Genomic DNA, 115343 nt, shown 5'->3' on the forward strand with positions numbered 1-115343 from the left:
ACCAGGGCGGCGCCATGGTGCGCCAGCAGGGAGCGCTCGATCACGCGCAGATCGTCCAGGAACGCCTGGACATCGGGGTACGGGTTCTGCGGCGCCACGGCGTGGCGCGCGGCCTCGCCGCCGGTCAGGCTTTTCAGCGTGGCGGCCAGGCGCGCATACATGCCGGTGAGCGCGCGGCGGTAGGGCTCGTCCTGGCGGTGCGCGTTGGTGTCGGGCGAGCGCCCGGCCAGCGCCAGCATCTCGGGCGCCGCGTCCACCAGGCGCGCCGACAGCGACAGCTCGCCGCCCAGCAGGTGCACTTCGGTCAGGTAGTGGCGCAGCGCCACGCTGGCCTGGCGCGACAGGGCCAGTTGCAGCGTGTCGGCGGTGACGTTGGGGTTGCCGTCGCGGTCGCCGCCTATCCACTGGCCCATGCGCAGGAAGCTGTGCACGCGCTCGCCGCCCAGGGCCTGCTCCAGCTCGGCGTAGATCTTGGGGATCTCGCCCAGGAAGGTGGCCTCGTAGTACGACAGCGCGTTCTCGATCTCGTCGGCCACGGTGAGCTTGGAGTAGCGCAGCAGGCGCGTTTGCCACAACTGCGTGACGCGCGCGCGCAGCTGCGCCTCGTTGCGCGCCAGCTCGCGCGGCGAAAGCGCGTCGCGCGCGGCGTTGTAGAGCTGGGCGCGCTCCTGGATGTCGTCGCGCTCGGCCAGCAGCAGCGCGATGTCGCGCTCGGCCGCCAGGATGCTCTGGCGCTGCACCTCGGTCGGGTGCGCCGTGAGCACGGGCGAGACGTAGCTCTGCGCCAGCGTCTGCGCCACCTGGCCCGGCGCGATGCCGGCCCAGCGCAGGCGCGCCAGCGCCACCTCGATGCTGCCCTCCTGCGTGTTGCCCGCGCGCTCGTGCACGGCGCGGCGGCGGATGTGGTGCCGGTCCTCGGCCAGGTTGGCCAGGTGCGAGAAATAGGTGAAGGCGCGGATCACGCTCACCGTCTGGTCGGCGCTCAGGCCCTTGAGCAGCTTCTTCAGCGCCTTGTCGGCCTCCTGGTCGGCATCGCGGCGGAAGGCTACCGAGAGCTGGCGGATCTGCTCGACCAGGCCGTAGGCGTCCACGCCCTCCTGCTCGCGGATCACGTCGCCCAGGATGCGGCCGAGCAGGCGGATGTCCTGGATCAGCGGCAGGTCTTTGTCGGTCTTGCGCGGCGCGGGCTCCTTGGCGGCGGAGGCGCTATCGCTCTTGCGGGGCTGCGCGGTCATGGGGCGGGGTCTCCTGAGACGGTTTATTGCGGCGCAGCATGCTAGCATCCCCGGTGCCCTTGCGGCCCGGATATGAAAAGCCCCATGAACACCCCCGCCACCCCGTCTCCCGCCCCCCTCGTCATCGCCACGCGCGAAAGCCGCCTCGCCCTGTGGCAGGCCGAGCACGTCAAGGCCCTGCTGGCCGCGCGCGGCCATGCCGTCACGCTGCTGGGCATGACCACGCAGGGCGACCAGATCCTCGACCGCTCGCTGTCCAAGGTCGGCGGCAAGGGCCTGTTCGTGAAGGAGCTGGAAGTGGCGCTGGAGGAAGGCCGCGCCCACATCGCCGTGCACTCGCTGAAAGACGTGCCCATGGAGCTGCCCGAAGGCTTCGCCCTGGCCTGCGTGATGGAGCGCGAGGACCCGCGCGACGCCTTCGTCTCGCCGCGCTACGCCAGCCTGTCCGCGCTGCCGCAGGGCGCGGTGGTCGGCACCTCCAGCCTGCGCCGCCAGGTGCTGCTGCAGGCGCTGCGCCCGGATTTGAAGATCGAGCCGCTGCGCGGCAACCTCGACACGCGCCTGCGCAAGCTCGACGAGGGCCAGTACGACGCCATCGTGCTTGCCGCCGCTGGCCTCAAGCGCCTGGGTTTGGGCGAGCGCATCCGCGCCGTCTTCGCGCCGGACGAGATGCTGCCCGCCGCCGGCCAGGGCGCGCTCGGCATCGAGGTGCGCAGCGACCGGCAGGACCTGATCGACGCGCTCGCCCCGCTGGCGCACCAGCCCACCTGGCTCACGGTGGCGGCCGAGCGCGCCGTCAGCCGCGCCATGGGCGGCAGTTGCTCCATGCCGCTGGCCGCACACGGCCAATGGCAGGGCGGCACACTGCACCTGGACGCCGCCTGGGGCGACCCCGAAGGCCGCACCGCCCTGGTGCGTGCCCAGGCCCAGGCCGCCGTCGCCACGCTGGCGCAGGCCGAGGCGCTGGGCGACGCCGTGGCGGCGCAGCTGCGCGCGGGCGGAGCCCAGGGCCTGTAATGCGCCGCGCCCTCGTCACCCGCCCGGCGCAGGACGCCGCGCAGTGGGTGGCCGACCTGCAAGCCCAGGGCATTGCCGCCGAGGCGCTGCCGCTGATCGCCATCACCGCCAGCCCCGCCAACCGGGCGGCGCTGCAGGTGGTGCGCGAACGGTTGCTGCGCTACCGCGCCGTGATGTTCGTCAGCGGCAATGCCGTCGAATACTTTTTCGAGCCAAATCAGGCTCCAGACCTTTCTGGGAAAGCGCTGGCAGCTATTGAAACAAGAGCATGGACACCCGGCCCCGGCACCGCGCGCGCCCTCCTGCAGCGCGGCGTGCCGGCAGATCGCATCGACGGCCCGGCGCCGGACGCCGCGCAGTTCGACTCCGAGGCGCTGTGGGCGCGCGTAGCGCCCCAGGTAGGCCCGGGCGACCGTGTGCTCGTGGTGCGCGGCGCCAGCGCGGGCGAGCCCCCGGGCCCTGGCCAGGGGCGCGGCTGGCTGGCCGCGCAGATCCATGCCGCGGGCGGCCAGGTGGATTTCGTCGTCGCCTACGAGCGCGGCGCGCCCGCCTTCGATGCGCAGCAGCAGGCGCTGGCGCGCCGCGCCGCGCACGACGGCACGCTGTGGCTTTTCAGCAGTTCCGAAGCCATCGCCCACCTGGGCCAGGCGCTGCCCGGGCAGGACTGGGCGGCGGCGTGCGCCCTGGCCACGCACCCGCGCATCGCGCAGGCAGCGCGGGCCGCGGGCTTTGGTTGTGTGAATGAATGCAAACCCGCCCTTGCGGACGTGGCGGCCTTTATAAAATCCTGTCCATGAGCGAACAGCCCACCGCAGCGCACAACGCGCCCGCAGCCGCCCCCGCACAGGGCGGCGGCCACTTCGCGCTGGCCCTGGCCACCATGCTGGCGCTGGCCGGCCTGGCCAGCAGCGCCCTCCTATGGCAGAAGCTGAACCACATCCAGGAACAGCTCGCGCGCCAGAGCGCCGACACCGGCGCCCACGCCACCGAGGCGCGCACCCTGGCGCGGCAGGCCGAGGAACTGGCGCGCGAGACCGCGGCGCGCCTCACGGTGGCCGAAACGCGCGTGAGCGAAGTGGCGCTGCAGCGCAGCCAGCTCGAGGAGCTGATCCAGAGCCTGTCGCGCTCACGCGACGAAAACCTGGTGGTGGACATCGAGTCGGGCCTGCGCCTGGCCCAGCAGCAGGCCCAGCTCACGGGCAGCCTGGAGCCGCTGGTGGCCGCGCTCAAGAGCGCCAACCAGCGCATCGAGCGCGCCGCGCAGCCGCGCCTGGGGCCGGTGCAGCGCGCCATCGGGCACGACCTCGACCGCATCGCGCGCGCCAGCGTGACCGACACCGCCGGCCTGCTCGGCCGCATGGACGACCTGGTGCGCCAAGTGGACGACCTGCCCACGCTCAACGCCGTGGCCCCGTCCTCGGCCATGCGCCGCGCCGCCGCCACGGCAGGCGCGCCCGCCGCCGCGCCTGCCACCGGCCTGCCCTGGTGGCAGGCCCAACTGCACAAGGGCTGGGAGCTGGTGCGCGACGAGGCACGCGGCCTGGTGCGCATCAGCCGCATCGACCAGCCGGAGGCCGTGCTGCTCGCGCCGGACCAGGAATTCTTCCTGCGCGAGAACCTCAAGCTCAAGCTGCTCAACGCCCGCCTGGGCGTGCTCGCGCGCCAGTTCGACTCGGCGCGCACCGACGTCGCGGCCGCCACGGCCGCGCTCAACAAGTACTTCGACCCGGCCTCGCGCCGCACGCAGAACGCCGCCACCATGCTGCAGCAGATGCAGACGCACCTGAAAGCCGCCGAGCTGCCGCGCCTGGACGAAACCTTCGCGGCCCTGACCACGGCCGCGGCGGGGCGCTGACCATGCGCGCCGCTCTCTGGCTTCTCGGGCTGTTCGGCGCCGCCGTCGCGGTGGCGCTGTTCGCGGGCAACAACCAAGGCACCGTGACGCTGTTCTGGCCGCCGTACCGCGTGGACTTCTCGCTCAACATGGTGGTGCTGCTGCTCGTGGGCGGCTTCGTCACGCTGCATGCCGCGTTCGCCGGGCTCAACGCCCTGCTGACCCTGCCGCGCCAGGCCGCGCGCTGGCGCCAGCAGCAAAAGGAGCGCGCCATGCACGCGGCCTTGCTGCATGCGCTGGCGCACATGCTCTCGGGCCGCTTCCTGCGCTCGCGCAAGGCCGCCCAGACCGCGCTCACCCAGGAAAGCGCGCTGGCCGCCAGCGGCGCCAGCCTTGCGCATGCGCGCCAGTTGCGCGCGCTGGCGCACTTCATTGCCGCCGACAGCTCGCACGCCCTGCAAGACCGCGCCACGCGCGAGGAACACCTGCGCCAAGCACTTGAGCAAGCCCCCGCCAACGGCAACCCGCAGGAGCAGAGCATTCGCGAGGGCCTGCAGATGCGCGCCGCGCGCTGGACGCTCGACGACCGCGACAGCGAAGGCGCGCTGGAACGCCTGGCCGCCCTGCCCCAGGGCGCCGCACGCCGCACGCTGGCGCTGCGCATCAAGCTCAAGGCCTCGCGCCTGGCCGGCCACACGCACAGCGCGCTGGACACGGCGCGGCTGCTGGGCAAGCACCACGCCTTCTCCAGCGCCGCCGCGCAGAGCATCGTGCGCGGCCTGGCCGCGGAGCTGATCCAGGGCGCGCACGACCCGGCGCAGCTGCAGCAGGTCTGGATGGGCCTGGAGCCCGCCGAGCGCGCCATGCCGGAGCTGGCCATCGAGGCGGCGCAGCGCCTGGCCGAACTCGGCGGCGACGACACCCAGGTGCGCACCTGGCTGCTGCCGGCCTGGGAGCGCATGGTGGAGCTGCCTGGCGCCCTGCCCGCCGCCCAGGCGCTCAAGCTGGTGCACGCGCTCGAGGCGGGGCTGGCGTCGCTCGACGCCACCTGGCTGGCGCGCATCGAAGCGGCCCAGCAAGGCAACCCGCGCGACCCACGCCTGTCGTACCTGGCCGGCATGGCGTGCCTGAAACGCCAGCTCTGGGGCAAGGCGCAGCAGTTGCTAACGCAGGCCGCCCAGCAGTTGGCCGATGCCAGCCTGCGCGCCAGCGCCTGGCGCCACCTGGCCGAACTGGCCGAGCAGCGCGGCGACGCCGAGGCCGCCGCGCAGGCGTGGAAGCAGGCCGCGCTGCAGCGCCGCTGAACTCCTGATTCAATAGCTGCTCGCGCTTTCCCAGCAAGGGCTGGAGGCCATTTTGGCCTAAAAAACGGACGCGGCTACACCATCTTCCCCGGCACCACCCAGGCGTCGAACTGCTGCGCCGTGACGTGGCCCGAGGCGATGGCCGCCTCGCGCAGGCTCAGGTTCTCGCGGTGCGCGCGCTTGGCGATTTCGGCCGCCTTGTCGTAGCCGATGTGCGGGTTCAGCGCCGTCACCAGCATCAGCGAACGCTCCAGCAGTTCCTCGATGCGCTGCCGGTTGGGCTCGATGCCCATGGCGCAGTGGTCGTTGAAGCTGACCATGCCGTCGGCCAGTAGCCGCACGCTTTGCAGGACGTTGTGGATCACCAGCGGCCGGAACACGTTCAGTTGGAAATGGCCCGAGGCCCCGCCCACGTTGACGGCCACGTCGTTGCCCAGCACCTGCGCGCACAGCATGGTCAGCGCCTCACACTGCGTCGGGTTGACCTTGCCGGGCATGATGGACGAGCCTGGCTCGTTCTCGGGAATGGCAATCTCGCCCAGCCCGCAGCGCGGGCCGCTGGCGAGCCAGCGCACGTCGTTGGCAATCTTCATGAGGCTGGCGGCCAGCCCCTTGAGCGCGCCGTGCGCATGCACCAGCGCGTCGCAGCTGGCCAGCGCCTCGAACTTGTTCGGCGCGCTCACCAGGGGCAGCCCGCTCAGGGCCGCCAGTTCCTCGGCCACGGCCTGGGCGTAGCCCGGCGGCGCGTTCAGCCCCGTGCCCACCGCCGTGCCGCCCAGGGCCAGCTCGCACAGGTGCGGCAGCGCGGCGCGCACATGCTCCTCGGCATGCGCCAGTTGCGCCACCCAGGCGGACACCTCCTGCCCCAGCGTCAGCGGCGTGGCGTCCTGCAAATGCGTACGGCCGATCTTCACGATGCCCGCGAACGCCTCGGCCTTGGCCGCCAGCGTGGTGCGCAGCCCCACCAGCGCGGGCAGCAGGTGGCGCACCAGCCCTTCCACCGCAGCCACGTGCATGGCGGCGGGGAATACGTCGTTGCTCGACTGGCTGAGGTTCACGTCGTCGTTGGGATGGATCACGCGCCCGTGGCCGCGCGGCCCGCCCAGCATTTCGCTGGCGCGGTTGGCCAGCACCTCGTTCATGTTCATGTGGGTCTGCGTGCCCGAACCGGTCTGCCAGACCGCGAGCGGGAACTCCTGCGCGTGGGCGCCCGCCATCACCTCGTCGCAGGCCGCGACGATGGCCGTGGTCTTGGAGGCGCTGAGCAGCCCCAGGGAGTGGTTGACGTAGGCGCAGGCGCGCTTGACCTGGGCCAGCGCCGCGATCAATTCCGGCGCCATGCGCTCGCCGGAGATGGCGAAATGCTGCAACGCGCGCTGGGTCTGCGCCCCCCACAAATGCCGGGCAGGCACGTCGATGGGGCCGAAGCTGTCGCGTTCGGTGCGCGTGGCGGTCGATGCAGTCATGACGGTCATGGCAACTCCTGGGAAGGCAACAGGTGCAGGATAACCTTTTGCCATCCGTGGACTGGGAGGAATCACGCGCCCGACGGCCGCGGCGTTCATCCCGTCTGCGAATCGTCAATCTCCCGCGCGCGCCCAGGCGTAGCCTGGAGGCATTGCGGATGCCGATGCGCAGGCCTCCGGGCTCCGAGGTGGCTTCCAACGCACCCGGTGGCCAGAAACGGCGCAAAGGCGGTACGCTGTGCCGTGGCTATCGCCGGGTTGCAGTAATTCAATCGTGGAAGCATTGCCTCATTCATAGAACAAGGCAATAATTTTCTCAAGTTCATAGCAAAGAACTATTATTTTTGCCACTGAAAGGAGTCCCACCATGACCCAACGCCTCACGACCGCCGCTGGCGCCCCCGTCGCCAACAACCAGGATGCGCTCACCGCCGGCCCGCGCGGCCCGATGCTGCTGCAGGACCTGTGGCACCTGGAGAAGCTCGCGCACTTCCACCGCGAGGTGATCCCCGAGCGCCGCATGCACGCCAAGGGCTCCGGCGCCTACGGCACCTTCACCGTCACGGGCGACATCACGCGCTACACGCGCGCCAAGGTGTTCTCCGAGGTCGGCAAGCAGACGCCGCTGTTCGTGCGCTTTTCCACCGTGGCCGGCGAGCGCGGCGCGGCCGATGCCGAGCGCGACATCCGCGGCTTCGCCGTGAAGATGTACACCGAGGAAGGCAACTGGGACCTGGTGGGCAACAACACGCCGGTGTTCTTCTTCCGCGACCCGCTCAAGTTCCCCGACCTGAACAAGGCCGTCAAGCGCGACCCGTACACCAACCTGCGCAGCCCCGAGAGCAACTGGGACTTCTGGACCGGCCTGCCCGAGGCGCTGCACCAAATCACCATCGTGATGAGCGACCGTGGCATTCCCAAGGGCTACCGCCACATGCACGGTTTCGGCTCGCACACCTACAGCCTCATCAGCCAGTCGGGCGAGCGCCACTACGTCAAGTTCCACTGGGTGAGCCAACAGGGCATCGAGAACCTGAGCGACGCCGAGGCCGCCGCCGTGGTCGCCAATGACCGCGAGAGCAGCCAGCGCGACCTGCTCGAAGCCATCGACCGTGGCGACTTCCCGAAGTGGAAGCTGTGCGTGCAGATCATGACCGAGGCGCAGGCGCAGACCTACCGCTTCCACCCGTTCGACCTGACCAAGGTGTGGAGCAAGAAGGACTTCCCGCTGATCGAGGTAGGCGTGATGGAGCTGAACCGCAACCCCGACAACTACTACGCCGAGGTGGAGCAGGCCTCGTTCGCGCCGAGCAACCTGGTGCCCGGCATCGGCCCCTCGCCCGACCGCATGCTGCAATCGCGCCTGTTCTCGTACTCCGACGCCGCGCGCTACCGCCTGGGCGTGAACCACCACCAGATCCCGGTGAACGCGCCGCGCTGCCCCGTGGCCCACTACCACCGCGACGGCGCGATGCGCGTAGACGGCAACTTCGGCCGCACCATCGCCTACGAACCCAACACCAAGGGCGAATGGCAGGAGCAGCCGCAGTACGCCGAGCCCGTGGAAAAGCTCTACGGCGACGCCAGCCGCTGGAACTACCGCGAGGACGACAGCGACTACTTCACCCAGCCCGGCGACCTGTTCCGCCTGATGACGCCCGAAAAGCGCCAGCTGCTGTGCGAGAACACCGCGCGCGCCATCGCGGGCGTGTCGCAGCACATCGTGGACAAGCACATCGCGCACTGCACGCAGGCCGACCCGGCCTACGGCGCGGGCGTGGCTGACGCCATTACACGCCAGAGGGCCGGCACGCTCTGAGTCCCCTGCTACGACAGCAACGAAAAAAGCGCCTGCCCCTCGCGCGCAGGCGCTTTTTTTCGTCCCCCGGCGGCTATTGCAGGGCGGCCATGGGCAATGCCATGGGCTTGCCGTTGAGGGTCATCTGCCCGCCCTCGATCTTCAGCGCACTGGTCAGGTGCTCGCCTTCCAGGCGCGCATAGCCCGAGGCATGGGCCATGCCCACCATGCCTTCCACGTCATCGGCCGTGGCCTCGGGCTTGCCCGTGGCCTGCAGCAGGGGTGCCAGCCACGCCTTGGGCAGGCGCGCATTGGCATGCAAAAGCGTGCCCTGCAGCAAGGCAGGCATCCAGCCGGTCGCGGCGATCTGCTCCGCGGCCGGCGCGCTGCGCACCTCGGCGCCATAGTCGAGCTCGCCCGTCTGCCCCTGGAACGTGGCCTGCAGCTTCATCGAGTACGCCGGCAGGGCGGCGACCAGGCGCGGCGCGTTCTGCGCGAGCACGTCCGCGCCCTGCCCATCCAGGCCCTCCATGGCCTTGGCCAGGCCGTCCTTGCGGTAGCCGTCCACCAGCGCGCGCTGGATATTGCGCAGCGCCTCGATGTCCAGGCGCTGGAGCTTCTGCACATAGCCCACCGACTCGAAATCCAGCGGACCGATGCGGCCCGCGCCCTTGAACTCGGTGGTCATGCCCAGCGTGGCCTGGTCGGCTTCCACCACGGAGCTGCCCGCCAGGTCCTTCAGGTCGAGCAGCGTCTGGGCCTCGCCCTCCACGGGCGTGCGGCTCAGCCCCATGCGCGCCACGCGCAGGCTGGCCTTGCCGGGCCCCAGCCCCCACAGGCCGTCGATGGCGGTGCTGTCGAAGCTGCTGTCGATGCCCTGGAACGTGAGGCTGGTGCGCGCCACGGGGCCTGCGGCCACTTCGTCGCCATCGTCCTCGTCCGATTCCTCGGCGTCTTCGTCGTCCCGGCTGGACAGCCCCAGGAGGGCCAGTTCAGGCCAGCGCCACGTGCCCTGCACGCGGTTGCCGCTCACGCTGGTGTCCAGCACCATTTCCTGCCAGCGCAGCGTGACCTCGCCATCGCCGATCTCGCCCGAAGGCAGCAGCAGGCGCAGTTCGTGGCTGCCCGTGAAGCGGTGCACGGTGGTCAGCGTGGGCGCCGTGGCCTTGGCCAGGGCCTGGCGGCTGTTGTCATCCAGCCCTTCCAGCGCGAAGCGCGACTGTGCCGACGCGGCCGCCAGGTGGCTGCCGGCCAGCGGGCCGTGGCGCACCGTGGTGTCCACCACCAGGCGCACGGGCTGCAGCGCCGGCGGCGGTGCGTCGCCAGCCACGGGCTGCAGTCCTTCCTCGGTGGGCGCAGACCACTGCAGCACCAGCTTGGCTTGCGACGAGAAAAACCCTTTGTGGTATTCATCGGCGACGACGGTCTGCTCGCCGAGAAACGCACGCAATTCCGCCACGGCTTGCGCATAGCTGGCCTGCGCCTTCTGCCCGGCATACCAGGTCGCTCCGCCGTAGGCGGCAATGGCCAGTGCCACGCCAGAGGCCACGGCGATTTTCTTGTTACCCATTCCTGAATCTCCCATGGTGAATCAATCCCGAATCCTGCTCCCTCTCGGGAGGCGCGAGAGCTTATCAGCCGGCGATTGCGCCCTGGGGAATGAAGCGACGGACAAAATACCGTTCATCGACGCGAAAACATAAAGCGCCCATCCCGGGCAACCCAGAATGGGCGCGGTTTCCGCGAGGATTTTTCAGCCGCCGAGCGGAATTCCAGGACAGGTTCCCGCACCGCGTGTTTTTCAAATGCTTACATGCACGGGGGCAATGCAGGATTCCGACCGGACGGTGGCCCAAAACAAAAACGGCGCCATTTGCAACCTGGATGGCAAGCGGTGCGGCCAGGCCCTGCCTACGATGGGGCCACCCCCGCCATTCCACAGGAGACACCATGAAGCAGCGCTACCCCTTCCCTGACCTGAACGCCCTGCCGGAAGACATCCGCGCGCGCATCCTCGCCGTGCAGGAAAAGGCCGGCTTCATCCCCAACGTGTTCCTGGCCTTCGCGCGGCGCCCGGCCGAATGGCGCGCCTTCTTCGCCTACCACGACGCGCTGATGCTCAAGGAGGAAGGCAGCCTGACCAAGGGCGAGCGCGAGATGATCGTCACCGCCACCAGCGCGGCCAACCAGTGCCTGTACTGCGTGGTGGCGCATGGTGCCATCCTGCGCATCTACGAGAAGAAGCCCTTCATCGCCGACCAGGTGGCCGTGAACCACCGCAAGGCCGACATCAGCCCGCGCGAGCGCGCCATGCTCGACTTCGCCATGAAGGTCTGCCAGCGCAGCCACGCGATCGAGGACGCCGACTTCGAGGCGCTAGCATCCCCATGGCTTCGACGACGAGGACATCTGGGACATCGCGGCCATCACGGCGTTCTTCGGCCTGAGCAACCGCATGGCAAGCTTCGCCGGCATGCAGCCGAACCCGGAGTTCTACCTGATGGGCCGCGTGCCGCGGCAAAAATGAACTACTGATTTGATAGCTGCCAGCGCTTGCTCCACAAGCGCTGGAGCCGTATTTCGTTCAAATATCAATCCACTGCCACCAGAGCCCGCATCCAGTCGGGCAGCGTCTTGGCCTTTTGCTGCGGGAAATCGACCCAGATCATGGTCGCGCCCCCGGCGGCGCAGATCTCGCCGGGCCGGTCCACCCGCTCCATGGTGCCCCAGGTGTCGAACGTGGCGCGGCCGGGATCGCTCACGTAGAGCTTGAGCAGCACCTCGGCGGGAAACTCCAACTGGCGGTAGAAATTGCAGAACGCATTCACGATCACCAGCCCCTCCCCGCGCGGATCGGGGTGGCAGCCAATGGCCTCCATCCACGCGATGCGCGCATTTTCCAGGTAGCGGAAATACACCGTGTTGTTCACATGGCCCATGGCGTCCATTTCGCCCCAGCGCACGGCAAAACGCATTTCATGCACGAGCTTCTTGCGCTCGGGAATCTCGATCCTCATTCCAAATAACCCCGTTTGTCCCTGTTGAATGCCGCATTCATACGGCAAAGCCGTCGTCCGCAGCGATCACCGCGCCATTGATGAAATGGCTCTGGTCGCTCGCCAGCATGACAATGAGCGCATCCAGATCCTGCGGCTGCCCCACGCGCTTGCGCGGCAGCATCGAAACGAGTTTCTGCCCCTGCTCGGTCTGCCAGTGGTGGTGGTTGATCTCGGTGTCGATATAGCCCGGGCACAGCGCGTTCACGTTGATGCCGTGGCGCCCCCACTCCAGCGCCATGGCGCGCGTCATGTGCACCACGGCGGCCTTGCTCATGCAGTAGGCGCCGATCTGCGGCAGCACCTTCAGCCCGGCCATCGAGGCCACGTTGATGATGCGCCCGCCCGTGAAGCTGCCCGGCGCCGCGCCGCGCGAACGCGCGATCATGCGCCGCGCCACTTCCTGGGCCACGAAGAAGGCGCCCTTGGTGTTGGTGTCGAAGATGAAGTCGTAGTCCTCCTCGCGCACGTCCAGCAGGCGCTGCGTGGTCGATACGCCGGAGTTGTTCACCAGGATGTCGATCGAGCCCATCTCGGTCTCGGCATGGGCCACGGCGGCCTGGATGGAGCCGATGTCGGTCACGTCGAGCTCGACCACGTGGGCGTCGCCGCCCTCGCCTTCGATGCGCGCGCGCAGGTCCTTGAGCCGCTCCATGCGGCGGCTGGCCAGCACCACGGCGGCCCCGGCGCGCGCCAGAGTGCAGGCGAACTGCGCGCCCAGCCCGCCGGACGCGCCGGTGACCAGCGCGATGCGGCCGGAAAGATCAAGGCAGTAGGCCATTTAGGGGCTCCTCACGATAAAATAGAACGATCGTTCGATTGTTTTTTCATCACATGAAAATACAATCGGTCGCGCGCAGGACTGCTGCAGCAGACCCTGCTCCCGGAAAATCATCCAATTATTAATCGCCCGACGAGACGTTCATGACCAACGAAGAAATCCTCAGCACCTACGGCCCGCGCGAGTCCATGGAATACGACGTGGTGGTCGTGGGCGGCGGCCCCGCAGGCCTGGCCACGGCCATCCGCATCAAGCAACTGGCGGCCGAGAAAGGCCAGGAGGTCTCGGTCGTGGTGCTGGAGAAAGGCTCCGAGCCCGGCGCCCACATCCTCTCGGGCGCCATCATGGACCCGCAGGCGCTGACCGAGCTGTTCCCCGACTGGAAGGCGCGTGGCGCGCCGCTGCACCAGCCGGTGACGGACGATGCCTATGTCTTCCTGGGCGAGACGTCTTCGTTTCGCGTGCCCAACCTGTTCCTGCCGCCTTTCGCGCACAACCATGGCAATTTCATCGTGCGCCTGGGCGATGTGACCAAGTGGCTGGCCGAGCAGGCCGAGGGCCTGGGTGTGGAGATTTTCCCGGGCTTCGCCGCCGCCGAGGTGCTCTACACCGAGGGCGGCGCCGTCAGGGGCGTGGCCACGGGCAACCTGGGCCTGGGCAAGGACGGCGAGCCGACCGGGAATTTCCAGCTCGGCATGGAGCTTCTGGCGAAGTACACCATCTTCGCCGAGGGCGCGCGCGGCCACCTGGGCAAGCAGGTCATCGCCAAATACCACCTGGACGAAGGCCGCGATCCGCAGAGTTTCGGCCTGGGCATCAAGGAGCTGTGGGAGATCGACCCGGCGCGCCACCAGCCGGGCTTCGTCATGCACACCGCCGGCTGGCCCATGGACAGCAAGACCTATGGCGGTGCTTTCCTGTACCACCTGGAGGGCAACAAGGTGGCGCTGGGCTTCGTCACGGGGCTGGGCTACACCAATCCGTACCTGAGCCCGTTCGAGGAGTTCCAGCGCTGGAAGACGCATCCCAACATCCGCTGGTACTTCGAGAACGAGAAGGGCGAGGTGACGGCCAAGCGCCTGTCCTATGGCGCGCGCGCGATCAATGCCAGCGGCATCAATTCGCTGCCCAGGACGGTGTTCCCGGGCGGCGCGCTGGTGGGCTGCGATGCGGGGTTCCTGAACGTCAGCCGCATCAAGGGCAGCCATGCCGCGATCAAGACCGGCGCCCTGGCGGGCGAGGCGGCGTACCACGCGGTCACCGCGGGGCGCCAGCACGACGAGCTGGCGGACTACCCCAAGGCGTTCGAGTCCAGCTGGCTGCACACCGAGCTGAACAAGGACCGCAATTTCAAGAACTGGTTCAAGCACGGCCTGGCGGTGGGCACGCTGATGAACGGCTTCGAGCAGTTCGTGCTGCGCGGGCACATTCCCTGGACGCTGCACCGCGACAAGCCCGACCATGCGTACCTGAAACCGGCCAGCGAATGCCAGCCCATCGACTACCCCAAGCCCGATGGCAAGCTGACCTTCGACCGCCTCTCCAGCGTGTTCATCAGCAACACCAACCACGAGGAGAACCAGCCGGCGCACCTGACGCTCAAGGACGACGCCGTGCCGGTGCGCATCAACCTGGCGCAGTACGCCGGGCCCGAGGCGCGCTACTGCCCGGCCGGGGTGTACGAGTTCGTGAAGAACGACGACCACACCGAGCGGCTGCAGATCAATGCGCAGAACTGCGTGCACTGCAAGACGTGCGATATCAAGGACCCGACGCAGAACATCGTGTGGGTCACGCCCGAGGGCGGGGGCGGGCCTAATTACGCGGGCATGTAAGCCCGCAGCGCGCTACTGATTCAATAGCTGCTGGCGCTGGCTCACCAAGGGCCAGCGCCTTTTTTCATGCCCAATCGCATTCGCAGGTGAAGTGGCGCAGGAATTTGGGCTGCCTGGTGATCTTCACGCCGCGGATGCTGGCGGCTTTTTCCTTGACCTCGGCGATCACTTCCGCCGCGTAGTCGAAGTGGCTCTGCGTGTACATGCGGCGCGGGAACGCCAGGCGCACCAGCTCCATGCTGTGGTAGGTTTCGGTGCCATCCTGAAGGCGCTTGCCGAACATCACCGAACCGATCTCCACGCCGCGGATGCCGCCTTCGAGGTACAGCGCATTGCACAGCGCCCAGGCGGGGTAGTGCGCCACCGGCATGTCCGGCAGCACGGTCTTGGCGTCGATGTAGACGGCGTGGCCGCCCGTGGGCTTGACGAAGCCCACGCCGGCGGCCTCCAGGCGCTCGCCCAGGTATTCGGCGGTGCGCAGGCGGTAGCGCAGGTAGTCTTCCTCCATGCCCTCCTCCAGGCCCACGGCCAGGGCCTCCAGGTCGCGCCCGGCCATGCCGCCGTAGGTGGGAAAGCCCTCCATCATGATCAGGCCGTTGCGCACGGCGTCCAGCCATTCCCCGCTGCGCAGCACGATGAAGCCGCCGATGTTGACCATGCCGTCCTTCTTGGCGCTCATGGTGGCGCCGTCGCCGTAGGAGAACATTTCCTTGACGATGTCGCGGATGGGGGTGTTCTCGTAGCCCGGCTCGCGCATCTTGATGAACATGGCGTTCTCGGAGAAGCGGCACACGTCCATGACGAAGGGCTTGCCGTATTGCTTGAGCAAGGCGGCGTAGGCGCGGATGTTGGCCATGGACACGGGCTGGCCGCCGCCGGTGTTGTTGGTGACGGTGATCATGCCGAAGGGGATGCGGTGGCCCTCCTTTTGCAGCACGGCCTCGACGCGCGCCAGGTCGATGTTGCCCTTGAACGGGTAGTCCAGCGCGGGCTGCAGGCCCTCGGGAATCACCAGGTCCACGGCCTCCACGCCCATGTATTCGAGGTTGCCGCGCGTGGTGTCGAAGTGGCAGTTGTTGGGCACCAGGTCGCCGGCCTTGCACACGGCGGTAAACAGCACCTTCTCGGCCGCGCGGCCCTGGTGCGTGGGCACGAAGTGCTGCATGCCGGTGATGTCCTGGATGACTTTCTCCAGGCGGTAGAAGCTGCGCGCGCCGGCATAGCTCTCGTCCCCTTCCATGATGGCGCCCCACTGGCGGCTGGACATGGCGCCGGTGCCGGAGTCGGTGAGCCAGTCGATCAGCACGTCCTCGGCGCGCAGCTTGAAGACGTTGAGCCTGGCTTCTTCCAGCAGCCGCACGCGCTCGGCGCGGGTGGTCATGCGGATGGGTTCCACGCTCTTGATGCGGAACGGTTCGATCAGGGTCTTGGGCATGCTGGCTCCGGGTGGGTCGGGATGAGGGGCGCAAAGTTAGCACCGCCCTTTGCCCCGTGGTGTCGGTCTTTTCCAACACCTGGACCTCTTCGCGGGCGCAAAAACGATAGCTGGCGGCGCGCATGGCGCCTGCTTTGCAGCCCCCTGGGGCGCCAAGCCACCAAACACCCCGGCCACGGCGTAAACTTGGCCCCCGGCGCCGCGCCTCCTCCCAGCGGCATGCCACCCTATCAACACGCAACGAGAAGGACGGATGGAGATGCAAATGAAGAAATTGCCGTGGATGACCATGGGTGCCCTGGCTTTGGCCGTGGCCGCAGTCGCACCCGCAAGCGCACAGGAAAAGTCCGTGGCAGTGACGGCCATCGTGGAACACCCTGCCCTCGACTCGGTGCGTGACGGCGTGCAGGCCGCCCTCAAGGAAGCAGGCTTCGAATCGGGCAAGAACCTGAAGTGGCAGTACCAGAGCGCCCAGGGCAACACCGGCACGGCCGCGCAGATCGCGCGCAAGTTCGTCGGCGACAAGCCCGACGCCATCGTCGCCATCGCCACGCCCTCGGCCCAGGCCGTGGTGGCCGCCACCAAGAGCGTGCCCGTGGTGTTCTCCGCCGTGACCGACCCCGTGGCCGCCAAGCTCGTGGCCAGCTGGGAGCCGAGCAAGAACAACGTGACCGGCGTGTCCGACATGCTGGCGCTGGACAAGCAGATGGACCTGGTCAAGCAGGTGGTGCCCAATGCCAAGCGCGTGGGCATGGTCTACAACCCCGGCGAGGCCAACTCGGTGGTCGTGGTCAAGGAACTCGAAAAGCTCCTGCCCAAGCTGGGCATGACCCTGGTGGAAGCCGCCGCCCCGCGCTCCGTGGACGTGAGCAGCGCCGCGCGCAGCCTGATCGGCAAGGTCGACGTGATCTACACCAACACCGACAACAACGTGGTCTCGGCCTACGAGTCGCTGGTCAAGGTGGGCCAGGACGCCAAGATCCCGCTGGTGGCCTCGGACACCGACAGCGTCAAGCGCGGCGCCATCGCCGCCCTGGGCATCAACTACCGCGACCTGGGCGAGCAGACCGGCCGCATGGTGGCGCGCATCCTCAAGGGCGAGAAGCCCGGCGACATCAAGCCCGAGCTCAGCACCAAGATGGAGCTGTTCGTGAACCCGGGCGCCGCCGAGAAGCAGGGCGTCAAGCTGTCGGACGCGCTGGTCAAGTCGGCCGCGCAGGTCATTCAGTAAGTTTTCAGTAACAATACGGCCCTTCGGCCATCGCGTGCAGGAGCCCTTTGGGGCTCCTGCTTCGTTTTTGTTCCCCCCTGACCCACGCCCCGCCCCATGTCCCTTTTCTCCCTGCTTGGCGCCGTCGAGATCGGCCTGATCTTCAGCCTGGTGGCGCTGGGCGTCTACATCTCGTTCCGCCTGCTGCGCTTTCCCGACCTGACGGTAGACGGCAGCTTCCCGCTCGGCGGCGCCGTCTGCGCCATCCTGATCTCGACCGGCACCAACCCCTGGCTGGCGACGCTGGCGGCCACCGCCGCCGGGGCCGTGGCGGGCCTGGTCACGGGCTGGCTCAACGTCAAGCTCAAGATCATGGACCTGCTGGCTTCCATCCTCATGATGATTGCGCTGTACTCCATCAACCTGCGCGTCATGGGCGGGCCGAACGTGCCGCTGATCAATGACCCCACGCTGTTCACCCTGCTGCAGCCGCCGGGGCTGGACGACTACTGGGCGCGCCCGCTGATCCTGCTGGTGGTGGTCATCGCCGCCAAGCTGCTGCTCGACTGGTTCTTCGCCACCGAGCGCGGCCTGGCCATCCGCTCCACCGGCTCGAACGCGCGCATGGCGCGTGCCCAGGGCATCAACACCGGCGCCATGGTTCTGCTGGGCATGGCGGTCTCCAACGCCCTTGTCGGCCTGGCCGGCGCGCTGTTCGCGCAGACGCAGGGCGGCTCCGACATCTCCATGGGCATCGGCACCATCGTCATCGGCCTGGCCGCCGTGATCGTGGGCGAGAGCATCCTGCCCTCGCGCCGCATCGTCTACGCCACGCTGGCCGTGATCGTCGGCGCCATCGTCTACCGCTTCTTCATCGCCGCCGCGCTCAACAGCGACTTCATCGGCCTCAAGGCGCAGGACCTGAACCTGGTCACGGCCCTGCTGGTGACCGTGGCGCTGGTGATTCCGCAGCTCAAGCGCAAGCTCGCCAGCCGCAAGGCCTGATGCGTCCCGGAGAACACCCCATGCTGAGCGCACAAGACCTCTTCATCACCTTCAACCCCGGCACGCCCATCGAAACGCGCGCGCTGCGCGGCATGTCGCTGGAAATCCCGGCGGGCCAATTCGTCACCGTCATTGGCTCCAACGGCGCGGGCAAGTCCACCTTCCTCAACGCCATCTCGGGCGACCTGGGCGTGGACACCGGGCGCATCGCCATCGATGGCCTGGACGTGACGCGCCGCCCCGTGTGGGAGCGCGCCGAGCGCGTGGCGCGCGTGTTCCAGGACCCGATGGCCGGCACCTGCGAGGACCTGACCATCGAGGAGAACATGGCCCTGGCCCAGCAGCGCGGCACGCGCCGCGGCCTGCGCAGCGCCGTCAAGCAGGCCGAGCGCGCCATGTTCCGCGAACGCCTGGCCACGCTCGGCCTGGGGCTGGAAAACCGCCTCACCGACCGCATCGGCCTGCTCTCGGGCGGCCAGCGCCAGGCCGTGAGCCTGCTCATGGCGGCGCTGCAGCCCTCGCGCATCCTGCTGCTGGACGAACACACCGCCGCGCTCGACCCGCGCACCGCCGATTTCGTGCTGCAGCTCACCGCGCGCATCGTGGCCGAGAACCAGCTCACCACCATGATGGTCACGCACAGCATGCGCCAGGCGCTCGACGTGGGCCAGCGCACCGTGATGCTGCACCAGGGCCAGGTGGTGCTCGACGTGTCGGGCGAGGAACGCCAGCGCATGGACGTGCCCGACCTGCTGCAGATGTTCGAGAAAGTGCGCGGCGAAAAGCTCGCCGACGACGCGCTGCTGCTCGGCTGAGGCCGCCCCATCCACCCCGCCCGGGCCGTTGCACAACGGCCCTTTTCACAACCCTACCCCCAACCCCGGCGCAGCGGCCTCCCCCACCCCCGGCAGCACCCGCCGCGCCCTACCGCACCCCCACACCCCATGAGTGCCAGCACCTCCACCAGCGGCGAACTGCGCCGCGCCCTCAAGGCACGCCACCTGTCGATGATCGCCATCGGCGGCTCCATCGGCACCGGCCTCTTCGTGGCCTCGGGCGCCACCATCTCCCAGGCCGGGCCCGGCGGCGCCGTGCTGGCCTACATGGTCGTGGGCCTGATGGTGTACTTCCTCATGACCAGCCTGGGCGAAATGGCGGCCTACCTGCCCGTCTCGGGCTCGTTCTCCACCTATGGCGCGCGCTACGTGGACGAAGGCTTCGGCTTCGCCCTGGGCTGGAACTACTGGTACAACTGGGCCGTGACCATCGCGGTGGACCTGGTGGCGGCGCAGCTCGTCATGGCCTACTGGTTCCCGGGGGGCAACGGCGTGCTGTGGAGCGCCGTGTTCCTGGCCATCATGTTCGCGCTCAACGCCATCTCGGTGAAGGGCTTCGGCGAGGCCGAGTACTGGTTCGCCGCCATCAAGGTGGTGACGGTGATCGTCTTCATCGGCCTGGGCCTGCTGATGGTGCTGGGCATCCTGCGCGGCGGCGCGCCCGAAGGCCTGTGGGGCAACCTGGCGCTGTGGACGCAGGGCGACGCGCCGTTCGCCGGGGGCTTCTCGGCGCTGATCGGCGTGGCCATGATCGTCGGCTTCTCGTTCCAGGGCACGGAGCTGATCGGCATCGCCGCCGGCGAGTCGCAGGACCCGGCCAAGAACATTCCGCGCGCCGTGCGCCAGGTGTTCTGGCGCATCCTGCTGTTCTACGTGTTCGCCATCCTGGTCATCAGCCTGCTCATTCCGTACACCGACCCGCAGTTGCTGAAGAACGACGTGGGCGACATCAGCGTCAGCCCGTTCACGCTGGTGTTCGAGCGCGCCGGCCTGCTCTCGGCCGCCGCGGTGATGAACGCGGTGGTGCTGACCTCGGTGCTCTCGGCGGGCAACTCGGGCATGTACGCGTCCACGCGCATGCTCTACACCCTGGCGCGCCAGCGCATGGCGCCGCGCATCTTCGCGCGCGTCAGCGCCAACGGCGTGCCGGTGATGGCGCTGCTGGCCACCACCGCCGTGGCCGGGCTGTGCTTCCTGACCAACATCTTCAGCCCGCAAGCGGTCTACATCTGGCTGCTGAACCTCTCGGGCATGACCGGCTTCATCGCCTGGCTCGGCATCGCCATCAGCCACTACCGCTTCCGCAAGGCCTACGAGCTGCAGGGGCTGGACCTGAACGCCCTGCCCTACCGCACCACCTCGTTCCCCTTCGGCCCGATCTTCGCCTTCGTGCTGTGCCTGGTCATCACGCTGGGCCAGAACTACCAGGCCTTCATGCAGGAGCGCATCGACTGGGCCGGCGTGGTGGCCACCTACATCGGCCTGCCGCTGTTCTTCGTCATCTGGTTCGGCTACCGCTGGGCCAAGGGCTCGCGCATCGTGCCCTATGCCGAGATGCGCGTGCACCCTGAGCCGCACTGAGTTTCAGGCATAAAAATGGCCTTCAGCCCTTGCTAGGCAAGCGCTGGACGCTATGGTTTTTGATCTTCCCGTCAGAAGTTTTGGCGTGATGAGCGGGCATGGCGGATTCGTTCACACGTTCTCAGTGCGCGCAACGCGCCGGCGGCTGCTGCGCGCGTTCGGCCAATGCGCGCAGCAGGCGGGCGCGGTGCTGGCGCTCCACCCGCTGGCGCTGCTCGCCGGTGAGCGCGGCCTCCAGCGCCCACAGCAGCGGCAGGCCGACGTGGACGTTGGCGCTGCGCGTGCGCGCATAGGCCTCCACCGCGCCCAGCACGCGCACCTGGTGCAGCGAGTGGATGCCCGCGCGCGCCAGCATGTGCCGCGCGAGGTGGTCCAGCCCCGGCAGGCCGGCCTCGGTGACGGCCCCGCCGCAGAAAGGGCCCGGGGCGGCGCCGTGCCGCAACGGTGGTGTGGAAGTCATGGGCAACTCGGCTCGAAGAGGAAAACCGGCCGATTGTTCGCAATCGCCGCCGCGCGCGCCATGCACGAGCACTCACGACGCATCACGGTTAAGGATTCTTCACGATTTCCATAAGAAATATGTGGATATTCAAATGCGGATAAAGGCCGTTCCCTGCATGGACAAGGTTCTCCTGCAGTCCACCGGGCAAACGCGGGATGCCTAGCATCTTGACGTCGAGGGACAGCGCAATATACTTTTGCTATATACCCGTTTCCAAGGAGCTTGGCATGTCCATCGGCACCGTCTTCGTCAACAATCGCACCCAGGCCGTCCGCCTTCCGCTGGACGTGCGCCTGCCCGAGGGCGTGCACAAGGTGGAAATACGCGCCAAGGGCAACGAACGCATCATTGCCCCCATCGGCCAGACCTGGGACAGCTTCTTCCTCGGCGGCCCCGCCGTCAGCGACGACTTCCTGCCCGAGCGCGCCAGCCAGCACCAGGCGGAACGGGAACCGCTCTGATGCTGCGCTACCTGCTGGACACCAACATCGTCATCTACGTGCTGAAGCGGCGCCCTGTCGAGGTCCTGTCCACCTTCAACGCCCACGCCAGCCGCATGGCGATTTCCTCCATCACGCTGGCCGAGCTGTTGCACGGCGCGGAAAAAAGCAGCCGCGTCAGCGAGAACCTGTCCGCCATCGAGGACTTTTGCAGCCGCCTCCAGGTGCTGCCCTACGGCACCAAGGCCGCCCAGCACTACGGCGCCATCCGTGCCGCCCTGGAGAAGCTGGGCCAGCCCATCGGCGTGAACGACCTGCACATCGCGGGCCACGCGCGCAGCGAGGGCCTGGTGCTGGTCACAAACAATGTCTCGGAATTCGCGCGCGTGCCCGCGCTCGAAGTGGAGAACTGGGTCAACCCCGGCCGGTAAGCCCGGAAGCGGTACCCCCTACATCCCCAGCGGCAAATCGACCCTCTTCAGCGTGCGCAGCACGAAGCTCGACTGGCTGTGGCGTATGCCCTTGATCTTGTAGAGCTTCTCGCGCAGCAGGCGCTCGTAGTCGCGCGTGTCCTTCACCACCACGCGCAGCAGGTAGTCGTACCCGCCCGACACCAGGTGCGCCTCGACCACCTCGGGAATCGTGGCCAGCGCCTCGCCGAACTTCTCCAGCGTGTTGTCGGAATGGCTGTCGAGCGTGACCATGAGCAGCACCGTGTCGGAGAGCCCCAGCGCCTGCGGGTTCAGGCGCACGGTGTAGCCCTCGATGACGCCGGCCTCCTCCATCTTGCGGATGCGCGCCCGCGGCGGCATACTTGCCTGCATCGAGGCGCTCTTACCGGAGCGCACGGCATGGCAAGGCCCCGGCGGGTTACCGCCCGCCGGGGCGCTTGATCTGCCACTGGATCAAACTCCTCCCGGCCTACCCGGCATAGCCGTCGCGCAGTTCACGCTTGAGCACCTTACCGATGGCGCTGCGCGGCAGCTCCGCCACGAAGCGCAGGTCCGCGAGGCGCTGCATCTTGCCCGCGCGCTGGTTGTACCAGTCCTTCACCGCGCCGGGCGCTGCCACCTGCCCGGCGCGCGGCACGACGAAGGCCACCGGCGTCTCGCCCCACTGCGCCGAGGGCACGCCCACCACCGCCACGTCCTCCACCGCCGGGTGCGCGCGCAGCTGCGCTTCGAGGTCGCTGGGGTAGATGTTGAAGCCGCCGCTGATGATCATGTCCTTGCGGCGATCGACCAGGATGAGAAAGCCGTCGGCGTCGAAGCGCCCCACATCGCCCGTGCGGATGAAGCGCTTGCCCGTGGCGTCGAACCACTCGGCCTCGCGCGTCTTCCCGGGCTGGTTGTGGTAGCCGGTCATCATGCCGGGCGAATGGCCCACCACCTCGCCCGCCACGCCGGGCGGCACCTCGCGGCCGGCTTCGTCGATCAGGCGGATGTCGTGCCCCTCGGCGGGCTGGCCGACGGTGTGCAGCTTGTCCGGGTGCCGGTGCGCGTCGAGGATGCAGGTGCCGCCGCCCTCGGTCATGCCGTAGAACTCGGTCAGCGCCCCGGGCCAGCGCGCCAGCACGTCGGCCTTGAGCGCGGCGTGGAACGGCGCGCTGGTGCAGAACTTGAAACGGAACGCCGACAGGTCGTAGCCGCCGAACTGCGGCAGCGCCATGATGCGCTGGTACTGCACCGGCACCAGCATGGTGTGCGTGGCGCGGTGCTCCTGGGCCAGCGCCAGGTAGCGCGCGGCGTCGAACTTGCCCATCAGCACCACGCGGCCGCCGAAGGCCAGCGTGGGAAAGAACACCACCAGCGTGGTGTTGGAGTACAGCGGCGTGGCCAGCAGCGTCGTGCCCTGCGGGCCGTAGCCGAACAGCGCGCCCCGGCGGATGTGCACCCAGCGCATGCCGTGCGACTGCACGATGCCCTTGGGCACGCCGGTGGTGCCGGAGGAGTAGATGATGTTGAACGGCGCCGCGGGCACCACCGCCACAGGCGCGGGCCGCGCGCCCTCGGGGGCAAGCCAGTCATCCAGGGGCTGGCCCTGGGCCGCGGCGTCCAGCGCGATGCAGCGCGGCGCGCCAGGGCCCTGCGGCGCCAGGCCCTGCGCAGCCTGGTCGATGAACAGCAGGCGCGCCTCGGCGTCGCGCAGCATGGAGGCCAGGCTCTCGGCCGACGACGACGGCGCCAGCGGCGCCACCACGACCCCGGCGCGCAGCGCCCCGAGGAACACCGCCGCACAGGGCACGGCGTTGAGCGCGCACAGCGCCACGGCCTCGCCCGGGCGCACGCCGTCGCGCTGCAGCGCGGCAGCCACGCGGTCCATCAGGGCATCGAGCGCGGCGTAGGTCAGCGTCTGGTGCGCGTCGCACAGCGCCGGGTGGTCCGGCTGCTGGCGCGCGTGTTCGCGGACCAGGTCGGACAGCGGGCGGAACGGCGAATCCAGCGGCGGGGTCGCGGGGGGCATGCGGTGTCTCCGGGACATTACAAAAATGAGAGCTGCCAGCGCTTGTCCAGCAAGGGTTTCAGCGTATTTCTTCGCTGGATGCGTGGTTCAGGCTGGCAAAGCCGCGGCCTGCGGCCACGAGCTGGCGCAGCAAGGGCGCGGGCTGCCAGAACAGCGCATCCTCCTGGGCGAAGGCCTCGATGTCGGCCAGCACCTTCTCCAGCCCTACCGTGTCGGCCCAGTGCATCGGGCCGCCGCGCCAGCGCGGAAAGCCGTAGCCCGCCAGGAAGGTCGCGTCCACATCCAGAGGGCGCAGGGCGACGCCTTCCGCCACCACCTTGGCGCCTTCGTTGACCATGGCGGCCATGTAGCGGCGCATGATCTCTTCCGGCGTGAAGGCGCGCGGCGTGACGCCCTTGCTCGCGCGCTCGGCCGTGACGATGGCCAGCACCTCGGGGTCGGGCTGGCCGGCGCGCGTGCCGTTGGGGTAGAGGTAGAAGCCCCGCCCCGTCTTCTGGCCGAACCAGCCGCGCTCGCAGATGCGGTCGGCCACCTCGACGTAGCGCCCCCGGGGAGCGCCCGCCGCAAGGGCCGCGGCCCGGCGGCGCTTGCGCGTGGCCCAGCCGATGTCGCCGCCCGCCAGGTCGGCCACCTGGAACGGCCCCATGGGGTAGCCGAAGGCGCGCACGGCCGCGTCGATCTCGTACGGCGAGGCGCCGTCTTCCATGAGGTAGTCGGCCGCCTGCCGGTACACGGCCAGGATGCGGTTGCCGACGAAGCCGTCGCACACGCCGGCGCGCACGGGGGTCTTGCGCAGCCTCTGGGCCAGCGCGAAGGCGGTGGCCACCACGTCGGGCGCCACCTTGGCGGGCACCACGATCTCCAGCAGCTTCATGATGTGCGCGGGGCTGAAGAAGTGCAGGCCGATCACGTCCTGCGCCCGCGCGGTGGCGGCGGCGATGGCGTCGATGTCGAGGTACGAGGTGTTGGTGGCCAGCACCGCGCCGGGCCGGCACACGCGGTCCAGCGCCTGGAACACGGCCTGCTTGACCGCGAGGTCCTCGAACACCGCCTCGATCACCAGGTCGGCGTCGCGCACGGCGCCGTAATCCGTGGCGGGCGCGAACCGGGCCAGGGTGGCGGCCTTGTCCTGCGCAGCCATGCGGCCCTTGGCGATCAGGCCGTCGTAGACCTTCTCCACGTTGGCCTGGCCGCGCGCGATGGCGTCGGCGTCGCGCTCGACCATGGCCACGGTGAAACCGGCGTCGAGCGCCGCCACGGCGATGCCCGCGCCCATGGTGCCGCCGCCGATCACCGCCACGCGGGCGATGGGGCGCGGCGCGGCGGCCCGCGCCTCGGGCACGTTGGCCGCCTCGCGCTCGGCGAACGCGGCGTGCGCCAGGCCGTCTTCTTGCAAGCGCTGCTGCTCTGCGGTGGCGGGGGAAGCGGGCATGGGCAAGTCTCCGGGTAATGCAAAAGGTGCCGCCATTCTGTGGACGCCAAACGCTTTTTACAATCACCCTTTCGATTGACAAACCGTCAAGCACCATTTGACAATCAAGCCCATGGATCTGACCTCGCTGAGCCTGTTCGTGGACATCGTGGACTGCGGCAACCTGAGCCAGGCGGCGCGCAAGCTCAAGATGACGCGCGCCAACGTCAGCTACCACCTGGCGCAGCTGGAAAAATCGGTGGGCGTGCAGCTGCTGCGGCGCACCACGCGGCGCATGGAGCCGACCGAAGTGGGCCTGCGCCTGTACGCGCACGGCCGCACCATCCGCAACGAGATGCTGGCGGCGCGCGAAACCGTCACCAGCCTGGGCCAGGAGCTGCAGGGGCGCGTGGGCATCAGCGTGCCCAGCGGCTACGGGCAGATGGTGATGGCCGACTGGCTCATCGCGTTCAAGCGCCAGTACCCGGGCATCGTGCTCGACGTGCTGTTCGAGAACCGCGCCGACAACCTGCGCGACGAGGTGGACATCGCCATCCGCGTGATCCAGGAGCCGCCGCCCTCGCTGGTGGCGCGCAGCCTGGGCGACGTGCGCTACCTCGCCTGCGCCGCGCGCGCCTGGTGCCAGGCCCACGCGCTGCCGCGCACGCTGCAGGACCTGCAGGGCGCGCCCATCATCACCTCGGGCGCCGTGGGGCGGCAGCTGCGCCTGTCGGCCTACCAGGGCAGCGCGCGGCACGAGGTGCTGCTCGAACCGACGCTGATCTCCGAGCACTTTCCGTTCCTGCGCTCGGCCATCCTGGCCGGCCTGGGCGTGGGCCTGGTGCCCGACTACGTGGTGCAGGCCGAGGTGGCCAGCGGCGAGGTGCTGGCCACGCTGCAGGACTGGCGCCTGAGCATCTTCGGCACGCGCATGTACCTGCTGTACATGCCCGACCGCCACCAGACCCGCGCCGTGCGCACCTGCATCGACTACCTGCTGGCCTGCGCTGCAAGGGACACAACCCCCTGAGCGGTTGCGCCGCTTCCCCCTTCTCTCGAATGGCTGCGCCATTCGGGAAGGGGGACGACGCCAGCGCGGCGGTGCGGGGCGGCCGGCTGAGGCCCTTGCGCGGCGTCTGCTGGCATGGGCCGCGCCGGTTTCATGGGACGCGGGCTGGACGCACGCTGGACGCGCACGGCAGCCGCTATACTCGCGCGATTCGTCAGGAGAGAGTGCCCCGCCACACCCGGTGAGCGGCACCGCCGAAGGCGCAGGCACCCGCCGAACGCTCAGGCAAAAGGACTGGCCAAGCGCCCGTGGCGACACGGGCGTTCCCTTGCTGGAGAGAGGCCGCCGCAGCGACGCGGCCCACCGAAGGAGCAAGCCCCATGCGTTGCAGCGGCGGGGTGAATCTCTCAGGTAAAGAGGACAGCAGGGCAAATTCCATGGCCCCCGGCCATGGCCCGCATTTGCCCTGGAGACACGCACCTTGTCCGCCCCTGCCGCCCCCCTGCTGACCACGCCCCTCAACGCCCTGCACCTCGAACTCGGTGCCCGCATGGTGCCCTTCGCGGGCTATTCCATGCCAGTGCAGTACCCCGCCGGCCTGATGGCCGAGCACCTGCACACGCGCCAGGCGGCGGGCCTGTTCGACGTCTCGCACATGGGCCAGCTCAAGCTCGTCGGCCCCGACGCCGCTGCCGCCTTCGAGACCCTGGTGCCCGTGGACGTGGCCGGCCTGCCCGAAGGCAGACAGCGCTACGGCCTGCTGCTGAACGACGAAGGCGGCATCATCGACGACCTGATGTTCTTCAACCAGGGGGGCGATACCCTGTTCGTGATCGTCAACGGCGCCTGCAAGGCGGGTGACATCGCCCACATCCAGGCACGCATCGGCAGCCGCTGCCAGGTGGTGCCGATGCCCGGCCACGGCCTGCTGGCGCTGCAGGGCCCGCAGGCCGCCGCAGCCCTGGCGCGCCTGGTGCCCGGCGTGGAAAAGCTCGTTTTCATGAGCGGCGGCGGCTTCGCCTGGAACGGCGTGGAACTCTTCATCACGCGCAGCGGCTACACCGGCGAGGACGGCTTCGAGATCTCCGTGCCCGGCGCGCAGGCCGAGGCGCTGGCGCGCGCCCTGCTGGCGCAGCCCGAGGTGAAGCCCATCGGCCTGGGCGCGCGCAACTCGCTGCGCCTGGAGGCGGGCCTGTGCCTGTACGGCAACGACATCGACACCACCACCACGCCGCCCGAGGGCGCGCTGAACTGGGCCATCCAGAAGGTGCGCCGCACCGGCGGCGCGCGCGCGGGCGGCTTCCCCGGCGCCGACAAGGTGCTGGCGCAGATCGACGACCCGGCGCTGCTCACGCGCAAGCGCGTCGGCCTGATCGCCAAGGAGCGCGTGCCCGTGCGCGAGCCCGCCGTGCTGGAGAACATGGACGGCCAGGCCATCGGCCAGGTCACCAGCGGGCTGCTCAGCCCCACGCTGAACCAGCCCATCGCGCTGGCCTACGTGCAGCCCGACTACGCCGCGCCCGGCACCGAGGTCTTCGCCATGGTGCGCGGCAAGCCCGTGCCCATGGTGGTGGCGCCCACGCCGTTCGTGCCCACGCGCTACTACCGCGGCTGAGAGGCTGATGGCCCCTGCCGGGGCGGCTACATTGCACCCTGGCCCTTCTCGAAAAACCCCTTTTTTCCTTTTTCCCTGGAGCTTCCCCCATGAGCATCAAATTCTCCAAAGACCATGAGTGGATCAACGCCGCCGACGCCGCCGCCGCGGTGGTGGGCATCACCGTGCACGCGCAGGACGCGCTGGGCGACGTGGTGTTCGTCGACCTGCCCGAAGTCGGCAAGACCTTCGCCCAGGGCGAAGTGGCCGGCGTGGTCGAGTCCGTGAAGGCCGCCGCCGACGTGTACATGCCCGTCACGGGCGAAATCGTCGAAGTCAACGAAGCCCTGCGCGCCGACCCGTCGCTGGCCAACAGCGACCCGCTGGGCGCGGGCTGGTTCTTCAAGGTCAAGCTCGCCAATGCCGGCGAGCTCAACGGACTGATGGACGAAACCGCCTACACCACCTTCGCCGCCAGCGCCTGAGCGCCACGCCCCAAAAACCATAGCTGCCAGCGCTTGCTGCCAAAGGGTTTGAGAAAGAAATATCCCTCAAACACCTGGCAAACAAGCGCCAGCAGCTTCTTTTTTAATAGCACCCCGAGATTGGCCCCATGAACGCGCCTGCCGCCCCGTCCCTGTCCGCGCTGGAAAACGCGGCCGAATTCCTGCCCCGCCACATCGGCATCGACGCCGCCGACGAGGCGCACATGCTCTCCGTAATCGGCGAGGCCTCGCGCCGCGCGCTCATCGACTCCATCGTGCCGCGCGCCATCGCGCGCGCGCAGCCCATGGATCTGCCCGCCCCCGCCACCGAGGCACAGGCGCTGGCCGAGCTCAAGGCCATCGCGGGCCAGAACCGCCTGCTGAAGAACTTCATCGGCCAGGGCTACTACGGCACGCACACGCCGGGCGTCATCCTGCGCAACATCCTGGAGAACCCCGCCTGGTACACCGCCTACACGCCCTACCAGGCCGAGATATCGCAGGGCCGCATGGAGGCGCTGGTCAACTTCCAGACCATGGTGTGCGACCTCACGGCCATGCCCATCGCCAACGCCTCCATGCTCGACGAAGCCACCGCCGCCGCCGAGGCCATGACGCTGGCCAAGCGCTCGGTCAAGGCCAAGGGCAACGTGTTCATCGTCTCGGGCGACTGCCACCCGCAGACCATCGAGGTGGTCCAGACGCGCGCCGTGCCGCTGGGCATCACCGTCAAGGTCATCCGTTCCGGCGACGAATGGCTGGCCGCCATCGGCCAGGACGACTACTTCGCCGCCCTCAACCAGTACCCCGGCTCCAGCGGCTGGCTGGCCGACTGGCAGCTGAGCGCCGACCTCATCCACGCCAAGGGCGCGGCGTTCATCCTCGCCGCCGACCTGCTGGCCCTGGCCCTGCTCAAGGCCCCGGGCGAAATGGGCGCCGACATCGTCGTCGGCACCACGCAGCGCCTGGGCATGCCCATGGGCGCCGGCGGCCCGCATGCCGCCTACATGGCCTGCCGCGACGAATTCAAGCGCAGCCTGCCCGGCCGCCTGGTGGGCGTGAGCGTGGACGTGCACGGCCAGCCCGCCTACCGCCTGGCGCTGCAGACGCGCGAGCAGCACATCCGCCGCGAAAAGGCCACGTCCAACATCTGCACAGCCCAGGTGCTGCCGGCCGTCATCGCCAGCATGTACGCCGTGTACCACGGCCCGCAGGGCCTCACGCGCATCGCCCAGCGCGTGGCGCACCTCACCGCCATCCTGGCGGCGGGCCTGAAGCAGCTCGGCCTGGCGCCGCTGCACGCCACCGCGTTCGACACGCTCACCGTGGACCTGGGCAGCGCCGAGGCCGCGCGCACCGTGCTGCGGCGCGCGCTGGAGGCCGGCATCAACCTGCGCCAGTTGCGCGGCCAGTGCGTGGGCGTGTCGCTCGACGAAACCACCACGCGCGCCGACCTGGCGCTGCTGTGGCAGGCCTTCGCGCCGCAGACGGCCCAGCCCAGCGTGGAGCAGCTCGAAGCCAGCGCCGCCAGCCTCATCCCGGCCAGCCTGGCGCGCACCAGCCGCTTCCTCACGCACCCGGTGTTCAACACGCACCACAGCGAGACCGGCATGCTGCGCTACATCCGCGCCTTGAGCGACAAGGACCTGGCGCTGGACCGCAGCATGATCCCGCTGGGCTCGTGCACCATGAAGCTCAACGCCACCAGCGAGATGATCCCCATCACCTGGCCCGAATTCGCCCAGGTGCACCCCTTCGCGCCCGCCGACCAGCTCGCGGGCTACCGCCAGCTCGACGAGCAGTTGCGCGCCTGGCTGTGCCAGGCCACGGGCTACGCCGGCGTAAGCCTGCAGCCCAACGCCGGCAGCCAGGGCGAATACGCCGGCCTGCTGGCCATCAAGGCCTACCATGCCGCGCAAGGCCAGGGCCACCGCACCATCTGCCTGATCCCCAGCAGCGCCCACGGCACCAACCCGGCCAGCGCGCAGATGGTGGGCATGCAGGTGGTGGTGACCAAGTGCGACGAGAACGGCAACGTGGACATGGCCGACCTGCAGGCCAAGTGCGAGCAGCACAGCCAGAACCTCGCCTGCGTGATGATCACCTACCCCAGCACGCACGGCGTGTTCGAGACGCAGGTCAAGGCGCTGTGCCAGATCGTGCACCAGCACGGCGGCCGCGTGTACGTGGACGGCGCCAACATGAACGCCCTGGTCGGCGTGGCCGCGCCCGGCGAGTTCGGCGGCGACGTGAGCCACCTGAACCTGCACAAGACCTTCTGCATCCCGCACGGCGGCGGCGGCCCCGGCGTGGGCCCGGTGTGCGTGGTGGAAGACCTCGTACCCTACCTGCCCGGCCACGCCACCGCGGGCCTGGCGGGCGGCACCGGCGCCGTGAGCGCTGCGCCGCTGGGCAACGCCGCCGTGCTGCCGATCTCGTGGATGTACATCCGCATGATGGGCGCCGAGGGCCTGACGGCCGCCACCGAAGCCGCCATCCTCAGCGCCAACTACATCAGCGCGCGCCTCAAGGACCACTACCCCACGCTGTACGCGTCGGCCAACGGCCACGTGGCGCACGAGTGCATCCTGGACCTGCGCCAGCTCAAGGAAACCAGCGGCGTGATGGCCGAGGACGTGGCCAAGCGCCTGATCGACTACGGCTTCCACGCGCCCACGCTGAGCTTCCCCGTGGCCAACACGCTCATGGTGGAACCCACCGAGAGCGAAACCCTGGCCGAGCTGGACCGCTTCATCGACGCGATGATCGCCATCCGCGCAGAGATCCGCCAGGTCGAGAACGGCACCTGGCCGCAGGACGACAACCCGCTGAAGAACGCGCCACACACCGCCCCCAGCCTGCTCGCGGGCGACTGGGCCCACCCCTACACGCGCGAAGCCGCCGCCTACCCCGTGGCCAGCCTGCGCGGGGCGAAGTACTGGAGCCCCGTGGGCCGCGTGGACAACGTGTATGGCGACCGCAATCTGTTCTGCAGTTGCGTGCCGGTCAGCGAATTGGCGTAAAGCGCGCCAGACCAGCGCCGCCATGGCGCTGCCCCAGCAAACAACAAAGGCCCGGCAACGGGCCTTTGTCGTTTTACAGCGCATCGAGCGGGCTCAAAATGCCGCGCCCGCCCTTGTTGAGCACATGTGTGTACACCATGGTGGTGCTCACATCGGCATGGCCCAGCAATTCCTGCACCGTGCGGATGTCATAGCCCGATTGCAGCAGATGCGTGGCGAATGAATGCCGCAGCACGTGCGGCGACACCGGCTTGGCGATCTGCGCCCGCCGCGCCGCCGCCCGCACCACGCGCTGCACCGATTCGGGATAGATAGGGTGGCGCCGCTCCAGCAGTTCGCCCGTGCGCGCATCCGGGCGCGGATCGGTGGAGCGCACCGGCGACGGAAACACCCACTGCCAGGCCCAGCTTTTGTCAGCCTGCCGATACTTCACCGCCAGCGCATGCGGCAAATGCACGCCCGGCAGGCCCGCCACCACATCCTTTTCATGCAAGGCCCGCGCTTTTTGCAACTGCGCCTGCAAGGGGGCCATCAGGTTCTCGGGCAGCACCGTGATGCGATCCTTGTTGCCCTTGCCCTTGCCCTCGCGCACGATGATTTCGCGCCTCGCAAACTCCACGTCCTTCACGCGCAGACGCACTGCCTCCATCAGCCGCATGCCCGTGCCATACAGCAGTTGCGCCACCAGCCCCACCGAGCCATCCACGTGCAACAGCAACTCACGCACCTCGCTGGGCGTCAACACCACCAGCAAACGGCGGGGCCGCTTGGCCTGCACCACTTCATCGAGCCAGGGCAACTCGATCTGCAGCACCTGCTTAGAGCGTGTTCACGATCTCGCGCGAAGGGGCGCAGGATGCGGATCGGGATGGGCTGCTAGGCGCAAACCGCAGCAATAGCCTTGCTATTGCGAGGATTTGCAACAACGCAGACCGCCCGATTCCGCGCCTGCACACCCGCGTGGAGATCGTGAACACGCTCTTAGACAGATACAGAATCGCCGCCTTGGCCTGGTTCTGCGTGGATGCCGACACCTGCCTGTCCACCGCCAGATGGCTCAAAAACGCCTCCACCTCCACCGCGCCCATGTCCTGCGGGTGCCGCTTGCCATGAAACAGAATGAAGCGCCGCGCCCAGTTGATATAGGCTTATTCCGTGCGAATACTGTAATGCCGCGTGCGCAGGTGAATGCGCATGCGCTCCAGCAGCTTGGGCTGGCGGGCAGGGTCTGCCGGAGTGGGGGCTGCGGCGTTGTCGTGCATCCGCAGAATTTTAGGTTTGACTAAACGGATACATCTTGGTACGGGAACCTCTCAATACCCGGGCTTTCTATCAGAACCGGCTCAAGCGGCAGCTTCGATGCGAACGCAGGGTGAACCCAGCACGCTTTCACGCGTTGCCGCCTCACGCAAGGTCTTGGATGGTGGTCGCAGGCGAGCGACTCGATTGCCCGCCGCCAGGCTTTTTGGCGCTCGATGGCCCCGTTGAGGCCCTGCGCCTACGCCTGGGCGTGTTTGTAGAACGAGTCCACGCCCTTGTGCAAGAACATCGCCAGCCGCTTGATGTTGTAGCACGCAGCCATCATCGTCATCGCCACATCCGCGCGCGCCTGCCCTATGGTGCGGATGAACTTGCCTCCCAGGTGCCGGATCCCGGCGAACACGTGCTCGACCTTGGCCCGCTTTCTGGCGATGCGTTGGTTTCGCCGCTTCTGGCATTCACTCAGAGGCTGGTCTTTGCCCGCCCTGCGCTGTATGCCATCGCGCCAGCCCAATACCTTGAGCATTTCCTGCCTGCGCTTGGACGGGTAGGCCTTGTCGGCGTAGACATCCCGCCCGGTGTTGTCTTCGTCCAGCACTTCTTCAAAGTGGTGGCCGTCGTGCTCGCTGGCTGTGCCGGTGGCGATCTTGCGGATGAAGCCGTGCTTGAGGTCCACGCTCACACTGAGCTTGTAGCCGAAGTGGCTCTTGCCGTGCTTGCTGGTGTGCGTGGCATCCAGGTCCTTTTGCCTGCGCTTGGCTTCGTTCCAGTCAGGCGCCTTGCCCTGGGCCAGGCGTTCCTTGTCTTGCTTGCCGATGTGCTGGCGCGGGGCTGGCACCAAGGTGGCATCGATGGCCTGTCCTCCCCGGGCGATGTAGCCATGGCGCTGCAACTGGGCATCCACGCCTTGGAACAAGGCCGTGGCGCCGTCCACCCCGATGCGCTGGGCGAAGCGCCAGATGGTGTTGCGGTCGGGGATGTTCATGGCATCCTGCAGCAGGCAAAAGCGCTGGTAGCTCATGCGGTCCAGCAATTGGTACTCCATCTGCTCATCCGAGAGGTTGTACAGGCGCTTCAAGACCAGCACGCGCACCATCACTTCGCTGGGGTAGGCGGGCCGTCCACCCTTGCGGCCGTCGCCCCGTGCAAGAAGACCATCCACCAGCGCAGCCAGTTCGGCGAAATCGATGTGCTGGGCGATGGTCTGCAGCGGGTCACCCACCTCGTCGATCTTGCGCTGGCGCGAGGCGTCGGCGAACAGGTCGAACTTCAGGGCACTGCGAGGGCTGATCATGTGGCGGTCAGGACAGGTGTAAAGGGCTCTGGGTTGAGCAGTGGGGTTTTGAGAGGTTCCCGTACTTTTCCTATGGGCGATGTAATATGCGCCTGTACTATCCGACAGCGCCGCGTGGTGCGGTTGTCGTCTATTTCTAGTTATGCGTAAGGAGCCATGCATTGGCAATTTTTGATCTTTTTTCAAAACGTCAGAAGAAGCTACGCGGCGATATGCCGGACGTATACGTCTATGACAAACTTCCTCAAGCGCTTCGAACTCAAATAGTCCACATCTGGCTCGATACATTAGGGCGAGGCGATCAATACTATGAGGGGCAAGTCCAACAGTACTACCCACTGATAGTTGAAACTCTTTGCCGAGAGTACGGGCTATTTAAATTGCCAGGCGCAAAGGATTATGGTGATCGAGACTACATTCAAGAGCTGGCCAATTTCTTCCTTCGCGAGGAAAACATCGAGCGCGCTCTGGATGCGGTGGAGCTTTCGTTTCGCGCAATCAATCTCGCCACTAGGAACTGGAATTATTTGCACCGGCAAAATGCAAATGAGATCGCGGATGCAGCCATTGAAGAACTGAACGGGAGGTTCAAGGAGCATGGCGTTGGTTATCAATTCGCCGATGGCGAGATTATTCGTATTGATTCGGAGCTAGTCCACTCAGAAGTAGTAAAACCCGCGTTGCGTTTGCTAAATCAAAGAAAATACGCAGGCGCACAACAGGAGTTTCTAAAGGCACATGAGCATTACCGACATGGAAATGCGAAGGAAGCGCTGAACGAATGTTTAAAGTCCTTTGAGAGTTTGATGAAGGCCATTTGCGACAAACGTGGCTGGGCCTACAACGGTAATGCCACTGCAAAAAACCTAATTCAAGCGTGCCTCGACAACGGGCTTATTCCCACTTTTTGGCAGCAAAACTTTACGTCTTTGCGCAGCTTGCTTGAAAGCAGCATTCCTACCGGCCGAAACAAGTTGGGTGGGCATGGTCAAGGCACAACGACAACGACAGTTCCTGATCATCTGGTTGCATACATGCTTCACATGACTGCCTCTGCACTTGTCTTTCTTGGTGAGGCAGAGGCTGCATTGCCATGACAACGCATAACCCTGCGCTCAACCCGGACGTCCTACATGCCGCTTCGCGGCATTCCGTGCGCCGGTTAGCTCCACTACAAGGGCTTCCCCACATTCGCAAGCAATACCTCTCCCTGGGTTTATCGCGCAGCGATAGACCCAGGCATGGTCTTCAACGGTTTCAGCTCAGTTCCCAGCCTTGTGCGTGCAGCGCGTCGATGCTTCTTGGCAAACGGTGCGGACGGCGTGACTACAAACGGTCATTAGCGCTACCTTCTGTGTCGGCAGCAAACCCTGATGAAAGACGCGCGCCGGGGGCTCCATTCGTTAGTCGGGTCTTGGGATCTCTCCCATGGCTCCCCTCCAGTTAACCGAGCATTCCCCGGCGCAGGTCCAACCTTTTGCACATCAACGACTGCCTTCACGCGGCGGATTCCTGATCTGTTGGGCTTGTCTTGCTTGCGTTGTTTGTCTTGCCTGGCCTGATCGGCTCAGGCGGGCATCTTGAAGTTCTCCCCCCTTTGCAGCACGGCCCAGCACATGCGTGCGTTCTTGGCCGCTATCGCCACCACCGCGCGCCAGTAGCCCCGGCGCTCGGCCAGGCTGCGTGCCCAGCGGCTGAGGCTGTCTTGCTTGGGCGCTCGGGGTTCATGGCGGCAGCCAGCACGGCCCGCGCTCCCATCACGAGCAGGCTGCGCAGGTAGGCGTCTCCTGCCTTGGTGATGCGCCCCAGGCGCTGTTTGCCGCCCGAGCTGTATTGCCCGGGCACCAGGCCCAGCCAGGCGCTGAAGCTGCGCCCGCAGGCGAAGTCGTGGCCGTTGCCCACGGTGCTGATGAGGGCCATGGCGGTGGTCTGGCCTATGCCGCTCAGTTGCATCAACTGCCGTGCCTGCGTGTTGTGGCGGGCCATGAAGGCAATGTGGCGGTCGTATTCGGCGATGCGTTCATCCAGCCCGGTGACTTCACTGAGCAGGTCGCCGATGACGGTGTTGGCCCAGCCGGGCAGGTCTTCGAGGTGGGCCAATGCTTCGCGCCGCACGGTGGCGGCCTTCAGGGGCAGCACGATGCCCAGTTCCGACAGCAGGCCCCGGATGCGGTTGAGGGTGGCGGTGCGCTGCTCCACGAAGCCCTGGCGGGCGCGGTGCACCATCAACTGGCCTTGTTGTTCAATGGTCTTGAGGGGCACGAAGCGCATTTGGGGCCGGGTGACAGCTTCGCAGATCGCCGCAGCGTCGGCGGCATCGTTCTTGCCTCGTTTGCCCGAGAGGCGGTAGGGGGCGACGAACTTGGGGGCCATCAGGCGCACGGTGTGGCCGAGCTTGTCGAATTCCCTGGCCCAGTGGTGTGCGCCGGAGCACGCTTCCATGCCGATGAGGCACGGGGGCAAGGCGGCGATGAGTTCCAGCAGTTTGTCTCGGGCCACGCTGGGGCGCACCAGCGCGGGCTTACCTGCTGCATCCACACCGTGAACGGCGAAGACGTTCTTTGCCAGGTCGATTCCTACGGTTACGATGGTCATGGACTTCCCCTTCCATAAAACAAGCGTGTTGATGAGAGATTGCACTTCCCATCGTGGCACTTGGTTGCCGTTCTGCGCAAATGCGCGCTGCGCTTGGGACGGGGAAGTCCCTTTCATTCGTTGGGCCTCATGAACGACACACTCGATCCAGACATTGCCGCCATGAAGCTCAGCGACGGCGAGAAGTGGGGACTTCAGGTCTATCGGAATTACTCGAGGGCATTCGGCGAGCATCGCGTTAAGAAATTCGTTGAGCAAGCTTCGCCGTTTGAAGCCGAGGTGACGCTCTTCAAGCAAGTTGTCGCGCTGGTCGCCAACGAGGAGCCCCGCGTTATTCCGGTGATTGCCGCTGCTTACGCAGATGACCGGTTGGAAGAGATGTTCAAGCGCGAGATTCCCGATGGGGTCCCTGGAGGTCGCAGTGCACTGATGTCGGGCTTTGGCCCACTGGCACGGCTGTCGCAACGGATTCAGATGGCGTTTGCCTTTGGTTGGTTGAGCAAAGACTTGCTCATTGAGTTCGATCACATCCGAAAAGTGCGCAATGACTTGTCGCACAAATGGGACATCGAACTACTTAAGCGAAAGATGAGTGAATTCATTGAGGAGAAACAGACGCCGTTCGAGGGACAGTTGGGCGATGGCGTGCGTCTGCCGGAGAACTTCCATGAGTCGATGCCGTCGATTGATCGGTTTAGGGTTCGAGTTGTTTGGATGCTTGGACGGCTTACCTACGAGACACGCCTTTGGGTTCCAGCCCTCAAGGCAGGGATCGCACCAGAGGAAGCCTTATATGGCCCAAATGCTCCAGTAATGCTGCGAGCCATAGCTGCTATTTCGGTCAACGCGACAAGAGAGATAGCGCGCATATGAGGCCCAACCATTCATTCCACCGGACGGCCTACGGCCGCCGGTGAATTCAGACGTTAGTCCCTCCGAATACACCGCTTTATGCAGACCGCTACCTTGGCCGATATATTAAAAAGCAATCAATCAATTTAGGGAAGCAAGATGACAAATGGCGTTAGAAGTGATGGAGCACGCAAAATTTTCATTGGCATAGTCGGCTTCGGTCTAATATGGGCTATCATTTATTTTGTCCGCCTTCAAGGCTTCGCCCCTACATCGTTTGGAATGATTCCTCTTGCTTTTCCAGGCGCTTATGCACTCATTGGATTTTTAGAATTCATAGCTGGCGTTCCTTTTTCAATGATTGCAACAAAATGGGACGACTTAGCTGGCTGGCAGCGTGGAGTACTTGGTATTCTTGTCGTAATTCTGGCTTTTTTTGCGGCGGCTGTAGGAATGATGCTATTTGGGTAGCCATAATTTTATATAGAATTCATATTTCCTTTATTTTTGATCACTAACCGCTTGCTAACCTGCTCCGCCTACAGCGGTCAGGTTAGATTTGTCAGTTAGTCCCATCACCCGCTTTATGCAGGCAGCCATTTATTCCAGCGCTTCGCCTTTCGCCAAGATTTCTCCTTTGGGATTTAGGCAGATCGCTGGGCTTCGCCTGCATACGCTGCGTCAGTTTGCAGTCTTTTTTGCCTCTAGAGCATTTTTGATTTAATTATTGACGATCTGTATGATAATTTCTTCGACCAGGAGGAACTCAAATGCAGGCGTACTCCCAGGACTTGAGAGAGCGGGTGTTGCGGGCGATTGAGCGGGGCGAAGGCCCCACGGAGATTGCCCGCAGATATGAGGTCAGCCGCATGTGGGTGTACCAAGTGGGCAAGCGGCTGCAAGCCACGGGCGAGCGAACCAGCCATCAGGTCGGAGGCTACCGTCGCTCGCGGGTGGCCGACATGCAGCCAGCGCTGGTGGAATGGCTGAGGCTGGAGCCGGATTTGACGCTGGCGCAGCTGTGCGAGCGGCTTGCTGGACACGGCATCCAGATCAAGTCGGCGGCGCTATGGCACCAGCTGGACAAGTGGGGGTTGAGCTTTAAAAAAAACGCTGCACGCCAGCGAGCAAGATCGGCCCGACGTACAGCAGGCGCGCCAGCAGTGGCGGGCCAGGCAGAGTAGCCTGCAGCCACACAGGCTGGTCTTTCTGGATGAGACGGCCACCAGCACGAACATGACACGCCGCTACGGGCGCGCCCGGCGCGGCCAGCGCTGCGTGGCTGCGGCCCCGCATGGGCATTGGAAGACCACCACGTTCATTGCTGGCTTGCGCCATGATGGTGTGACTGCCCCTTTGGTGATCGATGGCCCCATGGACGGACAGGTGTTCCTGGCCTGGGTGTGTCAATTCCTGTGCCCCACGCTCAACCCCGGGGACATCGTCATTGCCGACAACCTGGCCAGCCACAAGGTCAGCGGCGTTGCGCAGGCCATCGCTGCCAGGGGCGCCAGCATCCTGTACCTGCCGCCATACTCGCCTGACCTCAATCCGATCGAGAAGATGTTCGCCAAGCTCAAGGCGCTGCTGCGCAAGGCCTCCAAGCGCAGCGTCGATGCGCTTTGGGATCACATCGGTGAGTTGCTCCAGCAGTTCTCGCCGCAGGAGTGCATGAACTACTTCGCATCGGCTGGATACGTCAGCATATAAATCGAAAATTCTCTAGCGCTTGTGCAGCAAGCGCTACCAGCTATCATTTTTGCAGTACCGCACTGCTTTCGGCCTTCGGGTCTAACTCTGCGGTCAAGCGGACTTGCCTTCGGCAGGCCGCTTACCTTGGCCGTTAATTTTTGATCCCACACGCTCCCAAGAGCTGCAGCACCCACAGGCGGCGTTGAACCTGTGCAGAAAAGCCGTGCCGGACACGCTGAACGCCAACGGCCCATGCTTGCAAGCCTGTGTGCAGGTGTGGGTGGCTGAGTACCAAAAGAAATACATCCTCCCCCAGCAGTAACACGGCCCCTATCACACGGTGCGCGCCAGCTGCCACGGCGGCGCCCCCGGCCAAAGGCCCTACCATCGGGCCTTTGCTTTTTTCGGATATTCACCATGCGCTTGCCTGCTTTCCTGCTCTCTGCCTTGTTCCTCGCGCCCGCTGCCTGGGCGCAAAACACGCCCGCCGCTGCGCCCGTGACGACCTCTTCCGGCCTGGTGTACGAGGTACTGCAAGAGGGCACGGGCGAATCGCCCAAGGCCACCGACACCGTCAAGGTGCACTACCGCGGCACCTTCCCCGATGGCAAGGAGTTCGACAGCTCCTACAAGCGCGGCGAGCCCACCGAGTTCCCGCTGAACCGCGTCATCCCCTGCTGGACCGAGGGCGTGCAGCGCATGAAGCCGGGCGGCAAGGCCAAGCTGATCTGCCCCCCGGCCATCGCCTACGGCGCGCGCGGCGCGGGCAACGTGATCCCGCCCAACGCCACGCTGCACTTCGAGGTGGAACTGGTCTCGGTGCGCCGCTGAGCGCCGCATGCGGCTGAAGGTCGGGGAGCTGGCGCGGCGCACGGGCCTCACGGTGCGCACGCTGCACCACTACGACGAGATCGGGCTGCTCGCGCCGTCGGAGCGCTCGGAATCGGGCTACCGCCTGTACAGCCAGGCCGACGTGCAGCGCCTGCACGCCATCCAGGCGCTGCGCCACATGGGGCTGCCGCTGGCCCATATCGGCGAGCTGCTGGGCGACGACCAGCTCGACCCCCAGCGCGTGCTGTCCCAGCAGATCCACGCGCTGGATGTGCAGATCCAGCAAGCCACCGAGCTGCGCGGCCGCCTGGCCCTGATGCGCGACGGCATGGTGGCGGGCTCCGCCCCCGACATGGGCAACTGGCTCGAAACACTGGCCCTCATGTCCACCTATGGCAAGTACTTCAGCGCTGCCGAGCTCAAGCGCATCTTCGAGCGCTGGCCATTGATCGAGAGCGAATGGCGCCCGCTGATCGCCCAGGTAGACGCGGCCATGCGCCAGGGCCTGCCCATCGACGACCCCGCCGTGCAAAAGCTCACCCACCGCTGGATGGTGCTGATCCTGGAGTGGATGGGCGGCGACATGGACCTGCTGGACCGCTGGGGCCACATGTACCGCCAGGAGCCGAGCACGCACAGCATCAACTTCGCCCCCAGCGGCGCCATGATGGCCTTCGTGGAGCAGGCCATCGCCCTGCGCATGCAGGCGCTGGAGCGGCACTTCACGCGCGCGGAAATGGGGCAGCTCGGCTTCGTGCCGCTGGCGCACTGGCAAGCGCTGGAGGACGAAGTGGCCGCCCTGCTGGCCCATGGCGAAGCCCCCGGCAGCCCCGCCGCGCACGCCGCCGTGGTGCACTGGAGCCGCCTCATGGACCAGCTCTGCGGCAACCGCCCTGCCCTGCGCAGCAAGCTGCTGAATGCGTGGGCCACCGAGCCCCTGCTGCAATCCAGCGCCTTGCTGAGCCCGGCGGTGCGGGCCTTCATCGGCCATGCGGCCGCCCTGTCTTTGCCAGCAAACATCGCTTGACCCTCACGCAACGTGAGGCCTTAGAGTCGGCCCCCATGCCTACGGAGCCCACCATGACCTCACCCCCACGCAGCCCCGAGCGGCTGCACGCCCTGGACAACCTGCGCGCCGCCATGATGTGGCTGGGCATCGTGCTGCACGTGGCGGTGATCCACCTCGCCGGCCCCTCGCCCCTGCCCTGGCGCGACAACCGGACCACCCCGGTGGCCGACCTGCTGCTGGCCTTCATCCACGCCTTCCGCATGCCGGTGTTCTTCATCCTGGCGGGCTTTTTCGTGGCCCTGATGATCGAGCGGCGCGGCACGCGCGCCATGGTGCGCAACCGCCTGCAGCGCCTGGCGCTGCCGTTCGCGCTGTTCTGGCCGCCCATCTTCGCGCTCTGCGGCGTGCTGGCCCTGGCCTTCATGCACCGCATGGCCCGCGGCACCTGGGGCCTGGACCCGGCGCTGATGCAGACCGCGCCCAGCACGCCCACCGGGCTTTCCACCATGCACATGTGGTTCCTGTGGATGCTGCTGTGGCTCAGCCTGGCCACGGCCCTGGCCCACGCCGCGCTGGCGCGCCTCGCGCCCGCCGTACCGCACTGGCTGGGCCGGGCCATGGCGCGGCTCGGCCGCACGCCCTGGGGCCTGGCGCTGCTGACCCTGCCGCTGGCGGGCGCCGGCATGCTCTACCCCGACGGGCTGCTGCAGCCCAACGGCGCCTTCATGCCCCCCTGGACCGAATGGCTGCACAACGGCCTGTTCTACGGCTTCGGGCTGGCCCTGTACGCGCACCGCGAGGCGCTGCTGGCGCACTACGTGCGGCGCTGGCCCTGGTACGCCGGGGCAGGCCTGGCGCTGTTCTTCGCCACGGGCGCGCTGTTCGAGGCCCGGCCGCGCGGCGCCCAAGGCCTGCCCGAGGCGCTGCGCCTGGGCGTGGCCCTGGCCTACAACGCCACCGCCTGGTGCTGGAGCCTGGCGCTCATCGGCGGCTTCCTGGCGCACGTGCCCCGGCGCAGCGCCTGGCTGGGCTACCTGGCCGACAGCTCCTACTGGGTCTACCTGGTGCACATGCCGATGACCATCGGCTTCGGCGCGCTGCTGTTCGGGCTGGAATGGCCGGCCGGGGCGAAGATCGGCCTCAACATCGCGGCCACCTCGCTCCTCAGCCTGGCCAGCTACCACCTGCTGGTGCGCTACACCGCCGTGGGCGCGCTGCTCAACGGCCAGCGCCGCACGCGCGCGCCGCGCCCCTTGCCAGGATCGGTCCATGCACGCTGACAGCCCGCCGCGCGCGGCCCTGCTGCGCAACCCCGATTTCCGCTGGCTCACGGCAGGCTCGGCGCTGTCGATGCTGGGCGACCAGTTCACCCTGATCGCCATGCCCTGGCTGGTGCTGCAGCTCACGGGCAGCACCCGCGTGCTGGGCACGGTGCTGGCCCTGATCAGCGTGCCGCGCGCGCTGTTCATCCTGTTCGGCGGCGCGGTGGTGGACCGCCATTGCCCCAAGCGGGTGCTGATGTACACCAAGCACGCCAACACCGTGCTGCTGGGGCTGCTGGCCGCCCTGGTGCTGAGCGGGCCGGCGGCGCTGTGGGCACTGTACGCGCTGGCGCTGGGCATTGGCCTGTCCACGGCGTTCAGCATTCCGGCGGCCACCTCGCTCACGCCCCGCGTGGTGCCGCGTGCGCAGTTGCAGGCCGCCAACGGAATCGGCATGGGGCTGCGGCAACTGAGCCTGTTCCTCGGCCCGCTGCTGGCGGGCCTGCTGATCGCGGCATTCGGCGACGGTGGCGGCGGCGGGCGGGCCGGCACCACCGGCATCGGCCTGGCCTTCGCGTTCGACGCGCTGAGCTACGCCCTCTCGGCCTGGACGCTGGCCCGGGTGCGCCTGCTGCCGCCGGCGCCGGGGCAGCCAGCGCCCGGCCCGCAGGCGGGCATGGTGCGCGCGGTGTGGCAGGGGCTGCGCCACTTCTGGGCCGATGCCGAGCTGCGCGCCTTCCTGCTGTACTTCGCCGCGGTGGCCGTGCTCATCATGGGGCCGGTGCACATCGCCCTGCCCGTGCTGGCCAGCAGCCAGCCGCAGTTGGGGGCAGCGGCGTTCGGCACCATGGTGGGCGCGCATGGCGCGGGCACGCTGGCGGGCACGGTGGCCTCGGGCCTGCTGCCCCGGCTGCGCCTGGGCACGCTCGGGGCCACGGTGCTGTGCATCGACCTGCTGATCGGCCTGCTGTTCATGCCCCTGGGCCACGCCACGGCGCTGTGGCAGGGCACGCTGCTGATGCTGGCCATCGGCCTGCTGGGCGGCTTCATGCAGGTGCGCGTGTTCACCTGGATCCAGCAGCGCGTGCCGCCGGTGCTGCTGGGGCGGGCCATGGGCCTGTTCATGTTCATCTTCCTGGGGCTGGCGCCGCTGTCGGCCGCCGTGACGGGATGGGTCATGCACATGGTCGCCCTGCCCTGGCTGTTCATCGGCTGCGGCGGCACCCTCATGGCGCTGGCCGCCCTGGCCCTGCTGCTGTCGCCCATGCGGCATATGCAGGACGCGGCGCCCCAGCGGCCCTGAGGCAGAGGCCGGCAAGGCGCCGGCCGCTCCTGTTTCAGGAGCTTCCAGCGCTTTCCAGTAAAGCATTGGAGGGCATTTTCATGCCAAAGACGACATTGGCGGCTCAGTGGAAGTCGCGGCTGCCCTCCAACGCCTGGGCCAGGCGGCCCAGCAGCGGGGTGGCGTCCTTGCAGCGCTGCAGCACCAGGTGGCGCACGGCGGCCGGCGCGCCGGGGGCGCCAGTGCTCTGCCACACGCCCTCCACGGCCAGCAGGCGCGCGCGCAGCAGCGCCGGGCGCCAGCGCTCGATCAGCGCCGGCCAGACGATGACGTTGACCGGCCCGGTTTCGTCCTCCAGGGTGACGAACATGGTGCCCTTGGCCGAGCCGGGGCGCTGGCGCACGGTGACGATGCCGCAGGCGCGCACGCGCCGCCCGTGCGGCACGCTGCGCAGTTGCAGCGCGGTGGCCAGCCCCAGGCGCTGCAGCCGCTCGCGCAGCAGCGCCAGCGGGTGGCGGCGCAGCGTGAGGCCGGTGGCGGCGTAGTCGAAGACGATCTCCTCCCCCTCGGGCGCGGCGGGCAGCGCCAGCGCGGCCTCGTGCACCGGCGCGCCCTGCAGCAGCGGCGGCGCGCGCGGGCCCGCGGCGGTCTGGCCGGCGGCGTCCCACATCTGCTGGCGCCGGTGCCCCGAGAGCGCGTGCAGCGCATCGGCCGCCGCCAGGGCCTGCAGGTCGGGGCGGCCCAGGCGCGCGCGCAGGGCCAGGTCTTCGGTGCTGGCGAAGGGCCGGGCCTGGCGCGCCTGCACCAGGCGCGCTGCGGCCTCGGCGCCCAGGCCGGCCACCAGGCGCAGGCCCAGCCGCACGGCGGGCTGCGGCGCCTGCACGCCGGGCACGGGGGCCAGGGGTTCCTCCAGCGTGCAGTCCACGGCGCTGTGCGCCACGTCCACGGGCAGCACGCGCACGCCGTGGCGGCGCGCGTCCTGCACCAGTTGCGCGGGGGCGTAGAAGCCCATGGGCTGCGCATTCAGCAGCGCGGCCAGGAAGCACGCGGGCTCGTGCCGCTTGAGCCAGCTGCTGGCGTAGGCCAGCAGCGCGAAGCTGTGGGCATGGCTTTCGGGAAAGCCGTATTCGCCAAAGCCCAGGATTTGCTGGAACAGCCGGTCGGCGAACGCCTGCGGGTAGCCGTGGGCGCGCAGGCCCTGCTTGAGCTTGTCCTCGAAACGGTGCACGCCGCCCTTGCGCTTCCAGGCGGCCATGGAGCGGCGCAGGTCGTCGGCCTCGCCGGGAGTGAAGCCCGCGCCGTCAATGGCGATCTGCATCACCTGCTCCTGGAAGATGGGCACGCCCAGCGTGCGTTCCAGCGCATTCGCCAGTTGCGGGTATTCGAGCGGGAACGGCCCCGGGTGGCCCGCACGCGCCAGGCGGCGCTGGCGCGCGCGCGCGTGCAGGTAGGGGTGCACCATGCCGCCCTGGATGGGCCCGGGCCGCACGATGGCCACCTGCACCACCAGGTCGTAGAAGGTGCGCGGCGCCAGGCGCGGCAGCATGCTCATCTGCGCGCGGCTTTCGATCTGGAACACGCCCACGGTGTCGGCCGCGCACACCATGCGGTAGGTGGCGGGGTCTTCGCCCGGAATGTCGGCCAGGCCCCAGCGCTCGCCGCGCAGGGCGGCGCGCGCGTCCAGGCAGCGGCGCAGCGCGCTGAGCATGCCCAGGGCCAGCACGTCCACCTTGAGCAGGCCCATTTCGTCGAGGTCGTCCTTGTCCCACTGGATGATGGAGCGCCCCGGCATGGCCGTGGGCTCCACCGGCACAAGGCGCGTGAGCTTGCCCTCGGTGAGCACGAAGCCGCCCACGTGCTGGCCGAGCTGGCGCGGAAAGCCGCGCAACTGGCGCGCCAGCTCCAGCCACAGCGCGGCGGTGTGCGCGCCCAGGGGCTCGCCCAGGCGCGCGGCCAGGGCCTGCAGGTGCTCGGGGGCAAGCACGTCGTCGAACCAGTGGTGCTCCTTGGCGAAGGCATCGACCAGCGCCGCGCCCACGCCCAGGGCCTTGCCCACGTCGCGCAGGGCGCTGCGCGTGCGGTAGGTGGTGACCACGGCGGCCAGCGCGGCGCGCTCGCGCCCGTACTTGGCGTAGATGTACTGGATGACGGTGTCGCGCCGGTCGTGCTCGAAGTCCACGTCGATGTCGGGCGGCTCGCGGCGCTCGCGGCTGATGAAGCGCTCGAACAGCAGCCGCGAATGCGCCGGGTCGATGGCGGTGATGCCCAGCACGTAGCACACGGCCGAGTTGGCCGCCGAGCCGCGCCCCTGGCACAAGATGCCCTGGCTGCGCGCGTAGCGCACGATGTCGTGCACGGTGAGGAAGTACATCTCGTAGCCGCATTCGGCGATGAGCGCCAGCTCCTTGGCGATCTGCGCTGCCACGCCATCGGGCACGCCTTGCGGGTAGCGCGCGCGGGCGCCCTCCCAGGTGAGCCAGGCCAGCGTCTGGCCCGCCGTCATGCCGGGCAGCACCGTCTCCAGCGGGTAGCGGTACTGGATCGACTCCAGGCCGAAGGCGCAGCGCCGCGCCACGGCGAGCGTTGCCGCCAGCAGCGCCGGCGGGTACAGGCCGGCGAGCTGGCTGCGCGGGCGCAGGCGCTTTTCCGCATGGGGCTGCAGGGCCAGGCCGCACTGCGCCACGCCGCGGCCCAGGCGCACCGCGGTGATCACGTCCTGCAGCGGCTTGGCCGCGCGCGAATGCATGTGCACCTCGCCCGTGGCCACCAGCGGCAGGCCCAGGCGCGCGCCGGCCTGCGCCAGCGTGTGCAGCCACAGGGCGTCGTCGCAGGCCATGTGCAAGGCCACGGCGAGCCAGCAGTGTTCAGGGTCGAAATGGGCTCCAGCGCTTTCCAGGAAAGCGCTGACAGCTATCGAATCGGAAGCATCGGCGAACGCCTCGCGGCGCGGCGCCAGCAGCACCTCGCAGCCCCGCAGCAGCGCCCAGGGCGACTGCGCATCCACCACGTAGCCGCCCTTGGGCGCGCGCGCCCGCGCGGCGGTGATGAATTCGCACAGCCCGCCCCAGCCCTGCGCGTCGCGCGGCAGGGCCACCACGCACACGGGGCCCCAGCGGAATTCGCTGCCCGGGATGAACGCCAGCCCCAGGCGCCGCGCCTCGGCATGGGCGCGCACCACGCCGGCCACCGAGCATTCGTCGGTCAGCGCCAGGGCGGCGTAGCCCAGCGCGTGCGCGCGCCGCACCAGCTCGGCCGGGTGCGAGGCGCCGCGCTGGAAGCTGAAGTTGCTCAGCGCGTGCAGCTCGGCGTAGCCGGGCAGCGTCATCCGTACACCCCGTGCAGGAACCAGCCGCCCGTGCCCCGGTCGCGGAACACCCACACCCAGCCCGCCGCCGCGCTGTGCGCGACGAAGTAGTCGCGCCGCACCAGGCCCGGCGCCGCGCTGCCTGCCGCGTCCTGCGCGGCCTCCGGGGCGGCCTCCCACCAGCCGGCCTCCACGCGCTGCGGGCCCGCCAGCAGGCGCAGCGGCTGGCCGTGCAGGCACGGGCGGCTGCCGCGCAGCGCCAGCGGCCGGGGCGGACGCACCAGCCACGGCGGCAGCAGCCCCCCGTACGGCCCCGGCGGCTCCGGCGCGGCCCCGGGCGGCGGCTGCACGGCCGGGTGCCAGCGCTGCATGCACTCGGGCCGGTGGTCGGCATGCAGCCGGGGCATCTGCACGGCCTGCGGCCCCAGGCGCGCCGAGAGGCGCTCCACCAGCTCCTGCCAGGGCACGCCCGGCGCCTCGTGCGGATCCGCCGGCAGCAGGCCATGGCTGGCCTCGGGCATGGGCGCGGTCTGCAGGCTGCGCAGCGCCAGGCGGCTGGCGGGGGCGGCCAGACGCTGGCGGCCCAGGCGCTCGGCCAGCAGGCGGCGCAGGTGCGCCATGTCCTGCTGGGGCGCGGCGGTGCGCAGCGCCAGCGCCTGCCAGGGGGGCAGCGCCACGCCATCGTGGCGGCGCAGGTCGTGGCGCCAGGCCAGCTCCAGCGCCAGCACGCCCTGGCGGCGCGCGCGCAGCCAGCCCTGCAGCGCCAGCAGCAGGCGCTCGGCCGTGTGCAGCAGTGCCGTGCTGGATTCGGCCAGCGCGGGCAGCTCCACCTCCAGCGCGAACTGCGCGGGCAGTTCGATCCACGCGGCCGCCTCGGGCGCATCGCCCCAGGCCTGGTCCAGCGCGGCAAGGCACGCGGCGCCGAAGCGCCGCGCCACCCCCGCGCGCGGCAAGGCGCGCAGCGCCCCCCAGGTGCGGCAGCCCAGGTGCTGCAGGGCCAGCGCATGCGGACGCAGCGCCGTCAGCGTGGCCAGGGGCAAATCGTGCGGCAGGCGCCGGGGCGGCGGCCCGCCCAGGCGGGCCAGGCGCAGCAGGGCCAGGGCCTGCAGGGCGGTGGGGCCCTCGGCCCAGTCCTGCGCCGCCTCCGGCCCGCTGCCGGAGGCCTGCGCGCGCAGCAGCGCGCGCAGGGCAGCACGGCCGCCCCACAGGCGCTCGGTGCCCTGGACCTCCAGCAGCAGGGCCTCGTCCAGCAGCGCCACGCGCGGCGTGAAGCGCAGGGCCCACCAGCCCTGCGCGGCCGCCGGCACGCCCGGCGGCGGGGGCTCAGGGGGCAGGCGCCAGGCGTGCCAGTACATGGCGCACGTCCTCGGTGGCGCGGGCCTCGGCCTGCATGCGCCCGTGCCGCCGCGCCTGGGCCTGCAGCGCGGCGGCCAGGGCCGGGCTGCGCGCCGGCAGCAGCAGCGGTGCGTCCAGCGGCGGCCCACGGCGCTTGAGCACCTGCACCTGCAACTGCTCGCCCTGGTGCCGCAGCGCCAGGCGCAGCGGCGCGGGCGAGGCCTGGGGCGCCTGCGCGGCCGGCCGGCAGACCCACAGCAGCACCTGGCGCTGGGCGGCGGCCAACTGCAGGCGGCGCAGGCCCGCCGCCCGTGCCTGGGGCAGCCAGGCCAATACGGCGCATACGTCGCGGCAGCGCAGGGCCTGCTCGCAGGCCCAGGCCGCCGCGCTGTCCGCAGAATCATGCGCTGGCGGCTGGATGCGGCACAGCCGCTGCACCGCCACGCCGGCATCGTGCAAGGCGGCGGCGAAGGGCTCCTGCGGCGGCGCCACCAGCACGGCCCGGCCGGTGCCGTCCTGGAGCGCGCAGGCCAGCGCGGGCAGCAGCAGCGTCCATTCGCAGGCGGCATGGGGCGGCAGCAGCAGCTCGCTCAGGGCGCCGCAGGGCCAGCCGCCGCCGGGCAGTTCGGCGTCGAGCGCCGCATGCCCGGTGGGCTGCACGCGCTGCTGCGCCGCGGCCCAGGCGCGGCCATGCCAGACGCCGGGCGGCAGGGGAAAAGCTGGTGAATGCGCCATGGTGCAGCCTCGAAAAACCTTAGATACTGTTTAAATATACAGTATTCATACCGCCCATACAGCGCCCTGACAGCCCGTGGGCGGGGCCGCCCGGACCGGTGAATCAGCGCCCCACAGCGTAGCCTTGCATGCCGCGCGGGTTGGCGGCGGCGCGCAGCACCAGGCGGCCGGCATGGTCGCGCTCCAGGCTACAGGCGGAGACCCGTGCGATTTCGGTGCGATTTTCAGGACACCACACCACCGGGCAAGAAAAAACCGCCACATCCTGGGGTCTCCAGAGTGTGGCGGTGTCTTGAGTGGTGGAGCTGGGGAAAAAAGCAAAAACGCTTCGCCATTGCGCCAATTTCGACAAAATTCCCAACGTTTTCAATGACTTAGGTTGCCGTACAGAACTCCACTACATTAGGAAACCCCCGAGGGGTATTGAACAGTGTGCCCCTTGGGGGGAGCGTTGCTCCCTACTGGGCTGGCTTTTTCGGGACGTTCTTTACGGTCTCGGACAGAGTCTCCGCAGCCTCCCCCAAACGGGCCATGGCCGACTTGTACGCAAGGCTGTGCTCTCGCTTGTCCACCGCGAGAACCAAGACAACCAGTTGGCCGTCCTCAACTTGGTAAACCAGTCGGATACCCTGCTTGAGGAGCTTGACCTTGTAGCAGTTGGACAAGTCGCCATGAAGTGCGCCCCCTGGCACATGCGGCTCGTTCAAGCGCTTGTCCAGCAACTTTTTCACCGTGGCGCGAACGCTTCCATCCAAGGCACGGTACTCGGCCAGAGCCTCGGGAAGGAACATCAGCCGGTACTTGTGCTTGCGCTCCTTCGCTGCGGGCCTGGGCTTAGAGGTCGTCAAAATCGACCTCGATGGCCTCACTTTTACGAGCAAGCCGCGCGCGCACCTTGTGCACCAAGTCGCGGTCTGCCAGTTCATCGAGCAGCGCCTCGAACAGCGCGGGCTCCAGCATGTAGAACGCGGCCTTGTTGTGGTTGAGAACAGCCACGGGGCGTTTGTTCGCCTCGCGCAGAACTGCCGCCGGGTTCTTCTTGAACTCCGACATGCTCACGGCTACATCGGCAAAAATAGCTTCCATTTCGGCTCCTTATTTTGAGCCAAATTTAGCTACGAATTGCGCTAACGTCAACCCGGCGATATGCGGACGCCGGTTCAATTTCGCGATTTTTCGAGAGTGACCTTGCCCCCGAAAGACGTATCCCTTGCTGAGTGTTTCAATGCAAGCGAGGAAGACGTAAATGACGAAGACGGCAAGAGCGCGCTACACGCTCGAATTCAAGCAAGAGGCAGTGCGGCTGGTTGAGGGCGGGCAGAGCATCGCGGGGGCAGCGCGCACCTTGGGCGTGGTCGAGCAGACCTTGTTCAACTGGGTCAAGGCGCAGCGCGAAGGCAAGCTCACCCGCACAAGCAGGCCGGGTTGATCTTCCACAGCGACCGGGGCAGCCAGTACGCCAGCCACGACTTCCAGGACGTGCTCAAGGCGTACGGCATCACCAGTTCGATGAGCCGCAAAGCCAGCTGCTGGGACAACGCCTGCAGCGAGACGCTGTTCGGGTCATTGAAGGTGGAGCGGCTGCACGGCCAGCGCTTCAAGACCAGGCGCGAGGCGAAGGACGAAACCATAGCCTGGCTGCTCTGGTACAACCGTGCTCGATTGCACTCGACGCTGGCCTGCGTCAGCCCGATGCAGTTCGAGCAGGACTGGCTTGCCAATCAACCACGGCAAGCCAACTCATGAGATCAGCTATGGGATACGGATTCCAGGGGCAAGGTCACTCGACTCGCAAACGGGATCGACGTGGAGCGGCTTTGGGTTGCGGGCTCTGCCCTGCGCCCGTTTCGTCGCCCGCTCCCGCGCCCGGCCTGGGGGCCGGGTTCGGCTCCTTGCCAGGGGTTGGAACTTGCGCGATTGGCGCGGGCTGTGCGGTGTTCCAGCGGCTATCGAGGTGCGCTAGCAAATCATCCATATCCCCGGCTGCAAGGGCTTTTGCATCCGTCGGCGTCAGGTCTGTGAGTTCGTAGCCGGTCTCGGTTCGTTTGACGCCGAAGCCCATGGGCTGGTCTGGTCGTTTGGGCATGTGCGCGCGTAAGCATTCGATGGCGTGGGTACGCCAATACGTCGCATTTTCCATCAGGTACTGCTCAAAGCAGACGCGCAAATGACGCGCCAGGGCACGCGCGGCCCTGGGGTCTTTGGTGCCGGTGGATAGTCTAAATTCCCGACTATCGCCGGGGGTCAATCGTTGTAGTGGAACGACAAACCGGGCGGAGCAAACGCCATGATTGGAGCGGGAGAGGAACGCGGCGGTGCGCATGTGGTACCCCGGAGTGGCACCCCAAAATGGCACCGGAGAGCGTTACACCGCTACCGCGTCGAAAAGTCATTGAAAATCAACGACTTATAAAAATGGTGGAGCTGGCGGGATTCGAGAGTGTGACCCCTACCCGCTCGGAAAGATATGAATTTTTTCTTTTAAATCAACCACTTGACTTGTTAGGTTCGATGACTCGCAAGTTTTACACCACGCGAGTGTCACCCCAAAGTGTGACCCCTAGTGTATCCCCTTACGGCGTGTTTCGCCCTCCTCTCATCGGCCAGAGCGAAGGTGCAGCAATCCAGCACGGTCATTGGTGCCTGCGGACACCGGTTCGATTGCCTGGGGCGTCAGGCTCAGCACCGCTTGCATATACGGGGATTTCATGTGCTTTCTGACCATGGTTACATCTGTGGTCGAAAGTAGTGCGAACGCAAAGGCTCTCTACGGCTGAGCCTCTTTTCTGGTGCTTGCGGTCTGGTCATCAAGCGCCTTGAAGAACTCCGAGGGCTGCATGCCCAAAGCCTTGACGATCTTGTCGATGTTCACCAAGGCGAGATTGCGTTCACCGCGCTCCACGCACCCCATGAAGGAACGGTCGATTCCACATCGGTCGGCAAAGGCTTCTTGGGAGAAACCTTGGGCTTTACGGGCCGCCCGTACAGCCCGCCCAAAAGCAAGCAGCACAGTGGGCCGCTCTTCAAGAGGGGGCGGTACTCGGGGCATACCTGATGGTCGATTGCCAAGGGCATAAACACCACGGAACAAGAATAGCCGGAACTAAAAAACACGGAACATAAGCACCTTTTTAAGCTACGATCGTTCTCCGATAGCGGCGCAGTGCCGCCATCCCACAGGAGGACATCACCCATGAAAAAACTGGCAATCCTTGCCGCAGCCCTCGCGCTTTCCGCTTGCTCAACGCCATCAGAGCAAACCGCCGCGCCCTCGCCCGCCATTCACCACCCGCAGGCCTTCGGCAAGTCGCCGCCTGCCGCCGATGACAACGGCGTGCCGCTCATTGCGCCCTCTTCACCTGCCCCGGCCACGCAGCCCGCGCCCTGGTGGGCGGGCACTGGCCGCATGGCCGACTAACGCCCATCAGGAGGGACAAATGACAAAAACAAGCATGCTCAAACTTGGGGCCGTCGCGCTGTTCGTTCTGTGGCTCGTCTTCGGCGACGCCAAGCCCACGCACAAATTCACGTTGGTGGCCGTTGCCGTGGTCGGCTATCAGGCCTTCTCCCGAGCCAAGGCGCAGCACACCCTCAAAGAGGACGCCCGCCAGGGCATGGTGAACCTCATTACGCAGAACGGCTTTCAGCCAGACTATCAACACTTCTTCTCGGATGGCAATCAGGTTTCAGGCGTGGCTATCAGCAAGGATGACCCCCGCATCATCCTGGCGTCGGCCGCCGTGCCCGCCAAGCTCTTCCACCGCGATGCCGTGCTGTCCATTGCATCGGAGACGGGCAAAGAGAAGGATGTGAAGTTCAAGGCGCTCTCCATGACCGGTGCGGGCGACAAGCAGGTCACGAAGGTGGTGCATGTGGTGGACGTGTCCGTCAAAGACCTGGACAGCCCCCGGTACAAGCTGTATTTCGAGAATGCCGACCTGATGCGCCAGTGGGAAAATCGCCTGACCGCATGGCTGGACATGCACGCCGCGCAGTCATGACACGCGGGAAGGCATTGCCCGCCGTGGTGCTCGCGCTTGCTCTGGCGGCTATTTCCAGCGCTGGGGCGGCGCAGCCCCTCTCCATCCGCACGGGCTGCGGCGGCGCATTGGGTGCCCCCATGACCCAGATAGCCTCGCCCTACCACCAGGCAGTGGCCGCGCTCAGAGGCTCCGGCGCTGGCTGGTGTGCCATGGCCGCAGAGCAGGATGCGACCACGCCCGAGGGCGCGGCCCTATGGGAATTCGTCTCGGCCGCCTACGTGCTGCACGCATTGCAGGGCCGCAAGCAGATTTCTCCAGAGCAACGCGCAGCTTTGCAGCGGGTGCTAGCGCGTATTCCGGGCCTGGGGGAACCACCCTCGCGCCGGCAAGATATCGACACCGCGCTGTACGTGCATGCGCGCACCCTGGCGGCGGAAGACTCGGGCGCGGCGCAATTCGCTCTCGACGGGCTGCAACAGCATGCCCCAGCCGTGTACCGCACGCTGGTGCGGCGTTCGACTCGCTGGGGTGATGCGGACGACAACTGAGGCGAGAACTGGGCCGACATCCCCCAAGGCTGCGGAATGTACTGCGGCCTAGGCTCGGGCAGTCAAGCCCCGTTCACTTGCTCAAACGCCCACGCGTTTGCTAGGTTGGTTGCTCACTTCAAGGAGCAACATGAAACCATCCCACCCCAGCACAACCGCCCACGCGCGCAATCGCCCCGTCGACCAAAAACGCCTGGCCCAGAAAACCCTGCGCTATGCCGTGGACTACATAGACCACGCGCCTGTCTGGCAAGCGCCTATCTTCGCGCGGGGTCTGTTCAGGCCCACACAGAACGGCGCCCCGGCCCTGCCATTGGAAGTGCACTTCACCTCCAAGGTTCAGGGCTCTCAGATGCACTACGTGGCGCGCAGTCCCCAAGCGCTCAACGTGACCGACCAGGCCGTTTACTTCCACCTGTGCCAGCTCCTGGCACAAAGCAAGCTCCTGCTGGCGCCCAGCCACGAGAACTATGCGGTCTTCAAGAAAGCGCTGGGGTCAAGCGGCATGCCGACACGGGACGTGCCTTGGATGCCCCAAGGCATCACTGACAGCTAACGCATGACCTCGTGCCTTCCGGCAAAGCCTTCAACAGCATTGCGTTATCTAGTTGTTTATTGACAAATGACTAATTATTGCAACATACTCCGGAATGAGCTCGAACTCAACGCTCGAACAAGCCGTCCTCGCGCTCGCCGGGCGTCGACCACTGCTGCGCGCGCGCGATCTAGCTGAGCAGAGCCTGCCGACAGTGGTGCTCACCCGGCTGGTTGCAGCCGGCAAGCTTGAGCGCATCGCCCGCGGCGTCTACAGTCTGCCAGGGAGCCCGCTCAGCGAGCACCGGTCCCTGGCCGAGGCAGCCCTGCGCGTGCCGCGCGGCGTGGTGTGCCTGCTGTCAGCGCTGCGCGTCCATGGCATCGGCACGCAGGCACCATTCGAGGTCTGGATGGCGATCCCCCATCACTCGCCCACACCCCTACTGGACCAGCCTGCTCTGCGCGTGGTGCGCATGTCGGGCACCGCTCTGACCGAGGGCATCGAGCCGGTCGAGATCGACGGCGTGAAGGTCCCAGTATTCAACGCGGCCAAGACAGTGGCCGACTGCTTCAAGTACCGCAACAAGATCGGCCTGGATGTGGCTCTGGAAGCGCTACGTGATGGCTGGACGCAGCGCAAGCTGACCATGGATGCCCTTTGGCACTACGCCACGGTGGACCGCGTCGCGAATGTCATACGGCCCTATCTGGAAAGCGTCACGCAATGAGCCGCAACCTCGCCGCCTCCATTCGTGCCCGCTTGAAACAGCACGCTGATATCACCAGGCAAGATTTCAATCTGACGCTCACCCACTACGGACTGGAGCGGCTGCTATACCGCTTGTCGGTCTCGGCTTATGCGTCCAACTATCTGCTTAAGGGCGCCCTGCTGTTTTCGCTGTGGTACGAACAACCACATCGGCCAACACGGGATGTGGACCTGCTGGGTTTCGGTCCAGACGACATCGACACCGCCGTGGCGGTGTTCCGCGAGATTTGCCAGATCGAGGTGGAGGACGGCATCGCATTTGATCCCGCCTCGGTCAAAGGCTCGGTGATCCGCAAGGAAGCAGGTTATGGCGGTGTGAGGATTGACCTGCAGGCGAAGTTGGATGGTGCGCGCATCGCCCTGCAGGTGGACATCGGTTTTGGCGACGCGGTCACGCCGGCACCGGAATCGGTGAGCTACCCGGTGCTGCTCGATGACCTGCCCGCTCCACGACTGCGAACCTATCCGAAATTCACAGTGGTGGCCGAGAAGTTTCATGCAGTGTGCCTTTTAGGCATAGTCAACACCCGCATGAAGGACTACTTCGATCTCTGGATACTGCTTTCCGATGATGCCTTGGAAACCTCCGAGTTGCGCCGCGCAGTCGAGGCCACGTTCGATCGACGGAAACTGGCGATGCCCAGCACCCTACCCTCGGGCTTGAGCGATGCATTCGTGCAGGATGCTGCGAAGCAAAGGCAATGGGCGGCATTTCTGAAAAAGAATCGACTCGACGCCCTGGACCTCGCCGAGGTCGTCGCGCTGTTGCGCAGAGAGTTCCAGAAACTCGTGGCCTCCTGAAGGGCTGAGCCTCTCCAATACACTGAAAAAATGACCTACACCGCAGCGCAACTTCAGCAGGTTCTTGACGATCACATGCAGGAAGGGCTCTACCTAGAGTTCAAGCGCGGTGCAGCATTGGTGCCATCGAATGGGGCAAGACAGGAATTGGTAAAGGACTGCACCGGTTTCGCGAACGCCGGTGGTGGGACGATCCTGTATGGAATTGCCGAAGAAGATGTCGAGGGCGTACCTGTTGCAGCGTCACTCTCACCCGTTACCGACCCAGGTGTTGGCGGCGACTGGCTCACCAATGTCCTCCGAAGCAACACAAGTCCCCCGCTAGGCCGGTTCGAGATCACGGAACTCGCCGTGCCTGGAGGTCGGATCATCACTATTGAGATCGACGCTTCATCGACGGCACATCAAAATCTCCTCGATCGCCGGTATTACCAACGTGCGGGTCGAAGCACTGAACCGATGCTCGACTTTCAGATCCGCGATGTTATGAATCGTCGCCTAAGGCCGGAAGTTCGCGTTGATCCCAGGCTGGTCAACATCAAAAGCAATGGGGAACTGCACCGCAAGGAACTTGAGGTCTTGATCACAAACGTTGGTCAAGTCACGCTCGAGAACTGGCAGTTTGAAATGGACCTTCCGCACGAGGTCATTCGCGACACGCGTGACCCTGATGGACTCCCACTTTTGGAAGCGCTCGTCGAGAGCTGGGGCGACACAATGAGTCTCGCACGCGGCCCCGGCGACCGGCGCTTTCTCAGAATCACGCGCGGAGATCCTGATGATGAGCAGCGCCGTCGCACCCTTCATCCGGGCCAAACTCATACGCTGGTAGATCCAGACAGGCATCCCGCCATTGTGGTGGAGGTCGACCACACCATCTGGCGTCAAGTCCATGGACTACCGATCATCTGGCGGATCTTCCTGCCAAACTTGCAACCAATCCAAGGGGAATGGCGCTTTGAAGAATGGTGCAACTTCTAGCGTGGCGTTCCTGAAGCTCTGAAATGTATGCGCGGGTGCCGGCAAGGGGCGGGTTTACCGGACTCGAACTCACATTCCCGGGCAACAACAGCCGTCGGCGAATATCTTCCCCTCTGCAATCAGCGCTGAACGACCTGCGGGAATTGCAATGAAGGCCGCACAGACTCTGCCCCTGCGGCCTGTACAAGATGGATGCCGAGACGCCATCACCACATCGTCAAAAAGCGCTACATTGCCCCCATCGACTACAAACTATCCACACGCCGCGCTATCCAGCTTCGTACTGCCTTGGCTGACCATGAGGTCGCACGCTGCCCGATCTTGATAGAACCCGGAAACTGCCCTCGCGCCATTTGGTCGTAGAGGGCCGAGCGACACATCCCCGTCAAGCGGAGCACCTCCGGCAACCGCAACAGGCGGTCTTCGTCGCTTCCATTTTCCAAAGACAGCCGTCGTATCGGCCCACCACTCTCCAGCAGCGACAACGCCTGCCTCATCAACTGGGCAGCACGGTCAGTGATTTCTCTATCGACAGCCTCCCGTTGGTTCTCGCGCTCCTTGCGAGTCTGTGCGGCTGGTCTCATATGACTCCCTTTCCGATTTGCGACACCTGTCGCCGATTCCGTAGAGTGCCAGGGACATCCGACTCATTCCATCCATGCAAGCGCAGCCCAGCGCACCAGGGCAAATACTCCTATGGCTGTTCATCCGGTTGGATTTCTCCGTGATCCCGAAGCGGGGCAACTCCAACTCCAACACCCATTCGGATGCACAACCTATTGAGACACTACATCCAAGCGCGCTCGGCCCCCTCTTCTACCGCTTACGGCGGCATCCCACCGAGTGTTCGGGCCGCCTGCTCAAGCCCGCCCAGGATGGCGTCAAGAACACGCGGTGAGAAGTCCTGTGGCAATTCGGCCTGCACTTCGGCGATGGCCGCTGGAGTCCGGGCAAGGATTTCTTCGATGATCGGCTCGGCGGTCGAGGCATAGCCAACCTTCTGCGCGGTGCTATTGAAATGCCTTCGCTGGATACCTTGCATCTCGTAGTGCCGGTTCTTGCCGACCAAGGCCATTGCCAACTTGATTTCATGTGGCAACCACTGGTTCGGAGCGTTACCCAACACTGGATAGATCGACATTACGTCGTACAGCGAGGTCAACTGGAAACGCCCGCGTGGCAGAAGCTGGATACTGAAATTCTTAGCATTGCCATCGGGTGCTCGCAGCAACCAGAACAACACCTGAGCCGCCATCAGCGTTTTCATGTCGGCTTCGGCATTCACCGATTGCCGCAGCGTGCCAAACAACGCCTTGAGCCCTGGGCCGCCGTCGTTCTCATATTTGCGGAATGGCGATCAGCCCTCGACCTGGCAAAAATCTTCCTGCGGCAGACGCATGAGCCACTGCCCACTGGATGCCACGCGCCGGTCGAACCGCTCCACCACCAGCACGCGCTGCCCACCAAAGGTCGCAATGCTGGCATCGGCCACCGGCAAGCCATAGGCCTTCAGCAGCCGCAAACACAGCCACTCGTTATCGACGGACGTGCTGAAATCCGCCTGCCGCCTGCCGCCTGCCGCCTGCCGCCTGCCGCCTGCCCATCAGGCCGAGCGGAAGCTTGAAGATGTGGCTCGTCGGTGTGGCACCACGCGGCGCCAGCCATCGCTCGCCCCACCAAAGGAAAGCCGTCTTCTCCTGCGCACCGGCCAGCGAGATGCGGAAGTCCGCATCCGGGTCTCGGCCCGCAGCAAAGGCCTGCGGAGAAACGGTTTCGATCAGGTGCCGCTCAATAGCCTCCTCCGACAGGGGCTCGCCCTCGATTCGATCGAAACCGGTGGGCACCTCGTCTTCATCCAGGATCTGGACAGCGCCCACGCAATCGCGCCCGATGGCCTTCAGCAACTCAAACGGCTCGGTCGAACCCGTCCTGAAGCGCTCGGCCACGCGGCGACGGATCGCGTCGCTGTCCGGAAGCAGGTTGTCGAAGTAGTTGGCGACCTTCTCGCCCTTGGCCTGCAGATTCTGCAGATTGAACGGAAGCGACAACGACAGCGGCCGGCCGATATCGGCAGCAAGCCAATCCGCGTCGTACTGCAGCACCATCTCCCCGCGAGCGGGAATCGTCCACCGGCCCACGCGGACACCATTGGTCCAGATGGACAGGCTGCGGCTGTGCGATCGACGCCCCATGTCACCAATCCGTGGTCGTCGTCGACACCGCAGCCTTGCCCCGGGCCCCCACGGCCAACTCTAGGCCCAGCGCGGCGCACCATGCAAGGAGTTGCTCCACGCTCAACTCGTGGGCGTTGAGTTCCAAATGAGAGACCCGTGACTGGCTCAAGCCGATACGGCTGGACAGCACCGACTGGGTCAGCCCCTGGGCCTTGCGCGCGGCCAGCAGCATCGACCCCAGTTGGCCGGCAGTGACCAGCGGATGTGATGTCGACGTCATGGCGGATACCTGAAATTCAGATAAACAGAAAATATCTCAAAAACAGCTATTGCTCAAATAACTGAATACCAGCTAATTCTGGTTTACACAATGCGCATCGAGGGGCGCTGATGCAACCTGATGGATGCTCATCATTCGATGGTGCCCAAGCCATGCTTGGTCAAAAATGATCAGCGAACTGCCCAGTCCATTTTTTGCGCTGACGAGAAAACCAGCCCCGATGAGCTGATCAGCACAACTAGCTGATGAATAACATGGCCATGGTTTATAACATGGACATGTTAAATAAAATGGCCATGTTAAAAGCCACCATATGCGAGCACCTCTTTCCCCCAACAAGCACGTGCATGCAGAGCAGTACGTTGCCAACTTCTTCCGGTCCAACGGTTGGTCTGTGGAGATGCAGCATGAAGACTCGCTCAGCGCCGACTTGCTCATTCGGCACGGAAAGCACCGATTCATCGTCGAAATCAAGGCGCTATCCGAAGGTCGCCCAGACCGCGTGCTGCCGGTTCTCTCTATGGCGATTCTCCAAGCCAAAGCTGCAGCCGAGCAGTCCGGCAATGCCCTCCCCCTCGCAATCATCTTCGTGCCGGAAGCATCTATGTCTTTGGCTAAGCATGTGGAGGTGTTTGCGCAGAAGTTCGCGAAAGATGTGTCTGTCGGACTAATCTCGGGACGCGGCGAACAATATTTCAGTGATGAGGTATTCCAGCAGCTGAACCGATTGCCAGAGGAGCCAAGCCGCCTCTCAGCCCGCCGCCCATCGCAAGCCATCAACCTGTTCTCGGACCTCAACCAGTGGATGCTGAAACTCCTCCTGGCGTGGGAATTGCCAAACGGCTTGCTGAACGCCCCCAAAAGGCAGTTCAAGAACGGCTCCGACCTGGCCGACGCTGCGCAGGTGTCCGCCATGAGCGCTTCCCGATTCCTGCAGCAACTGCGCAGCGAAGGATATCTGAGCGACTCATCGCCTCATCTGAAGCTCTTTCGTCGCGAAGAGCTTTTCCGCCGTTGGGGCGCCGCCGCGATGCGCGCGTGTCCGGAGATGCCATGCGGCTTTCTTCTACGAGCCCCTGCTGCTCAGCAAATTCGAGGCTTGCTAAGCCACCATTCCAAAAACGCTTCCAAAAACGCTTGTCTGGGACTTTTTTCCGCTGCCGATGAGCTGGGCATCGGGCACGTCAGCGGTGTGCCTCCGTATATCTATGTTCCCAAGCTGCCCAAAGTGGGGGCATCGGACTGGCCAGGGTTGATGGCGTATCCATCTGATCGACCAGACTTGATCTTGCGGCAGCCATCTTTTCCGCAATCCACCTTCAGGGGGGCCGTAAATCACAACGGAATCTTGGTCACGGACATCCTCCAAGTATGGTTGGACGTGATGAACCACCCGACAAGGGGATCTGAACAAGCTGGTCTAATCTACAAGAAATATCTCCTGCCACTCGTCGGTAACTGAGTCTGATGAACGATCTAGAAGCTTTCGCGAAACTGGTTCAAGCCCTGGCAGCTTGGCGCCAGCAGCTGATCTTCATCGGCGGTTGGGGTCTCTTTCAACTTCAGGACCGAAGTAAGGGTAGTACGTTCAAGTACCAGAGAAATTCAAAGTCACCCATTTCTTGGCTTCCTCAACGTCCAGGTTGAGACTCGCATACGCTTTCTTGAGCAACTCTGGAGGCAGTGCCCAGTCCCATTTCTCTCGTTCAAGATTTCTCGCGCCGTCAAGCAGTTCGCTCACGGATGGCTGCTCTACGAGCGCAGCGTCGAGGAGTGCGTCAAGGATGTTGTCAATGGTGTGACCGCCTTTCACCACCTCTATGCCAGGGCCAGAAGGTGCTGCAGAGAAGCCTCGCTGATTCATGAAGCAAGCCAACGCCTCGTTGGCGGCATCCCCGAGCCATGTGACGACGAGGAGTTCGTGTCCCTGGTCAACCAGGCACTCTGATGTCAAATTCAGCGCTCGAAAGTTGGACCGCGCCTCCTCCAAGAAGCGCTGAGCGACCTCATCGACAAACACAATCCTTTCAGTTGACTCCAGCAGCTCGCGCATCCTCTGCCTCACCTTCGTGTGCACCCGCCCAGAGCCTCCAGAAAACAAAGGCGGAGCACCGCCGCTGGCGCGTTTGACGACGATGACCTTCTGCGCCTCATCCACCATTTCCACAATCCAGGTCTTGCCTGCAAAGAGGATCCGCTGCCCTATGGACAGCATCTGAGAAACAGGCAGCGTCCCAAGGGTCCGGGTCCCGGCGACCAACCGAAACTCCTCGTCCGACGCAAATGCAGCATAGAAGGTGTAGTGGTTGACGAACTTCTCACCGAGAGGGCCGTGCAGCAGCAACCCAGATGAGTCCTGAACCAAAAGCTCTTTTGTTCCCAGGTGACGTACCAGCGACATGAAGTCTTCTTTGGTCGTTCCCTCGAACGGTGTTCCCGTAGCGCACAGCAGTGCGTACAACTGACCAATCGTGGCGCCACCGTTCTGGGCTATGGCGGATAACATCTGCTGCACCAGCGTGGAGAGATGGGCGCCTTGCGTGACAGGCGGCTCAAACCAGCCTTCAAGTAAAAGAGAAATCATGGCAACGGTCTGCACAAGTCCCAGGCGCAATCTCGTGCCAAAGCCCGAGTGCACATCAATCGCGTCCTCGATGCAGTAGCCTCTCAGAATGGCGGGTTCGCCCTTTCGCCGCCCAGACCTTCCCAGTCGTTGACGCAAACTGGCGACTGAGGGCGGTGGTCCAATCTGCACAACGCTCTTGACAGCTCCGATGTCGATCCCCAGCTCCAGGGTATTGGTACAGATGGCAGTGGCAGGCACTTCCTTCTGCTTGAGGGCGGCCTCGGTCTCTGCCCGGATCTCCTTGGATAGGCTACCGTGGTGCGGCCAAAACTCCTGAGGCACTTTGTTGCGCTCGCAAAGGCCGTTCAGCAGATTGGTGTAGCGCTCGACCTCGCGCCGGGAGTTTGGGAACACAAGGTTGTTGGAACTTCGCAGCGCCTTGTACATGTGCGCCGCGATGAGTCCGGGCGTGGCAGGCTCGGGCGCCTCTTCCTCACCACCCTGCCGCACAACCAAAGGCTCCTCATATCCCTTTACGAGGATCTTGAGTTCATTTCCCCCAGAGGCGGAAACGACCATGCTGACGCCAGTTCCATGTCCTGGCCGAAGAAAATCAGCGGCAAGGCCCATGTCACCCAAGGTGGCCGAGAGGCCCACTCTAGGTACTTTGCGGCGCAGGACATTCTCGATGCGGTGCATTAAGGATTGAAGCTGCTTTCCTCGCTCAGACCCAATAAACGCATGCAGCTCATCGACCACAAAAAATGCGGTCATCTGAAACACAGCGGCAATGGATGTCCCTCGATTGCACAGCAATGCCTCGAGGGACTCTGGAGTGATGAGCAGGACTCCGCGCCGCTGCTTCAAGAACTTGCCCTTGGACGTCGCACCAATGTCGCCATGCCAAGGCCACACGGGGATATCCAGCTGCTCGCAGAGCTTGTCGAGTCGCCCAAACTGATCGTTGATGAGGGCCTTCAACGGGCTGATGTAGACGATGAGCCGAGGCTCCTCGCTTTGCAACAGATGCGTGAGCGCTGGCAGAAACGCTGCCTCTGTTTTGCCTGCTGCGGTCGCCGCTGCCACGATGACATCGCGGTCGGCATGGATGAGCAATGGAATGGACTGCTCCTGGGCGTCCCGCAATGACTCCCAGCCTTCCGCCCAAATGAATCGCTGAATGCGCTCATCAAGAAGGTGAAAAGACGAACTCGCCCCGGACATGCAGCGCTCAGCGTTCAGAGCTTGAAGGAGGCAAACTCGTCACCTTCCTCAACCTCCACAGCCAGGTCTCCTGTTGCGCCTGTATCAGCCGCCACCTCCAGGCCGCCAAGCAGCGTTTGCCATTCAGTGCCTGGGTTTTGCTCCAAGACCGCAAGAAGGTTGATGAAGGAAGTAATGGTGGTGCGAGGCGTGCGGAAGTAGGTTTCGCCGATGCGCTTGGAGCAGTGCTCCATGAAGCTCGCAATGCCTTGGTCTGGCAACAGGTACTTCGCCGTATCTCCTGCCGCATAGACGTGGCGCAGTTTCTGGAGGAGTACGTAGAAGTCCTCGGGACTCAGGCTCGAAAGTCGAACCGTGGGGCCGCTGAAGTCCAATAGTTCACTGCTGGCAAACGTGTTCTGGGCCAGGCGGCTTTGAAGTGCGGGGTAGCTGTAGAGACCGCGCCGAGTGTCCAGAAGGAACTCGGGTGTTCCTCCGAGGGTGAAACCCAGTCCAACTGCCGTACCTTGCAGCGAGTCATTCAGGATACGCAGAATCTGTTCGTAGTTAGAGTTCCGCGCCTGCGCATTGGCAAGCTTGTAGAGATTGACCAGCTCATCAAGGCTGACCAACAGGCCGCTGAAGCCCGCAAGCCGCACGAACCTGGCCATCAACTTGAGCTGGTCATAGACTGCGGCGTCGTCCACATAGGTGCGCACGCCAAGGGCTGCTTTCGCATCGGTCTTGGTCGTGAACTCACCGCGCAACCAGCGCACAGCGTCGGACTTCAGCTGCTCATTGCCTTCTTCGAAGCCGCGGTAATAGGCAGCAATGACGTCTGCAAAGTCATACCCATTGACAAGCTCCGTCAGGTGCTCCAGTTTGTGGCGAATGACATCTTCAGTCGACCTCCCCCCCTCCTTGGCCTCAGCCTTGGCCGTGGCAATGAACTTCTCGACAATGCCTCCCAGAGCCCCGCCTTCCGGTTTGGTACGAGTTGCCAGATTGCGCATCAACTCAGCATAGAGAGATCGGGCTTGCCCACCACTGGCGTGTAGCCGACGGTCTGGGTTCAGATCGGCGCTGGCCACGACCAGCTTCTTCTCCATCGCGATGGAGCGGACCAGATTCAGGAAAAACGTCTTACCCGCGCCATATTCGCCGATGACCAGGCGGAACGACGAACCGCCATCGGCCACGCGGACCATGTCGCTCACCAAGGTCTCAATCTCACGGATGCGCCCTACCTGGATGAGATGCTGTCCCGTCCGAGGGACGACGCCTGCACGCAGGGATTGAACAACTGCGTCACGCTCTTTGGGGCGAATGGGTGCGTTCATGCTTCCAGCTTCTCCAGAATTTCAGGGTTCACATCGATAGGATCGTCGCCCTCAGTGAACGGTATGTCATGAGTGTCAAACGACACTTCATTGATATGCTCCAGGGCACCATCCAACATCAGGTCCAAGTCTGAGGAGACATCCAAGAGTTCTTCGCGAGTCCATTGTGGCCGCGACAACAGCATGCGTGCAAAAGCCGAATGTGCCTCGTCCAGACCGAACAAACCCGTAGCCACTGCTGCCTCGGCGTCCAGAGGGGGTGCCGCCTCGGGAACGGCTGCTATGACGGTCGGCTGCGGAGATTCTTCCTTGAAGATATCGGCCAGCAATGCGGACACGCGCTCGGAATCCTTCTGCAGTGCAGCAATCTTTGCCGTGTCCAGCTGAAAACCCTTGGCCGCAGGCTGCGCAGAGATGCTTGGCTGAGGGCTTGTTCCGGCCGCAACAGCATGCACGTCTGTGAAGACCCTCTTGGTATCAAGTCCCAGCGTTTTGTAGACTTTCTCCAGCATCTTCACTTCCGCCGGCGTCACGGTGCCATCAGCTTGGGCAACGGTTGCCATGAAGGCAGCGATCGTTTCCTTGGACTTCGCGTCAAGCGGATCCAACCTCTTCTTGAGGGAAGCCAGGGAGACGGGCTCCACGGTCAACAGACGCAAATGCGCTAGCAGCCTGGCCGACTCGCTGGCAGTCAAATGCGACCATGCTTGGACCTGATCGCTCAGATGCTCCATCTCATGGTCACTGAACTCCCCATCGGCACTGGCAACGGCAGACGCCAACTGGAGCGTAAGCGTCGCCGCCTGGTAGGCAGCCGTTCGGGCTGAAGCATCACTTGATTCCACGGACGAATACAGCACCACATGGTCTGCGCCTTTTGGTGTCCGTGCTCCACCCAGGATGTCAGGTTCCATGCCAATCTGAACAGTCTCCAGTGTCTTGACCAGCGTCAATGCACGTTCTTTGTTTAAAGCAGTCTTCGCCTGGAACAGATCAAGCAACTCCTGAAGCTTCATAACAACGAAGCCTTCCGAGACCCTGTCCCGCAGAGCCTCTAAGGCATCCCCCGCCGCGTCAGGCCAAACTGTTGGCGGCAGCAACAGCAGACCTTCCAGCGCATTGGGACTGTCTGGGTTGCGGCCAAGATATCGGCTGTAGGGATCCAACTGGTCAGTGACAGCGTCAACGATCTTTTTCAGCTGCTTTTGTGGAGCCGTCAGAACCGTCACGTCCGGCGTGTCACCGAAGGTCAGCTTGATTTCGTTGACGCCCCTGAAACCAGCAGATGCTGGTTGGTACACCAGCTTCAGTTTGGTCTTATTGCGGGGAAGAACAATGCCCGGCTTGAAGGTTTCCGCGTAGCGCTGCTGAAAGAGCTTGTCGAACTGCTCTGCGCACCTGGTGGCGGAAGTTCGCAAATAGCTAGCCGGGTCCAGGCGTGCCCAAGCCAACGCGAGAGGGGGCGGCACTGGCACTCCATCCACTGCGGCGAGGCCAAGTGCAAGGCGAATATAGAGCGGCACCTCGAAGGTCGTCGGGAAAGACGGAACGGGTTCGTTGTAGAGCGTCTTGGAGTAATGGGATACCTCCAGCCAACTCAAAAGCTCGCCGGCATAGCGCTTGAAAGAGAAGGATTTTTCGCCGTAGATCTCAAGGAGTCTGCGGACCTCCTGCGCAATCAGGGGCCAATCTCTCTGCGCCTGCGCGTCCTTCAATCCCTCTGCAATGGCCCTGCGCTCCAGGCCATAGAAGAAGAGAAAGACGTATCCAATATCGGCTTCGGGGTCGCGCCTCCCATCTGCCAGCCAGCTCAGGTAGGCCCTGCGAGCGCGAGGCGTGATTTCAGAGTAGGACGGCCAATAGCCAAACTCACGTTCGCTGATGTTGGCGTGCACAGCGATGGACAGCGCGGGATTGATAAGACACGGGTCAGTTGAGCCCGAGAGGGCTTTCAGGTCTCTACCCACATAGATCATCCCCCCGCTGATGTGGCTACCTCCAATGACGACGTTTTCTCCCGGAGGTATCCAGCGCCCGGGCCCTGTGTAGGCCTGAGGTTGAGTTTGCGCAGGAGGTATCGCGTAGTGCTCTGGCTTTGAGGGCTCCTTTTCGAGGACAGAAACCGGAGTATCGTCATCCACGAATCGCCGGGGGGCAGTAGGAGGTGCTGGGTGCGGTGGCACGACAGCTGTCGACAAAGGTGCCTTCTGGGCCAATGACACAGGGTGGTCATCTGGGACGAACCTAGAGGTTGCAACAACTGAGGCGGGCGGTGAACTGGGCTCTGACACTTGAAGCGTCTCAGCTCGCGACGTTGCTCGGGCCGAGGTCTCCAATGTCTTCGTTGCGGTGGCCGTCTTGGCTCGAGAAGGCGTGTCAGCAATCGGCTGTTTCGACGCGCTGGAAAAAAACACTCGATAGGCCCAAATACCGCCGACGATGAAAAGGATGTAGCCCCATGTGCTTCGGGGGAAAACGATACAAAGAACCAATGCGGCTATGGCCGCTATAACACCGCTGCTTGTCTTTGTCTTTTCCGCCATCCCGTTCCCTCGCACTTGAAAGGCGCATCTGCGCTGACCCAAAAGAGTGCGTTACGGTAACAGATTGTCATCTGCAGGGCGAAAAATTTCGGGCATGTGCAGGCTGTCCAACTACCAAGTGCACAGACCATGGGGGCAAAGGGCAATCTGACGTTCGTCCCCGAGTTTCTGCTCAAGGCTTTCAAGCAACCCTAGGGAAACCGCAGCCAGGTTTCATCCCCCTCAAAAAGCCTCACTCCTGCAACTGGGCCAACGCCTCCCGCTTCCCCATCTTCAATACCACCTGGATGCGCTCAAGCTGTGCTGCCCGCGGCATCGCCTTCCCGCCCTCCCATCGAGCCACGGAGAGCGCCGAGGCTTCCAGCAGCGCCGCCATGGCCTGCTGCGAAAGACCCAGCTTTTCTCGCTTGGCCGCCAGCGCCTGGGCCTTGAATAGGAAACGTCGCCCGTGACGTGCCGGAGCTTCAGCATCCTGGGCCAGCGCATCGCCCGGAGCGGCCTGACGGGCAGCAGCCTTGTGCAACCCCTTCACCTGCGACACCAGGTCCTTCACATCCCGCTTGAGCGCAGTGATCTCGGAGCGCTGCGCCGTGACGGTCTTACGCAGGCTGCCCAGTTCGCCCTTGATCTCCTTGCGCGCCATGCGCAGGACTTCGGCCCGGAATGCGTCGGAGAAAGCGGTCATCGTTTCACCCAATCTGTAGAAGGTGTGGAGCTTAGCGGCCCCAACAAAAAGCCGCCCGGGGCTATTGCACACGGGCGGCTTGCGGATCGGCCTGCCTGCCTACTTGCCAGCCTTCTCGGCCTTGCGCTTGGCGGCTTTGGGGTCCACCACGGCCTTGAACTTCGCACCGGCCACAAATTTGGGTACGGTGGATGCTGGGATCTTGATGGCAGCGCCCGTGGAGGGGTTCTTGCCAGTGCGCGCAGCGCGCTTGGCAGCCTTGAACGTGCCGAAGCCGACCAGTTGCACGGCATCGCCCTTCTTCACAGCGGTCTGGATGGTCTCGATCAGCGTGTCAAGCACGGCGTTGGCGGCCGTCTTGGAGAGGTCGTTCTTTGCGGCGAGGGTTGCCACGAGGTCGGCGCGGTTCATGGTGTGGATGCTTGTGAGAAGTGGTGAATCCCGGTTTATAGCCGATGCGCTCCGTAGCCCCAGCCCCTTGGACCACAATGGCGCTGCCTGGCAGCCCCTTGATTTCCCATCTCCCGGCAGTACCTGAACGTTCCCTTCGCGCAGAAAGACGCCGCCAAGTCGCTGTCCCCGCGAGTGTTCATACTCATCTTGAGAGGGATCAACCTAAATTGGCCGTTACAGGTGGACACGTAGTAGACAATGAGTAATCCAGACTCCTAGAGCCTTCGTACATGCCGTATCCTGCTCCGCCGGATCCTTTTCTCACCATTGCTGTGAGTGACCTAACACTGGATCCGACTCTTTCTGCCCTTTGCGCCGGGTATGCGGGCACAAAGTGGCGTGGAGAGGCTCTTGCGGAACACGCTATGGAGTGGCTGCCGGAGTTTTGCCTCGCCGCTGATGAACTCGACCAGCTTAAGCCTGGAAACGCTCTTCGTCTGATCCGGAAAGCTGCTGGACTTGTCTACCAGACCGACAAGTACAAGCATCGCGGCGAGTTCGGTGAGCTTTTTCTACACATCGCGTTGCGCCAAATCTACCAATCGGTACCGGCGATTAGCAAGATGTACTGGAAAGATTCCGTGAACGGCACAGTGAAAGGCTACGACGCCGTCCACGTGGTCGAGGTTGGGGGGAAGCTCGAGCTCTGGATTGGTGAGGTGAAGTTCTACGACAACGCAACGAGCGCGGTTAGAGATGTTGCCAAGGAGATTTTGGACCACACGCGCATCAACTATATGGAGAACGAGGTCGCGCTGATCGCAAACAAGCTCGACAAGTCGTCGCCTCACTACCCGAAGCTTTCAAAACTGCTGCATAAGAACACCTCGATTGACGAGGTGTTTGACGCCGCGTGCGTCCCGGTACTAATCACCTACGACAGCGCGGCCCTAAAGAGCCATACCAAGACAACGGCGCAGTATGTTCAAGCGCTGAAGGCGGAGGCAAGTTCGATTCAAGCGAAGCTGAGTGCAAAGCTCAAGCCGATGAATTTGCCGGTCCGCGTCCATTTGTTCGTCATTCCATTGAACTCCAAGGCAAGCTTGGTCAAGCAGCTTGATGACGAGTTGAAAAGGCTCCAGTGATGCTCAGCGAGAACGAGGTCACCCGTATTCTTCGTGCTGGCGAAGCGAAGCCAGACAACGCATTCGAGATCCTTCAGTCACTGTGCTGGCAGGCGAGCCGCGTCCAGGAATCTGCACAGCCGCACGTGCAGGAGCTTGTTCTCCGTGCGCTTGACCAGCGCGAAGCCTTTCGGAACTGCGGTGACATGCTCAATGGCCTGGTGCGGCACCTGGGTCTTTACCCGTACCTGGACGCCAAAGAGCTGGGGCTCAAGGACGCCATCGCGCGCGAGCTTCATCGACCCTCAGTCATGGCGGGCGAGCTCCAAGACGGGCAGGAAGAGAATCTGGAGAGCGAGAAGGGGTTGGTGTTCCACCGGGTTCAAGCGGAAGTGTTTCACCTGCTGCTGAACGGTGAGAGCGTCATCCTGAGCGCGCCCACCAGCTTCGGTAAGAGCTCCCTCATCGACGCGCTCATCGACACCGGCAAGTTCTCCAACATCGTCATCGTAGTGCCGACGATCGCTCTCATCGACGAGACACGCCGACGTTTGGTCGCATACAAGCAGACGCACAAAGTCATCACCCATGCAAGCCAAGCGCTAGCCCGGCAAAACGTCTTCGTGCTGACGCAGGAGCGGGCAGTCGACTTTCCCGACCTGCCGGACATTGACCTATTCGTCCTGGATGAGTTTTACAAGCTGGACCCTCGAGGGGACGCGCAGCGGGCGATGACGCTCAACCACGCGTTTTACAAGCTGACTAAGAAGGCCAAGCAGTTCTACCTGCTCGGTCCGAACATCGACGGCCTGCCACCGGGTTTCCCCCAGCGCTTCCGAAGCCAATTCATCCGTACCGACTTCGCCACCGTCGTGACAGAGCTGATCCCTGTCACCTCACAGCCTGGGCAGGAGATGGAGCGGCTGCTGTCGCTGTGTAGGGAGTTGAAGGGCCCCACGCTGGTCTATTGCTCGTCACCGGGACGTGTGCGCAAGGTCACCGAGCTGCTGGCGAAAGAGCTCCCCAACCGGAAGATTGGGATGGCGGACGCAGCCAAGTGGACTGCTCAGCACTACCACCCTGACTGGACCCTCGTCAAAGGCTTCAAGAGCGGCGTCGGTATGCATCACGGGCGTATGCCGCGAGCGCTGGCACAGCTCAGCGTCAAAGGGTTCAACGAAGGCGAGCTGGACTTCCTTGTCTGCACCTCCACGCTGATCGAAGGCGTCAACACGAAGGCCAAGAACGTCGTCATCTTTGACCACAAGATTGGCGCCCCCGCCCGAACCCTGGACTACTTCACGTTCAACAACATCCGCGGCAGGTCGGGCCGGATGTTCAAGCACTTCATTGGCAAGGTTTTCGTCTTCGAAGACCCGCCGCAGCCCAACCTGCCTTTCGTCGAAATACCTGTCTTCTCTCAGGAGGAGAACCTGGCGACGGACGGCCTGTTGATCCAGATTGAAGAGCCGGACCTGGCAGAGGCTGCAAGCAAGCGCCTGGAGCCGCTGAGGCAGCAGCAGATTCTGAGCTGGGACGTTCTGCGTCAGAACTCGGGCATCGAGCCGGCGGATCAGCTCTCGCTCGCAAGGCACATCCTGGATACACCCCGGACGCTGAATGAGCTGGGATGGTCGGGGTTCCCGGACTGGGAGCAGCTGGTGCTGCTGTGCGAGGTCATCTGGAAGCATCTTGTCCACGAAAGCGGCCGCGTGAATGGCGTCAGCTCAGGACGGCAGCTGGCATTCCGGCTGTGGCAGCTCCGGAACACCCCGTTGAAGGAGCTGATAGCCAATGAGATGAACGGCAAGGAGCAAAAGGAGCCCGACGACGCGGTCGAGGATGTGCTGGAGTTCATCCGTCAGTGGCCAACCTACCGCTTCCCCAAACTGGCCATGGCGGTCAGCCGGATTCACCACGAAGTAGCTCGGCGCAAGGGCCGGACCAAGCTCGCCAACTACGCAGCTTACGTCGGTCAGCTAGAGAGCCTGTTCTCAGACCCAGCCTTGAGCGCCCTTGATGAGTACGGCTTGCCCTTCCCGCTAGCGAAGAAGCTTGAGTCAAGGCTGGCGGCCGGTGGTTCCCTGGATGCATCACTGCGCAAGCTGGCTGCACTGCGCCTAGAAACCGTGCCCCAGCTGAGTCAATTCGAGCGGCAGCTCGTGGAAGACGTCAAGAAATCGATTTAGAGCGAAGGTCGCGCCCGGCAGCCAGGCTGCATCAGCGCGGCATATCGCAAGGACAAAGAGCTGCTCGCAGGTCAGCGATACGAGGAGGTATCACCCATGTCAACTACGTTCGGGTTGCCCAAGCGGATAACCAAGACCACCCTGTCGCAGTACCTGCGCACCAAGTGCGACAGGCAGCTCTTCCTGTCCCTGCACATTCCCAAGGTGCTCGAGGATGCGGGGCTTCCCGAGCCGATGCCAGCTCGTCCAAGCGTGGGCGTGCTGCAGACCGAGGGTCGGAACTTCGAGGAGCTGCGAAACGACAAGCTGATCGCAGCTTTCGGCTCCGCCGTATTGTTCTCGAAGGGCAAGAACGGCCAACCGAAACAGGAGCCTTTGGGCGACCTGCTTTCCTCGGCGTCCGCCAATCCGACTTTCCTGCTGCAGGGGAAGATTGAGCCCAAGCACTTCCAGACAAGAGTACTCACGAACCTAGGAGTTCCTGCGCATCAGCAGGGCTTGATTCCGCCGATGGACGGCCTGATTCCGGACATCGTCATCGTTCGGCAGCCCCGGCCTGGAGAAGAGGCAGTCACGCCCAAAGGTGGGCGCCGCCCCCTTGGTGCTGACGACAACAACCGCCGAGCGCTCGTCGTCATCGACGTCAAGCACACCTCTGAGGCGAACCCCAGCTACTCGGCGGAGGTCGCGCTTTACGCCGTGATGATCGCGAACTGGCTGGAGGAGACGGGCAACGACAAGCACTTCTTCGTCGCAACCGGGTGCGCGCTTTGGACACGGTTCAAAGAAGGCGAGTCAGTCTTCGACGTGGAGTGTTCCAAGACTCCTGTCCCGCCGGCGGCCAAGCTTCTTGAGGCGCTGATGGCCGACTGCGAAGACGCGAACTTGAGGTTCTACCTCCCCACGGTCTTGCGCTTCTTCCGCGAAGATCTGCCGCGGGTCGTGTCCACCGGTGACGCCAAGGCAGATGGCTGGAGGAACCTGGAGTGGCATGTCGACTCCCGCTGTTCATCGTGCGACTTCCTTGGGTATGCCCGCTGGGTGCCATCCGACTTCAAGCTCAAGCTCGCAGCGAAGCCAGACCACTACTGCCATCCGGGCGCTGAGCTCACGCAGCACTTGAGTCGCATTGCAGGCATGACCCGCGGTGGCCGCAAGATGCTCTACACCGCGTCCATCAGTACGACACAGGCGATTGCGGCGACCACTGGTCTGGAGCCCGTGTACGCCATGCACACGTTCTTGAAGCGGGAGGGCGCGAAGCTTCCCGCCCGAGCGAACGCGCTGGCAAACAACACCCTAGATGTCGATACTGCCGCGCTGCTCGCGACGCTAGCGCCCTTCCCGAACCTGACGCTCTCGGTGGCGGTCAACTTCGACCCAAGCTCCGGCCTGCTGACGGGGCTCGCCCTTGGTGGCGGAGCGACAGCATACGTTACAGGCCAGTCACCGCTGTTCTGGAAGCACCAGGGCTTCGCGGTCGACCAGAAGTCTCTTGCTGCCGAATGGACGGAGCTGAAGTCCTTCCTATCGACCCTGTCCGACTACATCGAACAGGCCGACAACTACGTCACTTCTCTCGGCAAGTCTCCACTCAAGGGGCAGATCGCATTCTGGGAAGCGCGACAGTACAAGGAGCTCTGCAACGCGGTGGGGCGGCATCTACCAAAAGTTCTTGCACTGGCGGACCAGAAGCAGCGCGCGCTGGCATGGATGTTCCCTCCGGACGAGCTGATGGAGAAAGAGGCCGGAGCTTTGCCGCCGTGCATCGTCTTTATCGACGAGATCGTGCGCCGTGTCATCTTTGCACCCGTGCCCCACGTCATCACCCTCTTTGACACTGCAGAGCACTACCGCGCGTCGACATTCAATCCTGTCGAGAAGGACGCGTTCTACCGGGAGTTCCTGACCAACGGCATTCCCAGGGAGCGCATCTACGAGATCTGGAGCAACGAGCCGGAGATTCATCGCGGTAAGCAGATGAAGACGCGCAACACGATCATTGCCGAGTACGTGGGCGCACTTGCTAGGCAGTCCGCATCTATCGCGACCATTACCGACAAGCTGCGCGCCGACTTCAAAGGAAGCATCAAGGCCGGCAACCCGAAGATTGACCTGTCCAATCCGAGGGGCGCCGTGGGCGTCGCCTTCGACGCAAAGATGTGGATTTGGTGGGACAAGCTCAGTCTGGCGACAGAGCGTGCAGAGGCGCACCAGCGGCTCGCGCTCGACGCTCAAGCCCTTGAGGCCAACTACGAAGCCCTGCGTCTTCGCAACGGGGTTCGCGTCCCCAACACCGACATATGGGATTTTGACGTCCGCCCGACCTCCACGGAGTCGAAGTTTGAGGATGGGAAGGGCTATCTCGCGATCGGCTTGGAGTCTGCGCCTGGCTTCCCACTGAGCGCTGCGAAGGATTTCCTTCCGACTCCGCTCCCCTACTACAAAGGTGATATAGCAGACCTTTCGTTCCCGCTATACAGCAAGTTGGAGGCAAAGCTCATCTCGCTGGACCGGGTTAACAAGCGCGCGAAGGTTCTGGTTGAGGCGCCCAAGGCAGAGCACCTTCTCGATTACCTTAACAAGCACAAGGTTCTCGACCTTTCCGGCGACATCTTTCTAACGGACAGCAAGTCGAGCTTCGATTGGTCCAAGTACAGCTCGAAGATCTTCAGGGAGGTGGGAAAGCCTGCGATTGCGAAGCCCGATCCAAGCGGCATTCAAGCGCTGGGTGCAACCTCAACCGGTGCAGCTGGGAAGGACGTCGTAACGCCACTTGCCCGAGTGCTTTGGGACGCACCAGGGCTACAAGCAGAAGTGCTGATGCAACCGGCTCAGGCGGCTGCACTGGCGCAATCTGCGGCAAGTACGCACAAGCTCAATCCGAGCCAGGAAGCTGCGGTTGCTCACGCTTTGGAACGTGCGCTGACCGTCGTGTGGGGCCCGCCCGGAACCGGCAAGACCAAAACCTTGGCTGCCTACGTTCACACGCTTGCGAGCCATGCCGCGATGTCAGGCAAGAGCATCAACATCCTGCTGAGCGCTTTTACCTACAAGGCGGTTGAGGAGCTCGTCGGTCGAGTCATTAAGCTTCTCAACACCGACACCTCTTTTAAGAGCTCGGTCTTTATGTGCTACGGAAAGGGGCGCCAGCATATGGCTCTCGATCCAACTGGCGCACATCTTCGGACCAGAACGCTTGAACTCAGGTCAGAAGACCATGTCTATCAGGACAAATGCTTGCCGAGTCTGAACTTTCCAGGCGCAATCACCATCGTCGCCACAAGCGCAATGCAAGCCTTCAAGTTCGGCAAAGAAATGCAAGGAAGGATGGTCGCCCCGGTGTTTGACGTGGTCATCATCGACGAGAGCTCGCAAGTGGAGGTCACCCGCGCGATATCACCCTTGGCAGCTCTTAAGTGGGGCGGGCGTGCTGTCATTGCAGGCGACCATCTACAGATGCCGCCGATCGCATCGCTGGAGCCGCCTGTTGGCGCTGAGTATCTGGTTGGAAGCATTCAGGCCTACTTGCGCGGCCGCGACTTCGGTACTCCGGTGATCACCTGTGACCTCACCGAGAACTACCGCTCTCACGAGGATATCGTCGCGTACGCACGCGGCATCGGCTATCCCACACAGTTGTCGGCACACTTCAAGCAGACCGCAGTCCATCCCCTTTCAGTGGTCCCGGGTCCATCGGTCGGTTTCCCGGCGATGCTGCCTTACTGGCCAGAACTGCAGAAGATGGTGGGCACAGAGCCGGCGGTGATGACCCTGCTCCACGACGACGACCTTTCTTCGCAAGGCAACGAGGTTGAAGCATTGCTTGTCGCATCTCTGGTCTGGAGCCTTCGTGAGACTCTCAGCGCTGAGCTGGACGGACAGAAGCCGAGCGTCACGCACGAACCACCGACGGCTAAACAGTTCTGGAACAACTCAGTCGGCATCGTCACGCCGCACCGCGCGCAGCGCGCCTTGGTCGTCAGGGAGTTGACGAAGCTGTGGCCTGGCGAGGCGGCCCTGATTGACGAGGCCGTCGACACTGTCGAGAAGTTCCAGGGCGGTGAGCGCCACGTCATCGTCGTGTCATTCGGGGTTGCTGACGCCGACGTCATTGCAGGCGAAGAAGCATTCCTGATGCAGCTGCAACGAACGAACGTCGCGATCTCCCGAGCGATGGCCAAGTGCATCGTCATCATGCCGACCACCCTGGCTGGCCACGTGCCGCAGGACAAGAAGGCGCTTCTGACTGCACACGCCATCAAGGACTACGTGGACGACTTCTGCAACCAGGAGCAGCTCATCAACATCCAGCTGCCGAACGGCACTATGCGCGGGGGGAAGCTGCGCTTTAAAGCTTGAGCGCAAGCCCGACCATGAACGATGTCACCGAAACAAGCACAAGCCAACTCGTTAGGACGCTGAACACCATCAGCAGCCGATACATTGCCGACACAAGACAGCTCGACAAGACGGGTCTTCGTGAACAGAGATGGCGCCGCCGAGGCGAGGTTCCCCCCTCCAGCGTCCTAGCCTTAGAAAGCACCTTCCAAGATTGGTTGCGCGGTTCTATTTCTTCGCGAGCCGCTGCTTACGTGGTCAAGTCCTCCGCTGGGCAGCTAGGCCGACGCTATACGCTGATCCCGTATGCAATGCTCTTGCGCCAGGACGCTACGTCGTCACCGACACATGGTATCTACATCGCACTGTTGTTCGACGAGCACTGTCGACGCCTGTGGGTCACGTTGAACCAGGGCGTTTCTCAGTTTCGGGACCGTTTCGGGCCAAGCCGGTCGCTCGAAGCGCTGCGCCAGGGATCCGCCCTGCTTGCGGAACTTATGTCGGCGCCCGACGGCTTTGCTCAAGGCCCAATAGACCTTGCTGCCAGGTACCCCTATGGCCAGGCCTATGAGGTGGGCGCAATCTATGGCCGTTGCTTCGAGCTCGAGCGATTCGATGAATCGCAGGCCAGGACTTTTGCAGAAGCGTTGGACAACCTGCTGGCTCTTTACGAGACCATGCCCTTAGAGCTTGCACGAGATCCGTCGTTTGCCGGCGCCGTGGGCGCTGCCGCCGACGAAGAGCGCATCTTTCAGGAGACGGCAAATCGGAAGTCGTCGACAGTACCGTCCGTCGAAGTACAAGATGTGATCAAGCTACCACCAAAGCGCTCGATGCTAGGCACTCGCGTTGTGTATCAGCGCGATCCGGCAGTCGCCGCGACCGCGTTGCACTTTGCTGGACATTGCTGCGAGGCCGGCTGCGGGACCAGCCCGTTTATCGCCAGCGCTACAGGTCTTCCGTATGTAGAAGCGCATCACCTCATTCCGTTGAGCCAGCAAGGAAGCTTTCCGAATGCCAGCCTCGATGTGCCCGCAAACGTTGTAGCGCTCTGCGCTGGCTGTCACGCAAAAATCCATCTTGCAGTCAAAACCGCCAGAGAACCGTTGTTAGACGCCTTGCACGCCAAACGCTCAGAACGTCTGCGACGCAGCGGGATTGAGTGCAGCCTTCCCCTGCTCAAACGGATGTACCGACGGCATTGACGTCCTCGCGCGCAGAGAGTGCCGCCTAGCGACTACGCATCGCGGCCCCCGACAACTACTAGAAGGTCTCGACGCCGCTGCCGTAAGCCTGCCCAGTCCACCTCGCCTACTTCGGCGCCCATATCAAGTCGTCTTCACAGACTGTCGGTTGCCGCTCCATCTACCACGATGGCCAAAGCCTTTTTCTCCGCAACCATCACTTCCGAAGCTCCTTGATGAATAGGAGCAATGATGCCGTTGGATTGCACATCTCCGTGCGGCTCAATCAATGTCTGACAACGTGGAAATCGTACTCGTCGCAGGCACCCGAGCCCGCACGCATCTGCTGAGCTTGTCGCTTGCCGGAGTGCGCAGAGGATGCGTTGCGGGCTGACTTGACCTTGAAGGCAACGCCTGATGCCTCAAGCGACTTGTACATCAGCACTTTCGCATCGACCTTCGCCGAAGGAATCACACCAAAGCGGATGTACATATGCAGCTCATCAGCGTCCGTATCGGCCATGTTGGCCCACACCTTGCCCAAGGAGCTGGCAAAAACGTCCTGGCCTGTGTGTTCCAGCTGCACGCCAGCGCTGTAGTCCACGGTCGCAGGTCCACCCAAGAACCAATTACGCAACCACTGGTCTTGCACGTAAGTGCGCATTCCATAGTAGGGGGGAGATGTCACCACCACCGAATGGTTTCGACCCGATGGAAGGCTCGCTGCAACCGTCGAGTCGCCGCGCACGACATTAGTGTGTGCGGCCTTGGGCAACGCTTTGGATGCGGCGATGAGCTTTAGCTTGCGCTCAAGGACGCCGACAACGTCAACCTCAGGGGCGACCATATTCCGTTTGGCCCAGAAGTCCACCGCATAGTCGGGCTTGGGCGCAAAGGTGCGCGGCATCTGATTCGAGAAATACGAGGATGCGCCGCTAACCAATAGCGGACCGTGCAGGCACCCCAAGACGGCGGCCTTCAGCATTACCGTCTCATCGGTGTCCTCGATCTCGAGAAGCCCCTCTCGTAACGCGCAGATTTGCTGCAGCGTCTTGCGGTGATACGCCGCCTTGAAGAACTTGCTTTGCGGAACATGCTCGGGCTTGATCGCAAGAATCAGTAACTGGGCCAGACACAGCGCGTCCTCGGCCGTGGAGTTGGAAAGCTTTGCCTTCGCGATTGCCACAGCGACCGGCGACGTGTCGATGCCCCAGCTTTCAAGTCCAAGAGTGCGTGCGGCGAACAGCGTCGTACCCCGACCACAAAATGGATCCACAACTACCGGCTTTGCCGCCCGATGCTTCCGAAGAACCTTCAGCGGGTATTCCAAAGGGAACATCGTGAAGTACGGGCAGATGGCGTTTAGCGCAAAGGAGGGGTTGTAGGCAAGAGGGCGCATTGGGGAAAATTCGCAGTGCTCCAAGTGTAGTCGCCGATGGCTATCTGCGACAGGAGATCCCCTTGCCGCTCATTTAACCGTCACAGTCCCTTGGATTCGCAGGCCAGTACCGTGTAGCCGAAAAGCGGATGCTGGTGAATTCCGCTCTCAGCCTTGAGCTAGCACCCGGAAACCTCAAAAGCGAGAACCCCGCGCCCAAGTCGAAGCGCACACCTTGGCGGCCATGCGGCAAGGGCGCCTCTCAAACGGCCAAGGCAATTCCTCGGCGCCCAATACAGCTCCAGGCAAAACTCGACATAAGTACTGATAGGTTGCGGAGCGATTCACTCGCTGAGCGGGCCGCACGCCCACGCCTCCACAGCGAAAGGCTGGAGTTAATAGTCAATCTCAAGGGGTACAGAACGCACGCATGGAACATTGCTCTACACATCCAGTTCGCGCCGCTACGGCCCCTGTCCACCGGGCTGCTGCTTCGCGGAAGTCACCCCGCTGGACGGACCCACTCTGCGAAACCCCCGGTCCCGCGCCATGAACGCCTCCAGCATGTGCGGAACCAGTGCCATGGCATCCACAGCCTCCCCATAGGTCTGCGCATGCAGCGCTGCATACCGGTCCAGCTCAGCCTTGAGACTTGCTGTGCATGTGAAGGTCAGCTTGACGCTCTCCGTCCTGGGCAGCGGCCCCAGCCGCAATTTCCTCGGCGTGCTCATCGCGTCCCTCCTCTGCCGCCATTGACGAACAACGGCTGGTAGGGCCTCAGCACCAGATCCCGGTTCACGATCACCCGCACCGCCAGCCCCGGTCGCGCGGTCAGCGTCGGCTGCAGGTTCAGGTTGCGCCGCGTCATCTCCTGCCCCACCTGGTTCACGCTGTCCTGCAGCCCATCACGCCCCGCGATCACCACACGGTTGCCGTTCTGCCGGTTCTCGGGAGCGGCCAGTTCGGCGCCCACCCCCAGCAAGGTCGTCAGCGCCGCCCCCGCGACCACCCGTCCCCAGTGCCAGTCCACCCCATCCTCCAGTCCAGCGCGCCCCGCCGGATCGGTGCCCACGAGGTTGTCGAGCGCCAGCGACGAAGTGTCCGGCAGGACAATACGGCTCCACACCATCTGCACCCGGCTCTGCCCGTAGCTCACCTGGCTGTTGTAGCGACCCAGGATGCGCGAGCCTTGCGGGATCAACAGATGTCTTCCTGTGGCCGTGTCGTAGACCGGCTCCGTTACGGTGGCGATCACGTCTCCCGGCAGGTCCGACTGGATCCCCGTCACCAGTGCTGCCGGAATCACCGTCCCGGCCATCACCTGGTAGGGTGAGGAAGGCATCTGCAGGCTTCCTGAATTCCGGGTTTCCGTGGAACCGCCTTTCAGGAAGGCTTCCTTCTGCTCCTGCCGGTTCTGATTAGCCGTGGGATCCGCGGGCTGCGCCGCGGTCGAGGCAGGCCCCGCCCCCAATGGATCGAATCCCGCCAGCCCCGATGCCGCCGCAGGTGTTGCCATCGCCACGGACTGCGCCGCCCCCTGCCCTGCCTGCGCTCCCCCCGTGCGGAAAAACACCGGCGAGCCTGCTGCCGCTTCGGCCTCCTTGCGCAGCGCATCCGCAGGATCATGGCCCGGTGGCGCATAGCCTGGCTCCACCGGCCCCTGCGCCTTCACGATGGCCGGCCCCAGATCCCCCGGCAACGGAGGTCCGAGCCGGGGCACCTCTGGCGGCCGCAGTCCGCCGTAGTCGGCCGGCAACCGGTCCAGCCCTTCGGACTTTGACACCCGATCGACGTTGTAGAGCTCCGAGGGATTCGCGCCACGCCGGTGGCTGCCCTGCAGCGACCAGATGGTGGCGCCCAGCACGGCGGCAGCCAGCAAACCCACAAGAACAGCCAGCATGCGCCGGTTCAGCCGCGTCACGGGTCGTGGCGCGGCGCGCAGCGCCACCGATTCGGGGGTGACCTTGGCCGGTTGCGGCGGAGCGGCGGCGTTGGAAGAGTCGCGGCTGTCCATGGTCAAAGCCGTCCACCTACGCCGTCCGTGCGCTCGATGCGCACCACGTCGCCATCCCGGCCCCCGCCTCCACCCAGGCGCAGCTCGGCCGAGCCGAACAACCGGTCCACGATGTAGTACGGCGGCCGGAAGCGGTAGTTCACCAGCTGTCCGCCCCCTTGCGCCCCGATCACGAACAAGGGTGGCAGCTCGCCCTGAGCGATGCCGGCCGGGAACTGGATGTAGACCTTCTCGCCGTCATCAAAGGCACGCAGCGGCTTCCAGGCCGGGTTGCCACCACCGATGGCGTAACGAAAACGCAGCTTCTCCAGCGACAGGCCGCTCTCGATGGGAGCCGCCGCCTGGGCTGCCTGCGCCTGGCGCTGCAGGGCCAGCATCTTGTCCTTCGGGTACTCCCAGGACACCGAGGCCATCCAGGCCTTCTCGGTGGAGGTCAGCTCGACCAGGTAGGTGCGCCGGCTCGTGGTGATGACCAGGTTGGTCTTGAGCCCGGAGCGGATCGGCTTGACCAGCACCTTCACGCGCAGCGAATCGCCCGCGCCGCTGGCCGTATCGCCCACGATCCAGCGCACGGTGTCGCCGGCGGCGACCGTCACCAGTTCCTCGCCGAGCTGCAGCGCGATGGCCGTCACCCGGCCCGGCGCCGCATAGACCTGGTACAGCGCCCCGTCGGTGTAGGGCCAAACCTGGATGGCATTCACGTAGCCCTCACGTGTGGGTGCTACGCGGGCCTCAGCGTTGGCGCGCGCCACGCGGGCTTTTTCGTCGGTGGACTCGGGGGCGGGTTGTGCCCCGCCGCCCTTGGGCAGGGGCTTCATCTGCGCAGGCATGGGCAGCACCTCGGGCACGGCCACGACCTCGATGGGCTTGGGAGGCTCGGGCAAGGCCTGGGCCTGGATGGGCTCATCGAGCGCAATCGATGGGGGAGGTTTGCCCTGGGTTCCGCAGCCCGTGGCCAGGACGGCCAGCAGGGCCAGCGGCAGGGCGCGGTAGGGGATTCGTGCATTCATGGTTTCTTCACTCCTTCGCTGGCATCGAGTTCCCGGCTCCAGGACAGGCCGTTGACGTAGATGCCCAATGGGTTCTTGCGCAGGCGCTCTTCGCTGCGCGGGGCCTGCAGCACGATGGACAGCACGGCCGTCCAGCGCTCCAGCCCTGCCGCCTCGCCATTGACGTAGCGCCGCTCGGTCCAGCGCACCTGGAACGAGGCATCGCTGGCGCGCACCACGCTGTTGATGGCCACGGTCACCGAGTGCTGCCCGATGCGCGAGAACGGGTCCGCAACCCGCGCGTAGTCATTGAGCGTCGCCGCCCCCTTGTCCGTGGTGTAGTCGTAGGCTTCCAGCCAGTTCTGCCGTACCACGATGGGATCGATGGACAGCGAGCGCACGTCGGTGATGAAGCGCGCCAGGTGAAAAGCAATCTGCGCATCGCTCGGCTGGTACGGCGTGGCCGCCTCGCCCACCGCGCGCACCTGCCCGGCCTGGTCCACCTCAATGACGTAGGGTGTCACGATGGACTGGGCCGAGCGCCAGACCAAGCCGCCCGCCATCAAAAGGGCCAACGCCAGGGAACCAAAAGCCATGAGCCGCCAGTTCCGGGCCTGCACCCGGGCCGAGCCGATGCGCTGGTCCCAGGCCTGTCCGGCCGCCTGGTAGGGGGTGACGGGCTCGGGGGTTTCCGAATACCGCCGCTGGGGTCGTTGGAATCGCATGGCAGCCCTCCTCAAGGATTAGATTCATCGCGCAGGCTCGGAGCAACGCCGCCGCCCGCATGGTCGCCGGCACGGATGGCATGCACGGCCGTGGTGGCCGCCTGCGTGGCCTGCTGGCGCCGCCGCATGCGCCGGGCCCAACCCGGCTCAGACACAGGTGCCGGGGGCGCCACATCCTCGGCACCACCCACAGAAGCGGTCTCCCCAGGGGGTGACACGGCTTCGGAGACAAACCCCGCCGCGCGGTCCTTGATCGCCTGGACTCCAGCCGCCACCCGCTGGCCCACCGCGCTGGCGCCAGTCTTCGCGGCATGGCCCACGCCCGCACCAGCCGCGCGGACGCCCTCCGCCCCCGAAGCTGCGGCACCTGCCTGGTAGGCCGACTTCATGCTGCCCGCCGCTGCCTGGGCGGTCCGCGCCACGGCGGCACCGCCACCAATAGCCGCCTTCGCGGCTCCTGGCGCCATGCGCGCACCAGCCGCCACCGCAGAACCCGCGCCCGCCACGGCCGCGCCACCAGCGACGGCCAGCCCTCCCGCTCCCAGCGCCGTGCCCGCCACCGCACCGGCGCCCAGCTGCGGCCCGCCCGACACCAGCCCCGTCGCGATCCCCGGCCCGAAGATCCCCAGGCCCAGCATCGCCAGCGCCGCCAGCATGATGACCAGCGCATGGTCGATGGACGGCTCGGCTCCCGGTGCCGTCGTGAATTCAGCGAACAGCCCCGAACCAATCCCCACAATCACGGCCAGCACGAGCACCTTGATGCCCGAGGACACCACGTTGCCCAGCACCTTCTCCGCCAGGAAGCTGGTCTTGTTCCACAGCGCGAACGGCACCAGCACGAAGCCCGCGAGCGTGGTCAGCTTGAACTCCAGCAGCGTGACGAACAGCTGCACTGCGAGCACGAAGAAGGCTACGATCAACACCAGCCAGGCCAGAAACAGCACGGCGATGGTGTCGAGGTTGGCGAACACCTCGGGAAATCCCACCAGCTCGCTGATCTGCGCCATGATGGGCCGCCCGGCATCGATGCCGACCTTGGCCAGGCGCCCGGGCTGCAGCAGCTGTGCCTGCGTCATTCCGGAACCCGAGGCTGTGAGCCCCAGCCCGGCGAAGGACCGGAACACGATCCCGGCCAGCTGATTGAAGTTGCCCAGGATGTAGGCGAACGCCCCCACGTACAGCACCTTCTTGACCAGCCGCGCGATCACGTCCTCGCCCTGCCCTGACGCATGGCTCATGGCCCAGTACAGCCCCGCCAGCGTCACGTCTATCCCCACCAGCGTGGCCGTCAGGAATTGCACCTCGCCGCCCAGCAGCCCGAACCCCGAGTCGATGTAGCGCGAGAACACATCCAGAAAGCGGTCAATGACCGCGACGTCGTTCATGGCGCCTTGTCCTGCGCGGCCGATGCCTCGGGCGCGGGAGCCTGGGCCGGCGTATATGGCGTCCCGCCGCCCATGAAGCGCCGCCGCGTGGCCTCGGCCACCGCATTGCACTGTGCGTCGCCCACCTTGGCATGGTGGGCCTTGCACTGCGCACGCAGTTCCTTGAGCCGCGCGGGATCGGCGACCAGGGACTCCGCGGATTCGATGGGGACCGGCTTGCCGCAGCCGGCGAGCACCAACGCAACGGCGCCCAGAAGGAACAGCTTGTTCATGGCCTTCCCCCTCATTGCCCGTAGAAGCCCACGGCCACCGGGGTGTAGGGCGTGCCCTCGCCCTGGAAGCGCCGCCGCACCTCACGCGCCCGCTCCTGCACCGCCACCTGGCGGGCCTGTTCCAGGGCAGCAGCCCGGTCCTGGGTGATCTGCAGCTGCTGCGCCTGCATGGCCTGGCGGGACTGCAGCGCGAGCAACTGATTCGTGGCCTGCATCGCCTGCAGCGCGCCCACGGCCGACTGGCTGCGGTTCACCAGATCCGTGAGCGTGCGCTCGTCGCTCGCGAAGTTGCGCACCGCCTGCGACTGCACCTGGGTGGCAGTGCGCAGTGCTTCGAGCGACTGCTGCCAGCGCTCGCGCGCATCAATCGCCATCTGCTGGCCCGACACGGTGGCGGAGTATTCCTTCGGATAGAGCCTCCGGAACTCGGCCTCCATGTGCGCCATGTCGAACGCCAGCCCCTGGGCCTGCCGGATGAGTTCGTTCGTCGCGGCCAGCGCCGCACGCAGCTCCCCCAAGGCGCTGTGATCCAGGCTCGCGAGGTTGCGCGCCTGGTTCTGCAGCTGCTTGATCTGGTTGTTGATCTGCTCCAGCGTGCGCGCGGCCGTGAGCACGTTCTGCGAATAGTTCGAGGGATCGAACACGATGCGCCCGCCGCCCAGGAAGGCTTGGGCGGGCATGGCGGTGCCGAGTGCCAGCGCAGCGGCAAGCGTAAGCGCCGCCTTGCGGCGAAGGAACAGGGACTTCAAAAGCATGGCAGGACTCCTTCAGGTGGTTGGAAACGGTGGAAACGTGGGAATGAGTTCGGCGGCCCAGTCCAGGCCCCGGTGGCGCAGCCAGCCGGCCGCGAAGCCGGACGGCGTGCCAGAATCAACGAGGGACTCCTGGATCCGGTCCATTGCGCGTTGATCCTCGGGCGAGGACGCCCCCGCGAAGGCCAGCGCCACGGGCCCCAGCCCCAGGTCGAACACCCGGTTGCCCAGCCGCGACTGGTAGTAGTAGTCGCGCTTGGGCGTTGCCTGGGCCACGATCTCGATCTGCCGGCCGTTGAGCCCGAAGCCCTCGTAGACCGCGCGGATCTGCGGCTCGAAGGCCTGCGGGTTGGGCAGGAAGATGCGGCTCGCGCAGCTCTCCACGATGGCCGGCGCGATGCTGGAATCGCGGATGTCGGCGAGCGACTGCGTGGCGAAGACCACCGACACGTTCTTCTTGCGCAGCGTCTTGAGCCACTGGCGAATGCGCGCCGCGAACACCGGGTCGTCCAGGAACAGCCAGGCCTCGTCGAGGATCAGCAGCGTGGGCGCGCCATCGAAGCGCTCCTCGAAGCGCGCAAACAGGTAGGACAGCACGGCCAGCGTGGCCGCGCGGCTGGGCATCAGCTCTTCCATCTCGAAGCACTGCACGGGCGAAGAACCGAGCCGGTCCACGTCCGCATCGAGCAGTTGCCCATGCGCACCGCCCAGCACATAGGGCTGCAGTGCCTGGCGCAAGGCGTTTGACTGCAACAGCACCGACACGCCCGTGAGGGTGCGCTGCTCCACCGGGGCGCTGGCGAGGCTGGCCAGGGCCGACCACACAGCGTCGCGCTCGGCCGGTCCCACGGCCACACCCTCGTGCGCGATGCGCCCTTCAACCCACTCCGCGGCCCAGGCGCGGTAGCCATCCCGGTCGATGCGCGCCAGCGGCTGGAATGCGATCCGCCCGTCGGGCCCGAGGTCGTAGTGCTCACCGCCCAGCCCCAGCACCGTGGCCCGCATCGAGCGTCCCATGTCGAAGGCCAGGACGCGCCCGCCCGGGTAGCGCCGGAACTGCAACGCCAGGGTGGCCAGCAGCACCGACTTGCCCATGCCCGTGGGGCCAACCACCAGCGTGTGGCCCACGTCGCCGATGTGCGTGACCAGCCGGAACGGCGTCGCGCCATCGGTGCGCGTCACGATCAGCGGCGGGCCATCCAGGTGCGCATTGAGCTCCTGCCCCGCCCACACGGCCGACACTGGCATCAGGTGCGCGAGGTTCAGCGTCGAGACAATGGGCTGGCGCACGTTGGCGTACACATGGCCCGGGAGGGAGGACAGCCAGGCCTCAACCGCGTTCAGGGTCTCGGGGATGGTCACGAAGCCCCGCCCCTGGATGGTCCGCTCCACAGCCCGCAGCTTCTCGTCGGCGGCCGTGGCATCGGCGTCAAGCACCACGACCGTGGCCGTCACGTAGCCGAATGCCACCTGATCGCCACCCAGTGCCTGCAGCGCCGCATCGGCGTCCTGCGCCTTGTTGGCGGCATCCGAATCCACCAGCGGGCTCTCCTGCTGGAACACGGTCTCGCGCAGCAGCGCCACGATGTTCTTGCGCTTGGCGAACCACTGGCGGCGCAGGCGGGCCAACTCCTTCTCCGCCTCGGCCTTGTCCAGGCAGAGAAAGCGCGTGCACCAGCGGTAGCCAAAGCCCAGTCGATTAAGATCGTCCAGGATCCCCGGCCAAGTCGAGGTCGGAAAACCCCGCACCGTGAGCACCCGCAGGTGCCGGCTCCCTAGCATGGGCGCGAGACCGCCCACCAGCGGCTCGTCGGCCAGCAGCGCATCGAGGTGCATGGGCACCTCGGGCATGGCCACTGCCTGGGAGCAGGTGGACACCGTGCCATGCAGGTAGGTCAGCGTCTGGCCATCAGAGAGCCAGTCCAGCTCCGGTACCACGCCATCGAGCAGGTCCAGGAAGCGGTCAGTCTCGGCCACGAAGGCCCCCAGCCGTTCGCGCCAGTCCACGCCTTCGGCCTTGCGGTGCTCGTAGAGCAGGTTGCCCGCGCGTGAGCGCGCGTCCTCGGGCGGCAGGTACAGCAGCGTCAGGTGGTACCCGCTCTCGAAATGGCTCCCCGCCTCCTCGAAGGCGGCGCGCCGCTCCTCGTCCACCAGCCAGGACAGCGGCTCCGGGAAACGGGACCGTGGGTAGCCCGCCGCCTCGTGCCGCTCAGCCTCGACGAACAGCGCCCAGCCCGAACCCAGGCGCTTGAGCGCGTTGTTCAGCCGCGCCGAGGTCGCAATGAGCTCACCCGGTGTCGCACTGTCCAGGTCCGGCCCCCGGAAACGCGCCGTGCGCTGGAAGGAGCCATCCTTGTTGAGCACAACCCCAGGCGCGACCAGGCCGGCCCAGGGCAGCCAGTCGGCCAGCAGCGCGGGGCGCCTGCGGTATTCAGCGAGGTTCAGCATCGCCTGCCCTCCCCGCCCTACACGTCCAGCAGCGGCCGCTGCTTGATGTGGCGCGCAAACACCGGCATGAACTGCGGGTCCACGCGCGCGCCCCAGACCGCCAGCGTGTGCCCCGCGATCCAGAGCACCAGGCCCGGCACCCACAACTGCAGGCCCAGACCGACGGCAGCGGCCAATGTGCCATTGGCGATGGCCACGGTGCGTGGCGCGCCGCCCAGCAGGATGGGCTCGGTCAGCGACCGGTGCAGCGGCACCTCGAAACCCGGCGGCAGGCTGTGGGGCAGGTTCATGCCAGCACCGCCCCGCCCGAGAACGAGAAGAAGGACAGGAAGAAGCTCGACGCCGCGAACGCAATCGACAGCCCGAACACGATCTGGATCAACCGCCGGAAGCCTCCCGAGGTATCACCGAAGGCCAGCGTGAGCCCGGTGGCAATGATGATGATCACCGCGATGATGCGCGCCACCGGCCCCTGGATGGATTCCAGGATGGACTGCAGCGGTGCCTCCCAGGGCATGCTGGAGCCGGCGGCCTGCGCCGGAACCGTGAGGGCCAGCAGCAGGGCGGCCAGGGCCGCCGCCCGCAGGCACGGATGTACAGAAAGACGTGGATGCGTCATGAAGATTCTCCCTTGGTGGATGAAGTTGAAGATGGCGAATGCGATGCCACGACCTGCTGAATTGGCGGAAACGGCGGCCCGAGCGAGCCATCGAGCTGGTAGCCATCGCGGTCATGGCCAATGACGCGCACGATCTCGCGCACCCGGCGCGCATGGCCGCGCCCTGCAATAAAGACGATGACGTTGACGGCTTCCGCGATCAAGGCGCGCGGCACGGCCAAGCTGACCTCCTGCACCAGTTGCTCCAGCCGCGTGAGCGCGCCCGCCGCCGATCCCGCATGCACCGTGGCGATGCCGCCCGGGTGTCCCGTACCCCAGGCCTTGAGCAGGTCCAGCGCCTCGGCGCCGCGCACCTCGCCAACCACGATGCGGTCGGGCCGCAGGCGCAGGGTGGCGCGTACCAGGTCGGCCATGGTGGTGACGCCCGGCTCGGAGCGCATGCCCACGTGGTCGTCGCTGCGGCACTGCAATTCCACCGTGTCTTCCAGGATCAGCACCCGATCGCCGGTGTCGGCGATCTCGTCGAGCAGCGCATTGGCGAGCGTCGTCTTGCCCGTGCTGGTGCCGCCTGCCACCACGACGTTCAAGCGCTCGCGCACTGCGCAGCGAAGGAAGGCCGCTTGCTCCTCGGTCAGGATGCCGTCGTCCACATACTGTGCGAGCGTCATGATGCGCAGCGCCCGCTTGCGGATCGCGAACGAGGGCGAGCGCACCACGGGCGGCAGCACGCCCAGGAAGCGTTCGCCCGTCTCGGGCAACTCTGCCGAGAGGATGGGCAGACCCGCATGTACCTCGGCGCGCACATGGGCCGCCACCAGCCGGATGATGCGTTCAGCCACCGCCGGCGGCAGCGCGGCGCCGGTGGGTTCCCGGCCCGTGCCCAGCCGGTCCACCCAGAGCGACCCGTCCGGGTTCAGCAACACTTCGACCACCTCTGGGTCTTCCAGCGCCGCCGCTATCTCCGGTCCCATGGCGGTGCGCAGCATGCGGATGCGGCGCTGCGCGGGTTCGGCGGGTAATAGGCTGGTGCCGGTCATGTGCCGCCCTCCCCGCCATCAGGCGCAACCGAAGCTACCGGAACGTCCCCATCCAGGGGACCGATCTCCTCATGGATCTCGCGCACCAAGCTGCGCCCGCGCTGGATGTGGCGGGCCAGCTGCTCGATGAACTGCGCATAGCGGGCGCGCCCCTGGGCGCGCAGGGCTTCCTGCTGCTGCTCGGGTACCGGCAGGGCCACGGTCAGGTAGTGGCGCAGGTACAGCGCCACGGTCTCGATCAGGATGGCCTGGTCGCGCTCCAGGCGCTCGAACTGGCGCGAGAGCCGGTCCAGGCGCTTGGCCGTCGCGGCCTCGCGCTGGTCCGTCGCGTCCGGCGACAGGAAGGACGCGAGCGCCGCTGCAATCACAGAGGACTTGGAGACACCCCGGTGGGCCGAGAGGTCCTCCAGGCGCCGAGCGTGCTCGGGCTCGACGAAGATGTTCAGGCGGGCGCGGGTCACAGGACAATCCCGTCGTCAGGATCCAGGGCCGCCAGGCGCGCGTTACGCACCAGTTGGCGATCCAAGTCACGCGGCAGCAAGGGCGCGCCATCGTCATCGCGCTCATCCTCCAGCAGGATCAGGTCCTGCGCCCCGTCATCGCGCGAAGGCACGAACGCAGCCTCCAGATCCGGCTTGAGCTGGTGTCCACCCTCATCGGCCGCACCGCCCACGCCGCCAGCCATGGCAACCGAGGCGGCGGCCAACACCGGCAGCATGCTCCAGTCATCCGACCGCCCTGCTGGGCGATCGGCATAGCCGCCGCCCACCAGCACCGGCGCAGGCAGCACCCGTACCAGGAAGTTCCGATCCTGGTAGTAGCGCAGCTTGCGCGCCCGGATCGGCGCATGGCCCGAGACCATGACCACGGCATCGTCGGGCGGCAGCTGCATCACCTCGCCAGGCGTGAGCAACGGGCGGGCCGTCTCCTGCCGCGAGACCATCAGGTGGCCCAGCCAGGGTGCCAGCCGGTGGCCGGCGTAGTTGCGCTGGGCGCGCAGTTCGGTAGCCGTTCCCAACGCGTCGGAGATGCGCTTGGCCGTGCGCTCGTCGTTGGTGGCGAAGGCGATGCGCACGTGGCAGTTGTCCAGGATCGCGTGGTTCGGACCGTAGGCCTTGTCGATCTGGTTGAGCGACTGCGCGATCAGGAAGGCCCGCAGCCCGTAGCCCGCCATGAATGCCAGCGCCGACTCGAAGAAGTCGAGGCGCCCCAGTGCGGGGAACTCGTCGAGCATCAGCAGCAGCTTGTGCCGGCGCTCGATGCCGTCCGAGCCGTCGAGCGACTCGGTCAGGCGCCGCCCGATCTGGTTGAGGATCAGGCGGATCAACGGCTTGGTGCGGCTGATGTCCGAGGGCGGCACCACCAGATACAAAGACACCGGATGCGCCGAAGCAATCAGGTCGGCGATGCGCCAGTCGCAGCGCGAGGTGACCTCGGCTACCGTGGGGTCACGGTACAGGCCCAGAAAGCTCATGGCCGTGGACAGCACGCCCGAGCGTTCGTTCTCGCTCTTGTTGAGCACCTCCCGGGCCGCAGACGCCACGACCGGGTGCGGCGCGCTACCCTGCTCCACCGCCAGGTGCGGCGTGCTCATCATGCGGTGCAGCGTCACCTCGAAGGGACAGGCTGGGTCGGAGAGGAAGTTGGCGACCCCGCGCAACGTCTTGTCTTCGCCGGCATAGAGCACATGGAGGATGGCCCCCACCAGCAGCGCATGGCTGGTCTTCTCCCAGTGGTTGCGCCGCTCCAGTGCACCCTCGGGGTCCACCAGGATGTCGGCGATGTTCTGCACGTCGCGCACCTCGTGCACGCCGCGCCGCACTTCCAGCAAGGGGTTGTAGGCGGCCGAGCGCGCGTCCGTCGGGTTGAACAGCAGGCAGTGCGAGAAGCGCGCACGCCAGCCCGCCGTGAGATGCCAGTTCTCTCCCTTGATGTCGTGAACCACGGCGGAGCCGGGCCAGGACAGCAGCGTGGGCACCACCAGGCCCACACCCTTGCCGGAGCGCGTGGGGGCGAAGGCCATCACATGTTCCGGTCCTTCGTGGCGCAGGTAAGAGCTGTCCCGGCCAGGTGCCCGGCCGAGGAACACGCCGGCCGGACCGGTCAGCCCGGCCTTGTCAATGTCCTCGTGTTCGGCCCAACGGGCGGAACCATACGTGGTGACCCGCCGCGCCAGGCGCGAGCGCCACACCGCCATGCCGATGGCCACACCGGTGGCAAGCAGGCCACTGGAAGCCGCGATGGCGCCGCCGCGCGAGAAAACCTCGGGCGCATAGGCGTCGTACCAGTACCACCATTCGAACAACTTCCAGGGCTCGTAGACCGGAAGCCCCGAGAGATCGAACCAGGCGGCGCCCAGGCGCGGCTGGTAGCCCAGCGCATGCGCCGTCCATTGCGTGGCCACCCACACGCCACACACAGTGACGCCCATGACGGCCGTGATCTGGCCAAACAGGATACCGGTGTGGGCGGAGGATGCCCGCTCCTTGCCCCCCTCTGATCGAGATGCCATGCCCGCTTGTTCCTTCGGCGCCAACCTGCGCCATGCGCATGCGCACCCCGTGGCACGCATGGCGAGAGTCTGGAACCGATGCGCCGCGCGACCCACCCATCCGGGCGTAGCGCAGCGCAGGCTGGCGGGCACGTCTCAGGACAACGCCGTTGGTTGGCTGGATTCAGTGGCCCAGGAACACGCTCCCGGCCTCCCTGGGCGGGAAGCATGCACCCCCTGCGACCTCATGTCCAAGGCCGATGGCGCAGGCCCTGGATGCAGCAGAGCTCTGCTGCGTAACAGTCACGTCAAAGTGCTGACATGGGTAAGGAAACGTTGCACTGACTCGGACAGTCCAAAGCGCTGATGCTTGTGCAAAACGTAGGTCGTGAAGTGCGCGGGTTCGACCAGAGGAAGCACCAACACATCGCTGCGCTGCAGCGTCCGCATGTGTTCGGCGTCGGCCACGCCAACACCCTGCCCCACAGCCACGCGGGTCAGGTAGCCGGACAATGTCCGCGCCTCCGCCGCGATCACAGGAGACAAGACCTTCTCCCGCAGGACAGACGCCACCTGCCCGTGCAACCCCGGGTGAGTTGCCGAAGAGAATGATATTGCAGGAAAGGACATCAGTGCTCTCCATGACACTGCCTGACGCACAGCCAGCTCATGTTCCGGTGAGACAATTGCCACCATGGGGCTGTGCCATGCCGGTTGCTGAGCAATGGCCTCCTCATCCTGCAGGCCGAAGGAGAATCCAACATCCACCTCCTCGTTGCGCAGGGCTGCCAATAACTCCGCCGCATGCATCTCCCTGAGTTCCACAGGGGTGTCCGGAACAAGCCGACCCCAGCGGCTCAAGCAATCTGCCAGCCGTGGCTGCACCGTGCTGTCATCCACGCCTATACGCAGGGGCTCCCGATAGCGAGCATCAACGGCCCGTACCACGCGCTTGGCGCGCTCCAGCCGAATGAGCAGGCTGTGCGCATGATCAAGCAGCTTGGCCCCTGCTGGTGTGAGTTCCAGCCTGCGTGGAGCCCGTATGAAGAGCGTCACGCCCCACCGGTCCTCCAGATCGCGGATAGTGCGTGACAACGGGGTCTGATCAATGTGCACGCGCTCGGCGGCGCGGCGGAAGTTGAGCTCTTCAGCAATGGCGATGAAATAGCGCAGATGCCGTAGTTCGATCATTCAAAAAGATGCAATGCAAATCAGCGTCACATCCGCTCAAAGATTGCCGCAATGCCCTGGCCGCCGCCAATGCACATGGTCACCAGTGCGTAGCGGCCCTGAATGCGCTGCAGCTCGTGGATAGCTTTCACCGTGATCAGCGCACCCGTGGCACCAATGGGGTGACCCAGCGAAATGCCCGAACCGTTCGGGTTGACCTTGGTCGGGTCCAGGCCGAGTTCCTTGCTCACGGCGCAGGCCTGGGCAGCGAAGGCTTCGTTGGCTTCGATCACGTCCATGTCATTGACGGTGAGGCCTGCTTTCTGCAGTGCCAGGCGCGAGGCCGACACCGGGCCGATGCCCATGATGTTAGGGTCCACGCCAGTGTGGGCGTAACCCACTAGGCGCGCCAGCGGCTGGGTGCCACGGGCCTTGGCCGCACCGGCTTCCATCAGCACCACGGCCGCGGCGGCGTCGTTGATGCCCGAGGCGTTGCCCGCGGTCACGGTGCCGTTTTCTTTCACGAACACCGGCTTAAGCTTGGCCATGTCTCCGAGCTTGCAGTTGGGGCGGAAATGCTCGTCGGTGACGTAGGCCACTTCGCCCTTCTTGCTCTTGAGCATGACGGGCACGATCTGGTCCTTGAAGTACCCAGCTTCAGTGGCGCGTTGCGCGCGGTTGTGGCTCTCGACGGCCAGTGCATCCTGCATCTCACGCGTGATGCCGAACTTCGCGGCCACGTTTTCGGCCGTCACACCCATGTGAATGTTGTGGAACGGGTCGTGCAGCGCACCGATCATCATGTCCACCATCTTGGTGTCACCCATGCGGGCGCCCCAGCGCATGTTCAGGCTGGCATAAGGTACGCGGCTCATGTTCTCGGCGCCGCCGCCAATGGCTACGTCGGCATCACCGAGCTGGATGGTCTGCGCAGCCGCCCTCGATGGCCGCGACGCGCGAGAGGTACATGTCGTGCGGCTCGGTGTTCACCACGTGGCCGAACACCACATGGCCTACGTCCTGGCCGTCCACGCCAGCGCGGGCCAGCGTTTCCTTGACGACTAGGGCCGCCAGTTCGGTGGGCGGCGTGTCCTTGAGGCTGCCGCCATAGGTACCAATGGCGGTGCGGGCGGCACTGACGACAACGACTTCACGGGTATTTGCTTTTTTGCACATACGGGCCTCATTTCTCAAATTCTGCATAGCTCGGACTTCGAGTAGGGAATTTCTCAACACAGCCATTTCTGGTACCTGTCGCCCTAGTGACCGGCACCATGTAATCGAAAGCGCCGGGCCTGGATCTCCCAGCCTTCGTGTTCAATGTCCGTAGCAGATCGGATCGGAACGCGCTGGCTCAACCAGCAGCGGGTGGGCAATCCCCAGTCGGTTGCGCTGGCGCGCAGTGCCGCCATGTTGCTGCTGAAATCGCTGAGCAAAGCCCGTATAGTGGACTCCTGTTCGGGCGCCAGGTCTCGGACGATGAACACCAGACGGCTGTGGCCATCGTCAAACGCGCTGTCACGCGGCCAGGTAGCCAAACGCACCGGGGGATAGGCCACGTCCTGCACGCACTGCACCACCCGAGGTTGCGCCTCGTCTCCGGCCACGCGCATCAGACCTTTGACACGCAACAGGTTGGCTGCATAGGCGCGCAGAACGTTGCCCATCGCCAAAGAGAACCCAAGCCAGGCGACGGGCCTATCCCAAGTGATGACGAAACTCCGCGCGCGCGTCGAATGGTGGCTGCGGCTGTGACGGGTTCGCAGGTAGTGGCCGTCGTCATTGACCAGGTCAACAGCGTTTTCATCCAGCGCGAAAAGGCCTGATGGGCCATGCTGTGCGATCTCGGTACTCAGCCAGTCCTGCAGGCTCGACGCCACGTCCGCACGGCCGTAGATCCCACCGGACGCCATCAGCGTGACGAGATCGGCAATACCGTTGCGCACTATGACCTGTTCGGCCTGCGGATTGAGCGTTTTCAAGGCCGCTTCCAGTTGTTCCCGTTGGGTTGAGGAGGCCTGATCGCATTTGGTGATCAGTAAGCGATCCGCGGCCACCACCTGGCGCTGACTCTCCTGATGTTGCTCAAGCTGTTGCAAGCCCTGTGTCGCCGATACCGCAGCGATCACGGTGTCACACCGATACCGGGCACAGACAAAGGGCTCCTCCATCAGTGTGTACAACACCGGCACCGGATCGGCCAGTCCCGTGGTTTCGATCACCACACGTGAAATGGGCGCGATCTCGCGGCGGGCCATGCGGTCGGAAAGCTTGCGGAAGGCGGCAACCAGGTCGCCTTGAACGGTACAGCACAGGCAGCCGGAATCCAGCAACAACATCTGGTCGCTGACGGTATCCACGAGGTGATGATCGATGCCGACCTCACCGAATTCATTGACCAACACCGCCACACCCGTCATGCCAGGCTGGTGCATCCAGTGGTTGAGCAAGGTGGTCTTGCCGGCCCCCAGGAAGCCGGTCAGCAAGGTGACGGGAATGCGGTCAACCGGACCTTGTTGGGCATGTGAAGTCGTTTCAGTGCTCTTGTTCATGAAGGCAGTTCCTGTTCGATTGGCATCAATGCACCACCACGATTTCGAGCAACTCGTGCGCGCCCGCGACCGAGGCCATTCCTGCGCCCATAAGCGCAAGCTGTTGAACCGTGGCGCCCAGACTCGGGTAGCGGTGCAGGCTGGGGATCAGGTCCGCCATGGCCACATAAGTCATGCTCGCGCAGGCCAGCGCCAGACACACCTGCACGGCGCCATCCATCAACGGCAAGGCCAGCCAGGCCAGTCCCGCGCCCAGTGTCATGGCCAGGCTGGACAGCAGGTTGAAGGCCATGGCCCGACGGCGGCTGCAACCCGCATGCAATAGAACGACAAAATCACCCAGCTCCTGGGGAATCTCGTGGGCCACTATGGCCACCGCGGTCACCAGGCCCAGCGAAACATCCTGCTGGAAAGCAGCGGCCACCAGGATGCCGTCGACAAAGTTGTGGAAGGTATCACCCAGCATCATCAGCAGGCCACCGCGGCCGACTTCCACATCCCCACGGCCTTGGTGATGCCCGTGAACCACGCTCGCATCGGACGTGGCCTGACCATGGTCGTGACGCCAGATGACGAGCTTTTCAAGCAGGAAGAAAGTGACGATGCCGGCCAGAACCAGGGATGTGGTCTCTTGTGCATTCCCCGACTCATGGATGGCTTCGGGCAAGACGTTGAAAAACGCGGCAGCGAGCAGCGCACCGGTCGCGTAGCTGACCAGCCGGGACAGCGTGCTTCGGCTCATGGAAGCGGTGGTAAGCAGCGTCACGCCGGCGGACAAGAGCCCGCCCACCAGCGTGGCCAGCAGACACAAGGTCAGCGGTGTCATGCCGCACAGTCCCGCAAGCGGGCCAGTTGCTCCAGCACGGCTTCCGGCTGCTGCTGCGGGTTGATTTCGACAAAGTGGAACTGCTCCTGTGCGAGCGGCCCCACGGAAGTCCCCATGGCAAATGCCGCGCTGTCGTCACGCCCGAAGGCGCTGTGGCCTGGCCGTTCGTCCCCGTCACCAATCACCGCGACAAAGCCATCGAAGACCTCGGGGGGCAAGCGCAGGCCCGATGGCAGCCGCAGGGCCAGTGACCAACGGTAGTGCCCCGCGACATTGAGCACGGATCGGTAGCGTTCGATGTGCGCGGCCTCCAACGCCTGGTCGTCCCTTTGTTCCTCCAGCAGCAGACCGGCCACCGGGAATGCGGAGACGGAACGGATGAGGTCGGCCACGTACATGGCCGCGTCCTCCACCGTGTCCGCGTCGATCTCGTCGTCGGTACCACCGGCCAATCGGTTGGCGTGCAACAGCCAGGCGCGCGGCGAGGGCATGGACAGCACCAACGGGGTTTGGCCCCGCAGGTGCGACAGTACAGCCGTCACCACCTCGGCCAGCACGGCCTTGGGGGCGTCCGATTCCAGCAATTTGCGCAAGGCCGTCGCTGGTCGGCGGCGGTTGCCCAGACGGGCCGCCAGGCCACCCTCGCGAGCACACCAGGCATCGATCAGCTCACCCACTTCGACCACCGCCACGTCGGGCCGCAGCAGGCCTTGGGCCTGGACGAAGTAGGCCAGATAGCCGGCCGCGTTCTCCCAGGGATCGGCCTGCTCCGAGCCGAGCAGCAGGCGCCGGGTGTAGGCCGAAGACTTCAGCCATACCCGCACGGCGCCCGCACCGGCTGAGTGCGGCAGCAACTCAGCCAGCGTGCTCATTGCTTCTCATCCTGCAAAACACCCGCGGCGGCCAGTCGGGCCTCCAGCACTTCGATGCGGACATCCTTCGGGTGTCGCATGTAGTTGGGCTTGGGTTCGTTGGCCTTGCGCGTAATGTCCGGACTTCCCACGTAGAGCGTGTCGATGTCGTCACCCCAGCAGCCGAAGTACTGCATGTTCGACGGCGGCTTGGGCTGGTTCCAAGTCTTGACGAACTCCTTGAAGGGAACGCTGCGCGCGATGCGCGCCTTGCGCTCGGCGTCGCGCGCAACTTGCGTGGCCTCTTGGTTCACCGCCAGCGTGACCGGATCGAACTTGACTTTGTAAAGGCGCTCGGCCACGCCGGGCGACATCAGGCCGTCTTCGATGTCCTTGATCACACCCGCTGGATCGCGTTCCAGCAGGTCACCGTAACCGGCACCAGCGCCCTGTGAAATCATGAACAGTTCGCCGCGCTTGGAGATCTCGAAGCCCATGCCCATGTGGTGGGTGGTGTAGCGGGCCCCTTTAAAGGGGCGCTCGTTCATGAGCTCTTCGATCGAGTGCTTGAACTTGTGCGGTTCGTTGAGCAGCACGTCGTACACGTCCACCCCCTCGATCTTGCACAGCGGATAAGCACCGCAGGCGTAGCCGCCGAACAGACCCTGGATGGGCGGGAACTTCGCGCCCTGGCACACCGTCATGAAGCCCCACTGCGCGCTGTCCTTGGTGGCCACCATCATGGTGTAGCCCTGACCGCCACGGTACTTGCCCGGGGCAATGGCATCGCGCGTCATCTTCTTGGAGACCAGTTGCAGGAAGGGCACTTCCTCTTCGTTGAGCTCCTGCTCGCCGATGTCGGCCATGGTGGCGAAGATCGGCGCCAGCGCATGCTCACCGTCTCGATCCACGGTGGCGCCCGCACCCATGCCGTTGAGATCGGCACACAGGTTGCCCAGCGTTTCACCATGCTGGCTGACCCCACCCCAGATGAAGGTGTTGATCATGTTGAAGGTCGGTGCATGGACCTTGGTGTACTTCTCGGGGCAGCTGTACAGGAACTTCGCCACCGCATGCTGGCCGGCGGTGAAGCCGGTGAAGATCGACATCAGGCTCTGGGAGTTGGGCGCGTCGTAGGAACAGTTGACGATCGAGTGGGGATCGGTGATCACTTCGATGGGGGCAAACGCGGCCTGGCCGCGTGGCAGATCCGGCCACACGTAGCACAGGAAAACCTGCGCGAGCATGCCCTTGAGGCCGGCCACGATGGTGTTGGTGGCGCGGTTGGTGAACTCCGGGCTGGAGCCGCGGAAGTCGAAGATAAGCCGGTCTCCGGTCTTGGTGAGCTTGCAGTTGATCTTCACCAGACAGTTCTCGCGCAGGGTCGAGTCCTGGATGATGTAGGTGCGAACCGTCATGTCGGGCCATTCGCTGATGCGGCGTTTGACCTCGGCGCGCACGTTCTCCATCGTCGTGCGAAGGGTGGACACCAGAGCCTGAGGACCGTCGGTGTTGAGTGTCTCTTCAATCCGCTGCTTGATGCGCAGGCAGGCGAACAGCTTGACTTTCATGTCCTCGTATTGCAGCTTGGGCTCGCGCACCGAGTTCTGCAGGAAGGTCAGTACGTCGCGCTTGATCTGGTAGTTCTCCACCACCTTGAAGGGCGACATCTTCAGACCCTCGTCACTGGGGCTCTCGGCCATGGAAGGCATGCCGCCCGGCTCAATCGCGCCGTTCTCGCCTTCGTGCACCGTCGAGGCCACCCAGCACACCAGCTTGCCCTCGTGAAAGATGGGCACGATCATGCTCTGGTCGGTGTTGTGCACGTTGCCGTAGCGCGAGTCGTTGTGGATGAAGCCGTCGCCCTCGCGCACACCCACGGTGGGGTCGTTGATCCAGTTCTTGATGATGAACTTGATCGGGTGGTGCACCAGGGCCGAGAAGATCAGCACGCCGCCGGCACTGGCAATAGCCAGATCGCCTGAGGCCGAATAGACACCGGTGATCACATCACCCCATTTGGCGCCCGGCGCGGCACCCATCTGCTCCACCATTTCATAGCCTTCATCGCAACCGGCCTGCAGCCGGTCGCGGATCTTGGCGATGACGTGCGCGTCGTTCACCTGGCGGACCGCTGCATCTTCCTCTGGGGTGCGGGGCATCAGGTCGTGGTTCTGCATGATCTCGGGGTCGGGACCGAGAAACAACGTGGTGTCGTTGAGAAACTTGTTGATCAGCGCGACTTCGTCGGCGCTTGGTGTTTTGCCCCGAATGGGCTGGTTCAGATCGCTCATAGTTCTGTCCTTCAAATTCGTTGATCGATGGGGGGCGGTGGGCGCTCAGGCGCGCAGGAACCAGGACGCTCCCTGGCGCGCGGCGACGAAGTTCCACCCCGGGTTCACCAGGAACGTCGTGACTTCGGACGCGACAATGGCCGGCCCCGGGATCTGCACACCCGGCTCGATGGCGGCCCGGTCCCAGACGGGGGTGTCGAAGGCTTCCTTGTGACCCACAAAGTGGCACTTGCGTGTGCTGGCGGGGGTTGGCGGCGTCTTGCGCTTCTCCGGTGGCACGGGCTTGATGTCTTCGAACTGCACCGTCTCGTGGCGCACAAAGGCCGCCACCCGGATGGTGTTGATGCGGATGCCCGCTTCCGGCGCCTGCGAGCCCTCGCCGAAGCGCTTGCCGTAGTCGTTGGAGAACTGCGAGATCAGGGCCAGCACATCCGCCGGACCGTTCACGTCGTGTTTGGGAATCACGGCCGTGGTCTGCACCAACTGGTTGCCGTAGCGCATGTCCAGCTCCAGGTTGTGGCAGATTTCTTCCCGTGTCATGCCCTGACGCAACAAGTCCTGCGTGCCCAGTTCCTTCAGCTCGGCCACGATGCTGTTGAAGCGGTCGTAGTCATCGAACAGGTGGCGTGTGTTCGAGTCGTACAACACCATGTAGAGCGACTGCTCGTGGATGTGCAGCTGGTGCATGTTGCCAGCGCCCACCGCGGAGAACACCGAGGACAGGGGTGGCGCCAGGATTTTGTCGATCGACAGGTTCTGTGCGATCCCGCAGCAGTGCAGCGGGCCGTTGCCGCCGTAGGCCAGCATGGTGAAGTCCTTGGGGTCGTAGCCGCGTGCGCGCAATTCGGTGAACAGCCCGTTGGCCATGTTGTCATCCACCTTCTCGCGAATCAGCAGCGCGGCCTCGATCACGTCGCATTCCAGGTCATCGCACAACGTGTCTTCGATGGCCGCCTTGGCACGGCGCGGGTTCAGCGGGATCGACCCCCCCGCGTAGTTCTTGGCATCCAGATAGCCCAGCAACAAGTCGGCATCGGTCACGGTCGGCTTCATGCCTCCGCGGTCGTAGCAGGCCGGTCCGGGGTCCGAGCCCGCCGACTCCGGGCCGCACTTGACGGTGTTGTACATGCGGTCGTAGGTGGCCACCGAGCCACCGCCCGCGCCCAGCGTCACCAGGTGCACCATGGGCACAGACACCAGCCAGCGGTCGATCACCGGGTTGAAGTCGTAGTGCTTAACCCCACCGTCCACCACGATGCCGATGTCGTAGCTGGTGCCACCCATGTCGGTGGCCACCACGTTGCCCAGACCGATCTGCATGGCCAGGTGTTCGGATGCACCGATGCCCGAGACCGGGCCGGAGTGGATGGTCTGCAGTGCGTCGGTGGAATTGAGCTGCGCCATGCCGCCCGAGTTATGGATCACCAGCATCGGCTTGTCGTAGCGGTGCGCGCGCAGGTTCTGTTCCAGCGCCGAGAGCGCGTGGTACATGGTCGAGTGCAGGTAGCCGTCGACGATGGCCGAGGTGGCGCGCACGTATTCGCCCTTGCGCCCCGCCACCTGGTGCGACAGGATGACCGGAATCGCGCCCAGCAAGTGTGACGGGTACTCCTCCAGCAGGATTTCCTCAATTCGCTGCTCGTGCAATGGATTGACCACCGCGTTGACCAGCGCCACTACGATGATCTCGGCGCCCTTGTCCACCAGTGAACGGATCTGGGAGCGCACGTCCTCCTCGTCCAGCGGCATCACCAGCTTGCCCTGAAAATCCACGCGCTCACGCACACCGCGGATCATGTGCGGCATCACCAGCGGGTCCGGGCGCTGGGCGTTGGGCATGTCCTGCTGGCCCAGGTTGTCCAGGCCTTCGCCATAGCCACGAGCCCGGCTCAACGGCACCGTGGCTTCAAAGCCTGCCGTCACAAGCATGCCAATCTTCGGTCCTTTGTGCTCGATCAGGGCATTGGTGCCCAGGGTGGTGGCGTAGCGCACCGAGTCCACGCCGGACAGGATGTCCTCCAGCTCGACCTTCAGCACTTTACAGGCCTTGCCCAAGGCTTCGTTGAAGCCAAGCGCCAGGTTGTGGTGGGTGGTCAGGGCCTTGGCCTCGATGTACTGGCCATCCCAGACCACAAAACAGTCGGTGAACGTTCCACCGATATCGACAGATACACGCCTCATGCTATCTCCTCAAATGGGTATGAATACCGGCGAGCGCTACCCCGGCGGTGGGCCTGTGCCCACGCCTGTGTTGCGGCTTGCCCAGCCGGTCGGGTTCTTCTTGTCTGGACGGTGCGGACACCGTCACTGGCTGCGTGTCAGTGCTTGTGGCCCGACTCCATGGCCACTGCCTGACCGACCACGGCTTCCTTCAGCTCACCGCGTCGGGCCCACTGGGCCTTGAGCGCCGGCAGGTCCGGCTGCATGTCGTGCAGCGGCGGGTGGCCCGGGACGGCGTATTCGGTTTCGACCTGGGTGCCGCAACCGGGGCAGCAGTACTCCAGAATGCGAACCCACTCGGGGTCTGGGCTGAAGGTGAATCGATACTTTTCCGGGTCAATGATGGGCGGGTGGATGTCGCGCGGATCGCGGTTGTGCACCAGCAGGCCTTCCTTGTAGGCCTCGTGGGCCGAGCCAATCACGTGACCGCAGACGCGGCACTCCCAGTTTTCGGTCTCCAGGTCGATCTGGAGGTATTCGGTCATCAGAACTTTCATGGGATCAGCCCTTCCGGTTGAGCAAAACATCGCCGGCATCGCTGACCACAAAGGCCCAGCCATCGAGCACACGGCAGGTGAAAAAGTCTTCTTCGAGAATGGCCGGACCTATCGCCCAGTCACCCTTCTGGAGTTGAGCTAGCTGGTAGACCGGCACATCGACGCGACCCTTGCTTCGGGTCAGCACGTTGCGAACGCCCACAGAGACCGCCGGCTTACCCCGGGTAAAACTCGCCTTCTTGGCGCCTTCGGTGCGCAAGGCCTTCACGGCTTTGAGTTCCAGTTCGACCGTGCCCGCCTTGTCAAAGGCGGCCGGGAACACCGGTTCATCGTCCAGGGTCTGGATCTCTTCCCTGCCGTTGCCGAAATCCGCCACCAGGCGCGCCTCCATGGCGTAGTTGCCAGCTTCGTAGCCTTCGGCGTACATGTCGCGCGAGGCTTTCACTTTCAACGCATCCAGCGCGTCCTTCAGACTGGCCGTGTCGTGCTGCTCCAGCATCACGGTGTAGCGCTGCGACACATCGCAGGAGCCAATGCCGTAGGCGCTGAAAACGGCTGCCATCTGTGGAATAGCCACTTGGTCGATGCCCGCTTTCTCGGCTACACCGCAGGCGTTGAGTGGTCCTGCACCACCAAAGGCCAGCATTACGGTGTCTTTGGAAATCTTGGTGAAGCGGTGCAGCTCCACGGCAATCTTTTCCTCGTAGGCGAGCTCCATCTGCAGCAAGGCATCGTCCAGCTTCAGTCGCAGGGGTTCGGCGATGTTGGTGGTCACTGCATTGGTGGCGCGCTCGACGTCCAGCGTCATGCCGCCACCGAAGTAGGACTTCGGATCGAACAGACCGCACAGCAAACCCGCGTCGGTGATGGTTGCTTCCTTGCCGCCACGGCCGAAGCAGGCCGGCCCGGGCACAGCGCCCACACTGTCCGGCCCGATGGTGATGTGGTTGTTCACAACGCGGAAGATCGAGCTCCCGCCGGCACCGGCACTCATGATTTCGCACAGGGGAATAGACACGCTGATCCCCTCCACGTGACCGCGCCGCACCTCGGCCACCGTGCCGTTGAGGTATTGACCGATGTCGGTCGTGGTGCCGCCCACATCGATGGAAACGCTGTCGGTGAATCCATACAGCCTGGAGAAGGCCTTGACGCCTTCCATGCCACCGCGCGGACCCGAACTGTAGGTGTTGATCGCCACCGTCTTGGCCACGCGGGAGGCGTCACCGTCGTTGCGAAAGATCAGCAGCGGGTTCTTAGTCCGGTACTCGCGCAGCCGGCCCTCTGCGTTGAACAGGAAGGCCTCCATGGCGGGGTGCAGGAAGGAATTGATCACCGCAGTCCACGTGCGCCGCACGACATCCTGGTCGGCCGTCAAGTCGCTCCCGTACAGGATGGGGACGGCCCCCAGCAGGTGCCGTGGGTACTTGCGCAGAGCGATTTTCTTGAAACGGTCTTCCACCGCCAAGAAGTCGTCACCATCGAAGCTCACCACCAGCCGATTGGCGCCGGTGGCCGTGAGGTGGTTGATCGCCTTCACCACGTCTACCTCGGCGGTATCGCCCATCACGGTCGCAGAGTCCAGGAACACCACACGGTCGCCCACCAACACATCGAACACTTCCGGATCGTGCTCAGCCAGGCGCACTGGTAGGTCACGCGACTGGGCGTCGATGATCAGACCCAGGCGAGGCCCCTTGCGCTCGCAGATCGCGTTGGTGCCCTGCGTCGTTGAGTAACGGATCAGATCGACTTCTTCGAGAAGCCGCTTCACATCCGTCTGGCCGTAGATCACACCGGACGCTTTTTGCAGGCCTTCAAAGAAGCACTTGCTCAAGTCGTACGGCGTGGTCAGCACCTTGGTTTTTCGGACCCCTGTGTCATCCAATATGCAGATATCGGTCAGGGTCCCACCGTTATCTATGTTGATTTGCAATGCCATGTCGTGTCATCTCCTAGTGTTGATCGAACGATCCTCGTCACCGCTGGCCGCAGAGGCCTGGTCGAATTTCGCGCAAGTCTTATTGCGAGAGCCGTGCCAGATCTGGAGAAGAAATACGAAATGCTTAAGTTATTGATTTAAAAGGATATTCTTAGAATTTCAAGAATCATCCCCAAGCGGCACCGTCCGATTTCAAGTCGGACAACCGTGCTACGGCGGACGTGGTGCGTCGCAACAATTCAGCCCCCTAAAAACGAAGACCCGGCTGTCTGGCGCTGCCTCGCAAAAGGTCAAACGCTGGACGGCCGGGCCTCTTTGCGCCGGGCAAGGGAGGTGAAGAATCAGCCGTTCGGCGCGCTCGATCGATTCATGTTCAGGACAAGGCGGACTGCCCGCGCAGTTCGTCCACCAGCGATTCGAGTCCGAATCGCTTGAGCTTGAGGTACACGGTGCTCTTGGCAATGCCCAGGTGACGCGCTACAGCCGTCAGGTTGCCCAGACACTGGCGCATCGCGTCAACCAAGGCTTCCCGCTCGGCTGCTTCCAGGCGTGTCAGGTCGCGTGCATGCGGCTCGCCATCGACCGCGGGCTGTGCCGCCACGTGTGCCATGTGCAGAAATTCCGGGGGCAGATCCCCTTCGGTGATCACTGAGCCAGGGGCGGTCAGCAACATGCTCTCGACCGCGTTGCGGAACTCGCGCACATTGCCCGGCCAACCATACCGTTGCAAGGCGTTCATGACGCCGGGTCTCATCTCCTTCACGCCCAGCCCGTGCTGCTTTGACAGCTGTTTGACGTAGTGCTGGAAGAGCAGCGGAATGTCTTCCTGACGTTCACGCAACGGTGGAATGTGGATGCTGGTCACCGCGATGCGGTAGAACAGGTCCATGCGGAAGTTGCCGTCGCGGATTTCCTTGCGCAAATCCCGGTGGGTCGCCGCGACCAGGCGGAAACTCACTTTTCGAGGTTTGTTCTCACCCAGCCGGTACACCTCGCCTTCCTCCAGCACACGCAAGAAGTTGGGCTGCAGATCCATCGGCATCTCACCGATCTCGTCGAGAAACAAGGTGCCGCCATTGGCGGCTTCGATCTTGCCGATCATGCCGCCACGCTTGGCACCGGTGAACGAACCCTCGGCGTGACCGAACAGCTCGCTGCTCAGCAGCTCGCGCGAAAAACCACCACAGTTGAGCGCCACGAACGGCGCACCGGGATTCGAATGGGCTTCATGAATACCGCGTGCGAAAACCTCCTTGCCGACGCCGGTCTCCCCGGTCAGCAGCACAGGGACCCGCGACTTGGCCAACTGGCGCGCCCGAGAGACCGTGCTCCGGATGGCGGCCGATACACCAACCACCCGCTCAAACGACGTGTCCAGGTCCTCAATCGACATCGACGGCAGCGAGACAAATACACTTTTTGTCCGTTGCCGATTGGGCATCGTCAACAAAGCACCGACCTGCTTGCCATCCACCAGCACCGGCTCCAGGTGGTCGCGCTGCGCCCACTGAGGCAGCACCAACGACTGGTCGTCACCGGTAATACGGATGTCGGGCAGGCGCAAACCGGACAGGCCAATGTTAGCGCGCTCCAGTTCGATCAGCATCTCGGCGGCCTGGTGGTTGGCCTTGATCGCTCGGCCGCGGCGGTCAAACAGGATGACGCCATCGCTGTTCTGATCGTTCATCAGGTGCACGCAGGCCTCCAGCAGGCCGTAGCGCAGGTCCAGCTCCGTCTGCGCCAGCCGGCTTTCGATGCGCGCAGCGGTGGACACCACCAGCGCCAGGGTGTGTCGGCTGTACGAGCCCGTGAGCCCCGAGACATCAATCGAACCCAGCGGCGTCCCATCCAGCGAGTCCCGGATCACGGTGGCCGAGCATGACCAGCGCTTGATGCCCTCGCAATAGTGTTCGGCCGAGTGGATCTGCACCGGTTGCCCAACCGACAGCGTGGTACCGATCGCGTTGGTTCCGGAGGCGCCTTCGCTCCAGTTGGCGCCAGCGAGTAGGTGCACGCTTTCTGCCGCGCCCAGCGTGCGCAGGTCACCCTCCATGCTCAGCACGGTGCCATGGGTGTCAGTCAACACCATCACCGTACCGGTCTCGGAAAGAAAGGTGCGCGCTTGTGCCATCACTGGCGTGCTGGCACCCAGCAACTCTGCACATTGGTCGCGCAACTGGTAGAGCTTGCCGCCCGAAATAGTGATGGGCGCCTGCAACTGCCCCGGATCCACGCTGGCGAGCTGACAGCGGCGCCAGGAATCGTCGATCAACGAACGCAGGCCACTGGGGTCGGCCGATGGATCCTGCTGGAATCGTTCCCAGGCCAGCATCACGCGCCGGTCGTTCTCGGGCCGCGAGAACATCTGTTCTGCATTGGGCATGCTTGTCTCCTGCGCGTGGTCGCGCTTGTGTTTTCTTGCCGGTTCGCCCAGGCTGGCTGCTCAAAGCGTCGGACAACCCTCGAAGCAATATTCGCTCCAAGCACAAAAGCCCGAGAGCCACACCGCCACGCATGCTCATGGCAGCCTGCCCCCGGGCCAGATCACCTGGGTCAGTCCGACCCGGAATCGGTCGGACGGCGTTCGATTATCGGACGATCAACTCATGATCACAACGACCTCATCCCGCAGAAATCACCACCTTGAGCGCCTTGGTTTGGGCCGCTCTGGCGAAAGTGTCGTAAGCCTCCATCATCTGGTTCAGGGTGAAGCGGTGGGTGATCAGACCGGAGGGGTCAAGCTTCTTGGCCACCACGGTTTTGAGCAGCATCGATGTGGTCTGCGTGTCGACCAGTCGGGTGGTGATGGAGATGTTCTGCATCCAGAGCGTTTCGAGGTGCAGGTCGACCTTGCTGCCATGCACGCCCACGTTGGCGATCACACCTCCCGGCGCCACGATCTCCTGGCAAATGCCAAAGGTTGCAGGAATGCCCACTGCCTCGATCGCGGTATCCACGCCCACACCCTCCGTCAAGCGTTTCACCGCCTCGGCGGCCGACTCACGACCACTGTTCACCACGTCGGTGGCGCCGAATCGGGTGGCCATTTCCAGGCGGCCATCGTCGAGATCCACCATGATGATGCGTGCCGGCGAATAGAACTGCGCCGTCAGCAAGGCCGCCAGCCCCACCGGGCCAGCACCCACAATGGCCACAGTGCCACCTGGTGCCACCTTGCCGTTGAGCACGCCACACTCGAAGCCGGTGGGCAGGATGTCGCTCAACATGACCAGCGACGCTTCATCGGCGCCTTGAGGCACCGGGTACATGCTGGTGTCGGCATGAGGTACGCGAACGTACTCAGCCTGAGTCCCATGGAGGGTGTGACCCAACAACCAGCCACCAGACGTGCAATGCGAATACATGCTGCGGCGGCAATATTCGCAGCGCCCACAACTGCTGATGCAGGAGATCAGCACGTGGTCGCCCACCTTGAAGTTCGACACGGCGGAGCCCAGGGACTCAATCACCCCCACCCCCTCATGCCCCAGCACCGTCCCTGGCTGACAAGTGGGCACATCGCCTTTGAGAATGTGCAGGTCGGTGCCGCAGATCGTGGTGTGAAGAATCTTGACCACGGCGTCAGTGACGTTCTCAACCTCCGGTTTCGGTACGTCCATGACGGACTTCTTGCCAGGGCCGCCGTATACGAGTGCTTTCATGCTGGTTTGCTCCTTGTGTACGAGAGACGTGAACGATCCCGCGCGGTCCCATTGATCGCATGTCCAGCAACACATCAGCGCAGTCGGGGTTCTTGTCTTCTCTTGTGGGCAACGCCTGAAAATTGGCGTTGAGCTTGACGCGCAGCTATCTGCGCGAGTCACAGTTAGCAAACTTCAAGCCAAGGTAACGAGACAGAGCAGCATGGTCAGTTGCTTGTGTTTAGCGAAGATTCGGCCCTTCGAGGGCAATACACATTCGGTGTGCGACTCAAATTGCGACATCGATTTGATATCGAACGTCTTAAAGTTGGCCGTTAATTGATCTGGCAAATCCAGAACCGCCGAGCTTGCTTGATTCGACGGTGACAATTCTTCACCATCACGAAACACCACGGGACACTCCAAACTCCCAGTTCACCAAGCCCCCCTTCGACACAGCACAAAGCTGCTTACCGAGTTGCAGCCCGATCACTGGTCGCCAAGGCACAAGACTAAACCCCATCCCATCGTCCAGCATCGCAAACCGCCCGCTCACCACTTGAATGGACTGCCGATATACACCACTGATGGTTTCGCCATCCCGCACCGGTCGCCACGTCCTTCCGGTCTCCTGCTGCAGCCGTTGTCCCACCACCGCCAGTTCGCGGTCACGCAAGGTCGCGAGCAGGCTGCCGACCAGGACAAAGCGCTGCCCCCTGCGCTCGGCCAGACCCTCCCCCACCAGGAAATCCACGCGCTGCGACATCGCCTCCCGCACCTGCGCCCCGAACCCTTGAGCTACTGGCTGGGTTAAGCCGCTCACCACCAGCGCCCGGTCCAGCCAGGTGGATCCCACAGCCTGGATCTGCTGCTCCAGGGGCAGGTGCGAGCGCAGTTCGACAACATGCCCCGCGTCCTTCTGCGCACCATGCTGTCGGACCCTCTGCAGCAAGTCCGGTGGCACGGCCCAGACGCCATCGGCCACGCGTTCCACGATCCCCTTGCGGCGTAGCGCCTCCAGCCGACGCACGTGGACTTCGACCGTTGCCTGTGGATCCCGATCTCCTGCCTGCAGGAGCTGCGCGCGATGATGGGCCGTGGTGTAGATCCCCTCCTGGGCCAGGTTCAGGACCGTGCGGTCCACAGCACGCTCCAGTACCTGTGGTTTGCCTTCGACGATGCCGCCAACCGGTAGCTCCGCCAGATCGGTGTTGGCTTGCAGCCGGAGATAGTGCGCCCGGCCGTCGATACCATCGACTACCAAGTAGGGCCGATCGTGCAGTTCGCCATCCAGCCCCTTGGCCGCAATGCGCCCCACCACGGGCACATCCACCTGCACATCGGTCACCAGTTCCCTCTGCTCTCCCTTCATCGCCCGGTGCATGGTGCGCAGGATGTCGCCGCGCTCCCCCATGGCCATGAGCGTCTGCTCCATCCGAGGCGCCAGGCGCCACCGGTGGGCATCAAGGCGCTCGGCAAGTGCCATGGCTTCAAGGCGCTGCAACCGGGCGCGTAGCAAGTTGAGGCGCTGCGTTCCCATAGGTCCTTGAATGCTGCCCGGGCGCTCCGTCAGATCCACAACATCCTCCACAGCCTGGCGCTGCAGTTGCCGATCCAGCCCTGTCCATCGCTGCTGGTCCACTTCGCGCTGCTGGCTCTGCCGCATCTCCAGTTCGGTGCGCGGTCCCAGCCATTCCGTCGCCAGCTCGCAGGCACGCCGACGCATGCCATGGGCCATGTAGTCGGGCGCGATGACCAGGTCCGCTCCCCTGCCCTCGCCCGAACGCCCGCGCAGCACGACATGGGTGTGCGGGTTGTCCGTATCCCAGTGGTCCACGGCCACCCAGTCCAGGCGGGTTTCCAGATCGACAGCCATGCGCGCCATCAGCATGCGCGTGTAATCGCGCAGGTCTTCAAGCTCCCCGGCATCCTCCACTGACACGATGAAGCGGAACTGATGGCGGTCCCCTTGGCCCCGCTTCTCGAACGCCTGCAGGTCTGCGGTGTCCGTGTCCGGCCCGTAAGCCTGCCCCTTCTGCCCATCACGGGTCGTACCGTCGCGTTCGATGTACCGCAGGTGGGTGGAAACCGATCGAGCGCCCGCTTTCTTGAGCACAACAAAGCGTGACTTGATGACCACACGCCGTGCGTTCCTACCCAGTCCCTGGCCCGCGATGCCAGCCGCCACGCACCCCCGGCCAAACGTGGACGCAGGACGCATGCCCTGCTTCCCCGACGCCTTGGCTCCAGCCCTGGAAACCTCCTTCAGCACCTGGCTGATCAGGCGCGGCGACCGTGGTCCAGGACGCGACTTCGGCGCGCCCGGCCGGACCCTGAACCGCCCCTCCTCCGGTCCATCCTTACGCGCGGCCATGATGCCCACTCCAGCGCGCCTGAGCGCAAGGGATCGGGAACGGCTCGCGCCAAGCACCCGGAGCGGGCCGGATCCTGCCCCGGCACGGCACTGCATGCACCCGGCCTGGTGCCGTGCCCAACCCACGTGCAGACTGGCTTGGCGAGCACAAGCGTGCCGGTCCTTTTATCTTGCCCTCCGTCTGCGTACCCCGCATTGGCTCCCAACTCCCACCCACTGCCGGCCTTGCACACCCGCCATGGAACCACCACGGCGGCCCAAGCTGCGGCGCAAATGCTGCGGGCTCACGGCCTCCACATTGCACCGCCGACTGCGGTGCGAGTGCCGCGTCCATTGCCTCCCATTGGCGCCGGAAAGGATGCTTCATGGTGCACTCCAGGTCCATACCGGGTGCGCAATGCCGAGTACGGCCGACACCTGGATTGGCCCAAAGTACCGGCTGTCGAACGACGCCGGATGGGTATCGCTCAACAGGAAAACCTCCCCCCGCACAAGAGCCCTGCACTGTCCCCAGGCTTGCAGCGGGCGGACCATGCCATCCTGCAGCCGCACGCCCGTCACCGCGGCACCGTCGATGCGCACCGTCTGCTCGCGCACGCACACCGATTGCGGCGCCAACGCGCCGACACGCTTGAGGATCGGCACCCCGATGGGCAGGTAGCCGCGCTGTGCCGCCAGCGCGGCCACATCGGCGGGAAGCCGGACCAGCACGGTGCTGCCCACATGCAAGGAGTCCGCGCGCCCCATGCGCTCAATGCGGTACCAGCCGGGCGCCACGCTGGCGCTCGGGTTGTAGACGAGCCGATGCGCCATCGGCACCAGCATCGGCCCGACCACGAGGGCCACGGCGGTCGCCATGCCGGCCAGCAGCATGGGAAGCGGTACGGCGGGCTGCGTCATTCCCCACCTCCTACCGCCAGGTGGGAGACGTGCCGCTCGGCGGTGTAGACCGGCAGCGGCAAGCCTGCACCAAGCCGATGGCCCACCTTGCGCCAGTAGCTAGCAGCCACAGTGCAGGGATCGATACGCAGCGCCTCGATGGCATCGATCACCACCAGCACCGCCTTGACCTGCACTTCGCCATCAGCACGCAGCAGAACGCGCGCACCCGGCAGCACACCCGCCACGCGCTGCGCGTCCTCAAAGGGTGTCGGCGCCTGCATCACCAGAAGCTGCCAGAGCGCATTACCAGAGATATTGCCGATCCACTTCACGCGGCAGCAGACGGTGCCAGGCACGAACATCGCAACGCGCCGCCAACGGTCCAGCACGATCTCCACCGTCGGCTGGCCAAACCGCAGCCAGACGTTCACCCGATCCTCGACGAATGCGAGAGAAACGCGCATGCGGGTGGGGCGCTGCGGCACCATCGCCTGCAGCGGAGCCTGCCGAATGGCTGACGCCAGATGGGATCCCGGCGCCATCATGCCCCGTCCTCCGGATACTCGCGCTCCAGCAGCTCGCGCAGCATGTCCGCGGCTGTGATGCAGCGCCGGAACGCCACAACCTTGATGCGCCCGCGCAGCGTCGGCGTCACATCGATGGTGAGCCGCGCGGTGTAGATGGAGGCCTTGGCGGGGATCTCGGGAGCATCCGCCTGCCGCACCCAGGTTGATGCAGGATCCGCACCGGGCCTGCGTCCGATCGGCGCCCGGTGCAGCTTCGCCGCTGGCTGGGGGATGGTCATCGCAGCACCTCCTGCACGGCCTGCGCGAGCGCCACAATCTCACGCGCGGCCGCGCAATGCGGCGCCACTTCACATGCCAGCTGCCCTGCAGCCACGCTGTCAGCAAACACGATGCGCTGCGAGACCTCGGTCTCCAACGCGGTGAACGGTTGGTCCGCGAGCGCTGCACGCGCTTCGCGCCCGATCACCGTCCCCACCACGCGCCGGTTGATCACAAAGGCCGCGCGCAGCTGCGGCCGGAACACCCGAGCCTCCGCGATGAGCTGCACCATCTCATGACTCGCCCACACGTCGTAGGCGCTCGGCTGCACGGGTATCAGCACCAGGTCGGCAGCCAGCAGCGCGGAGCGCGCAAGCGCTGCGACCCTTGGCGGTCCGTCAATGACCACAAAATCAGCCTGCAGGGCGATTTGCGGGGCTTCCTGGTGCAAGGAGTCCCGCGCCAGCCCGAACACCCCGTACAGCCGCTCCTGGCCGCTCTGGAGCCGCCGTTGCGCCCAGTCGAGGGCTGACCCCTGCGGGTCGGCATCGAGCAGCGTGACGCGGTTGCCTTGCAGGGCCAACTCGCCCGCCAGGTGCGTGGCAAGCGTGGTCTTCCCTGCCCCACCCTTCTGGTTGAGCAGGGCGACGACCTTGCCAGGGCTGGTGCCCTGCTTTTCTGGTGAAAGGCTCTGGAGTTTTGGACCTGCCTGATTTGCCATCGCAGAACCATTGCTCAAATTTTGAGCAGCTGCTGTTCGCGCGTGCGTGACTTCCATTTATGTATCCCTTTAGATGTTTAGGGAGTGCCAAAACCGTTGCTGGGCGTGGTTTTGCGGGCGATCGGTGCGGGCGATCCACCGATACTTCTGCGGGTGATCCCCCGAGGGCCGTGCGGGCGATCCACCGAGCCCGTCCCCAAACCATCCACAGGTTCTTCAACAGAATCTGTGGACAAGTGGCTCCGGGGCCGGTTGTCCGGATCGGGCAGGAAAACCAGCCACTCGATGCCGCCACTGCGTTCAATGGACAGCCAATAACCCGGCAGCGCCTGGCGCCGTGCCAGGTGGCGTACCTGGATGGCAAAGTCGGAGGGGCGCTGCAGGCTTCCCGACTTCAGGTGCAGGTGGCGCATGTCGAAGCGCCAGCCCGCCTGTTGCCGGCCACCGTGCTTTCGCACCAGCCGGTACAGCCAGCGCTCAATGCCCCCGGAAAGCCGGAAATACGTCGGATCGAGCGTGAGCACCAGCCCCTCGTCCATCACGCCGGTAAAGAACCAGTCGGCCAGAATGAGTTCGATGCCGTCGGAACGCCCCCCGGGCTGGACATACTCCTTCCACTCGTTGATCCAGGAGAAGCGGTGCACGCGCATGGCGCCATTCGGGCGCTCGCGCTGGCGCAGCGTCGTGGCGACGGTGGTGGACTGCAACCGGTCCAGTGCAGCGCGCAGCGCCAGGTAGTCGCTGCGGCCCGTACCTCTCTGTGCAAAACGCAGGATCTCGTAGGGCGTGGCCACCATCAGGCGCGAAGGCGCAATGCCTTCCTTCTTGGCCTGAATGATCTGGCTCGCGGCCCAGATCAGCACATCGGCGTCCCAGATGGTGGCGATGCCGTGCTCGGGCACCCCCTCCACCGTGAGAGAAATACCCCCCGCTTCAAATCGGATCGGCACAATGCGCGGCGACTTGGCAAGCGAGAAGAACGGATAGGCCATCAGGTCCTGCGCGTCGCGCAGCGCCATATCGCTGCCCGGCAGCGCGCGGAACAGCGACAGCTGCTCGCGTTCGTTCGGGCGCTTCGACATCGGTAGTGCTCCCCGTCCGAGCCAATCAACGAACGGAGTCGCGCTGCACGTAGCCGGGGTCCGAGGTCATGCCGTAGGCACGGCCATCGGCCCAGGCGCGCAGGTCAGTGGCCGCGTAGACCACGCGTGCGCCGAACTTGCGGAAGCGCGGGCCTCCACCCAGAACGCGCTGCTTCTCCAAGGTGCGCGGCGAAAGCCGCAGGAAGGCGCCCGCTTCTTCGGTGGTCAGGAACTCAGGGTTTGCAGGAGCTGCAGGGACAGCCGCGGTAGCGGGCTGCGGCGCAGCCGCTACGGCTGTGCGGGACGGGAAAGAACTGCCAACGGCCATGACGGACTCCATCGCTGTCGATGGGCCGCAAACCATTCGCGGCCCGATGGAGGCAGTCTCGGAAATCGGGCCCGATCCGGGCAGGGAGAGATTCAGCGCACCGGTTCGTCTCCGGGGGGCTTTGCAGCGGGATCCAGCACACCCGCCAGGGACAGGTACCCGCCATGCATGAGTGCCCCACCCCGGCTCAGCAGGTGACGCACCTGCGCGCGGAGTTCGCCATCCTCGCTCCAGCGCAGAACGACGGCTTCAAGGCCGAACAGGGCCTGGGCGATGTCCCGGTGGGAGGCGCCCGCTTGCGAAGCATCGAGCGCCTGCAGGGCGCGCAGGTGCAGCAAAGCGGCACGGGTGGCCGACCGCACGGGCGGGATCTCAGGCGCATGGCCTTCCAGGACCTGTGCCTGTTCGCGGTACCCGTCGAGCTGACGGCGAAGCCCCGGAGTCAGCGGCACGACGCCCACATAGGCACCACCATCCTCCAGAGTGCCTGAGAGCGACAAGCGCATACGCAGCGCGCTGAGATCTGCGGTGATCGTCAGGTCGTGCCCGTCCATCACCAGGCGCTTGCGGCCGGGGATGCGCCACAGATCGAACCGGCGGGTTACCGTACCGAGCGCATGCACGGCACGCACATGCAGAAGCTCATCAGATAACGACAGCCACAACGGGTGCGCAACCCGTCCGTCCAACTCTGGATCTTCGGCGACATCGCAACCCCCAGCGGGCAAAAGACACCACGCGCTTGCGACGAGTCCAATCCGAACGGTAGCCCGGATGACGTCGCAGGTACTCCCAGGCAAGCGCCGGGGCGTCGAGGTCCAGCACGTAGAGATAGGCGGCCGACACACCCCACGGGGCGCGGGGAAGGTCTTCGGGGTTGGATGGGGTCATGGAATCCTCCTGTGAAAGGAGGAACCTGCCACACAGGAAGAGTTACAGAGTCGCTTTTACGGCGAGGCTACCTCGCGCGCCAAGCGATCCTGAAAGGATCGCCTCAATCGTTGATCGAGCCGTCGCGCTGCGCGTCGGCCAGGTAGCCTGAGAGCGTCTGGCGCGGCTTGAAATGCGGATCCGCCACGATGCGCATGCCTCGTGGACCCCGGACACCCTCAAGGGCGGAGAGGCTGACATGCCCCAGCTCGGGACTCCCAGTGCCAGCATCGCAAAGCCCGAACGCTCGGTCTCCATCGGCATCCAGCTCCGTCAGCAGCCACACGGCCCCAGCATCCAGCGTGTAGAGCTTGACGACCGGCAGAGGATCCAATGCCTCACCGCGCGCACGCGCTGCGTCATTGGCCTGCATCAAGCTTTGCTGCTCGTATGTAAGAAATGTCATTGTGGTCGTATGGGCGAGTTACATCCTAATACACGCCCCGAGCAAAGCAATAGGACTGCCGCCCAAAGGGTTACGCGGATGCCCAAACATCACACGTGCATCAAGAGATGACTCATTGATGAACTGTTCATGCGCGCAATTATGGGTATCTTATCCCGTGGTGTTATTTCCCGTCACCAAAGACAGTGGCGGTTGTGGCCAAACCGTCTCCGTCTTTCGCAAAGGACCCGATCCTCATCGCAATAGGCGATGCGATCAGACGTACGCGTGCCACCCGCAATATTTCTCAGGAAGCCTTGGCTGACCTCGCGGGCATTGACAGGTCCTACATGGGTGGGATCGAGAGAGGTGAGCACAACGTGGCAGTGATCAACCTGAGCAAGATCGCCGATGCTCTTGAGGTTCGCCCATCCACGCTTCTTGCCACTGCGGGCATTTAGCAAGCGAACATTGCGAACGCTTCGGTCTTGTGCAAAGAACCGAAGCGACCGCCGACTCCACAGTGAATGGCTCCACCGAAGCGATGCCCTTGACTGCTACGCCACAATCCGCCCCGCAAGACGCGCCTCACGCGCGTAGGCACTCAGCCGCTTCTGCGCAGTGAAGTGCAGGTCGCGTTCCACTGGAAGTCCCAGCCGGCCGCGCACAGTCGCAAGTTCTGCCAGGCTGACCCAGCCCAACTCGGGATAGCCCAGACCCAGGTCGCACAGCCCAAAGGCATGGTCGTGATCGTCCGGATCCATCTCGGTCAACAGCCAGGTCGCCCCAGCATCCGGGGTGAACAGCTTGACCACCGGAGCGGGGTCGAAGTTTTCTTGTTCGAGAGACTGCCGGCCGTTGGCCAGCAGATGTGTGCGTTGTTCGTCCGTGATGAGCTTCGTCATGGTCTTCTCCTTGGAAGGAATCAGGGCGGGATTGCCCGAGACCGGAAGCAGCACGGCGCAGCGCAGCCATCAGGGTTCGTCAGACGGCCGCCAGGACGCCAGCGTGCAACGCACGCGCAGACCTCGACGGCGAGAACAGCGTGATACGGTGAAGGGAACAGCAAGCCAGCCCCCCAACCTGGTAGGGCCCTAATCGGAGACACAGTCCCCATGCCGATCCGGCCTCGCCGGTTCGGCGGTATCCGAGGGGGCGCCAAGCCCAGCGCGGCGGGGATGGGCCGCAGGTCGATCCCCAGGAGGCAAGCACAGCGCGCAGCACCGCAGGGGCGAAGGCGTCAGCGATGAAAGCCCGCAGGGACGAGACGCTATCGGCGGCTCGGTGCACGGCACGCCAGCGCGGTCCGGCCAAGCCGGAGACGCACACATCCGTAAAGCC

96 protein-coding genes, 8 pseudogenes and 2 riboswitches (1 of these 106 running past the window's edge) are annotated in these 115343 nt (G+C 65.0%); of the genes and pseudogenes, 40 read left to right on the top strand and 64 right to left on the bottom strand.

Going from position 1 to position 115343, the window contains the following annotated elements; translation table 11 throughout:
- On the bottom strand, window positions 1-1235 hold the start of the coding sequence (gene ppc, locus YS110_04660; protein UJB64105.1) for a phosphoenolpyruvate carboxylase. The gene continues 1603 nt to the left of window position 1, outside the view; the window shows 1235 of its 2838 coding nt (coding positions 1-1235); its start codon is at window positions 1233-1235; its stop codon lies off the left edge, out of view.
- Between the two features lie 84 nt (window positions 1236-1319).
- Between ppc and hemC the strand changes: the two genes are divergently transcribed.
- Genes hemC through YS110_04680 form a run of 4 tightly spaced genes read left to right on the top strand, consistent with a single transcriptional unit; the run spans window position 1320 to window position 5390 of the window.
- Complete coding sequence (hemC, locus tag YS110_04665; GenBank protein ID UJB64106.1) at window positions 1320-2252, top strand: hydroxymethylbilane synthase; 933 nt, start codon at window positions 1320-1322, stop codon at window positions 2250-2252.
- Window positions 2252-3049: a uroporphyrinogen-III synthase gene (locus tag YS110_04670; protein UJB64107.1), complete on the top strand. Its 798-nt coding sequence runs from the start codon at window positions 2252-2254 to the stop codon at window positions 3047-3049. The genes hemC and YS110_04670 overlap by 1 nt, the downstream gene beginning before the upstream one ends.
- Window positions 3046-4107 carry a uroporphyrinogen-III C-methyltransferase gene (locus YS110_04675; GenBank protein UJB64108.1) on the top strand — a complete coding sequence of 354 codons (1062 nt, stop codon included), beginning with the start codon at window positions 3046-3048 and terminating at the stop codon, window positions 4105-4107. Before YS110_04670 ends, YS110_04675 begins: the two co-directional genes overlap by 4 nt.
- 2 nt (window positions 4108-4109) lie before the next feature.
- Window positions 4110-5390 (top strand): heme biosynthesis protein HemY, encoded by a 1281-nt coding sequence (locus tag YS110_04680; protein ID UJB64109.1) that lies wholly within the window; start codon window positions 4110-4112, stop codon window positions 5388-5390.
- A gap of 74 nt (window positions 5391-5464) precedes the next feature.
- On the opposite strand, the gene fumC is transcribed toward YS110_04680, so the two are convergent.
- Window positions 5465-6856 (bottom strand): class II fumarate hydratase, encoded by a 1392-nt coding sequence (gene fumC / locus YS110_04685; protein ID UJB67348.1) that lies wholly within the window; start codon window positions 6854-6856, stop codon window positions 5465-5467.
- 367 nt (window positions 6857-7223) lie between these two features.
- On the opposite strand from fumC, the gene YS110_04690 reads away from it, so the two are divergent.
- Entirely contained in the window at window positions 7224-8675 is a 1452-nt protein-coding gene (locus YS110_04690; protein UJB64110.1) for a catalase, read from the top strand.
- Between the two features lie 73 nt (window positions 8676-8748).
- On the opposite strand, the gene YS110_04695 is transcribed toward YS110_04690, so the two are convergent.
- The gene (locus YS110_04695) at window positions 8749-10224 is read right to left on the bottom strand and encodes a YdgA family protein (protein UJB64111.1); all 1476 of its coding nucleotides are present in this window, start codon (window positions 10222-10224) and stop codon (window positions 8749-8751) included.
- A gap of 380 nt (window positions 10225-10604) precedes the next feature.
- On the opposite strand from YS110_04695, the pseudogene YS110_04700 reads away from it, so the two are divergent.
- Window positions 10605-11181, top strand: a pseudogene (locus YS110_04700) (peroxidase-related enzyme).
- A gap of 64 nt (window positions 11182-11245) precedes the next feature.
- Here the strand turns inward: YS110_04700 and YS110_04705 are convergent.
- Both YS110_04705 and YS110_04710 read right to left on the bottom strand, forming a co-directional pair.
- Window positions 11246-11671 carry an acyl-CoA thioesterase gene (locus YS110_04705; protein ID UJB64112.1) on the bottom strand — a complete coding sequence of 142 codons (426 nt, stop codon included), beginning with the start codon at window positions 11669-11671 and terminating at the stop codon, window positions 11246-11248.
- Window positions 11672-11708: 37 nt separating this feature from the next.
- Window positions 11709-12491 (bottom strand): SDR family oxidoreductase, encoded by a 783-nt coding sequence (locus tag YS110_04710; GenBank protein UJB64113.1) that lies wholly within the window; start codon window positions 12489-12491, stop codon window positions 11709-11711.
- 143 nt (window positions 12492-12634) lie between these two features.
- Here YS110_04710 and YS110_04715 point away from each other — a divergent pair, with 143 nt between their 5' ends.
- A complete protein-coding gene (locus YS110_04715) occupies window positions 12635-14326 on the top strand; it encodes an electron transfer flavoprotein-ubiquinone oxidoreductase (GenBank protein UJB64114.1) in 1692 nt (563 codons plus the stop codon).
- A gap of 64 nt (window positions 14327-14390) precedes the next feature.
- On the opposite strand, the gene YS110_04720 is transcribed toward YS110_04715, so the two are convergent.
- A complete protein-coding gene (locus tag YS110_04720; GenBank protein UJB64115.1) occupies window positions 14391-15761 on the bottom strand; it encodes a tryptophanase in 1371 nt (456 codons plus the stop codon).
- Between the two features lie 265 nt (window positions 15762-16026).
- Here YS110_04720 and YS110_04725 point away from each other — a divergent pair, with 265 nt between their 5' ends.
- From YS110_04725 to YS110_04740, 4 genes are all read left to right on the top strand, one after another.
- Complete coding sequence (locus tag YS110_04725) at window positions 16027-16992, top strand: ABC transporter substrate-binding protein (GenBank protein ID UJB64116.1); 966 nt, start codon at window positions 16027-16029, stop codon at window positions 16990-16992.
- A gap of 96 nt (window positions 16993-17088) precedes the next feature.
- On the top strand, window positions 17089-17976 hold the full coding sequence (locus tag YS110_04730; GenBank protein ID UJB64117.1) for an ABC transporter permease: 888 nt from the start codon (window positions 17089-17091) through the stop codon (window positions 17974-17976).
- A 20-nt stretch (window positions 17977-17996) separates the two neighbouring features.
- Window positions 17997-18791 carry an ABC transporter ATP-binding protein gene (locus YS110_04735; GenBank protein UJB64118.1) on the top strand — a complete coding sequence of 265 codons (795 nt, stop codon included), beginning with the start codon at window positions 17997-17999 and terminating at the stop codon, window positions 18789-18791.
- Window positions 18792-18920: 129 nt separating this feature from the next.
- The gene (locus YS110_04740; GenBank protein UJB64119.1) at window positions 18921-20393 is read left to right on the top strand and encodes an amino acid permease; all 1473 of its coding nucleotides are present in this window, start codon (window positions 18921-18923) and stop codon (window positions 20391-20393) included.
- A gap of 121 nt (window positions 20394-20514) precedes the next feature.
- Here YS110_04740 and YS110_04745 read toward each other — a convergent pair whose 3' ends face one another.
- Window positions 20515-20853, bottom strand: coding sequence for a TfoX/Sxy family DNA transformation protein (locus YS110_04745; GenBank protein ID UJB64120.1), 339 nt, complete (start codon window positions 20851-20853; stop codon window positions 20515-20517).
- A 269-nt stretch (window positions 20854-21122) separates the two neighbouring features.
- Between YS110_04745 and YS110_04750 the strand changes: the two genes are divergently transcribed.
- Window positions 21123-21356, top strand: a complete 234-nt coding sequence (locus YS110_04750; GenBank protein UJB64121.1) for an antitoxin — start codon at window positions 21123-21125, stop codon at window positions 21354-21356.
- Window positions 21356-21766, top strand: coding sequence for a type II toxin-antitoxin system VapC family toxin (locus YS110_04755; protein UJB64122.1), 411 nt, complete (start codon window positions 21356-21358; stop codon window positions 21764-21766). The genes YS110_04750 and YS110_04755 overlap by 1 nt, the downstream gene beginning before the upstream one ends.
- Window positions 21767-21784: 18 nt before the next feature.
- Here YS110_04755 and YS110_04760 read toward each other — a convergent pair.
- The 3 genes and pseudogenes from YS110_04760 to YS110_04770 form a co-directional block, all read right to left on the bottom strand.
- A pseudogene (locus tag YS110_04760) lies at window positions 21785-22135 on the bottom strand (Lrp/AsnC family transcriptional regulator).
- A 121-nt stretch (window positions 22136-22256) separates the two neighbouring features.
- Window positions 22257-23798: an acyl--CoA ligase gene (locus tag YS110_04765; protein ID UJB64123.1), complete on the bottom strand. Its 1542-nt coding sequence runs from the start codon at window positions 23796-23798 to the stop codon at window positions 22257-22259.
- Between the two features lie 58 nt (window positions 23799-23856).
- Window positions 23857-25182, bottom strand: a pseudogene (locus YS110_04770) (3-hydroxyacyl-CoA dehydrogenase).
- 160 nt (window positions 25183-25342) lie between these two features.
- On the opposite strand from YS110_04770, the gene YS110_04775 reads away from it, so the two are divergent.
- From YS110_04775 to gcvP, 4 genes are all read left to right on the top strand, one after another.
- On the top strand, window positions 25343-26239 hold the full coding sequence (locus tag YS110_04775; protein UJB64124.1) for a LysR family transcriptional regulator: 897 nt from the start codon (window positions 25343-25345) through the stop codon (window positions 26237-26239).
- A gap of 184 nt (window positions 26240-26423) precedes the next feature.
- A riboswitch (glycine riboswitch) is annotated at window positions 26424-26521 on the top strand.
- An 18-nt stretch (window positions 26522-26539) separates the two neighbouring features.
- Window positions 26540-26652: riboswitch (glycine riboswitch) on the top strand.
- A 47-nt stretch (window positions 26653-26699) separates the two neighbouring features.
- Window positions 26700-27833, top strand: a complete 1134-nt coding sequence (gcvT, locus tag YS110_04780) for a glycine cleavage system aminomethyltransferase GcvT (protein UJB64125.1) — start codon at window positions 26700-26702, stop codon at window positions 27831-27833.
- Window positions 27834-27922: 89 nt separating this feature from the next.
- Entirely contained in the window at window positions 27923-28297 is a 375-nt protein-coding gene (gcvH, locus tag YS110_04785) for a glycine cleavage system protein GcvH (GenBank protein UJB64126.1), read from the top strand.
- 128 nt (window positions 28298-28425) lie between these two features.
- Window positions 28426-31320, top strand: coding sequence for an aminomethyl-transferring glycine dehydrogenase (gene gcvP / locus YS110_04790; GenBank protein UJB64127.1), 2895 nt, complete (start codon window positions 28426-28428; stop codon window positions 31318-31320).
- Between the two features lie 73 nt (window positions 31321-31393).
- On the opposite strand, the gene YS110_04795 is transcribed toward gcvP, so the two are convergent.
- The 3 genes and pseudogenes from YS110_04795 to YS110_04805 form a co-directional block, all read right to left on the bottom strand.
- Window positions 31394-32134 carry an integron integrase gene (locus YS110_04795; protein UJB64128.1) on the bottom strand — a complete coding sequence of 247 codons (741 nt, stop codon included), beginning with the start codon at window positions 32132-32134 and terminating at the stop codon, window positions 31394-31396.
- Between the two features lie 4 nt (window positions 32135-32138).
- Window positions 32139-32582: pseudogene (locus YS110_04800) on the bottom strand (phage integrase N-terminal SAM-like domain-containing protein).
- A 236-nt stretch (window positions 32583-32818) separates the two neighbouring features.
- Window positions 32819-33871, bottom strand: a complete 1053-nt coding sequence (locus YS110_04805) for an IS5 family transposase (protein UJB67349.1) — start codon at window positions 33869-33871, stop codon at window positions 32819-32821.
- A 164-nt stretch (window positions 33872-34035) separates the two neighbouring features.
- Between YS110_04805 and YS110_04810 the strand changes: the two genes are divergently transcribed.
- A complete protein-coding gene (locus YS110_04810) occupies window positions 34036-34971 on the top strand; it encodes a hypothetical protein (protein ID UJB64129.1) in 936 nt (311 codons plus the stop codon).
- 470 nt (window positions 34972-35441) lie between these two features.
- Here the strand turns inward: YS110_04810 and YS110_04815 are convergent.
- A pseudogene (locus YS110_04815) lies at window positions 35442-36469 on the bottom strand (IS110 family transposase).
- 129 nt (window positions 36470-36598) lie between these two features.
- Between YS110_04815 and YS110_04820 the strand changes: the two are divergent.
- From YS110_04820 to YS110_04850, 7 genes are all read left to right on the top strand, one after another.
- On the top strand, window positions 36599-37342 hold the full coding sequence (locus YS110_04820) for a hypothetical protein (GenBank protein UJB64130.1): 744 nt from the start codon (window positions 36599-36601) through the stop codon (window positions 37340-37342).
- A gap of 138 nt (window positions 37343-37480) precedes the next feature.
- Window positions 37481-37792 (top strand): hypothetical protein, encoded by a 312-nt coding sequence (locus YS110_04825; protein UJB64131.1) that lies wholly within the window; start codon window positions 37481-37483, stop codon window positions 37790-37792.
- A 299-nt stretch (window positions 37793-38091) separates the two neighbouring features.
- Window positions 38092-39031 (top strand): IS630 family transposase gene (locus YS110_04830; GenBank protein UJB64132.1). Its coding sequence is split into 2 segments (ribosomal slippage): window positions 38092-38424 and window positions 38426-39031, totalling 939 coding nucleotides; the frame shifts between segments, so codons are not numbered across the junction.
- A gap of 399 nt (window positions 39032-39430) precedes the next feature.
- Window positions 39431-39844 (top strand): FKBP-type peptidyl-prolyl cis-trans isomerase, encoded by a 414-nt coding sequence (locus YS110_04835; protein UJB64133.1) that lies wholly within the window; start codon window positions 39431-39433, stop codon window positions 39842-39844.
- 7 nt (window positions 39845-39851) lie between these two features.
- The gene (locus YS110_04840; protein ID UJB64134.1) at window positions 39852-40871 is read left to right on the top strand and encodes a MerR family transcriptional regulator; all 1020 of its coding nucleotides are present in this window, start codon (window positions 39852-39854) and stop codon (window positions 40869-40871) included.
- Between the two features lie 53 nt (window positions 40872-40924).
- Complete coding sequence (locus YS110_04845; protein UJB64135.1) at window positions 40925-42133, top strand: acyltransferase family protein; 1209 nt, start codon at window positions 40925-40927, stop codon at window positions 42131-42133.
- Window positions 42123-43418: an MFS transporter gene (locus tag YS110_04850; protein ID UJB64136.1), complete on the top strand. Its 1296-nt coding sequence runs from the start codon at window positions 42123-42125 to the stop codon at window positions 43416-43418. Before YS110_04845 ends, YS110_04850 begins: the two co-directional genes overlap by 11 nt.
- 103 nt (window positions 43419-43521) lie before the next feature.
- Here the strand turns inward: YS110_04850 and YS110_04855 are convergent, their stop codons facing one another.
- The 5 genes from YS110_04855 to YS110_04875 all read right to left on the bottom strand — a co-directional run bounded on the left by YS110_04855 (window position 43522) and on the right by YS110_04875 (window position 49857).
- On the bottom strand, window positions 43522-46722 hold the full coding sequence (locus YS110_04855; protein UJB64137.1) for an error-prone DNA polymerase: 3201 nt from the start codon (window positions 46720-46722) through the stop codon (window positions 43522-43524).
- Window positions 46719-48056: a DNA polymerase Y family protein gene (locus YS110_04860; GenBank protein UJB64138.1), complete on the bottom strand. Its 1338-nt coding sequence runs from the start codon at window positions 48054-48056 to the stop codon at window positions 46719-46721. Before YS110_04860 ends, YS110_04855 begins: the two co-directional genes overlap by 4 nt.
- Window positions 48025-48771 (bottom strand): translesion DNA synthesis-associated protein ImuA, encoded by a 747-nt coding sequence (imuA, locus tag YS110_04865; GenBank protein UJB64139.1) that lies wholly within the window; start codon window positions 48769-48771, stop codon window positions 48025-48027. The genes YS110_04860 and imuA overlap by 32 nt, the downstream gene beginning before the upstream one ends.
- Before the next feature lie 458 nt (window positions 48772-49229).
- Window positions 49230-49562, bottom strand: a complete 333-nt coding sequence (locus tag YS110_04870) for a type II toxin-antitoxin system RelE/ParE family toxin (protein ID UJB67350.1) — start codon at window positions 49560-49562, stop codon at window positions 49230-49232.
- A gap of 43 nt (window positions 49563-49605) precedes the next feature.
- A complete protein-coding gene (locus YS110_04875; protein ID UJB64140.1) occupies window positions 49606-49857 on the bottom strand; it encodes a type II toxin-antitoxin system Phd/YefM family antitoxin in 252 nt (83 codons plus the stop codon).
- Between the two features lie 160 nt (window positions 49858-50017).
- Here YS110_04875 and YS110_04880 point away from each other — a divergent pair, with 160 nt between their 5' ends.
- Complete coding sequence (locus YS110_04880; GenBank protein UJB64141.1) at window positions 50018-50200, top strand: transposase; 183 nt, start codon at window positions 50018-50020, stop codon at window positions 50198-50200.
- Window positions 50170-50517: pseudogene (locus YS110_04885) on the top strand (DDE-type integrase/transposase/recombinase). The gene YS110_04880 and the pseudogene YS110_04885 overlap by 31 nt, the downstream one beginning before the upstream one ends.
- A gap of 34 nt (window positions 50518-50551) precedes the next feature.
- On the opposite strand, the gene YS110_04890 reads toward YS110_04885, so the two are convergent.
- Both YS110_04890 and YS110_04895 read right to left on the bottom strand, forming a co-directional pair.
- The gene (locus tag YS110_04890; GenBank protein ID UJB64142.1) at window positions 50552-51094 is read right to left on the bottom strand and encodes a hypothetical protein; all 543 of its coding nucleotides are present in this window, start codon (window positions 51092-51094) and stop codon (window positions 50552-50554) included.
- Window positions 51095-51538: 444 nt separating this feature from the next.
- On the bottom strand, window positions 51539-51820 hold the full coding sequence (locus YS110_04895; GenBank protein UJB64143.1) for a helix-turn-helix transcriptional regulator: 282 nt from the start codon (window positions 51818-51820) through the stop codon (window positions 51539-51541).
- 144 nt (window positions 51821-51964) lie between these two features.
- On the opposite strand from YS110_04895, the gene YS110_04900 reads away from it, so the two are divergent.
- The 7 genes from YS110_04900 to YS110_04930 all read left to right on the top strand — a co-directional run bounded on the left by YS110_04900 (window position 51965) and on the right by YS110_04930 (window position 56387).
- A complete protein-coding gene (locus YS110_04900) occupies window positions 51965-52189 on the top strand; it encodes a hypothetical protein (GenBank protein UJB64144.1) in 225 nt (74 codons plus the stop codon).
- Between the two features lie 19 nt (window positions 52190-52208).
- Window positions 52209-52772, top strand: coding sequence for a hypothetical protein (locus YS110_04905; protein UJB64145.1), 564 nt, complete (start codon window positions 52209-52211; stop codon window positions 52770-52772).
- Window positions 52769-53302 (top strand): hypothetical protein, encoded by a 534-nt coding sequence (locus YS110_04910; GenBank protein ID UJB64146.1) that lies wholly within the window; start codon window positions 52769-52771, stop codon window positions 53300-53302. The genes YS110_04905 and YS110_04910 overlap by 4 nt, the downstream gene beginning before the upstream one ends.
- A 130-nt stretch (window positions 53303-53432) precedes the next feature.
- Complete coding sequence (locus YS110_04915) at window positions 53433-53858, top strand: hypothetical protein (protein UJB64147.1); 426 nt, start codon at window positions 53433-53435, stop codon at window positions 53856-53858.
- 94 nt (window positions 53859-53952) lie between these two features.
- Window positions 53953-54564: an AbiEi antitoxin N-terminal domain-containing protein gene (locus tag YS110_04920; GenBank protein UJB64148.1), complete on the top strand. Its 612-nt coding sequence runs from the start codon at window positions 53953-53955 to the stop codon at window positions 54562-54564.
- The gene (locus YS110_04925; protein UJB64149.1) at window positions 54561-55406 is read left to right on the top strand and encodes a nucleotidyl transferase AbiEii/AbiGii toxin family protein; all 846 of its coding nucleotides are present in this window, start codon (window positions 54561-54563) and stop codon (window positions 55404-55406) included. The genes YS110_04920 and YS110_04925 overlap by 4 nt, the downstream gene beginning before the upstream one ends.
- Window positions 55407-55436: 30 nt before the next feature.
- Complete coding sequence (locus YS110_04930) at window positions 55437-56387, top strand: ATP-binding protein (protein UJB64150.1); 951 nt, start codon at window positions 55437-55439, stop codon at window positions 56385-56387.
- A 245-nt stretch (window positions 56388-56632) separates the two neighbouring features.
- Here YS110_04930 and YS110_04935 read toward each other — a convergent pair whose 3' ends face one another.
- The 3 genes and pseudogenes from YS110_04935 to YS110_04945 all read right to left on the bottom strand — a co-directional run bounded on the left by YS110_04935 (window position 56633) and on the right by YS110_04945 (window position 58841).
- Complete coding sequence (locus tag YS110_04935) at window positions 56633-56884, bottom strand: AlpA family phage regulatory protein (GenBank protein UJB67351.1); 252 nt, start codon at window positions 56882-56884, stop codon at window positions 56633-56635.
- A gap of 326 nt (window positions 56885-57210) precedes the next feature.
- Window positions 57211-58579: pseudogene (locus YS110_04940) on the bottom strand (type II toxin-antitoxin system HipA family toxin).
- 1 nt (window position 58580) lies between these two features.
- Window positions 58581-58841: a helix-turn-helix transcriptional regulator gene (locus YS110_04945; protein UJB64151.1), complete on the bottom strand. Its 261-nt coding sequence runs from the start codon at window positions 58839-58841 to the stop codon at window positions 58581-58583.
- A 313-nt stretch (window positions 58842-59154) separates the two neighbouring features.
- Here YS110_04945 and YS110_04950 point away from each other — a divergent pair, with 313 nt between their 5' ends.
- Window positions 59155-60303 (top strand): hypothetical protein, encoded by a 1149-nt coding sequence (locus YS110_04950; GenBank protein ID UJB64152.1) that lies wholly within the window; start codon window positions 59155-59157, stop codon window positions 60301-60303.
- A 126-nt stretch (window positions 60304-60429) separates the two neighbouring features.
- Here the strand turns inward: YS110_04950 and YS110_04955 are convergent, their stop codons facing one another.
- From YS110_04955 to YS110_04975, 5 genes are all read right to left on the bottom strand, one after another.
- Entirely contained in the window at window positions 60430-62631 is a 2202-nt protein-coding gene (locus tag YS110_04955) for a DEAD/DEAH box helicase (protein ID UJB64153.1), read from the bottom strand.
- 14 nt (window positions 62632-62645) lie between these two features.
- Entirely contained in the window at window positions 62646-63950 is a 1305-nt protein-coding gene (locus YS110_04960; GenBank protein ID UJB64154.1) for an ATP-binding protein, read from the bottom strand.
- Window positions 63947-66493 (bottom strand): TerB N-terminal domain-containing protein, encoded by a 2547-nt coding sequence (locus YS110_04965; protein ID UJB64155.1) that lies wholly within the window; start codon window positions 66491-66493, stop codon window positions 63947-63949. The genes YS110_04960 and YS110_04965 overlap by 4 nt, the downstream gene beginning before the upstream one ends.
- 232 nt (window positions 66494-66725) lie before the next feature.
- On the bottom strand, window positions 66726-67178 hold the full coding sequence (locus tag YS110_04970; protein UJB64156.1) for a helix-turn-helix transcriptional regulator: 453 nt from the start codon (window positions 67176-67178) through the stop codon (window positions 66726-66728).
- Between the two features lie 99 nt (window positions 67179-67277).
- Window positions 67278-67589 (bottom strand): HU family DNA-binding protein, encoded by a 312-nt coding sequence (locus tag YS110_04975; protein ID UJB64157.1) that lies wholly within the window; start codon window positions 67587-67589, stop codon window positions 67278-67280.
- Between the two features lie 272 nt (window positions 67590-67861).
- On the opposite strand from YS110_04975, the gene YS110_04980 reads away from it, so the two are divergent.
- From YS110_04980 to YS110_04995, 4 genes are all read left to right on the top strand, one after another.
- Window positions 67862-68716 carry a DUF1837 domain-containing protein gene (locus tag YS110_04980; GenBank protein ID UJB64158.1) on the top strand — a complete coding sequence of 285 codons (855 nt, stop codon included), beginning with the start codon at window positions 67862-67864 and terminating at the stop codon, window positions 68714-68716.
- On the top strand, window positions 68716-70884 hold the full coding sequence (locus tag YS110_04985) for a DEAD/DEAH box helicase (GenBank protein ID UJB64159.1): 2169 nt from the start codon (window positions 68716-68718) through the stop codon (window positions 70882-70884). The genes YS110_04980 and YS110_04985 overlap by 1 nt, the downstream gene beginning before the upstream one ends.
- A gap of 96 nt (window positions 70885-70980) precedes the next feature.
- Complete coding sequence (locus YS110_04990) at window positions 70981-75246, top strand: AAA family ATPase (protein UJB64160.1); 4266 nt, start codon at window positions 70981-70983, stop codon at window positions 75244-75246.
- Between the two features lie 14 nt (window positions 75247-75260).
- Entirely contained in the window at window positions 75261-76430 is a 1170-nt protein-coding gene (locus YS110_04995) for a DUF3578 domain-containing protein (protein ID UJB64161.1), read from the top strand.
- Window positions 76431-76695: 265 nt separating this feature from the next.
- On the opposite strand, the gene YS110_05000 is transcribed toward YS110_04995, so the two are convergent.
- The 34 genes and pseudogenes from YS110_05000 to YS110_05165 all read right to left on the bottom strand — a co-directional run bounded on the left by YS110_05000 (window position 76696) and on the right by YS110_05165 (window position 114023).
- On the bottom strand, window positions 76696-77808 hold the full coding sequence (locus YS110_05000) for a site-specific DNA-methyltransferase (GenBank protein UJB64162.1): 1113 nt from the start codon (window positions 77806-77808) through the stop codon (window positions 76696-76698).
- 443 nt (window positions 77809-78251) lie between these two features.
- On the bottom strand, window positions 78252-78518 hold the full coding sequence (locus YS110_05005; GenBank protein UJB64163.1) for a DUF2274 domain-containing protein: 267 nt from the start codon (window positions 78516-78518) through the stop codon (window positions 78252-78254).
- Window positions 78515-79801 carry a TrbI/VirB10 family protein gene (locus tag YS110_05010; GenBank protein ID UJB64164.1) on the bottom strand — a complete coding sequence of 429 codons (1287 nt, stop codon included), beginning with the start codon at window positions 79799-79801 and terminating at the stop codon, window positions 78515-78517. The genes YS110_05005 and YS110_05010 overlap by 4 nt, the downstream gene beginning before the upstream one ends.
- A gap of 2 nt (window positions 79802-79803) precedes the next feature.
- A complete protein-coding gene (gene trbG, locus YS110_05015) occupies window positions 79804-80811 on the bottom strand; it encodes a P-type conjugative transfer protein TrbG (GenBank protein UJB64165.1) in 1008 nt (335 codons plus the stop codon).
- Window positions 80808-81515 (bottom strand): conjugal transfer protein TrbF, encoded by a 708-nt coding sequence (locus tag YS110_05020; GenBank protein ID UJB64166.1) that lies wholly within the window; start codon window positions 81513-81515, stop codon window positions 80808-80810. Before YS110_05020 ends, trbG begins: the two co-directional genes overlap by 4 nt.
- 11 nt (window positions 81516-81526) lie before the next feature.
- Window positions 81527-82903 carry a P-type conjugative transfer protein TrbL gene (gene trbL / locus YS110_05025; protein ID UJB64167.1) on the bottom strand — a complete coding sequence of 459 codons (1377 nt, stop codon included), beginning with the start codon at window positions 82901-82903 and terminating at the stop codon, window positions 81527-81529.
- Complete coding sequence (locus tag YS110_05030) at window positions 82900-83175, bottom strand: EexN family lipoprotein (protein UJB64168.1); 276 nt, start codon at window positions 83173-83175, stop codon at window positions 82900-82902. Before YS110_05030 ends, trbL begins: the two co-directional genes overlap by 4 nt.
- 11 nt (window positions 83176-83186) lie before the next feature.
- On the bottom strand, window positions 83187-83930 hold the full coding sequence (gene trbJ / locus YS110_05035; protein UJB64169.1) for a P-type conjugative transfer protein TrbJ: 744 nt from the start codon (window positions 83928-83930) through the stop codon (window positions 83187-83189).
- A 12-nt stretch (window positions 83931-83942) separates the two neighbouring features.
- Entirely contained in the window at window positions 83943-86375 is a 2433-nt protein-coding gene (locus YS110_05040; GenBank protein UJB64170.1) for a conjugal transfer protein TrbE, read from the bottom strand.
- 17 nt (window positions 86376-86392) lie between these two features.
- The gene (locus YS110_05045) at window positions 86393-86665 is read right to left on the bottom strand and encodes a VirB3 family type IV secretion system protein (protein UJB64171.1); all 273 of its coding nucleotides are present in this window, start codon (window positions 86663-86665) and stop codon (window positions 86393-86395) included.
- The gene (locus YS110_05050; GenBank protein ID UJB64172.1) at window positions 86662-86994 is read right to left on the bottom strand and encodes a TrbC/VIRB2 family protein; all 333 of its coding nucleotides are present in this window, start codon (window positions 86992-86994) and stop codon (window positions 86662-86664) included. Before YS110_05050 ends, YS110_05045 begins: the two co-directional genes overlap by 4 nt.
- Window positions 86991-88031 (bottom strand): P-type conjugative transfer ATPase TrbB, encoded by a 1041-nt coding sequence (trbB, locus tag YS110_05055; GenBank protein ID UJB64173.1) that lies wholly within the window; start codon window positions 88029-88031, stop codon window positions 86991-86993. Before trbB ends, YS110_05050 begins: the two co-directional genes overlap by 4 nt.
- Window positions 88028-88492, bottom strand: a complete 465-nt coding sequence (locus YS110_05060; GenBank protein ID UJB64174.1) for a CopG family transcriptional regulator — start codon at window positions 88490-88492, stop codon at window positions 88028-88030. Before YS110_05060 ends, trbB begins: the two co-directional genes overlap by 4 nt.
- Window positions 88489-90543, bottom strand: a complete 2055-nt coding sequence (locus YS110_05065) for a conjugal transfer protein TraG (GenBank protein UJB64175.1) — start codon at window positions 90541-90543, stop codon at window positions 88489-88491. The genes YS110_05060 and YS110_05065 overlap by 4 nt, the downstream gene beginning before the upstream one ends.
- 282 nt (window positions 90544-90825) lie before the next feature.
- Window positions 90826-91713, bottom strand: a complete 888-nt coding sequence (locus tag YS110_05070) for a LysR family transcriptional regulator (GenBank protein ID UJB64176.1) — start codon at window positions 91711-91713, stop codon at window positions 90826-90828.
- A gap of 26 nt (window positions 91714-91739) precedes the next feature.
- Window positions 91740-92868 (bottom strand): annotated as a pseudogene (locus YS110_05075) (acetyl-CoA C-acyltransferase family protein).
- An 83-nt stretch (window positions 92869-92951) separates the two neighbouring features.
- Entirely contained in the window at window positions 92952-94244 is a 1293-nt protein-coding gene (locus YS110_05080; protein ID UJB64177.1) for a GTP-binding protein, read from the bottom strand.
- A 25-nt stretch (window positions 94245-94269) separates the two neighbouring features.
- On the bottom strand, window positions 94270-95070 hold the full coding sequence (locus tag YS110_05085) for a ZIP family metal transporter (protein UJB64178.1): 801 nt from the start codon (window positions 95068-95070) through the stop codon (window positions 94270-94272).
- Window positions 95067-95942, bottom strand: a complete 876-nt coding sequence (locus tag YS110_05090; protein ID UJB64179.1) for a hypothetical protein — start codon at window positions 95940-95942, stop codon at window positions 95067-95069. Before YS110_05090 ends, YS110_05085 begins: the two co-directional genes overlap by 4 nt.
- Window positions 95939-98215: a hydantoinase B/oxoprolinase family protein gene (locus YS110_05095; GenBank protein ID UJB64180.1), complete on the bottom strand. Its 2277-nt coding sequence runs from the start codon at window positions 98213-98215 to the stop codon at window positions 95939-95941. The genes YS110_05090 and YS110_05095 overlap by 4 nt, the downstream gene beginning before the upstream one ends.
- Before the next feature lie 45 nt (window positions 98216-98260).
- Window positions 98261-100396, bottom strand: coding sequence for a hydantoinase/oxoprolinase family protein (locus tag YS110_05100; protein ID UJB64181.1), 2136 nt, complete (start codon window positions 100394-100396; stop codon window positions 98261-98263).
- Between the two features lie 137 nt (window positions 100397-100533).
- Window positions 100534-100932: an acetone carboxylase subunit gamma gene (locus YS110_05105; GenBank protein UJB64182.1), complete on the bottom strand. Its 399-nt coding sequence runs from the start codon at window positions 100930-100932 to the stop codon at window positions 100534-100536.
- Between the two features lie 4 nt (window positions 100933-100936).
- Window positions 100937-102874, bottom strand: a complete 1938-nt coding sequence (locus YS110_05110) for a hydantoinase/oxoprolinase family protein (protein ID UJB64183.1) — start codon at window positions 102872-102874, stop codon at window positions 100937-100939.
- A gap of 373 nt (window positions 102875-103247) precedes the next feature.
- Window positions 103248-105239: a sigma-54-dependent Fis family transcriptional regulator gene (locus tag YS110_05115; protein UJB67352.1), complete on the bottom strand. Its 1992-nt coding sequence runs from the start codon at window positions 105237-105239 to the stop codon at window positions 103248-103250.
- A gap of 256 nt (window positions 105240-105495) precedes the next feature.
- Window positions 105496-106536, bottom strand: a complete 1041-nt coding sequence (locus YS110_05120; GenBank protein ID UJB64184.1) for a zinc-dependent alcohol dehydrogenase family protein — start codon at window positions 106534-106536, stop codon at window positions 105496-105498.
- 379 nt (window positions 106537-106915) lie between these two features.
- A complete protein-coding gene (locus YS110_05125; protein UJB64185.1) occupies window positions 106916-108889 on the bottom strand; it encodes a relaxase/mobilization nuclease and DUF3363 domain-containing protein in 1974 nt (657 codons plus the stop codon).
- A 363-nt stretch (window positions 108890-109252) separates the two neighbouring features.
- A complete protein-coding gene (locus tag YS110_05130) occupies window positions 109253-109762 on the bottom strand; it encodes a S26 family signal peptidase (GenBank protein UJB67353.1) in 510 nt (169 codons plus the stop codon).
- Between the two features lie 23 nt (window positions 109763-109785).
- Complete coding sequence (locus YS110_05135; GenBank protein ID UJB64186.1) at window positions 109786-110316, bottom strand: DUF2840 domain-containing protein; 531 nt, start codon at window positions 110314-110316, stop codon at window positions 109786-109788.
- A complete protein-coding gene (locus YS110_05140) occupies window positions 110313-110576 on the bottom strand; it encodes a chromosome partitioning protein ParB (protein UJB64187.1) in 264 nt (87 codons plus the stop codon). The genes YS110_05135 and YS110_05140 overlap by 4 nt, the downstream gene beginning before the upstream one ends.
- A complete protein-coding gene (locus tag YS110_05145) occupies window positions 110573-111199 on the bottom strand; it encodes an AAA family ATPase (GenBank protein UJB67354.1) in 627 nt (208 codons plus the stop codon). Before YS110_05145 ends, YS110_05140 begins: the two co-directional genes overlap by 4 nt.
- A gap of 155 nt (window positions 111200-111354) precedes the next feature.
- On the bottom strand, window positions 111355-112359 hold the full coding sequence (locus YS110_05150) for a replication initiator protein A (GenBank protein UJB64188.1): 1005 nt from the start codon (window positions 112357-112359) through the stop codon (window positions 111355-111357).
- 25 nt (window positions 112360-112384) lie between these two features.
- Window positions 112385-112687 (bottom strand): helix-turn-helix domain-containing protein, encoded by a 303-nt coding sequence (locus YS110_05155; GenBank protein UJB64189.1) that lies wholly within the window; start codon window positions 112685-112687, stop codon window positions 112385-112387.
- 92 nt (window positions 112688-112779) lie between these two features.
- Window positions 112780-113319 carry a DUF2285 domain-containing protein gene (locus tag YS110_05160; protein UJB64190.1) on the bottom strand — a complete coding sequence of 180 codons (540 nt, stop codon included), beginning with the start codon at window positions 113317-113319 and terminating at the stop codon, window positions 112780-112782.
- Between the two features lie 362 nt (window positions 113320-113681).
- A complete protein-coding gene (locus YS110_05165; GenBank protein ID UJB64191.1) occupies window positions 113682-114023 on the bottom strand; it encodes a DUF2958 domain-containing protein in 342 nt (113 codons plus the stop codon).
- Window positions 114024-114217: 194 nt separating this feature from the next.
- Here YS110_05165 and YS110_05170 point away from each other — a divergent pair, with 194 nt between their 5' ends.
- A complete protein-coding gene (locus YS110_05170; protein UJB64192.1) occupies window positions 114218-114463 on the top strand; it encodes a helix-turn-helix transcriptional regulator in 246 nt (81 codons plus the stop codon).
- A gap of 96 nt (window positions 114464-114559) precedes the next feature.
- Here YS110_05170 and YS110_05175 read toward each other — a convergent pair whose 3' ends face one another.
- Window positions 114560-114907 carry a DUF2958 domain-containing protein gene (locus tag YS110_05175; GenBank protein ID UJB64193.1) on the bottom strand — a complete coding sequence of 116 codons (348 nt, stop codon included), beginning with the start codon at window positions 114905-114907 and terminating at the stop codon, window positions 114560-114562.
- Between the last annotated feature and the right edge of the window lie 436 nt (window positions 114908-115343).

Origin of the sequence: Acidovorax sp. YS12, from assembly GCA_021496925.1 — a bacterium.
Lineage (GTDB): Bacteria > Pseudomonadota > Gammaproteobacteria > Burkholderiales > Burkholderiaceae_C > Paenacidovorax.

Excerpts from the sequence above, each read along its gene's own strand:
- hemC (UJB64106.1), top strand. The coding sequence starts at position 1,320 with ATGAACACCCCCGCCACCCCGTCTCCCGCCCCCCTCGTCATCGCCACG.
- YS110_04670 (UJB64107.1), top strand. The coding sequence starts at position 2,252 with ATGCGCCGCGCCCTCGTCACCCGCCCGGCGCAGGACGCCGCGCAGTGG.
- YS110_04675 (UJB64108.1), top strand. The coding sequence starts at position 3,046 with ATGAGCGAACAGCCCACCGCAGCGCACAACGCGCCCGCAGCCGCCCCC.
- YS110_04680 (UJB64109.1), top strand. The coding sequence starts at position 4,110 with ATGCGCGCCGCTCTCTGGCTTCTCGGGCTGTTCGGCGCCGCCGTCGCG.
- fumC (UJB67348.1), bottom strand. The coding sequence starts at position 6,856 with ATGACTGCATCGACCGCCACGCGCACCGAACGCGACAGCTTCGGCCCC.
- YS110_04690 (UJB64110.1), top strand. The coding sequence starts at position 7,224 with ATGACCCAACGCCTCACGACCGCCGCTGGCGCCCCCGTCGCCAACAAC.
- YS110_04695 (UJB64111.1), bottom strand. The coding sequence starts at position 10,224 with ATGGGTAACAAGAAAATCGCCGTGGCCTCTGGCGTGGCACTGGCCATT.
- YS110_04705 (UJB64112.1), bottom strand. The coding sequence starts at position 11,671 with ATGAGGATCGAGATTCCCGAGCGCAAGAAGCTCGTGCATGAAATGCGT.
- YS110_04710 (UJB64113.1), bottom strand. The coding sequence starts at position 12,491 with ATGGCCTACTGCCTTGATCTTTCCGGCCGCATCGCGCTGGTCACCGGC.
- YS110_04715 (UJB64114.1), top strand. The coding sequence starts at position 12,635 with ATGACCAACGAAGAAATCCTCAGCACCTACGGCCCGCGCGAGTCCATG.
- YS110_04720 (UJB64115.1), bottom strand. The coding sequence starts at position 15,761 with ATGCCCAAGACCCTGATCGAACCGTTCCGCATCAAGAGCGTGGAACCC.
- YS110_04725 (UJB64116.1), top strand. The coding sequence starts at position 16,027 with ATGAAGAAATTGCCGTGGATGACCATGGGTGCCCTGGCTTTGGCCGTG.
- YS110_04730 (UJB64117.1), top strand. The coding sequence starts at position 17,089 with ATGTCCCTTTTCTCCCTGCTTGGCGCCGTCGAGATCGGCCTGATCTTC.
- YS110_04735 (UJB64118.1), top strand. The coding sequence starts at position 17,997 with ATGCTGAGCGCACAAGACCTCTTCATCACCTTCAACCCCGGCACGCCC.
- YS110_04740 (UJB64119.1), top strand. The coding sequence starts at position 18,921 with ATGAGTGCCAGCACCTCCACCAGCGGCGAACTGCGCCGCGCCCTCAAG.
- YS110_04745 (UJB64120.1), bottom strand. The coding sequence starts at position 20,853 with ATGACTTCCACACCACCGTTGCGGCACGGCGCCGCCCCGGGCCCTTTC.
- YS110_04750 (UJB64121.1), top strand. The coding sequence starts at position 21,123 with ATGTCCATCGGCACCGTCTTCGTCAACAATCGCACCCAGGCCGTCCGC.
- YS110_04755 (UJB64122.1), top strand. The coding sequence starts at position 21,356 with ATGCTGCGCTACCTGCTGGACACCAACATCGTCATCTACGTGCTGAAG.
- YS110_04765 (UJB64123.1), bottom strand. The coding sequence starts at position 23,798 with ATGCCCCCCGCGACCCCGCCGCTGGATTCGCCGTTCCGCCCGCTGTCC.
- YS110_04775 (UJB64124.1), top strand. The coding sequence starts at position 25,343 with ATGGATCTGACCTCGCTGAGCCTGTTCGTGGACATCGTGGACTGCGGC.
- gcvH (UJB64126.1), top strand. The coding sequence starts at position 27,923 with ATGAGCATCAAATTCTCCAAAGACCATGAGTGGATCAACGCCGCCGAC.
- gcvP (UJB64127.1), top strand. The coding sequence starts at position 28,426 with ATGAACGCGCCTGCCGCCCCGTCCCTGTCCGCGCTGGAAAACGCGGCC.
- YS110_04820 (UJB64130.1), top strand. The coding sequence starts at position 36,599 with ATGAACGACACACTCGATCCAGACATTGCCGCCATGAAGCTCAGCGAC.
- YS110_04825 (UJB64131.1), top strand. The coding sequence starts at position 37,481 with ATGACAAATGGCGTTAGAAGTGATGGAGCACGCAAAATTTTCATTGGC.
- YS110_04835 (UJB64133.1), top strand. The coding sequence starts at position 39,431 with ATGCGCTTGCCTGCTTTCCTGCTCTCTGCCTTGTTCCTCGCGCCCGCT.
- YS110_04840 (UJB64134.1), top strand. The coding sequence starts at position 39,852 with ATGCGGCTGAAGGTCGGGGAGCTGGCGCGGCGCACGGGCCTCACGGTG.
- YS110_04845 (UJB64135.1), top strand. The coding sequence starts at position 40,925 with ATGACCTCACCCCCACGCAGCCCCGAGCGGCTGCACGCCCTGGACAAC.
- YS110_04850 (UJB64136.1), top strand. The coding sequence starts at position 42,123 with ATGCACGCTGACAGCCCGCCGCGCGCGGCCCTGCTGCGCAACCCCGAT.
- YS110_04855 (UJB64137.1), bottom strand. The coding sequence starts at position 46,722 with ATGACGCTGCCCGGCTACGCCGAGCTGCACGCGCTGAGCAACTTCAGC.
- YS110_04860 (UJB64138.1), bottom strand. The coding sequence starts at position 48,056 with ATGTACTGGCACGCCTGGCGCCTGCCCCCTGAGCCCCCGCCGCCGGGC.
- imuA (UJB64139.1), bottom strand. The coding sequence starts at position 48,771 with ATGGCGCATTCACCAGCTTTTCCCCTGCCGCCCGGCGTCTGGCATGGC.
- YS110_04870 (UJB67350.1), bottom strand. The coding sequence starts at position 49,562 with ATGTTCCTTCCCGAGGCTCTGGCCGAGTACCGTGCCTTGGATGGAAGC.
- YS110_04875 (UJB64140.1), bottom strand. The coding sequence starts at position 49,857 with ATGGAAGCTATTTTTGCCGATGTAGCCGTGAGCATGTCGGAGTTCAAG.
- YS110_04880 (UJB64141.1), top strand. The coding sequence starts at position 50,018 with ATGACGAAGACGGCAAGAGCGCGCTACACGCTCGAATTCAAGCAAGAG.
- YS110_04890 (UJB64142.1), bottom strand. The coding sequence starts at position 51,094 with ATGCGCACCGCCGCGTTCCTCTCCCGCTCCAATCATGGCGTTTGCTCC.
- YS110_04895 (UJB64143.1), bottom strand. The coding sequence starts at position 51,820 with ATGCCCCGAGTACCGCCCCCTCTTGAAGAGCGGCCCACTGTGCTGCTT.
- YS110_04900 (UJB64144.1), top strand. The coding sequence starts at position 51,965 with ATGAAAAAACTGGCAATCCTTGCCGCAGCCCTCGCGCTTTCCGCTTGC.
- YS110_04905 (UJB64145.1), top strand. The coding sequence starts at position 52,209 with ATGACAAAAACAAGCATGCTCAAACTTGGGGCCGTCGCGCTGTTCGTT.
- YS110_04910 (UJB64146.1), top strand. The coding sequence starts at position 52,769 with ATGACACGCGGGAAGGCATTGCCCGCCGTGGTGCTCGCGCTTGCTCTG.
- YS110_04915 (UJB64147.1), top strand. The coding sequence starts at position 53,433 with ATGAAACCATCCCACCCCAGCACAACCGCCCACGCGCGCAATCGCCCC.
- YS110_04920 (UJB64148.1), top strand. The coding sequence starts at position 53,953 with ATGAGCTCGAACTCAACGCTCGAACAAGCCGTCCTCGCGCTCGCCGGG.
- YS110_04925 (UJB64149.1), top strand. The coding sequence starts at position 54,561 with ATGAGCCGCAACCTCGCCGCCTCCATTCGTGCCCGCTTGAAACAGCAC.
- YS110_04930 (UJB64150.1), top strand. The coding sequence starts at position 55,437 with ATGACCTACACCGCAGCGCAACTTCAGCAGGTTCTTGACGATCACATG.
- YS110_04935 (UJB67351.1), bottom strand. The coding sequence starts at position 56,884 with ATGAGGCAGGCGTTGTCGCTGCTGGAGAGTGGTGGGCCGATACGACGG.
- YS110_04945 (UJB64151.1), bottom strand. The coding sequence starts at position 58,841 with ATGACGTCGACATCACATCCGCTGGTCACTGCCGGCCAACTGGGGTCG.
- YS110_04950 (UJB64152.1), top strand. The coding sequence starts at position 59,155 with ATGCGAGCACCTCTTTCCCCCAACAAGCACGTGCATGCAGAGCAGTAC.
- YS110_04955 (UJB64153.1), bottom strand. The coding sequence starts at position 62,631 with ATGTCCGGGGCGAGTTCGTCTTTTCACCTTCTTGATGAGCGCATTCAG.
- YS110_04960 (UJB64154.1), bottom strand. The coding sequence starts at position 63,950 with ATGAACGCACCCATTCGCCCCAAAGAGCGTGACGCAGTTGTTCAATCC.
- YS110_04965 (UJB64155.1), bottom strand. The coding sequence starts at position 66,493 with ATGGCGGAAAAGACAAAGACAAGCAGCGGTGTTATAGCGGCCATAGCC.
- YS110_04970 (UJB64156.1), bottom strand. The coding sequence starts at position 67,178 with ATGACCGCTTTCTCCGACGCATTCCGGGCCGAAGTCCTGCGCATGGCG.
- YS110_04975 (UJB64157.1), bottom strand. The coding sequence starts at position 67,589 with ATGAACCGCGCCGACCTCGTGGCAACCCTCGCCGCAAAGAACGACCTC.
- YS110_04980 (UJB64158.1), top strand. The coding sequence starts at position 67,862 with ATGCCGTATCCTGCTCCGCCGGATCCTTTTCTCACCATTGCTGTGAGT.
- YS110_04985 (UJB64159.1), top strand. The coding sequence starts at position 68,716 with ATGCTCAGCGAGAACGAGGTCACCCGTATTCTTCGTGCTGGCGAAGCG.
- YS110_04990 (UJB64160.1), top strand. The coding sequence starts at position 70,981 with ATGTCAACTACGTTCGGGTTGCCCAAGCGGATAACCAAGACCACCCTG.
- YS110_04995 (UJB64161.1), top strand. The coding sequence starts at position 75,261 with ATGAACGATGTCACCGAAACAAGCACAAGCCAACTCGTTAGGACGCTG.
- YS110_05000 (UJB64162.1), bottom strand. The coding sequence starts at position 77,808 with ATGCGCCCTCTTGCCTACAACCCCTCCTTTGCGCTAAACGCCATCTGC.
- YS110_05005 (UJB64163.1), bottom strand. The coding sequence starts at position 78,518 with ATGAGCACGCCGAGGAAATTGCGGCTGGGGCCGCTGCCCAGGACGGAG.
- YS110_05010 (UJB64164.1), bottom strand. The coding sequence starts at position 79,801 with ATGGACAGCCGCGACTCTTCCAACGCCGCCGCTCCGCCGCAACCGGCC.
- trbG (UJB64165.1), bottom strand. The coding sequence starts at position 80,811 with ATGAATGCACGAATCCCCTACCGCGCCCTGCCGCTGGCCCTGCTGGCC.
- YS110_05020 (UJB64166.1), bottom strand. The coding sequence starts at position 81,515 with ATGCGATTCCAACGACCCCAGCGGCGGTATTCGGAAACCCCCGAGCCC.
- trbL (UJB64167.1), bottom strand. The coding sequence starts at position 82,903 with ATGAACGACGTCGCGGTCATTGACCGCTTTCTGGATGTGTTCTCGCGC.
- YS110_05030 (UJB64168.1), bottom strand. The coding sequence starts at position 83,175 with ATGAACAAGCTGTTCCTTCTGGGCGCCGTTGCGTTGGTGCTCGCCGGC.
- trbJ (UJB64169.1), bottom strand. The coding sequence starts at position 83,930 with ATGCTTTTGAAGTCCCTGTTCCTTCGCCGCAAGGCGGCGCTTACGCTT.
- YS110_05040 (UJB64170.1), bottom strand. The coding sequence starts at position 86,375 with ATGCTGAACCTCGCTGAATACCGCAGGCGCCCCGCGCTGCTGGCCGAC.
- YS110_05045 (UJB64171.1), bottom strand. The coding sequence starts at position 86,665 with ATGAACCTGCCCCACAGCCTGCCGCCGGGTTTCGAGGTGCCGCTGCAC.
- YS110_05050 (UJB64172.1), bottom strand. The coding sequence starts at position 86,994 with ATGACGCATCCACGTCTTTCTGTACATCCGTGCCTGCGGGCGGCGGCC.
- trbB (UJB64173.1), bottom strand. The coding sequence starts at position 88,031 with ATGACCGGCACCAGCCTATTACCCGCCGAACCCGCGCAGCGCCGCATC.
- YS110_05065 (UJB64175.1), bottom strand. The coding sequence starts at position 90,543 with ATGGCATCTCGATCAGAGGGGGGCAAGGAGCGGGCATCCTCCGCCCAC.
- YS110_05070 (UJB64176.1), bottom strand. The coding sequence starts at position 91,713 with ATGATCGAACTACGGCATCTGCGCTATTTCATCGCCATTGCTGAAGAG.
- YS110_05080 (UJB64177.1), bottom strand. The coding sequence starts at position 94,244 with ATGAACAAGAGCACTGAAACGACTTCACATGCCCAACAAGGTCCGGTT.
- YS110_05085 (UJB64178.1), bottom strand. The coding sequence starts at position 95,070 with ATGACACCGCTGACCTTGTGTCTGCTGGCCACGCTGGTGGGCGGGCTC.
- YS110_05090 (UJB64179.1), bottom strand. The coding sequence starts at position 95,942 with ATGAGCACGCTGGCTGAGTTGCTGCCGCACTCAGCCGGTGCGGGCGCC.
- YS110_05095 (UJB64180.1), bottom strand. The coding sequence starts at position 98,215 with ATGAGCGATCTGAACCAGCCCATTCGGGGCAAAACACCAAGCGCCGAC.
- YS110_05100 (UJB64181.1), bottom strand. The coding sequence starts at position 100,396 with ATGAGGCGTGTATCTGTCGATATCGGTGGAACGTTCACCGACTGTTTT.
- YS110_05105 (UJB64182.1), bottom strand. The coding sequence starts at position 100,932 with ATGAAAGTTCTGATGACCGAATACCTCCAGATCGACCTGGAGACCGAA.
- YS110_05110 (UJB64183.1), bottom strand. The coding sequence starts at position 102,874 with ATGGCATTGCAAATCAACATAGATAACGGTGGGACCCTGACCGATATC.
- YS110_05115 (UJB67352.1), bottom strand. The coding sequence starts at position 105,239 with ATGTTCTCGCGGCCCGAGAACGACCGGCGCGTGATGCTGGCCTGGGAA.
- YS110_05120 (UJB64184.1), bottom strand. The coding sequence starts at position 106,536 with ATGAAAGCACTCGTATACGGCGGCCCTGGCAAGAAGTCCGTCATGGAC.
- YS110_05125 (UJB64185.1), bottom strand. The coding sequence starts at position 108,889 with ATGGCCGCGCGTAAGGATGGACCGGAGGAGGGGCGGTTCAGGGTCCGG.
- YS110_05130 (UJB67353.1), bottom strand. The coding sequence starts at position 109,762 with ATGCTGCTGGCCGGCATGGCGACCGCCGTGGCCCTCGTGGTCGGGCCG.
- YS110_05135 (UJB64186.1), bottom strand. The coding sequence starts at position 110,316 with ATGATGGCGCCGGGATCCCATCTGGCGTCAGCCATTCGGCAGGCTCCG.
- YS110_05140 (UJB64187.1), bottom strand. The coding sequence starts at position 110,576 with ATGACCATCCCCCAGCCAGCGGCGAAGCTGCACCGGGCGCCGATCGGA.
- YS110_05150 (UJB64188.1), bottom strand. The coding sequence starts at position 112,359 with ATGTCGAAGCGCCCGAACGAACGCGAGCAGCTGTCGCTGTTCCGCGCG.
- YS110_05155 (UJB64189.1), bottom strand. The coding sequence starts at position 112,687 with ATGGCCGTTGGCAGTTCTTTCCCGTCCCGCACAGCCGTAGCGGCTGCG.
- YS110_05165 (UJB64191.1), bottom strand. The coding sequence starts at position 114,023 with ATGACATTTCTTACATACGAGCAGCAAAGCTTGATGCAGGCCAATGAC.
- YS110_05175 (UJB64193.1), bottom strand. The coding sequence starts at position 114,907 with ATGACGAAGCTCATCACGGACGAACAACGCACACATCTGCTGGCCAAC.